General features: G+C 43.0%; 101 protein-coding genes, 1 tRNA gene, 1 other RNA gene and 4 pseudogenes. 37 read left to right on the top strand and 70 right to left on the bottom strand.

All coding sequences use genetic code 11. The annotated features are described in order from the left end of the window. The 30 genes and pseudogenes from ACVR1G_RS07395 to ACVR1G_RS07540 form a co-directional block, all read right to left on the bottom strand. Nucleotides 1–181 (bottom strand): annotated as a pseudogene (locus ACVR1G_RS07395) (hypothetical protein); the annotation flags it as partial. Nucleotides 182–227: 46 nt separating this feature from the next. Then, nucleotides 228–353 carry a hypothetical protein gene (locus tag ACVR1G_RS07400; RefSeq protein ID WP_447452545.1) on the bottom strand — a complete coding sequence of 42 codons (126 nt, stop codon included), beginning with the start codon at nt 351–353 and terminating at the stop codon, nt 228–230. 329 nt (nt 354–682) lie between these two features. Next, nucleotides 683–1003: a DUF4176 domain-containing protein gene (locus ACVR1G_RS07405; RefSeq protein ID WP_447452546.1), complete on the bottom strand. Its 321-nt coding sequence runs from the start codon at nt 1001–1003 to the stop codon at nt 683–685. Between the two features lie 2 nt (nt 1004–1005). Continuing rightward, nucleotides 1006–1683, bottom strand: coding sequence for a hypothetical protein (locus ACVR1G_RS07410; protein ID WP_447452547.1), 678 nt, complete (start codon nt 1681–1683; stop codon nt 1006–1008). Then, on the bottom strand, nt 1677–3236 hold the full coding sequence (locus ACVR1G_RS07415; RefSeq protein ID WP_447452548.1) for a hypothetical protein: 1560 nt from the start codon (nt 3234–3236) through the stop codon (nt 1677–1679). The genes ACVR1G_RS07410 and ACVR1G_RS07415 overlap by 7 nt, the downstream gene beginning before the upstream one ends. Before the next feature lie 47 nt (nt 3237–3283). Continuing rightward, nucleotides 3284–3682 carry a TIGR04197 family type VII secretion effector gene (locus ACVR1G_RS07420; protein ID WP_447452549.1) on the bottom strand — a complete coding sequence of 133 codons (399 nt, stop codon included), beginning with the start codon at nt 3680–3682 and terminating at the stop codon, nt 3284–3286. A gap of 99 nt (nt 3683–3781) precedes the next feature. Continuing rightward, nucleotides 3782–4147 carry a hypothetical protein gene (locus ACVR1G_RS07425; protein WP_447452550.1) on the bottom strand — a complete coding sequence of 122 codons (366 nt, stop codon included), beginning with the start codon at nt 4145–4147 and terminating at the stop codon, nt 3782–3784. A 26-nt stretch (nt 4148–4173) separates the two neighbouring features. Beyond that, complete coding sequence (locus ACVR1G_RS07430; protein WP_447452551.1) at nt 4174–4485, bottom strand: DUF4176 domain-containing protein; 312 nt, start codon at nt 4483–4485, stop codon at nt 4174–4176. Further along, complete coding sequence (locus ACVR1G_RS07435; RefSeq protein WP_447452552.1) at nt 4482–5357, bottom strand: hypothetical protein; 876 nt, start codon at nt 5355–5357, stop codon at nt 4482–4484. Before ACVR1G_RS07435 ends, ACVR1G_RS07430 begins: the two co-directional genes overlap by 4 nt. 13 nt (nt 5358–5370) lie before the next feature. Next, the gene (locus ACVR1G_RS07440) at nt 5371–6945 is read right to left on the bottom strand and encodes an LXG domain-containing protein (RefSeq protein ID WP_447452553.1); all 1575 of its coding nucleotides are present in this window, start codon (nt 6943–6945) and stop codon (nt 5371–5373) included. A 109-nt stretch (nt 6946–7054) separates the two neighbouring features. Further along, on the bottom strand, nt 7055–7453 hold the full coding sequence (locus tag ACVR1G_RS07445) for a TIGR04197 family type VII secretion effector (protein WP_447452549.1): 399 nt from the start codon (nt 7451–7453) through the stop codon (nt 7055–7057). 99 nt (nt 7454–7552) lie between these two features. Next, nucleotides 7553–7918 carry a hypothetical protein gene (locus ACVR1G_RS07450; protein WP_447452550.1) on the bottom strand — a complete coding sequence of 122 codons (366 nt, stop codon included), beginning with the start codon at nt 7916–7918 and terminating at the stop codon, nt 7553–7555. 26 nt (nt 7919–7944) lie between these two features. Then, on the bottom strand, nt 7945–8256 hold the full coding sequence (locus ACVR1G_RS07455; protein WP_447452551.1) for a DUF4176 domain-containing protein: 312 nt from the start codon (nt 8254–8256) through the stop codon (nt 7945–7947). Next, a complete protein-coding gene (locus ACVR1G_RS07460; protein ID WP_447452554.1) occupies nt 8253–9137 on the bottom strand; it encodes a hypothetical protein in 885 nt (294 codons plus the stop codon). Before ACVR1G_RS07460 ends, ACVR1G_RS07455 begins: the two co-directional genes overlap by 4 nt. A 5-nt stretch (nt 9138–9142) precedes the next feature. Continuing rightward, nucleotides 9143–10441: a class I SAM-dependent methyltransferase gene (locus ACVR1G_RS07465; protein WP_447452555.1), complete on the bottom strand. Its 1299-nt coding sequence runs from the start codon at nt 10439–10441 to the stop codon at nt 9143–9145. Nucleotides 10442–10444: 3 nt separating this feature from the next. After that, a complete protein-coding gene (locus ACVR1G_RS07470; RefSeq protein ID WP_447452556.1) occupies nt 10445–10702 on the bottom strand; it encodes a hypothetical protein in 258 nt (85 codons plus the stop codon). A gap of 21 nt (nt 10703–10723) precedes the next feature. Beyond that, nucleotides 10724–11110, bottom strand: coding sequence for a TIGR04197 family type VII secretion effector (locus tag ACVR1G_RS07475; RefSeq protein WP_447452557.1), 387 nt, complete (start codon nt 11108–11110; stop codon nt 10724–10726). 2 nt (nt 11111–11112) lie between these two features. Next, nucleotides 11113–15468, bottom strand: coding sequence for a type VII secretion protein EssC (gene essC, locus ACVR1G_RS07480; RefSeq protein ID WP_447452558.1), 4356 nt, complete (start codon nt 15466–15468; stop codon nt 11113–11115). 88 nt (nt 15469–15556) lie between these two features. Continuing rightward, complete coding sequence (gene essB / locus ACVR1G_RS07485) at nt 15557–16777, bottom strand: type VII secretion protein EssB (RefSeq protein WP_447452559.1); 1221 nt, start codon at nt 16775–16777, stop codon at nt 15557–15559. Nucleotides 16778–16780: 3 nt separating this feature from the next. After that, nucleotides 16781–17017 carry an EsaB/YukD family protein gene (locus tag ACVR1G_RS07490; RefSeq protein WP_447452560.1) on the bottom strand — a complete coding sequence of 79 codons (237 nt, stop codon included), beginning with the start codon at nt 17015–17017 and terminating at the stop codon, nt 16781–16783. Then, nucleotides 17004–17543, bottom strand: coding sequence for a type VII secretion protein EssA (essA, locus tag ACVR1G_RS07495; RefSeq protein ID WP_447452561.1), 540 nt, complete (start codon nt 17541–17543; stop codon nt 17004–17006). Before essA ends, ACVR1G_RS07490 begins: the two co-directional genes overlap by 14 nt. A 36-nt stretch (nt 17544–17579) precedes the next feature. Continuing rightward, a complete protein-coding gene (gene esaA / locus ACVR1G_RS07500) occupies nt 17580–20738 on the bottom strand; it encodes a type VII secretion protein EsaA (RefSeq protein WP_447452562.1) in 3159 nt (1052 codons plus the stop codon). A gap of 116 nt (nt 20739–20854) precedes the next feature. Further along, entirely contained in the window at nt 20855–21148 is a 294-nt protein-coding gene (locus tag ACVR1G_RS07505; protein WP_447452563.1) for a WXG100 family type VII secretion target, read from the bottom strand. Between the two features lie 347 nt (nt 21149–21495). Next, complete coding sequence (locus ACVR1G_RS07510; RefSeq protein WP_447452564.1) at nt 21496–24804, bottom strand: right-handed parallel beta-helix repeat-containing protein; 3309 nt, start codon at nt 24802–24804, stop codon at nt 21496–21498. Nucleotides 24805–24972: 168 nt separating this feature from the next. Next, a complete protein-coding gene (locus ACVR1G_RS07515) occupies nt 24973–28593 on the bottom strand; it encodes a glycoside hydrolase family 66 protein (RefSeq protein ID WP_447452638.1) in 3621 nt (1206 codons plus the stop codon). Nucleotides 28594–28949: 356 nt separating this feature from the next. Further along, on the bottom strand, nt 28950–29393 hold the full coding sequence (gene dtd / locus ACVR1G_RS07520; RefSeq protein WP_447452565.1) for a D-aminoacyl-tRNA deacylase: 444 nt from the start codon (nt 29391–29393) through the stop codon (nt 28950–28952). Nucleotides 29394–29457: 64 nt separating this feature from the next. Continuing rightward, complete coding sequence (locus ACVR1G_RS07525) at nt 29458–31680, bottom strand: RelA/SpoT family protein (RefSeq protein ID WP_447452566.1); 2223 nt, start codon at nt 31678–31680, stop codon at nt 29458–29460. Between the two features lie 281 nt (nt 31681–31961). Next, nucleotides 31962–32705, bottom strand: a complete 744-nt coding sequence (locus tag ACVR1G_RS07530; protein ID WP_447452567.1) for a 16S rRNA (uracil(1498)-N(3))-methyltransferase — start codon at nt 32703–32705, stop codon at nt 31962–31964. After that, nucleotides 32706–33659 (bottom strand): 50S ribosomal protein L11 methyltransferase, encoded by a 954-nt coding sequence (gene prmA, locus ACVR1G_RS07535; protein ID WP_447452568.1) that lies wholly within the window; start codon nt 33657–33659, stop codon nt 32706–32708. Between the two features lie 31 nt (nt 33660–33690). Then, on the bottom strand, nt 33691–34161 hold the full coding sequence (locus tag ACVR1G_RS07540) for a DUF3013 family protein (protein WP_447452569.1): 471 nt from the start codon (nt 34159–34161) through the stop codon (nt 33691–33693). 150 nt (nt 34162–34311) lie between these two features. Here ACVR1G_RS07540 and ACVR1G_RS07545 point away from each other — a divergent pair, with 150 nt between their 5' ends. From ACVR1G_RS07545 to yaaA, 9 genes are all read left to right on the top strand, one after another. Further along, nucleotides 34312–35580: a replication-associated recombination protein A gene (locus ACVR1G_RS07545; protein ID WP_447452570.1), complete on the top strand. Its 1269-nt coding sequence runs from the start codon at nt 34312–34314 to the stop codon at nt 35578–35580. Between the two features lie 72 nt (nt 35581–35652). Next, nucleotides 35653–35844, top strand: a non-coding RNA gene (ssrS, locus tag ACVR1G_RS07550) — 6S RNA. Beyond that, nucleotides 35845–35917, top strand: a tRNA-Lys gene (locus ACVR1G_RS07555). Between the two features lie 56 nt (nt 35918–35973). Continuing rightward, nucleotides 35974–36585, top strand: coding sequence for a DUF4947 domain-containing protein (locus ACVR1G_RS07560; protein ID WP_447452571.1), 612 nt, complete (start codon nt 35974–35976; stop codon nt 36583–36585). A gap of 297 nt (nt 36586–36882) precedes the next feature. Next, nucleotides 36883–37581, top strand: coding sequence for a 2,3,4,5-tetrahydropyridine-2,6-dicarboxylate N-acetyltransferase (dapD, locus tag ACVR1G_RS07565; protein ID WP_447452572.1), 699 nt, complete (start codon nt 36883–36885; stop codon nt 37579–37581). Nucleotides 37582–37671: 90 nt separating this feature from the next. Then, nucleotides 37672–38808 carry an N-acetyldiaminopimelate deacetylase gene (locus ACVR1G_RS07570; RefSeq protein WP_447452573.1) on the top strand — a complete coding sequence of 379 codons (1137 nt, stop codon included), beginning with the start codon at nt 37672–37674 and terminating at the stop codon, nt 38806–38808. A gap of 100 nt (nt 38809–38908) precedes the next feature. Then, nucleotides 38909–39448, top strand: a complete 540-nt coding sequence (locus ACVR1G_RS07575) for a 5-formyltetrahydrofolate cyclo-ligase (RefSeq protein WP_447452574.1) — start codon at nt 38909–38911, stop codon at nt 39446–39448. After that, nucleotides 39432–40118 (top strand): rhomboid family intramembrane serine protease, encoded by a 687-nt coding sequence (locus tag ACVR1G_RS07580; protein WP_447452575.1) that lies wholly within the window; start codon nt 39432–39434, stop codon nt 40116–40118. Before ACVR1G_RS07575 ends, ACVR1G_RS07580 begins: the two co-directional genes overlap by 17 nt. 34 nt (nt 40119–40152) lie before the next feature. Beyond that, nucleotides 40153–40830: a peroxide stress protein YaaA gene (yaaA, locus tag ACVR1G_RS07585; RefSeq protein ID WP_447452576.1), complete on the top strand. Its 678-nt coding sequence runs from the start codon at nt 40153–40155 to the stop codon at nt 40828–40830. Nucleotides 40831–41032: 202 nt separating this feature from the next. Here yaaA and nrdG read toward each other — a convergent pair whose 3' ends face one another. From nrdG to ACVR1G_RS07655, 14 genes are all read right to left on the bottom strand, one after another. After that, nucleotides 41033–41632, bottom strand: a complete 600-nt coding sequence (nrdG, locus tag ACVR1G_RS07590) for an anaerobic ribonucleoside-triphosphate reductase activating protein (protein ID WP_447452577.1) — start codon at nt 41630–41632, stop codon at nt 41033–41035. After that, entirely contained in the window at nt 41625–42146 is a 522-nt protein-coding gene (locus tag ACVR1G_RS07595; RefSeq protein ID WP_447452578.1) for a GNAT family N-acetyltransferase, read from the bottom strand. The genes nrdG and ACVR1G_RS07595 overlap by 8 nt, the downstream gene beginning before the upstream one ends. 405 nt (nt 42147–42551) lie before the next feature. Continuing rightward, complete coding sequence (locus ACVR1G_RS07600; RefSeq protein ID WP_447452579.1) at nt 42552–42692, bottom strand: hypothetical protein; 141 nt, start codon at nt 42690–42692, stop codon at nt 42552–42554. 39 nt (nt 42693–42731) lie between these two features. Next, nucleotides 42732–43016 carry an IreB family regulatory phosphoprotein gene (locus ACVR1G_RS07605; protein ID WP_447452580.1) on the bottom strand — a complete coding sequence of 95 codons (285 nt, stop codon included), beginning with the start codon at nt 43014–43016 and terminating at the stop codon, nt 42732–42734. A gap of 26 nt (nt 43017–43042) precedes the next feature. Continuing rightward, a complete protein-coding gene (nrdD, locus tag ACVR1G_RS07610; RefSeq protein ID WP_447452581.1) occupies nt 43043–45244 on the bottom strand; it encodes an anaerobic ribonucleoside-triphosphate reductase in 2202 nt (733 codons plus the stop codon). 101 nt (nt 45245–45345) lie between these two features. Then, nucleotides 45346–46944: a glycosyltransferase family protein gene (locus ACVR1G_RS07615; protein ID WP_447452582.1), complete on the bottom strand. Its 1599-nt coding sequence runs from the start codon at nt 46942–46944 to the stop codon at nt 45346–45348. A gap of 86 nt (nt 46945–47030) precedes the next feature. Continuing rightward, a complete protein-coding gene (locus tag ACVR1G_RS07620) occupies nt 47031–47156 on the bottom strand; it encodes a hypothetical protein (RefSeq protein ID WP_447452583.1) in 126 nt (41 codons plus the stop codon). Nucleotides 47157–47281: 125 nt separating this feature from the next. After that, nucleotides 47282–47581, bottom strand: coding sequence for a DUF1292 domain-containing protein (locus ACVR1G_RS07625; protein WP_447452584.1), 300 nt, complete (start codon nt 47579–47581; stop codon nt 47282–47284). Nucleotides 47582–47672: 91 nt separating this feature from the next. Then, the gene (ruvX, locus tag ACVR1G_RS07630) at nt 47673–48092 is read right to left on the bottom strand and encodes a Holliday junction resolvase RuvX (protein WP_447452585.1); all 420 of its coding nucleotides are present in this window, start codon (nt 48090–48092) and stop codon (nt 47673–47675) included. Beyond that, entirely contained in the window at nt 48092–48358 is a 267-nt protein-coding gene (locus ACVR1G_RS07635; RefSeq protein WP_447452586.1) for an IreB family regulatory phosphoprotein, read from the bottom strand. Before ACVR1G_RS07635 ends, ruvX begins: the two co-directional genes overlap by 1 nt. 81 nt (nt 48359–48439) lie before the next feature. Further along, nucleotides 48440–49021, bottom strand: a complete 582-nt coding sequence (locus ACVR1G_RS07640) for an SP0191 family lipoprotein (RefSeq protein WP_447452587.1) — start codon at nt 49019–49021, stop codon at nt 48440–48442. Between the two features lie 90 nt (nt 49022–49111). After that, entirely contained in the window at nt 49112–49510 is a 399-nt protein-coding gene (gene spx / locus ACVR1G_RS07645; protein WP_447452588.1) for a transcriptional regulator Spx, read from the bottom strand. Nucleotides 49511–49734: 224 nt separating this feature from the next. Next, the gene (recA, locus tag ACVR1G_RS07650; RefSeq protein WP_447452589.1) at nt 49735–50880 is read right to left on the bottom strand and encodes a recombinase RecA; all 1146 of its coding nucleotides are present in this window, start codon (nt 50878–50880) and stop codon (nt 49735–49737) included. Nucleotides 50881–50915: 35 nt separating this feature from the next. After that, entirely contained in the window at nt 50916–52187 is a 1272-nt protein-coding gene (locus tag ACVR1G_RS07655; RefSeq protein WP_447452590.1) for a competence/damage-inducible protein A, read from the bottom strand. Between the two features lie 390 nt (nt 52188–52577). Here ACVR1G_RS07655 and ACVR1G_RS07660 point away from each other — a divergent pair, with 390 nt between their 5' ends. Beyond that, on the top strand, nt 52578–54491 hold the full coding sequence (locus ACVR1G_RS07660; RefSeq protein ID WP_447452591.1) for an ABC transporter ATP-binding protein/permease: 1914 nt from the start codon (nt 52578–52580) through the stop codon (nt 54489–54491). Nucleotides 54492–54890: 399 nt separating this feature from the next. On the opposite strand, the gene ACVR1G_RS07665 is transcribed toward ACVR1G_RS07660, so the two are convergent. The 15 genes from ACVR1G_RS07665 to ACVR1G_RS07735 all read right to left on the bottom strand — a co-directional run bounded on the left by ACVR1G_RS07665 (nt 54891) and on the right by ACVR1G_RS07735 (nt 69242). Further along, nucleotides 54891–55463, bottom strand: a complete 573-nt coding sequence (locus ACVR1G_RS07665) for a DNA-3-methyladenine glycosylase I (protein ID WP_447452592.1) — start codon at nt 55461–55463, stop codon at nt 54891–54893. Between the two features lie 225 nt (nt 55464–55688). Beyond that, nucleotides 55689–56282 carry a Holliday junction branch migration protein RuvA gene (gene ruvA / locus ACVR1G_RS07670; protein ID WP_447452593.1) on the bottom strand — a complete coding sequence of 198 codons (594 nt, stop codon included), beginning with the start codon at nt 56280–56282 and terminating at the stop codon, nt 55689–55691. 348 nt (nt 56283–56630) lie between these two features. After that, the gene (gene mutL / locus ACVR1G_RS07675) at nt 56631–58595 is read right to left on the bottom strand and encodes a DNA mismatch repair endonuclease MutL (protein ID WP_447452594.1); all 1965 of its coding nucleotides are present in this window, start codon (nt 58593–58595) and stop codon (nt 56631–56633) included. 54 nt (nt 58596–58649) lie between these two features. Further along, on the bottom strand, nt 58650–61214 hold the full coding sequence (gene mutS / locus ACVR1G_RS07680; protein ID WP_447452595.1) for a DNA mismatch repair protein MutS: 2565 nt from the start codon (nt 61212–61214) through the stop codon (nt 58650–58652). Continuing rightward, nucleotides 61201–61554 carry a YlbF family regulator gene (locus ACVR1G_RS07685; protein ID WP_447452596.1) on the bottom strand — a complete coding sequence of 118 codons (354 nt, stop codon included), beginning with the start codon at nt 61552–61554 and terminating at the stop codon, nt 61201–61203. The genes mutS and ACVR1G_RS07685 overlap by 14 nt, the downstream gene beginning before the upstream one ends. Further along, entirely contained in the window at nt 61554–61982 is a 429-nt protein-coding gene (gene argR, locus ACVR1G_RS07690; RefSeq protein ID WP_447452597.1) for an arginine repressor, read from the bottom strand. Before argR ends, ACVR1G_RS07685 begins: the two co-directional genes overlap by 1 nt. Before the next feature lie 352 nt (nt 61983–62334). Next, nucleotides 62335–63726: an oxaloacetate decarboxylase subunit alpha gene (locus tag ACVR1G_RS07695; protein WP_447452598.1), complete on the bottom strand. Its 1392-nt coding sequence runs from the start codon at nt 63724–63726 to the stop codon at nt 62335–62337. A 122-nt stretch (nt 63727–63848) separates the two neighbouring features. Beyond that, nucleotides 63849–64391 (bottom strand): citrate lyase holo-[acyl-carrier protein] synthase, encoded by a 543-nt coding sequence (gene citX, locus ACVR1G_RS07700; RefSeq protein WP_447452599.1) that lies wholly within the window; start codon nt 64389–64391, stop codon nt 63849–63851. Beyond that, nucleotides 64384–65919 (bottom strand): citrate lyase subunit alpha, encoded by a 1536-nt coding sequence (citF, locus tag ACVR1G_RS07705; RefSeq protein ID WP_004225894.1) that lies wholly within the window; start codon nt 65917–65919, stop codon nt 64384–64386. Before citF ends, citX begins: the two co-directional genes overlap by 8 nt. Nucleotide 65920: 1 nt before the next feature. Then, nucleotides 65921–66808, bottom strand: coding sequence for a citrate (pro-3S)-lyase subunit beta (citE, locus tag ACVR1G_RS07710; RefSeq protein WP_447452600.1), 888 nt, complete (start codon nt 66806–66808; stop codon nt 65921–65923). Beyond that, nucleotides 66796–67101, bottom strand: a complete 306-nt coding sequence (citD, locus tag ACVR1G_RS07715) for a citrate lyase acyl carrier protein (protein WP_447452601.1) — start codon at nt 67099–67101, stop codon at nt 66796–66798. The genes citE and citD overlap by 13 nt, the downstream gene beginning before the upstream one ends. Before the next feature lie 78 nt (nt 67102–67179). Continuing rightward, complete coding sequence (locus ACVR1G_RS07720) at nt 67180–67308, bottom strand: OadG-related small transporter subunit (RefSeq protein ID WP_447452602.1); 129 nt, start codon at nt 67306–67308, stop codon at nt 67180–67182. A gap of 21 nt (nt 67309–67329) precedes the next feature. Further along, nucleotides 67330–68451 (bottom strand): sodium ion-translocating decarboxylase subunit beta, encoded by a 1122-nt coding sequence (locus ACVR1G_RS07725; protein WP_447452603.1) that lies wholly within the window; start codon nt 68449–68451, stop codon nt 67330–67332. A 29-nt stretch (nt 68452–68480) separates the two neighbouring features. Then, nucleotides 68481–68888 (bottom strand): acetyl-CoA carboxylase biotin carboxyl carrier protein subunit, encoded by a 408-nt coding sequence (locus tag ACVR1G_RS07730; RefSeq protein ID WP_447452604.1) that lies wholly within the window; start codon nt 68886–68888, stop codon nt 68481–68483. 18 nt (nt 68889–68906) lie between these two features. Further along, nucleotides 68907–69242 (bottom strand): hypothetical protein, encoded by a 336-nt coding sequence (locus tag ACVR1G_RS07735; RefSeq protein WP_447452605.1) that lies wholly within the window; start codon nt 69240–69242, stop codon nt 68907–68909. Nucleotides 69243–69497: 255 nt separating this feature from the next. On the opposite strand from ACVR1G_RS07735, the gene ACVR1G_RS07740 reads away from it, so the two are divergent. The 3 genes from ACVR1G_RS07740 (at nt 69498) to citG (ending at nt 72806) form a co-directional block, all read left to right on the top strand. Then, a complete protein-coding gene (locus ACVR1G_RS07740) occupies nt 69498–70901 on the top strand; it encodes a CitMHS family transporter (RefSeq protein ID WP_447452606.1) in 1404 nt (467 codons plus the stop codon). 322 nt (nt 70902–71223) lie between these two features. Further along, the gene (locus ACVR1G_RS07745; RefSeq protein WP_447452607.1) at nt 71224–71916 is read left to right on the top strand and encodes a GntR family transcriptional regulator; all 693 of its coding nucleotides are present in this window, start codon (nt 71224–71226) and stop codon (nt 71914–71916) included. Further along, nucleotides 71913–72806: a triphosphoribosyl-dephospho-CoA synthase CitG gene (gene citG / locus ACVR1G_RS07750; protein ID WP_447452608.1), complete on the top strand. Its 894-nt coding sequence runs from the start codon at nt 71913–71915 to the stop codon at nt 72804–72806. Before ACVR1G_RS07745 ends, citG begins: the two co-directional genes overlap by 4 nt. A 102-nt stretch (nt 72807–72908) precedes the next feature. Here the strand turns inward: citG and ACVR1G_RS07755 are convergent, their stop codons facing one another. After that, a complete protein-coding gene (locus ACVR1G_RS07755; RefSeq protein WP_447452609.1) occupies nt 72909–73991 on the bottom strand; it encodes an AbrB family protein in 1083 nt (360 codons plus the stop codon). A gap of 172 nt (nt 73992–74163) precedes the next feature. Between ACVR1G_RS07755 and citC the strand changes: the two genes are divergently transcribed. Together citC and argS are read left to right on the top strand one after the other, a co-directional pair. After that, nucleotides 74164–75210, top strand: coding sequence for a [citrate (pro-3S)-lyase] ligase (citC, locus tag ACVR1G_RS07760; RefSeq protein ID WP_447452610.1), 1047 nt, complete (start codon nt 74164–74166; stop codon nt 75208–75210). A 112-nt stretch (nt 75211–75322) separates the two neighbouring features. Further along, a complete protein-coding gene (gene argS / locus ACVR1G_RS07765; protein ID WP_447452611.1) occupies nt 75323–77014 on the top strand; it encodes an arginine--tRNA ligase in 1692 nt (563 codons plus the stop codon). A gap of 303 nt (nt 77015–77317) precedes the next feature. Here the strand turns inward: argS and ACVR1G_RS07770 are convergent, their stop codons facing one another. From ACVR1G_RS07770 to hisS, 5 genes are all read right to left on the bottom strand, one after another. Next, nucleotides 77318–77674: a hypothetical protein gene (locus ACVR1G_RS07770; protein ID WP_447452612.1), complete on the bottom strand. Its 357-nt coding sequence runs from the start codon at nt 77672–77674 to the stop codon at nt 77318–77320. Between the two features lie 200 nt (nt 77675–77874). Next, nucleotides 77875–78816: a YitT family protein gene (locus ACVR1G_RS07775; RefSeq protein ID WP_447452613.1), complete on the bottom strand. Its 942-nt coding sequence runs from the start codon at nt 78814–78816 to the stop codon at nt 77875–77877. After that, on the bottom strand, nt 78809–80557 hold the full coding sequence (aspS, locus tag ACVR1G_RS07780) for an aspartate--tRNA ligase (protein ID WP_447452614.1): 1749 nt from the start codon (nt 80555–80557) through the stop codon (nt 78809–78811). Before aspS ends, ACVR1G_RS07775 begins: the two co-directional genes overlap by 8 nt. Nucleotides 80558–80674: 117 nt before the next feature. Next, entirely contained in the window at nt 80675–81091 is a 417-nt protein-coding gene (locus ACVR1G_RS07785) for a hypothetical protein (protein WP_447452615.1), read from the bottom strand. A 32-nt stretch (nt 81092–81123) separates the two neighbouring features. Next, a complete protein-coding gene (hisS, locus tag ACVR1G_RS07790; protein ID WP_447452616.1) occupies nt 81124–82404 on the bottom strand; it encodes a histidine--tRNA ligase in 1281 nt (426 codons plus the stop codon). A 312-nt stretch (nt 82405–82716) separates the two neighbouring features. Between hisS and rpmF the strand changes: the two genes are divergently transcribed. Continuing rightward, nucleotides 82717–82899 (top strand): 50S ribosomal protein L32, encoded by a 183-nt coding sequence (rpmF, locus tag ACVR1G_RS07795; RefSeq protein ID WP_004225572.1) that lies wholly within the window; start codon nt 82717–82719, stop codon nt 82897–82899. A gap of 15 nt (nt 82900–82914) precedes the next feature. Beyond that, complete coding sequence (gene rpmG, locus ACVR1G_RS07800; RefSeq protein WP_001265622.1) at nt 82915–83064, top strand: 50S ribosomal protein L33; 150 nt, start codon at nt 82915–82917, stop codon at nt 83062–83064. 368 nt (nt 83065–83432) lie between these two features. Here rpmG and ACVR1G_RS07805 read toward each other — a convergent pair whose 3' ends face one another. Then, nucleotides 83433–84347, bottom strand: a complete 915-nt coding sequence (locus ACVR1G_RS07805; protein ID WP_447452617.1) for a M48 family metalloprotease — start codon at nt 84345–84347, stop codon at nt 83433–83435. A 177-nt stretch (nt 84348–84524) separates the two neighbouring features. On the opposite strand from ACVR1G_RS07805, the pseudogene ACVR1G_RS07810 reads away from it, so the two are divergent. Beyond that, nucleotides 84525–84730, top strand: a pseudogene (locus ACVR1G_RS07810) (IS3 family transposase); the annotation flags it as partial. A 123-nt stretch (nt 84731–84853) separates the two neighbouring features. Here ACVR1G_RS07810 and ACVR1G_RS07815 read toward each other — a convergent pair. The 3 genes and pseudogenes from ACVR1G_RS07815 to ACVR1G_RS07825 all read right to left on the bottom strand — a co-directional run bounded on the left by ACVR1G_RS07815 (nt 84854) and on the right by ACVR1G_RS07825 (nt 86571). Further along, entirely contained in the window at nt 84854–85111 is a 258-nt protein-coding gene (locus ACVR1G_RS07815) for a transcriptional regulator (RefSeq protein WP_447452639.1), read from the bottom strand. Nucleotides 85112–85133: 22 nt separating this feature from the next. Further along, nucleotides 85134–85447: pseudogene (locus tag ACVR1G_RS07820) on the bottom strand (hypothetical protein). 26 nt (nt 85448–85473) lie between these two features. Further along, nucleotides 85474–86571: an ArsR/SmtB family transcription factor gene (locus ACVR1G_RS07825; protein WP_447452618.1), complete on the bottom strand. Its 1098-nt coding sequence runs from the start codon at nt 86569–86571 to the stop codon at nt 85474–85476. A gap of 94 nt (nt 86572–86665) precedes the next feature. Between ACVR1G_RS07825 and ACVR1G_RS07830 the strand changes: the two genes are divergently transcribed. Next, nucleotides 86666–88021, top strand: coding sequence for an MFS transporter (locus ACVR1G_RS07830; protein ID WP_447452619.1), 1356 nt, complete (start codon nt 86666–86668; stop codon nt 88019–88021). Between the two features lie 63 nt (nt 88022–88084). Here ACVR1G_RS07830 and ACVR1G_RS07835 read toward each other — a convergent pair whose 3' ends face one another. After that, entirely contained in the window at nt 88085–88393 is a 309-nt protein-coding gene (locus tag ACVR1G_RS07835; protein ID WP_447452620.1) for an ArsR/SmtB family transcription factor, read from the bottom strand. Between the two features lie 111 nt (nt 88394–88504). On the opposite strand from ACVR1G_RS07835, the gene ACVR1G_RS07840 reads away from it, so the two are divergent. The 18 genes and pseudogenes from ACVR1G_RS07840 to ACVR1G_RS07925 all read left to right on the top strand — a co-directional run bounded on the left by ACVR1G_RS07840 (nt 88505) and on the right by ACVR1G_RS07925 (nt 108712). Then, nucleotides 88505–89653 (top strand): MFS transporter, encoded by a 1149-nt coding sequence (locus ACVR1G_RS07840; RefSeq protein ID WP_447452621.1) that lies wholly within the window; start codon nt 88505–88507, stop codon nt 89651–89653. A 417-nt stretch (nt 89654–90070) separates the two neighbouring features. Continuing rightward, nucleotides 90071–90796, top strand: coding sequence for an ABC transporter ATP-binding protein (locus tag ACVR1G_RS07845; RefSeq protein WP_447452622.1), 726 nt, complete (start codon nt 90071–90073; stop codon nt 90794–90796). Continuing rightward, a complete protein-coding gene (locus ACVR1G_RS07850; RefSeq protein ID WP_447452623.1) occupies nt 90789–91502 on the top strand; it encodes an ABC transporter permease in 714 nt (237 codons plus the stop codon). Before ACVR1G_RS07845 ends, ACVR1G_RS07850 begins: the two co-directional genes overlap by 8 nt. 895 nt (nt 91503–92397) lie before the next feature. Next, entirely contained in the window at nt 92398–92874 is a 477-nt protein-coding gene (locus ACVR1G_RS07855) for an acyl-CoA thioesterase (RefSeq protein WP_447452624.1), read from the top strand. Between the two features lie 269 nt (nt 92875–93143). Next, nucleotides 93144–95606, top strand: coding sequence for a M13 family metallopeptidase (locus ACVR1G_RS07860; RefSeq protein WP_447452625.1), 2463 nt, complete (start codon nt 93144–93146; stop codon nt 95604–95606). A gap of 289 nt (nt 95607–95895) precedes the next feature. Further along, the gene (locus ACVR1G_RS07865) at nt 95896–97692 is read left to right on the top strand and encodes a serine hydrolase domain-containing protein (protein WP_447452626.1); all 1797 of its coding nucleotides are present in this window, start codon (nt 95896–95898) and stop codon (nt 97690–97692) included. 23 nt (nt 97693–97715) lie between these two features. Next, the gene (locus tag ACVR1G_RS07870) at nt 97716–98489 is read left to right on the top strand and encodes a CPBP family intramembrane glutamic endopeptidase (RefSeq protein ID WP_447452627.1); all 774 of its coding nucleotides are present in this window, start codon (nt 97716–97718) and stop codon (nt 98487–98489) included. Continuing rightward, nucleotides 98473–99312: a CPBP family intramembrane glutamic endopeptidase gene (locus ACVR1G_RS07875; protein WP_447452628.1), complete on the top strand. Its 840-nt coding sequence runs from the start codon at nt 98473–98475 to the stop codon at nt 99310–99312. The genes ACVR1G_RS07870 and ACVR1G_RS07875 overlap by 17 nt, the downstream gene beginning before the upstream one ends. A gap of 177 nt (nt 99313–99489) precedes the next feature. Then, nucleotides 99490–100218 (top strand): CPBP family intramembrane glutamic endopeptidase, encoded by a 729-nt coding sequence (locus ACVR1G_RS07880; RefSeq protein ID WP_447452629.1) that lies wholly within the window; start codon nt 99490–99492, stop codon nt 100216–100218. Continuing rightward, on the top strand, nt 100208–101014 hold the full coding sequence (locus tag ACVR1G_RS07885; RefSeq protein ID WP_447452630.1) for a CPBP family intramembrane glutamic endopeptidase: 807 nt from the start codon (nt 100208–100210) through the stop codon (nt 101012–101014). Before ACVR1G_RS07880 ends, ACVR1G_RS07885 begins: the two co-directional genes overlap by 11 nt. A gap of 42 nt (nt 101015–101056) precedes the next feature. Next, entirely contained in the window at nt 101057–101830 is a 774-nt protein-coding gene (locus ACVR1G_RS07890; RefSeq protein ID WP_447452631.1) for a CPBP family intramembrane glutamic endopeptidase, read from the top strand. Next, complete coding sequence (locus ACVR1G_RS07895; protein WP_447452632.1) at nt 101823–102017, top strand: hypothetical protein; 195 nt, start codon at nt 101823–101825, stop codon at nt 102015–102017. Before ACVR1G_RS07890 ends, ACVR1G_RS07895 begins: the two co-directional genes overlap by 8 nt. A 21-nt stretch (nt 102018–102038) precedes the next feature. Further along, entirely contained in the window at nt 102039–103187 is a 1149-nt protein-coding gene (locus ACVR1G_RS07900) for a CPBP family intramembrane glutamic endopeptidase (RefSeq protein ID WP_447452633.1), read from the top strand. Between the two features lie 14 nt (nt 103188–103201). Continuing rightward, the gene (locus tag ACVR1G_RS07905) at nt 103202–105013 is read left to right on the top strand and encodes a serine hydrolase domain-containing protein (protein ID WP_447452634.1); all 1812 of its coding nucleotides are present in this window, start codon (nt 103202–103204) and stop codon (nt 105011–105013) included. 50 nt (nt 105014–105063) lie between these two features. After that, nucleotides 105064–105789 carry an ABC transporter ATP-binding protein gene (locus tag ACVR1G_RS07910; RefSeq protein WP_447452635.1) on the top strand — a complete coding sequence of 242 codons (726 nt, stop codon included), beginning with the start codon at nt 105064–105066 and terminating at the stop codon, nt 105787–105789. Continuing rightward, a complete protein-coding gene (locus ACVR1G_RS07915) occupies nt 105782–106474 on the top strand; it encodes a hypothetical protein (protein WP_447452636.1) in 693 nt (230 codons plus the stop codon). The genes ACVR1G_RS07910 and ACVR1G_RS07915 overlap by 8 nt, the downstream gene beginning before the upstream one ends. Nucleotides 106475–106491: 17 nt before the next feature. Beyond that, a pseudogene (locus ACVR1G_RS07920) lies at nt 106492–106890 on the top strand (acyl-CoA thioesterase); the annotation flags it as partial. 19 nt (nt 106891–106909) lie between these two features. Next, on the top strand, nt 106910–108712 hold the full coding sequence (locus tag ACVR1G_RS07925; protein WP_447452637.1) for a serine hydrolase domain-containing protein: 1803 nt from the start codon (nt 106910–106912) through the stop codon (nt 108710–108712). Nucleotides 108713–108792 lie beyond the last annotated feature (80 nt).

Consider the following 108792-nt stretch of genomic DNA (forward strand, 5'->3'; position numbering starts at 1 on the left):
GGGTGACAACTGTATCCCCATACTCCTTGGCATTGGTATAGGCTGTCCCTTTGAGCTTATCGGAACCCTTCAGCGTGGAAATCGCTGAGAGGATACTCTCAAAGCCAGTCGTGTAGTTATCGGCTAGGGTCGCCACAGAACTCGCTTGGGTATCAGAGCTTCCCAGTACCATCTTTACCATAGTCTTTCTCCTTACTTTGTTTTTTATGATAAGCAGCTAGTGCGGCTTAGTTAAAGGCCTCTGGATCGGCTTGGGTATTGCCTGCCGAACCTGTCCCAGAACCTGACGTGCCATTGGCACTAGACGCATTAGAGCGATTGCTGTCGGCTACTGAGGAATCCCAGCCCGTCATCCCTGAGATGCTTTGAGCAACTTGCGCATCATAAGCTTTCTTTTTATGAAACTACTGAATGTTGTTCGCGATAATGGCTGCACCTTCCTGTGTTACAGACTGCCAGCACTTTTTGTGGGGATCCTTGACATACTTCCTCGTTGTAGAAGAATGAAAAGATAATACCGATGATTCCTCCGCTGGCATTTGTATCTAAAAGAACAGCCATAAAGTCAACAGCCAATATCGTGTTCTGAACATTATCCCAAACCACTTCCAGTCTGCTCTAAAGAGCAGCAACAGTTTTATTGGTCTGGGGGCATACGATTTACTTTCAGGTGGGGTCCCTATTACTTTATCTCACTAGAATCAAGTTTCAATTTTTTATAACCTGATTCTTTTATCAGTTCGTCATATTGGTCAGCAAAAATTTGTTCATGCGAATTAGTATAGCCAAAATAAATGACGTCTGCAATATCTTCATGGTTAAAGAAGATATACTCATTATCATCTCCCATCCCTTCTGGATATGGGACAGCAGCATAGTCAAAATAGCCGATCTCGCCATTATCATCATAAAGAGAGGCACGGCTGATAATCATCAAAGGGATTTCTCCTGTTTCAGTCAGTACGACCGTACCAATCGGTAAAATGTGTTCTGGTTTATTCATAATTATTTTCCTTTCGTTTGACGAATAAGTTTAATGTAAATAAGGTGTTTTAAGATAACATTCCATAAAAAATTTGGAAGCAAAGAAACAAAAATACTCGTTACAAGAAGGGTCGCTAAAGGCCCATAATCTGCTTCTGTAAACTCCCTTGGATGTAAGTACACATAGTATGAAAAAGGAATACACAGTAAAGCAATGCTAAACGACAAATAGGTTGTTAAATAAGGAATTTTAGTACTGCTTCCTGATATATTTTTCCTAATTGCAAAATCAAACATCGTCTTGAAATATTCATGCTGTCTTTCGATAGGGGGCTCATCATCCGCTAAAGGATCACGCATCCTTATAGCCAGCATCAGAGCTTCAAAGGCAAGAAATAAAATCACTCCAAGAATAATTGGCGCATATTTATCAACCTTACCTGACACATCCGTATCAAAAAGATTGAACTGTCTCACCAGCATCAATATTCCAGCTACTACAAAAGGAGACAAAGAAGCGGAAAACATCAGTAACGTTGATGTCAATGACTTTTGCTTTTTAATGGTTTTATTAGTCGCTTTTCGCCAAGTCACCTTCCCAGTCCACACATCATATTCAGCTGAAAAACCATCGCCATTCAGCTCTTTTCCAATTCCGTTATCTACCGGAAACAATAGGGTTCTCATTAACATTACCATGGCCAACTCCATCCTGATTTTTTAGGTTTGACATTTTTATCTAGACTCTCATTAACTTTACTGCCAATCCAGCTGCCTGCCATTCCTCCTAAGACACTCCCAGCAACTGAACCGATAGCTGCTCCTACTCCTGGAATAGGGATTATAGCTTGTCCAACGGCCGCGCCAGCTACACGGCCTACATTACTTCCAACAGCAGAAGCTGCTGTATCAACCGCTACCTTACGGGTAGCCAGTGCTGCCGTCTGCTCATTACTGTATCCCTTTTTCTTATAATCTTGAATGGCATCCTTGGCATCAAAAGCCGTACCTAACCATCCAGCTACCTTTAATCCTTTTCCCGCTGCTTTACCAACTTTGCCAAGTCTAGAAACAAGCTTATTCTCTTTCATCATCTTTAGGTCTCTGTTTAGGCGACCATGTTCATAAGAAGGTAATTTAGAAGTAATTTTTTTAAGAGTCTTACTCTTTTTCAAATATTTTCCAACATATTTGACATCCTCAATTCGAGCACCACCTTTTGAAAAAGTTCTAGCCTTAAACATCTCATCAGTCCATTCGTCTTTATGTTTCAGCCAATACCTGAAAGAAGATGAAATATAGGCAGCATTTTTCGACGTCTTAGTGAATTTTTTAAAGTCCTTAACTTTATCTAATTTTTCCTTATTCTCATCTGAAAGGACTCCATTTACGATAAAGTTATAGGCGTCTTCATAGCTCATTCCAGCCTGTTTAGAAAGCTCTTTAGCAGAGTTTTTAGTTTCAACTTCAGCTTGTTTAGCATCGGATGCTTTCGTCACAGATTTGTCAATTTCCAATCCTGGGTGCTTCTTCTTGTAAGCTTCAACTGCCTTAGCTTCTTCTTCAGAAAGCTCCTCACCCTTCTTGGCTTTGGCGACAGCGGATTGGTAGTTCTGGTACTGCTTGAACTCCTTGTTGATGTTCTTCGCCCACTTGAGCTGACCCTTACTCGGCATAGTGAAGCTCCCGTTGAACCCGGCAATCCCTTGGTTTAATAGCGTTAAGCCTGAGCTGACATCAGCCTCAAGTCCGGCTATATCACTAAAGAAACCTGACGATGCTGCGTCATAAGCATTGATCTTATCCAGCTTCTTTTGACGCTTGTCCCGCTCCGCTGTATCGCTTTTTACAGCGTTCTCTGCGGTTGTCCTATTGGGATCGTCAGACGCCATCCCTTCCAAAAGCGAATTGTTGGTATTGATCGTGGTATTCAAGGCTTCGATCTCCGCTGACAACACTTCCGTGTCATCCGATAACTCATCCTCGCCCACATCTGAGCGGTACCTATCCGGCAACATCTGCGTATCGGTCTTAGCCGCTTCGGCTAAAAGAATCATCCCTTTAGCCAAGGGAGTGACAACCGTATCTCCATACTCCTTGGCATTGGTATAGGCTGTCCCCTTGAGTTTATCGGAACCCTTCAGCGTGGAAATCGCTGAGAGGATACTCTCAAAGCCAGTCGTGTAGTTATCGGCTAGCGTCGCCACGGAACTGGCTTGGGTATCTGAACTCCCCAAGACCATTTTTACCATAGTCTTTCTCCTTACTTTGTTTTTTTATGATAAGCAGCTAGTACGGCTTAGTTAAAGGCCTCTGGATCGGCTTGGGTATTGCCTGTCGATCCAGTTCCAGAACCTGACGTGCCATTGGCACTAGACGCATTAGAGCGATTGCTGTCGGCTACTGAGGAATCCCAGCCCGTCATCCCTGAGATGCTTTGAGCAACTTGCGCATCATTAGCTTGGAAGTTGCTGTCAATTTGAGTGATACAAGACCCAAAACCTTCTACTGCTCCGGCGGTTTGATTGGCATAGTTGGATAAACTATCTATCAAGGGAGACGCATTATTAACGTTACCGGTGATGGTCGTATCCCCATCTTTAGTCGCATTGGCGAAACCTAAAACTGTACTAGATCCAGTCGAAAGCGCTGTCGCTGCCGCACTCGCCTGTGCAGAATCTGATTGAATTTTTCCCATTCTTAATCCTCCTGTGGGGGTAATCTCGGCTATTATTTTGTCCAATTAACTGAAACAGGTTAATTGGACTCAGAATAACTTGGACAGTTGGCTGAGTGCTTACTGCTTTTTAGACTCAAACAAGTCATTATAGACCTTTCTCAAGCCAGTCAGCTCTTCGTCAAGAGATTCTTGAGTTTGTTGGTAAGTTTTCATACGCTTATCAGTCTCCTCTTGAACCTGCAGGCGCAGATGCATCTGCCGCTGCATAATATCCGAAAAGAGATTGGTATCGGCTTGGGGTAAATCATAATAATGGAGCTGGCGCAATTGGGATTGGGCGGCATCAAAATTTTCATCGTTCTTGGCCTGCTGCTTCCTCAAATCAGCTTTCTTATCCTCGTAGGCCTCAATGTTAAGCCGCAGCTGAAACATCTGATCTTCCAGTTCTATAGGCGTTAATTCTTTTTCCTTTTCTTCACTCATGCCAAAGATCCTATCTAATCACGAAACTAATCAATCTTTTTTCTGGGAATTTCTAAATCGGCCTCCCATTCGCTATAGATCTCCATATAGCGTTCTTCTTCCTCATCACTATAGCCTTCAAACACTACTTTATCAATATTTTCATGTTGGAAAAATAAGACCTCTTCATTCTGCCATCCTTGAGGGTAAAGGGTTGCCATATAGTCTGTAAAAACTTGTTCGCCAGTATCTGGATCATCAAAGGTAATGCCACGCCCGATAATATGTAATTTTTGATTGCCTTCTTCTAGGTAGACGATGCTGCCAAGTGGTAATAAATTTTTCTTTGTTTGACTCATTTTTGTAATAACTCCTTATGTTTTTTTAAGTATTTTTGCCCATACCATTCTTCTATGGTTTTTCTTTCGTGAAATCTATATTGTTCTGAATATTTTAACTTGTAGTATCCTTGCAGAAGATAAGGAAGCTCAATATATAGGATAACCCATAACCCAACTAAAATTGAAAGGACAAAAGCAGCAACTATTCCCATATTTTCTAAACTATCTGATACCCCGATTGAAAAGAAACCCAGAATATACTTGATAATAACGGCCAATCCTAAAAACCCCATACCATAGGCGGCTATAGCCTTTGCGATTTTATTCCTGAGGCTATCTTGATTGGATTTACCATACAATATTTTACGAATACTAGCAGGTGTTGTATAAATCATAAAACCCGATAGCAATAAAATGACAAGTACCAATACAGTATTAGTAAACCAATTGATGTTAGTGGAGGCTATTTCTATGCCAATTAAACTCACTTCGATCAATAATATAATTAGATAGACGACGACATGAAAATGATAGCGATAAGGGAGGATAAAATTCTGTTTTAGTCGTTTGCCTAGCAAGATCAAGATAAACCATATACCTAACAGACCTAGATAAACTTCCCATGTCAAGAGACGAAAGGCAGAAGGGTTTACAAGAATTTCATCATCACCACTATGTAACGCTATTGACGCTCCAACCAATAATGCACCAAAACCAATTGGAAGAAAAAGGGTCAGAAGTATACTTATCAATCGAAATTTTATAGTTGCTTTTCCATCGACTAAATTTTTAGAGGCTTTGTCATGCTGCTTTTTTTGTAAATTCGCCAGACCATCCTTGAAAAGGTTTTTACTCTCCTCAAAGGAGGCTTTAAATATTGATTTCTTCATAATTACTTTGTCCTTATCCAAATCCGAACGCTTTACCAAGACCACCAACGGCATTTGATACGGTATTCTTTACATTATTAACTGCTTTACCAGCGGCCTTAACTCCTGATTTAACCGTAGCTTTTGCCTTTTCATAACCTCTCATCGCTCCTTTTTCAAGCCAATCGGTTACACCAGTTTTATTTAAGCCCCAAAGTACTGTTCCAACAGCCAGTCCAACAGCTGCTCCTACTCCAGTACCAGCACCCGGAATAACAGAACCAATTGAAGCACCAATGGTTGCTCCTTCAAGTGGGCCAACGCTTTTAACAGCTGAAAAGGTTCCTTTTATGGCAGCTCGACCAACATCATGAGATTTCTGATATTCTTTAACAGCTCCAGAGGCACCAGCATAGCCGACTTCTAAATAGGTCAAAACTGTTGCTCCTTTTCCAAGTGCTTTCAGACCATATTTTGCAAGAGGTTTAATAGGCTTTATGAGTTTTCCGACTTTTTCAGCACCTTTTATATACTTACCTGCACCTGTTATTAACGGTTTAGTAGCCTTGGCAACCTGGGAAGCCCAATTACTATTCTTAATCCACTCACCTGCTCCTTTAACAGCTTGACTATATTTTCTTACACCCTTACTGATAGCCCAAAATAGTTTGCCATCCTTATAATCTTTTAGTGCCATGAAGCCAGGTGAGGCTATAAGCGCTTTAGCTAAGGCTTTGGGAGTGGCTCCCTTAATCGTTTTTAGATACTTCAAAATATCATTGTCAGAAAATATCTTGCCGACGTCATACATCTGTTGTAATGTTCTGAGTACTGCGGGAGCTTGCTGCTCAGCAATCTCATCATCTACATTTCTATTGGGATGTTTTTCTTGAAATGTTGCAATTGCCTTGGCTTCTTGTTCAGATAAGTCTTCACCTTTTGCAGCCTTAGCAACTGCCGATTGGTAGTCTTGATACTGTTTGAAGTCTTTGTTAATAGAATCAGCCCACTTAAGCTGTCCTTTACTTGGCAACTGGAACGTTCCGTTAAAACCGGCAACACCTGATTGTAAAAGAGATAAGCCCGAACTGATATTAGCTTCAAGTCCGGCAATATCACTAAAGAAACCCGATGAAGCTGCGTCATAAGCATTGATCTTATCCAGCTTCTTTTGACGCTTGTCCCGCTCCGCTGTATCGTTTTTTACGGCATTTTCTGTCATTGATTTATTGGGATCGTCAGACTCCATTCCTTCTAGGAGAGAATTGTTGGTATTGATTGTGGCATTTAGGGCCTCAATCTCAGCTGACAAAACCTCCGTGTCGTCAGATAACTCATCCTCGCCCACATCTGAACGGTAGCGATCTGGTAATAATTTTGTGTCAGCTTTAGCCGCATCAGCTAAAAGAATCATTCCCTGTGCCAGTGGTGTCACAACCGAGTTTGTATAACTTTTAATATTTTTATAGGCTGATCCACTAAGTTTATCAGACTTTCCCAGAGTATCGACTGCAGATATAATGTTATTAAATGCTGTACTGTAATTACTAGCTAGTGTCGCCACAGAACTCGCTTGGGTATCTGAACTCCCCAAAACCATTTTCACCATAATCTTTCTCCTTACTTTTCTTTTTTATGATAAGCAGCCAGCTTATCTTTCTTTGCGGGCTGTTGCGTCTCTCAAATGGCTAAGCCCATAACCCTGTATTGAAGGCTCCTTAATTAAAAGCCTCTGGATCGGCTTGGGTATTGCCTGTCGATCCAGTTCCAGAACCTGACGTGCCATTGGCACTAGACGCATTAGAGCGATTGCTGTCGGCTACTGAGGAATCCCAGCCCGTCATCCCTGAGATGCTTTGAGCAACTTGCGCATCATTAGCTTGGAAGTTGCTGTCAATTTGAGTGATACAAGACCCAAAACCTTCTACTGCTCCGGCGGTTTGATTGGCATAGTTGGATAAACTATCTATCAAGGGAGACGCATTATTAACGTTACCGGTGATGGTCGTATCCCCATCTTTAGTCGCATTGGCGAAACCTAAAACTGTACTAGATCCAGTCGAAAGCGCTGTCGCTGCCGCACTCGCCTGTGCAGAATCTGATTGAATTTTTCCCATTCTTAATCCTCCTGTGGGGGTAATCTCGGCTATTATTTTGTCCAATTAACTGAAACAGGTTAATTGGACTCAGAATAACTTGGACAGTTGGCTGAGTGCTTACTGCTTTTTAGACTCAAACAAGTCATTATAGACCTTTCTCAAGCCAGTCAGCTCTTCGTCAAGAGATTCTTGAGTTTGTTGGTAAGTTTTCATACGCTTATCAGTCTCCTCTTGAACCTGCAGGCGCAGATGCATCTGCCGCTGCATAATATCCGAAAAGAGATTGGTATCGGCTTGGGGTAAATCATAATAATGGAGCTGGCGCAATTGGGATTGGGCGGCATCAAAATTTTCATCGTTCTTGGCCTGCTGCTTCCTCAAATCAGCTTTCTTATCCTCGTAGGCCTCAATGTTAAGCCGCAGCTGAAACATCTGATCTTCCAGTTCTATAGGCGTTAATTCTTTTTCCTTTTCTTCACTCATGCCAAAGATCCTATCTAATCACGAAACTAATCAATCTTTTTTCTGGGAATTTCTAAATCGGCCTCCCATTCGCTATAGATCTCCATATAGCGTTCTTCTTCCTCATCACTATAGCCTTCAAACACTACTTTATCAATATTTTCATGTTGGAAAAATAAGACCTCTTCATTCTGCCATCCTTGAGGGTAAAGGGTTGCCATATAGTCTGTAAAAACTTGTTCGCCAGTATCTGGATCATCAAAGGTAATGCCACGCCCGATAATATGTAATTTTTGATTGCCTTCTTCTAGGTAGACGATGCTGCCAAGTGGTAATAAATTTTTCTTTGTTTGACTCATTTTTGTAATAACTCCTTATGTTTTTTTAAGTATTTTTGCCCATACCATTCTTCCAAACTTTTACCTTCCCACTCGCGGTATTGTTCGGGATATTTCCATTTGTAATAAGCTTCCAAAAAGAAGGGAAATTCCATAAAGATAAGTATAGCAATCAATGCGATATTTAAAATAATCCATGTTAGTAAAAGTCCAAAACCTGTCATAGAAGTTGATAGCTTTACAGAAACTCCCTTCAAAATAATATTAATAATAACACCTAAGCCCAAGATCCCCATCCCATAAACAGCAATTTTATTAGCAATTTTATCAATTAGTCTAGGGGCGCTGACATCTCCATATATCAATTTTCTAAGGCTCTTAATTTCAAAGGTAAACATTAAATAAAACAAAATGCTAATGCAAGTAAAAATAGATATGATTCCCCATATCGATAGTGTCGGTAAAGACACAGTGATAGCTAATAAGTTAAATTCCATCATGAACCATATCAAAAATGTCATAATGTGAAAACGATAACGATAAGGCAAAATGTAAGTTCGTCTAAAAAATTTTCCAATCAGTACTAGCAACAACCAAATTAATAGGCCTAGTAAGTAAACCTCAACTGTTAGTAGTGGTTGTTTAAAAATAGGTAGAGTCAAATCCTTTGGATCAGAATCTTGTAAAGATATCGAGAAGACAAGAAACATGAAATTTATCCCTATTGGAAATAAAAGACTCAAGATAATAGTCTGAACAGCAAACCCAAAAGAAGGTTTCCCTTTTCTAAATGCTTTACCAAGTTTATTGTAATAATCTTTTTTTTGGAACTGTAAAAATCCATCATCCTGTAGGTTTAAGCTTTCCTCAAAACTAGCTTTGAAAAGTGATTGATTACACATAACTATCACCCAAATCCTAGAGCCTTACCAATGCCACCTATTCCTTTAGAAACTGCATTGGCAGCTCCCGAAATGGCTTTACCAGCTTTATTAGCAATATCCTTTGTCCCCTTAACAGGATTATCAAAGAACTTTGGCTCAATCATTTTGATCCCTTGGATTGCAGCTCCAATACCGGCTCCAATAACTGCACCTGGAACACCACCTACGGCAGCTCCTAGTGTCGCTCCTTCTAACGGGCCAACACTAGATACCGCAGAAAGTGCCCCTTTCCCAACTGCTTTACCAACATCACCAGTTTTTTGGTACTCTGCAATACCACTGGAGATACCTGTAATTCCAAGTTCTGCAACGGTCAACACAGTCCCTGTCTTACCACCAAGTTTAACTGCCTTCCCTAAAATTCCGGATAACTTTTCACCCTTAGATAAACCCTTAGTCACAAAATTTTCTAAAGTCTTAATATTTGTTACTTTTTCTAGTCCCCATTTAGCAGCTGATTTTAGAGGGCTAGCAGCCTTTTCTAAATAATTAAAGCCGTTGGAGATTTTTTCACCAAATTTCCCCATACTTTCGTATTTAGATAAGCCGTTAAGAACAGCTGTCACAAACTTATCCCCTTTGGCTCCTGTTTTCTCAACAGCTGCTAAAATTTCCCAAAAACCATCAGACTTAAGGACTGCTTTAGTGAAATTTTTAGGAAGCAGCGCCATAGCTTGACTGAGTCTCTTAGCTTCATCGCTCCCCATTATCCCTACAAATTGCTCATAAAGGCTCTTCTGATTTTCATGTTGTTGTTTAGCTGTCTCAACGGCATCATCTACCTTGATATTGGGATGATTCTTTTTATAGACTTCAATTGCTTTTTTATCTTTATCACTCAGTTCCTCACCGTTGCCAATCTTTTCTAAAGCCGCTTGGTAAGCCTCCCGCTCATCCCACTGAGAATTAATCGTCTTGGTCCACTCTAGGTCCTTCTTACTCGGCATAGTGAAGCTCCCGTTGAACCCAGCAATCCCTTGGTTTAATAGCGTTAAGCCTGAGCTGACATCAGCCTCAAGTCCGGCTATATCGCTAAAGAAACCGGACGAAGCTGCATCATAAGCATTGATCTTATCCAGCTTCTTTTGACGCTTGTCCCGCTCCGCTGTATCACTGTTCACCGCATTCTCTGTGGTTGTCCTATTGGGATCGTCAGACGCCATCCCTTCTAGGAGGGAATTGTTGGTATTGATTGTAGTATTCAAGGCTTCGATCTCCGCTGACAACACTTCCGTATCATCGGATAATTCATCCTCGCCCACATCTTAACGGTACCTATCCGGCAACATCTGCGTATCGGTCTTCGCCGCCTCGGCTAAGAGAATCATCCCTTTAGCCAAGGGGGTGACAACCGTATCCCCATACTCCTTGGCATTGGTATAGGCTGTCCCTTTGAGCTTATCGGAACCCTTCAGCGTGGAAATCGCTGAGAGGATACTCTCAAAGCCAGTCGTGTAGTTATCGGCTAGTGTCGCCACAGAACTCGCTTGGGTATCTGAACTCCCCAAAACCATTTTCACCATAATTTATTCTCCTTTCCATTTTTAATTATAGGCATCAGGATCTGCCTGCACAGACTGAGAAGCTGAGCTACTAGTATTGGCTTTTGTCGCATTTGAACGATTTGTCTCAGAGACAGAGAGATCCCAATCCATTAATCCATATACGGCATCTGCTACCTGTGCATCATTAGCTTGAAAGTTATCATCAATTTTAGAAATACTGCTACTGACAGATTCAATTTCAGCGGCGATTTGATTAGCATAGTTAGATAAACTATCAATCAAGGGGGAGGCGTTATTTACATTACCAGTTATAGTCGTGTTGCCATCCTTAGTTGCTGCGCTAAATCCTAGTACTGCAGAAGTTCCAGTAGAAAATGCTGTCGCGGCCGCACTTGCCTGGGCAGAATCTGATTGAATTTTTCCCATTCTTAATCCTCCTGTGGTTGGGTAATTTTGATTAGTTGCTCGTGTCTGCCATTGTGGAGATAAACCATATCTATTGGCGGGTAAGGTTCTTTGTTGTTATAAGTCTTCGGTAAAAAGGTTTGGTCTATCAGGCGCATTCCTACAAGAAAGTGGCTGGCATTCATACGGTAGTATTTAGCGCGAGCATCAATATTGTAAAGCAGATAACTTGGCGCCCCGCCTGCTAGGAGATACATGTGAACCCTAGCTCCTCTCTCAAAGATCATCTGAAGCTGATCTAAGGTCATCTGACTCTGAGACAAGAAGCTTTCAAAGTCAGGGATAATGCCAAACCAGTCCTTGTAAGTCTCGCCTGGTATCTCACGACGTTCAATCTCTAGGATTAATTGAGCGAGACGTTTCTCCATATCCGATGCTTCTGAAACGTAGGTTCTGACCTTATTTGAAAGGTGACCGTACTGATCCAGACTATCGTATAACATCACCGAACTATCAGGTATCATCGTTGTTACAGAGACAAGGTGCTGAGTGATATTGTGGATATGGTTGATGTCATCGGAAACATAAGCAATGTGCTTAAGGTCAGATAGGGGCAGAGCGACAGTATCTACCTTATCAGCACTGAGTCCCATTGGGAGTTGCTCTTTTTCTAAAGCGAGGGCAACATCTTGACGTGCACGATAGTCTGCTAGAGGCAACACCTCTGGAACCAGAGGGATAGATTCAGGACGTGAACCACTCCAAGCCTCATCAAGCGCTTTAACTTGCTTTTGGAGGGCCGACAGTACTTCCTGATTGGTTCGCCCTGTAGCAGGCAGAGCCGCTTGGAAAATCTCTGGTTTTTCTACTTTAAGAAGCCCTCGTCCAGGAATAGTATCCAAAGTATAGGTATGATGTCCGACAAAGGTTCGAGATTCACTGACATCTGTTAATTTTAAAACAAGGCGTTCACGCATTGTTACCATCATCCCTCCTCTGAGAGACGACATACGACCAGCTGTCATAATGACTGTAATCCCAATAGCGCCACCATCACGTGCCAGCATTTGAATCGTTCGATCAATATCTTCATAATGAGGATCATCCTTGGCACCATCATAATTGTCAAAAACAATAAGCACCTGTGGATAAACATGTCCCATTTCACGGTACATATTACTATTAGCTGCGCCTTGTTTTTTTAAGAAAGCTTTTCGCTCGGCAACTAACTCTTCCATACGTACCACAAACTTGCTAATTTTTTCGTCATCATCAGCGGTAATAAGGTCTGCCACATGCGGTAAATTTCTAAGTGGCAGAAGGCCGTTCGTTCCAAAATCCAGAAGGTAAAAATGGATTTCTTCAGGAGTATGGTGAGTTGCTAAAGACATAGTCAAAGTCTGTAAGAAGGTAGATTTTCCCATACCCGGCTGGGACAGCAGCAGGAGATTTCCTTGTGATACAGGATTATAAACCGCTACCCTTTGTGCCTGCTCATCTGGAATATCTACAATACCAAGGAAAGCATCATAAGCAGAATGTAGTTCCTCGTGCAAATCTTCCAAATAAATTCGTTCTTTTAGTGGGGGGAGCCATGGCTGAGATAGCTGAGCAATCTTCCTTTCCTGAGTCAACCGCTGGATATGGTTAACTACAACCTCCAGTTCTGTCGGAACTTCACGAATGTCAGTGGCTTCATCTAGGCCAGAAAGATCCTGATTAAGCGCCTCGTACTGCCCTAACTCATTGATGACGGAAACCGTATGATCTTCTATACCCTGATCTTCCTTATCGGGCTGGTAATCCGCCCCTGACCAGGCACTTTGGAAGAGCTCATAGACTTCGTTGTTGCCGACCTGCAAGTAAGCCCGGCCGGCTTGGTTAATAGTGGCTGCATCCGGCGTGTGCAACATCTCCTGTGAGTCCGCCTTGTCCGCCACTTTAAGGGCGATCCGAAAGTTGGAATTGGACCAAATTTGATCGTTAACAACCCCAGCTGGTTTTTGTGTCGCTAGAATCAAGTTGACACCCAAAGAACGCCCGATCCGAGCCGTTGACACCAACTCAGTGATAAAGTCTGGCTGCTCGTTCTTGAGCTCCGCAAACTCATCGCTGATGATAATCAGATGGGGCAAGGGTTCGGAGACTTCTCCTTGCTTATACTTTTTCTGATAAGCGTGGATATGGTTGACTCCCGCATCAGCAAAGAGGCGCTGGCGGCGTTTGTTTTCCGCTTCAATAGAAGCCATCGCCCGTTTCGACTGATTGCCATCCAAGTTGGTAATGGTCCCTAGGACGTGGGGCAGGTCTTTAAAGAGATTGGCCATACCCCCACCCTTATAGTCAATCAAGAGAAAGGCTACATCGTGTGGGTGGAAGTTGACAGCCAGCGATAGGATATAAGACTGAATCAGCTCTGACTTCCCAGAACCGGTCGTTCCAGCGATTAAGCCGTGCGGCCCGTGCGCCCGCTCATGCAAGTCTAGATTAACATAATCCTCAGATCCGCGTAAACCCAGAGAAACCGCCATAGACTGGTGGGGTGAGTGCGACTGCCAGCGTTCAAAAATCCCCAATTCCTCCACTCTATCAACTTGGTACATCTCAAGGAAAGTAACAGCATCTGGAATAGCTGATTTAAGCGTTTTTAGATGTTTTAGAGGGGCTAAACGGCGAGTGATTTGTTCCTTATCATAATCTTTTGGAAAATGATCCAAAGCGAATTCATGATTCTTGAGTTCGCCTTCTTCCATGATTAACTCACCAGTGGTCTGGTCTTTGAGCCTGATAACGGTTTGGACATTTTCAGACAGGGAACGCATGATATCCTGTACAAAAATGAGACTGCACCCCAAGTCTGTCGGATCTCCGGCGAAGAACTCCATGATAACATGGTCCGTAATCAGGGTATCGTCTGTCACCAGCACCACATAGTGGGGCAGGTGGATCAACTCTTGATTGGATCCAGCTTCCTTCTGCTTGAGCTGACGCTGTCTTAAGGTCTCCATCAAACGGTTGAGGATTTGATCACGGGTGCGCTCATTGTAGATAAAGCCACGAACGTTAACGTCCTGCAGGGTCGCATGGGGCAGCCAGCGCAGCCACTGCCACTGATCTTTTTCAGCCTCAGGTATGATGGTGATGAACTGAACATCATGATAAGAGTGAAAGACAGCCAGCTGGTGAACAAGGAGTTGGAGCTGCTCCAATACAAGTGAGCGCTCACCGACGTAACCGACTGGACCGTTCTTGAGATTGGCCAGCACTGGCATATCATCTAGCTTTTTATGAGACTCATAGAGGGCAAAGCCTTCCATTTCCAGAGGATCTTTAACACCTGAGCGCTCCTGTTGGGAGTACTCTAATCGGTAGCTGGTCGGCACTTCTCCTAGCCCTAAGCGGTAGTAGAGAAAATCAAAGTCTTGGGGGGTCTTTTCATAAATACGGTGAGAGTACTCTTGAGCCAACTGGTCGAGTTGAACCAAGTCAGGATAGTGATAAAACTGGCCGAAACGCTGTTCCTGTGCCAGCTCCGTCAGTTGAATGGACTTATCAGCGAGGTAGGCATGATAGGCCGAGATCCGATCGGCCAAGCTCTGCTTATATTCCCGCTTGTTACGAAAATAGTTCTGAACAGAGAAAATAGCGGTTACGATACTCATAGCCACTGACATAAGGATATATAGTCCTCTAGGCTGAAAGACTGAGATCAGGATAACCACCCCGATCATGACTAGGGGAGGAACCAACATCCTAAGCAGTTCATTACGAGGCTTATTGGGCTCTTGTGGCGGTGCATTGACCGTCATCCTGTCTTCATTGGAGCGGTAGACCAGACGCGGCGAGCGGTGGTAGTCTGGATAGTCTTCATAGTAATGGTAAGCTGAAACAGCTACCTCAAGTAAAGTTACATTTTTAACAGCACCTGATACCCAGATTTCCTTGGGAAAGACCTTAAGCAGGCTGTTGCCAAAGGCCAATTCTGCCCCGAAAGGAAGCTTTTGATTTTGGGAGGTAAGATGATTATTGAGGTAGACGGGCGCTCCGAGATTCTGAAGCTGCCAGCTGCCATCCTCAGCCTTGGTTAGCAGCAAGCTAATGACCTGACTTCCCGGCAGGAGATCGCTCCCAGCTAGGGTTCCGACAACGACACGGGACAGGCCATCGATGCTGTAACGACGCTGATTATCAGGATTGGGATAAACAACAAAATCCCCTATGCGAACGGCGGTGCCGAGGGGAGCTTCTTTTTCTTTAGTTTGATAGATCAAACCATCATCAGTCTGCGAAATGCTAAGGTGATCATTGAGACGCAGGGCGCCTTTTTTAGGGACCGTCAAGACCTGACGGTAGGTATCACGAAGTACAATGATATCCATGGTCTTTTTAGCTTTCCTTTTCTTTTCATAGGATAGAAGGGGACAAGCCTCTAGCCCGCCTTCCCTTACTAGTTATTTTTGCTTAAATCTACTTCTCTGACGCAGAGCCAGAGCTAGCTGACGTGGTGGCGGTACCATCATCATCCTTGCCTGATAAGGCATCTTTACGGTCTTCCCAGTACTGGTCGTATTCAGACTGCAGGCGAGAGAGCTTTTCATCGCGTTTCTTACCAGACAGATGGCTGTCCTTACGGGTTGCCGTAATCTGCTCAGCTAGGGCGTAGAGGATTAAATCTACATCATCCAAACGCTTAGCCGTATCAACGGCATCACCATGATCGCCGCGACCGATCTGGATCCAGTAATCCAGATAGAGTTCATCTGATTTGAGGGTGATATTATTCATGACAACCTCACGCTGGTCAGCGTTAAAGTCCAGCCCTTGGATGTAGGCATAGGCCAGTTCGTATTTCTGTGTGTAAGGAATCTTGTCCAGCTTGACCCGCTCCATATCATCAATCAAGCCGGTATAATCTTCCTTGAGAAAAGACTTATCAGCTTGCAGCATCTTAGCCTGAAAAGGGCTTTGGAAAAAGACCAGATAGACTAGAGGGATACTGAGCAGGATGGCAAGAGCTGCCAGCCATATCGTTGTGTACTTATAAACAGCGAAGCGACGCTTAGAAACCAAGCTTTGTGTTTTGGTTTCTTCAGCGACCTTCTCCTGATAAAGGGTGTGCAGATAAGCTTCTAGATCTACTAAGGTCTGAGCAGCGCGGACAGGCTCCAAAAAGGCTGGCAGTTTGAGTACTTCCAAGCTGCCATCGTAAAGGCTGGAGAACTCTTCTCTGGTAAAGAGGCTGACGATAAGAGCCTTAGCCTGCCTCAAAAAATCTTCGGATGTGAAACTTACCGGCACCATAACTCCCAGAAGACTACGATAAGCTAATTTTAGGGTTAAATCTTTGGTAATAAAGAGATTAGTAGGATGGAGAATCAAGCCGAAAGGATAGCCGGTTACCTGACTAAGCTCAAGAATATTGAGCGAAAAACGCAGCTGCTCTGACATGGGTAATGTTTGGATCTCTCCAAAGGTGCGGCCTAAGGTTGGTACCGCATAAGTCAGGGTCACCACTTCCTCATCAACCTGATAAGTTTGCGGCAGCAGCTGGGGAGCTGGGGGCGCTAAAAGATCCAGCTGTTCTGGGGCAGCCAGATTGATCATAGAGCGCTTGAGCGTCAACTGCCAAGTACTCTGTTCTTTAATAAGTGTAAATTCTTGTCCTAAAAAGTGAAATTGCTCTTCCATGCTTTAAAGCTCCTCTAAACGCAGATAATCTCCAGTGGTAATCGGATAATCGGACAGATAAGTGGCTTCCGATAAAACTAAACCTTTATTGATCACCAGAAGTTGGGGGGAGGTGATCATTTTGGGCAATTGGTAAATCTGTCTTAATTCTTCATATAGTTGTTTAACCGTTAGGCGACGAGGGATTCTGAGATCCACTTGTCGCTTGCCTAAATCAATCGTCACGTTAATCGCCTGCATGTGTTGATTCCTCTTCTTGTCTAGTACGGCGGGCCATAAACCAGCTTATGGTTCCTGCCGCTCCTAGGGTCACTAACATGACCCCACTATACAATAGGACCGCTGTCATATTCCAGCGGTCTTCATCTTGTCCGGCTCTAATATCCAGCGTATGAGTAACACTAGCCTGAAAGAGCGGTGTCTGACTCTGCTTGCGACTGGTTCTCACAGCCTTTGTTGTTTGAAAGAGCTGGCGCTGCTGACCAGAAAGGGCTGCCTTGCCGTCTTTGCGCGCATCCAGCTTCTGTGTTTCCTCTGGATTGAAGAGCTTCCTGACCTGCTTGGACTGCTGCCCTAGGGTCTCATTTTGATCCTGCGCCACTCGGTTGGTCTGAAACTGCAAACGGTTATCTCTTACTGTTATTCCTGAAACTCTCAGTGAAAAGAGGAAACAGCCCAGGATAAGAGCCAGTGCTAAATATCTTTTGAAGCGGCGCTGCTTTAATACCGTTTGAACTAGCGACCGCATTTTCACCAAAGCAAGCATCACAACCTCCTTATGTCTTTAATATCTATTTTTCTGCTAGGCTTTCTCTGACACCTCTTGAGGCCGCCCCTCCCATGGGAAGCGTACCAGCATATTCAAGGTAATGACTGCCACAACAGCTAAAAGCAGGAGAACAATCAATTTGCCGTCAGCTGTGATATGGTCAACATAGGCCGCCAAGGTCTTCTCCATCAGCGATAGGAAGTTCCAGCGTTTGAGCTGACGCATCCAGCCAGTCAAACCAACGCTGGCACCAAGAGCATTGGAGAAGTATACAAAGCTGACTAAGTTGTAGAGCACTAAGCCCATTCCCAGTGAGCGCAGATGCTTGAGTACAAAATACTGACCGTGCAGCAGTACCAAGCTAAAGAGCACAAAGATTAGAATCCAAGAAGGCACCAAATCCCGGTCCAGAGCCATAGATCTAGCTGAGGCAATCCCCAGAGCCATCCCTTCAATTAGAGCTAGGGCGCTCAAGGTACCGACATTGAGCGGATCTGTATCCGCAAATAGCCCTTTAGCAAACTGATTCTTCACACGTCCAATAAGATCCTGCGTGGCAAAGAGATAAGCACTAAATAAACTAATAACAGCCAACAGTAAGATCCAAGTAAAAGGCTTCGCAGTCGTCACACGAGATTTGTAGGAGCTTGAGCGCGAGACAACCGGACTGGATAGAAATTCCAAGAGGGCTTCATTCGGAACCCCGTTATCGTAAGCATTATCTAAGACATCCTTAAAAGATTTGACAAAATCATTAGTCTCGGATAACTCTTGATTAAACTTCGTCATCAAGACCTTGGCATCCGCAGACAGCTTCTTACCGTCATCTTGGGCCTTTTGCGCTGCCTTATTGAAGGAATCAAAAGTCTTGGAGACAGAGGAAGCTGCCTTGGCATTGGACTGGGCAGAGGACTTGAGGGCTTGGGATTGCGAGATCAGTTTAGCCAGCTTTTTCGATAAATCGGATGACTTATCTGAACGCTCCTTGGCTGCTTTCTCATCGACCTTACCGGCACCGCCTTTTTGAAGCTCCTTTAGGAGGCTTACTGTTTCACTAATATCTGCCTCAACTTGATCATTAGTAGAGATGATTGTTCCTAACTTGTCCTTTAAAGTCTGGCGACTTTCTTTCAGGGTTTTCAATGCTTGATCAACTTCTACATCAGACGAGTACGTATGGAGAGCATTTGAAATAGCAGGTGTTAGCAAACTAACTAAGAGGTCTTCAGCACTCTGATTGAGAAAATCGTCAGCCCCTGACTGGTCAGCACCATTTGGATAGTAGGCCTTGAGAAGACTGCCCGTATGATTGTAGGCTGCCACTACGGCCTGTGCTGCCTGAGCGTAGGTTTCAACCTTTTGAGCATAGTCCTTGGCATCAATAGTCTTGCCTTCTGTTTGACTCACAGAAACACCGCCTAGTTTGACACTCACTACCCCGCTGCCTTGAGCTTCGCTGTTAGGCTTGATATTGTAGTGGAAGGTGTTATTCTGGCTGAGATCAACCGTGATTGGGGTGTCTGGACTGACAGGTTCAGTCGGAGCCCCATCCTTGGTTACATACCAAGACTCAATAGTCACCTTGTCCTTATCCCAGCTCAGGCTAGCCTGAGTCTCGGTCTTAACCTCTGTTGAGGCCTTAACATCTTCGGTATCGTAGTCACGGACTGCCTGAGCCGCACTCGCCAGCTTAGATTTGAGGCCAGCAGCATCTCCTGCACTGTAGCCATAGTTAGACGCTGATGCGGCATCAGTATATTGGGTAATCTGACTGCTGTAATCGGTATCTGTGACCCCGTTCAGATCACCGGCCACATCGGCTACCTTATCGGCTGGCAGAGCGCTCACCGACTGAGAAAGCAAGTCCTTGAGACTGGTTAAGCGGGCTTGATAGGTCTCTAAACTCTGATTTAAGCTAGAATCTTTTGCTAAAAGATCCTTAACTGTCACCTGATCAAGGGCTTTTCCATAGTATTTTTCTAGTTCTTCCCTGACCACAGCTTCAACGGGTTTGGTCTGACCGCTGTTATCATTTTTTTCCTTGACCGATTTTAATTGCGTTTCTAGTGTATCCAGCTGAGAAGAAGCTTGTTCTAAAGATTCTTGGTAGTTTTTTTCCTTGTCACCACTGTCATCAGCTTCCTTTTGGCTATCATCGATAGTTCGACGACCATCTCCTTCTGGCTGATTCTTTTCATCATCGTTATTGTTAGCCTGATCAGAGTTATCTTGTGCTTCCGGTGCAGCGCCATCGGCTCCTTCAGGCGGTACTGTCCCAAGGAGGCTGGAGACACTAGCCTGATCCCCTTCTAGTTTTTCCAAGGCCTTAGTCATGGCAGACAGCTGGTCGGAGAGTGCTTTGGAATCCATCTGCATTGTACCTTGAGTGTAGTCCTTAGCTGATATCTCTCCTTGGCTGTAGTCAGCGATCAAGCTTGCCAAAGTCGGCATCATATCTGAGGTATCAACCCCATCTTGTTCCGCCTTTTGAGCCGCCTCTGACAAAGCTTTCGAAAGACTCAAAGAAGACTGCAGGCTGCTGTTGGAGAGACCCGTCAGACTCGGAAAGACGTTTTCAAAATTAATAACCGGCTGATAGAGGGTTGCTTGGTAGGTACCGACTGTCTTGTGCTGCAGTTCAGAAACCGCTTGGGCGTTTTGCTGGGCTGTGTAAAGATTGCCCAGAACAGAAGCCATATACATGTTGACCAGCCTGCTGTTGAGGTCAGAAACAATTTTATCACCAGCTTGCTTAGCCTTGGCTTCTATCTGCTGGCTTCCCTTGGCATTAATTTTATAGGTTACGGTTGCTTTATCAACTAAAACATTGTTAATATCCAGAACTTTGGACGAAAAATTACTAGGGATATAAACCGCTAATTGGTAGCGGCCTGATTTCAAGCCTGATTCTGCTGTTGAGCGTGTCGTTACTGTCCAATTTTGGCTGTCATCTCGCTCCAGCGTTTTGATATAATCATCACCCAAGTGATAGGTTTCCTTTTTATCCGTTACATCTCTGTCTTCATTAATAACGGCGATATTTAGGCGATTAGCTTCAGCTACCGCCTTTTCTCTATGAACCCGCTGCAGCCAGAGATTCAATCCTAAAATTCCAAAAAATAAGGCAACAATAAGGACTATATTTCCAACAAGCTTCAGAGCTTTTGGCACTCTTTTTTTCACGACAGTCATTCCTTCTAATTTTTTATTTATTATGTGAGCCAGCAGTTAGTTAAGATTACTGAAAACTGCTGGCTTACATAATAAAAGCAGGGAGGGACTGGCCCTTCCTGCTCCCTTTAAACCCTTTATTTTCCGATTTGCGAGGCAATATCATTATCAGTTTCTTCAATAGTGCTAGCAACACTATTCAACTGCGTGTTGATGGATTCCAGCAATTCCGCAAACTGGCTAACTTTAGGGGACAAGTCGTTGAATTGCGTTTCAAAAGCATCAAAAGCACTACCATCCCAGTTTTCTGAGATAACAGCTTGTTCATTAGTCAGAGATGTCAAAACATCTTGGACACTTTGTGAACCTTGCGTATACTTCTGAGCTGATGTGCGCAACTCATCTGGCGTCAATTTAATTAATCCAGCCATAAATAAACCCTTCCTTTCTAATTATACTTGTACATAGTATCCTAATTTTTAAGTAATTTTTCAATAACAATTTAGTTACATGATTGTTATACTTTTGTTTCAATTGTTTAGTTAAAACTTACCTACACCCAAAAACTTTCACAGTCACACAATTTAAGTCCCTTTCAAGATTTTTACACTGATCGTAAGAATCATGGAGAAAAACCAGACCGTCCTAGCGATTAGTGCGTGTATTACACTGCTTTTCAAAACAAGAAACAAAGCTAACCATCCTATCTGGTTAGCCTTGTTAGAACCCTTAGGCATAATGTAATATCAGAATTTTGTTACTTTATTGCAACATTGCCTTAGATTTGCGATTCCTGTTTAGCAAGAAAGGCTAAACCAGCAATAACAGCAAATCCAAGAACAAAGAAGACACTGATAGCCTTAGTATTATCACCGGTTTGCGGTAACTCATTTGGCTGCCCACCAGCATTAGAAGGGGTATCTTTATCACTGCTTTCCGCCGTTGAAGGTGAACTGCTCATATTGGGGGTTTGCGGTGATGTTGGCTGCCCTGCTTCGACTGGTGTCACTGAGCTTTGAGAAGGCTTATTTGAATCTTCTGGGTCAGCAGCACCAGCATTAACTGCCGGATCTCGTCCTTGCACAGGATCAGATAGGGGACTGTTGTCACCTGCAGGGGCTGGGACAGGGGCATCCGAATTTGCTGGAGCAGTAGGCTGGGCTGGAGTCACTACGTCCGATGCTGGTGGATTTGCAACTTCTGTCTGACTATCAGGGGTGACTGCATTGATATTTGGTACAGGGATTGATTCACCTTGTGAAGGATCTTCTGCTTGACTACCAGCTTGAGGTTGATCTGTTCCTGGTACCTCAAAAGAGTCTGAGCCTTCTTGGTCAGGCAGAACCTGTGCTTGACCGTTGCCGTTAGCTTGGTCGGTCGGTTCTGCAGATTGTTCTGGGGTTACTGAGTCTCTTGTCGGATCAAGTGCTTGATCGGCTCCAGCAGGGGTATTGGTCTGACCAGACGGCTGGAACTGCTCATTTGGTGTCGGAGTCTCTGCTTGCGGCGTTTTTTCAGACTCTGGAGTTACCTCAGGATCGACTGGCGCTGTTCCTTCTGAATTTTCCGGTTGTCCTGATGGTTCAGATAGCTGCTCAGGATTGAGTTGAGTATTCGGCTGGGCGGGCTCGCTTGGAACTGCTTGCTCAGCTTGCGGAGTCCCTTCTATTTCTGGCACTGCAGGGGTAGACTCATCGACCTGTGGTTTTGGAATGGCAGGTGCAGGAGCTGTGCCGCTCTCTTCGCTGCTATTTTCAGAACCTGATGGCTGATCCAGTGTCGGATCGTCTGGTTGTGCCGGTATTTCCTTTCCTGGAGCTTGTTCCGAAGGGACTGCGAGATCTGGTTGCGGTGTTGCTTCAGGATCTACTGGCGCTGTTCCTCCTGAATTTTCCGGTTGTCCTGATGGTTCAGATGGCTGCTCAGGAACTCCTGATTCAGGTTGCATTTCTGGGGCAGGATCGCCTGGAGCTGGTACCTCTGGCGTTGGTGTTGTTCCTGTTTCTGATGAATCCGGTGTTGCTTTTTCATCATTTTCCGGCTGCGATGGTTGGCTTGGAGCCGCTTCATCAGCTTGTCCACCAGCGTTTGGTTGATCAGCCCCCGGCGCAGATGGAGCTTCACTTTGGTTCCCATTTGAGGGAACAGATGGGGCGTCCGACTGCTCGGGATTAGGATTAGCAGGCGTGTCTGCTTGATCGTTTGGCTCAGATGGCTGCACCGGTGCTTCTGGCTCCGGCTGTCCTTCTGGAGTTGGATTACTTGGCATTGGTACTACTGAGTGATCTGGCTGCGGCAGTTCAGTATTAGCTACTGTATTGTTTGCAAAGCGGACATCCTCTCCGCTGCCTGCCTCAGTCAGTTGGAAGTTAGCTTTAAAGGCTTCTGAGAATGAATTTAAAATTTTGTTATCTGCAACAGAAATATTCTTAATGCTACCGTTTTGGGCTTCAAGATCAATAGCACCGCGTGAAATGCCATACAAATCACTTGTCGTACCTGTATTTAAAAGGTAGTTATCGTGGATATTGATCCCTGTATCATTGCTGTCAAAATTATGGCCAGGAAAAACGGTGTTTAGGCGTACACCTGCTCCTGCAAAGTTATCTTTAATAATATTGTTGGCAACTTCATGGCCCTTACCGCCGAAGATTCCGACACCCCCGGCACGCCATCCCAATTCAATAGTATTGTTGAGAAACTTGTTGTTTTCAGTAGCAGGAGCATCCGTACCGCTGTGATTGCTGGACCAGGTAGCCAAGCTGTCATCACCATTACCACGAATACTTGAGTTAATAACAGATGAATTTCTTGTACCTTGTGCGAAATTCACACCGTCAGCGAGGTTATTGCGGATACGAGCGTTCTTAACGACTAAACCATCAGTATATTTAAAACCGCCTGATGTATCGTAGTCGCCGATCCACAAGCCACATTCAAAGTGTTCTAACCAGACATCATGGATAGAAGAATCCGAACCAAGGGAGCCGGCAATGGCTTTGTACTGGGCTTGTTCATTATAACGCGATGTTAAATTTGAATCCATATAAAGATCGCTCAATTCAACCTTGTTCACGTTATGGTTAAAATCGAAGCCACCACCAGAGGGTTGATCGCTGGTGAAATGGAGTTTGGTGTGCCACATACCGGCACCGGAAATCTTGATGTTTGAAGCATCAACACCAATTTTTCTAGCCAGGTCAAATTGGCCTTCTGGGATATAAACATCCCTTCCAGTTGACTTCGCTTCATTAAGGGCATCGATGAGGGCTTGGCTGTCGTCAAGGCCGTCATTAGCTACGGCACCTTTGGAGGTGATATTAATGGCGTTGGAACCCTGAGCAATTGGATCGCCTACTTGTTCCAACTCGATAAAATCAATACCATAAGCAACATTATCGGCCCTATTTTTCACAAGAGATAGCGTATCCCCTGCATTAATCTGTACACCATTTAAAAGGGTGTGCACTTCATCAAAGCGGAAACGTGCTCGTGAATTGGCTGAGGGCGAATCACTAGGAATATCGCCATCCATATACTGCCAAGCTGATTTAGACGATAGATCAAGATTGGCAACACTGTTACCGTTGACTTGGACATCTAGCTGACCAGATGCCCCATCAGGAATAGTATAGCGTACATTAATAGCATTAGCTGGATTTTGTACTTGGAACGACACTGATGAGCCCTGCTCTGGAAGTTCTACATACTTTTGATAGGAAGCTTCAACAGCAGTTGAGTCTGTGTCTGTTGAATACTCTTCCTTGGCGCCATTGGCTAGGCTAGCATTTTCTGCTTCATAAGTCGTATAGGGAACTTGTGCTCCATAGCCTGAGCTATCTGCTACATTGCTAACAGTGTTAGCCGTAGCGGATGCTTGCGGCTGTGTATTTTCTGTTTGAGGGCTCGCTGGCTCACTAACAACTTGGCCAGCTGTCGCCCGAGCATCTGGCTGAGCGACAGTTACATCTGAGACTGGTGCTGAACTCTCAGCAACTTCATCAGCACTGGCTGTCGTTGCCTGCCAGACCATACCAAATGCTGCTAAGCCCATAAGGACAGCAGCTGTTCGTTTGTAGATAGGCATAAACCCTCCTTTCCTTTCGTCCAAGAAACAATTCTTCATTGGACTGTTTTCTAAAAGTTATTATTATTTATTTCTGGATTGTCTTACGCTCAAAGATCTGAAACTTTCCCACAACTAGGAGAGGACAAGCAAGAGAGTAATGACTCGATAAGCTTATCCTCTAAAGAGTTAGTCTCTTTCGCGTTTCATGAATAGGCCGGTCACACCAAGAGTAACCACACCGACAGCTAGGATGAGAGCTAAGGTCTTATCGCCAGTTGTTGGCAGCTGTTTCGATGATGCTGAACTTTCTTGAGTTGCAGGGTCGGCAGCGTTAGCCTCACCAGTCGAAGAGGACTTCATCTCCGGATTCTTTGGAGAAGCTGGTTGTCCAAGTTCTCCAAGAGCCGCAGGATCCTTGGGAAGCATTGGCGTATGGGGGCTGTTCTTTGTGTCACCGGACTGGCTAGGTCTTTCTGACGGGTCTGCGAAAGCCCTATCACCGTTCCTATCTGATCCACTAGCTGGAGCAGCAGGATCAATCATCTTATCTGCTGCTGAATCAGGTGCTATTACTGCCTGATGAGCTGGTTGAAGTGGAGGTCTATTTGGCTGTACTTCTGCACTATTGTTAACAGGAGTTGCAAGCTGTTCAGCCTTTGCTCCTGGCTCAGACTGATTAGTTAGCTGGGCTGGATCTCCTGTAGCAGATTGCTCAGTTACATTTTGAACTGGATCTGTTGACTCCCTAACGTCCTGCGAAGCTCGTTCTGATTCTGGCTGCTCTGGTACAAGCCCGGTCTCCTCTGAATTTTCTGGCTGTTCTGATGGTTCAGATTCAGAGGGGGGCACCGGAGTTCCTGATTCAGGCTGGGCTTCAGGGGCGACAGGTGCCGACTCAGTCGGATCCACTGGCTGCTCTGAAGCTGCAGAAGCATCAGGTTGCGCTAGTTCACCTAGAACTGGCTGCTCAGCTTGCGGAGTATTTTCTGATTCTGAAGCCGCAGGGACAGCCTCATCTGTTTGTGCTTCCTCTGATTCATTTGGAATCGTAGGGTTAAGCATTGAGCCATTTTCATCTCTATTTTCAGGTGCTGAAGGCTGTGTTGAAGCATCTGGCCCAACTGGAGTTCCTGATTCTGGAGTAGGGGCCGATTCAGTCGAATCTACTGGCTGCTCTGAAGCTGCAGGAAGCTCAGGCTGAGATGGTTCATTTAGCACTGGGATTTCTGGAGTAGCTGGAGTTCCTGATTCTGACAGTGCCTCACTGTTTTCTGGTCGTGATGGTTCACTTGGAACTGACTGTTCAGGTTCTGCAGCTGGCTCTACAGGGCTAACTTCAGCTTCACCAGATGGGGACTGGTCAGCCTCAATTGGAGCTGATTCATCAGTTTGCGGAGCGACTTCTGTTTCAGGCTCTGCCGGGTTCGTTTCTTCTGAAAGATTTGGCTGAGCTGGAGTTTGTTGCGCACTTGAGATGTAAATGACATTCCAAAGTGTTAATTTAGGGACATTGATGACGAGAACGGGTTCACCGTTTTCGTCAGTTTCTACAGAAGCAGAAACCTTTTGCATATTAGATTTAGACCAATCGTCTGGAGAAACAAGATAAGTTTGATTGGCCATACGTTGTGCTTCTTCCATAGATACATCACCTAGATTATATCTAACGGTCAGATTGGTTTGTTCATCTGGTGTCTTTTTAGCTGCAGTACCATCTTCATTCTTCCAGTCAGAATTAATCCCCATTAGGTTGATCATTTGCACGGTTCTAAAATTGTTACCCTTTTTACCGTAAGTCCATACTTGATGACCATTTAGGCCTTTAATGTCTGTTGAAAGAAGATTGTTATCCGAGTTATAGGTATTTACGATTGCATTATCGTTTTCAATACCATCACGCAGGATATTTTCATAAGCTGTGATGAACTGCTGATAATCATTGTTTTTGCGAGTTAATTCACTTGAGGTTTTCAAGGCTTGATTAGGGTAATAAGCATTTTGGAGAACCCCAATACCTTGACCATCATCATTTTGAGAATTAGCCAAAGCGGCCAAAGACATATGGTAGCCACCTGCAGCCGCAATAGAGGCTGTTGTCAGAAGTACGGCATCTGTCTGCAGGGGTCTGCCTGCTTCTGCATCGTTTCTAGCACCCTCTTTTTCGTCACCTGTCATGTAGGCGCCGACGATTAGAGATTTTCCTGTCTCGCTTCGAACTTGGTCTATACGAGCTTTAAGGTCGCCGTATTCTGTTTGGCTACGGCCATCTAGGTAAGCTGAACCGCCACCAAAAGGCCAAATTTCATTGTAGATAACGTCTTGATTGCCATCTTTTAGACGTTGGATTTGCTCACCGTTAACATCATTAACAGTTAAGTAGTAGTTGGGTAATTTTTCCTTGATGGCACGAAGGAACTCTGCGTAACCTTCTGTCATCCAGAATTTCTTGCTGTCGTCAGCACTGTCTTTGTTAGAATAGTCGTAGATTTGGTTATCACCGATGGTATCACCTTGCCAGCCGTCGAAGCCACCATTTTTCATAGCTTCGCCCATACGCTGAGCAATCAGTTCTTGCCATCTGCTACTCTTTGGATTGTAGTAATGCTGGGAAGCTGGTGCATAAGACATCACTTCGCCTTTTCTACCAGAAAACTCCGTATCGTTAGCATTATAAGCATACTCTACTTCTGCATTATCAAGGACAGGAGCTTCATTTGCATTTTCAGCCAAAATCATATTATAGAGCATAGCGACTGCTCCACCATCATGAAGTTGGTTGACAATATCTTTTATAACTTTAGTATCAATTTTAGGGTGGGGAGCCCAGCTCGTCCACATCTGTTCAAATACTTGATCATCACTTGGGAAGGGAGCCGTAGCTGATTTATAAACATCATAGAAGAAATACGAGTTGATATTCATATTCTTCATTTTTTCCAAAGCAGCACGGTATCTCTCAGCATCCTGTGCTAGGACACCATTTTCGCTGTCTTGTGAACCACCTACAACGCCATAGCGTGGGAATTTGGTCCAGTCAGTTTCATAAGCAATGGCACGGTTGATTTCACCGAGCGTATTGTTCTGGCTATCGACCACCTTGATTTTTACAAGGTAACCACGATCATTTTCAAATTGAGAAGCTGGAATTTTCAGATCGCCAGCCTGCATAGCATAGCTATCACCGGCAGCGAGGTTCTTGGTAAACTTGTAAGATCCAATCTTGTTTTCGAGATAGTAAACATCAGCATAGACTGTGATATCTTGAGCTGTGTCTGTTGTGTTTGTGAAATCAACAGACAGATTGACATCTTGGCCTGGTCTATAGCTGGCCTTATCACTTGATAAGTCCGTAATAGCGTTGCCAGACCTAGAAGCAACAATGGAGCGGGTATTAACAACTTGAGCGCTGGAAGCACGGACGATGTTAGAACCTGACACCCTATTTTGGCTATCTTGAGCTTGCTGAACAAGATAGCTAGAAGCTGGAGCAGCTGTTTCAGCTGTCTCCGGAGGGGTCTGCTCGGCAGAATTTTGCAATTCTGTATTGGCCTCAGAAGTGATAGAAACTTGCTGAGGATTAGCTTCAAGACGCACATCAGCGGGAGGTTCCTTCACTGGCGGGGCCAGAGCTTGCGTCTGTCCTGCATCAACAGTCGAATTCGTTGATACATCTACAGAGGTGGGGGAGGTCTCTTCAGCAACTGATGGAAGATTATTTACAGTATCTTCAGCATAAACAGTTTGAGCTGATAAACAGAGTACCATTCCGAAGGCAAGTAGAAATAACATGCTGGGGAGAGTTAGCATTTTATTTTTCACAACCTTATTCTCCTTCTAATAAAATTTAAGCAGTTTTCCATTAAGGGTATTCCCTTTCAGAAAAACTCGCAGCTTATATTCTATTGAAAATTTATGAAAATACAACCCATATTCTTACAAAAAACATTTACATAAAAACCCCAAAACCGCAAAATTTCTTTTGCTTCTTTAAAGCAAAAAATTAAGCAGAGTCCCTTTGACTTCTGCTTTTTTTACATTTCCATAAAACTTAGGCATTTGCGATTATTTCTTTTTTGTTACAATTCTGAATCATTTTGTTGATTAAAATATTTCGATGATCAAATAATCGATATCATCAAATCTTTTCTTAGTGCCACATTATCCTAACGATTTTTTGTATCTAAAATTATCGTAACAGGTCCGTCATTGATTAAACTAACTTTCATGTCTGCACCAAACTCACCCGTAACAACCGGAAGAGTTTGCGACAATATTTGGTTAAAATCTTGGTAGAGTTTTTGGGCAGTTTGTGGGTGAGCAGCTTCAGTAAAGGCCGGTCGATTTCCCTTTTTCGTATTTGCAAATAAGGTAAATTGCGATACTGAAAGAATCTGCCCCTTGATATCCTGAATGGATAAGTTCATTTTGCCGTCAGCATCTGAAAAAATACGCATATTCACAATCTTACGAGCAGCGTAATCTAAATCTTCCTGACCATCTTCTGGTCCAATACCAACCAGTAACAGTAATCCCTGATCAATAGCAGATACAGTTTTATCGGCAATAACAACTTGTGCTTTTCTTACTCGCTGGATAACAATTTTCATAATACTTAGCTGACCTTTTTTCTGTTTCTTTTAGGGCTGACCTTCCAAGCTTATTGAGGTAACATTAGCCATTTGTTCGTTTTACGGAATAGACATCTGGCACAATTTTAATCTTATCAACCACCGTTGTCAGGGCTGTCAAATTAGGAATTTGGAAGCTAATATGGATATTGGCAAATTTCATGTCTTTCGTTGGTTGAGCATTGACTGTAGAAATACTTTTAGTTTGGTTTGAGACTATCTGAAGAACGTCATTAAGCAGACCGGAACGATTGAGCCCATAAATATCAATTTCTGCCAAATAGTCCCGACCAACCTTGCTGCTTTCATCCCACTCGACCTCAATCAGGCGTTGCTCATAGCCTTCTTGGCTCTTGATATTATGACAGTCCGCCCGATGAATGGCGACCCCTCGTCCCTTCGTAATATAGCCTTCTATTTCATCACCCGGAACAGGATTACAGCACTTGGCAATTCTCATCAAAAGACCTGATGACCCTTGGATAATGACCCCGTTTTCACTTTTAACCTTGAGCACGTCCTTGTTTTCATGCTTAACCTCACCGCCATTTATTAACTCATCCGCCTCAGCCTTGGCTTTAGCACGTTCTTCCTCGCGGCGTTCCTTTTCGGTCAAACGATTGAAAACAGCAGCAGGGTTCATTTCTCCAAAGCCGATTGTAGCATAAAGAGCCTCTTCGCTACGCACACTTAAACGCGGTAAGATTTCTTCAATGTGCTTCTTATCTAGGTACTTATTGGCCACATACCCTTGTTCTTGAAAATAATCAACTAATAGTTCACGTCCCTTACTGATGGACATTTCCTTATCTTGATTTTTAAAAAACTGACGAATTTTATTACGGGCTTTGGTCGTTTTGACTAATTTAATCCAGTCACGGCTAGGACCGAACGAATTAGTGTTGGTGACAATTTCAACAACATCACCTGTTTTAAGCTTGGCTGTCAGCGGCACCATCCGTCCGTTAACCTTAGCACCGACAGCTCTTTCTCCAACCTGAGTGTGGATAGCATAAGCAAAATCAATTGGTCCTGAATCCCTAGGTAATTCCTGTACATCACCAGATGGGGTAAAGACATAAATCCGCTCAGAGAAGATATCTTCTTTAACAGAGTCTACAAATTCTTGAGCATCACCATTGGAACCAGCTTGCAATTCAACCAAGTCTTGAATCCAGTTCATGCCAATAGCGGATTCTTTCGTATCAACCTTGCCTTTAATTCCCTTTTTGTAGGCCCAGTGAGCAGCAACCCCATATTCCGCCACTTCATGCATCTCTTGGGTGCGAATTTGAATTTCAATCGGACCTTTGGGCCCGTAAACGGTTGTATGGATAGATTGATAACCATTAGATTTTGGATTGGCTATATAATCCTTGAAACGACCAGGCATAGGGCGCCAAAGTTCATGAATATATCCCAGCATGGCATAAACATCACTCGGTGTATCCATGATACAGCGAATAGCAATTAGATCGTAAATCTGGTCAAACCGTTTTTTCTTATCGCGCATTTTACGGTAAATAGAATAGATATGTTTAGGGCGACCGTAAATTTTGCCCTCAAGGCCCTGTTCACTGGTGTAATCCTTAATCTTGTTGACAATCTCATCTACCAGAGTTTCACGTTCACGACGCTTTTCTTTCATCATGTGGGAAATTTTATAGAACTCTGCTTCATTGAGATACCTAAAGGCTAAATCTTCTAATTCCCATTTGATAGCGCTGATCCCTAAACGATGCGCTAGCGGAGCATAAATCTCCATGGTTTCACGGGATATACGTCTTTGTTTATCTGGCCGCAAATGTTTTAGGGTCCGCATATTGTGCAACCTATCGGCCAACTTTACCAATATAACCCGTATATCTTTGGACATTGCCATCAGCATTTTGCGGTGGTTTTCAGCTAATTGTTCTGCATGAGATTTATATTCAACTTTACCAAGTTTTGTGACCCCATCTACAATCTGACGAACATTTAGGCCAAATTCTTTTTCTAAATCATCAAGACTGGCGTCTGTATCTTCAACAACATCGTGCAGAAAACCACAAGCAACAGTTACAGAATCCAATTTTAGTCCTGCTAATATTCCTGCAACTTGAATTGGGTGAATAATATAGGGTTCTCCAGATTGTCTGCGCTGCTCCTTATGAGCCTCTGTCGCATAATTTAAGGCCTTCTGTACAAAGGCAACATCATCTGGGTTCATATAATTTTGGACTAAGTTGACAACTTCTCCACCTGATAAATTAGGTTTCTCTGCCATACACTTTCCCCTTACTAAAACTTGAACTAGTTGCCTTAATTTTAACACTTTTTATATAGGAAGAAAAGTTGCCAAATTTCAATTTTGGCCTATATAAAATTTCGAACTGCTGGTTGTTCAAAATTCTACTCTATAAGGAGAAGAGAATTTAAACGATTCACAGGTTGAACGCAGGATCTTGAATTTTTTCAGCCATTTCCTCATCTACTTTTATAGTCTTTTTCAGATGATAAATAAAGCTTACCACAAATAGGTAAGCCATTAATCGTCTCAACTTTTTCTTATCTCTCCAACTCTAAGGCATAACTGACTGCACTCAAAGCGTATAATGGGGCAGTTTCAGTCCGCATGATACGAGGACCAAGTCCAATCTTGATTCCACCTAGTTCTTCAAAGGCTGCAATTTCTGAAGGAGAAATGCCGCCTTCAGGACCAAAGATAAAGAGCAAATTCATACCTGCTTCAAGATTAGACAGCTCTCGCGCTAAAGCTGACAGTTGTCCTTGTTTAGCTGTTTCTTCATAAGCGATGAAGATCTTATCAAAAGCTGCGAATTGATCTAGAAAATCAGCCTTTTTTTCAAACAATTTGACTTCTGGTACATGATTGCGTTTAGATTGCTCGGCAGCTCCTAGGGCAATCTTATTTAATTTCTCCTCTTTTTTAGCTAATTTCCTACCATCCCATTTAACAACTGACCAGTCAGCAGGGTAAGCCCAGATGCAGTTAGCTCCAAGTTCTGTAGTCTTTTGTGTTACGAGATCCAGCTTATCCCCCTTGGGAAAACCAGAGGCTATCGTTACATGGATGGGTAATTCTACATTGTCCGCGAGTTCTTCTACCAACTCAAGCTGATGAATAGAGCTATCTACCACCCTAGCCAAGTGTTTCACGCCATCTTCAAAAACTAAGACAAGCTCGTCACCATCCGTCAAACGCATAACCTGAAACATGTGCTTGATGGTCTCCTTATCTGTGATAGTAACAGGATTTATCGCTGGTCCTTTTATAAAATACTGCTGCATCTAGCCTCCAATTATGCCTGAGATCGTATTTGTTTTCTTGAATACCAAAGCATTCCATTCGCCTTGGATCATCCGAGTTTCTAAGAAAAAGCCTGCGCTGTAGGCCGCTTCCAAAACCATGTCTAATTTATCCGTAATAATACCAGACATGATGAGATAACCTTCATCCTCTAGCAGGCGGTAGGCATCGTCAGTTAGGTAAATCAGGATATCTGCCAAGATATTGGCCACTACGACATTCGCTCGTTTTTCAACGCCTCGCAATAAATCACCTGTTCTTACACGAATATTTTCAGTCCCTGGATTGAGATCAATATTCTCCTGAGCCACGCGCACAGCAACATCGTCCAAATCATAGGCGTAAATCTCTTTAGCACCAAGGAGGGAGCTGGCAATAGAAAGGACACCAGAACCCGTTCCCACATCTAACACTGTTTCACCTCCCCGTAGAACTTGTTCCAAGGCGTAAAGACTCATCTTAGTTGTTGGGTGGGTTCCTGTTCCAAAGGCCATTCCTGGATCTAGCTTGATGATTTTCTCATCAGCACGAGCATAGTAGTCTGTCCAGCTAGGGACAATGGTTAAGTCACGGGTGATACGAGCTGGTTCGTAGTACTGTTTCCAGTTCTCTGCCCAGTCCTCCTCAGCTAGTTCCTGAGTGAGAAGCTCTACCTGACCTGTCTCTAGACCAAAATCAGCAAGCTCTGCCAAACGCTGACTGACCTCTTTTTCGATGTCTTCCATATTGACAGTTTCGGGATAATAGGCCGTAATTTTGACAGTTTCAACCTGCTCAACCTCCGGAAATAGTTCACCATACTTACCGATCGGACCGAGATAGTCTGCACTGTCATCAATCGCTACCCCTTGGCTGCCTGATTCAACCAAAATATTGGAAGCTGCTTCTTCTGCTTCACGATTGACTGTTATGGTTAGTTCTTGCCAGTTATTCATAAGCTAAAATACTACTCCTTTTTTCTATCTATTAGTATCTCGGATAAGGATAAAATTCCTTTTCTTTTAACTCTGCTCTACCTTTTTCAAAAGCTATATCATCCCAGGCAATAGCAAATTCCTCTGCATCTTCATCGGCTAAAAAATCCATGAGACTACTAAGTCCGTCTGTTGCAGTATCATTGAGGAAGTCTGCAAAATAGGCAACAAACTCACGCGATAAGCCCTTTTTAGGCTCATAGGGAATGCTCACCAAGTAATCTTGCGCATCAAGCTGTGATTTAGTTGGATTGTAAAAGAGTACATAGTCCTCAAAGACGATGTCTTCGCTGCTTTCTTCTCCCTTGTCATCAACTGTTGTAACACCAGCCGTATTTTGTGCCTCAAGCACAAAAGTTACTTCGACCGCATGATTCTTCTTGTCCCAGTCCATGGCAAAATCAAAATCAAAGCGCTCTTCCAACTCCTCCTCTAAAACTGATAAAAATCCATACTTAGCCATCAGTTGCTCCCTTTTTGCATTTTTTCCTATTATATCATTTTACAGAGAAGAAAAACGTTTATCGTTTGCATCTTTATATAGCGTTTTTATATGAAGTTGTTCTAAGTGCTTTTATGTTACAATAAAGTTAGTAAGGTCAAGGAGGGAGTCATGCCAGAAAATCTTGCACTTCGTATGCGTCCGACGAATATTGATCAGATTATCGGTCAGGACCACTTAGTTGGTGAAGGTAAGATCATCCGCCGGATGGTCGAAGCCAACATGTTGTCGTCCATGATTCTCTATGGTCCGCCTGGGATCGGCAAAACCTCGATTGCCAGCGCCATTGCAGGAACCAGTCAATATGCTTTTCGTACTTTTAACGCAACTACTGATACTAAAAAGCGCCTGCAGGAAATCGCTGAGGAGGCTAAATTTTCTGGTGGGCTTGTGCTCATGTTGGATGAGATCCACCGCCTAGACAAGACCAAACAGGATTTTCTTTTGCCTCTGTTAGAAAATGGGAATATTACTATGATTGGGGCAACTACGGAGAACCCCTTTTTCTCAGTGACACCAGCCATTCGCAGCAGGGTACAGATTTTTGAGCTAGAACCCTTGTCTAATAAGGATATCAAAGAAGCTATAGACTGGGCTATTACTGATAAAGAGCGAGGCTTTGACTTTGAGATTCTGCTGGATGATGACGCCAGAAATTTTATCGCTACAGCGACTAACGGGGATCTACGTTCCGCTTTTAATTCTTTGGAACTGGCTGTCATGTCTACTCAGCCCGATGAGGTGGGAAAGCGCCACATCACTCTAGATACAGTTGAAAATAGTCTGCAGCGGTCTTATATTACCATGGACAAAGATGGAGACGGCCACTATGATACCTTATCAGCCCTACAGAAGTCTATCCGTGGTTCTGACGTCGATGCCAGCCTCCACTATGCAGCTCGTTTGGTTGAAGCGGGCGATCTCCCCAGTCTGGCTCGGCGATTGATTGTCATTGCTTATGAGGATATTGGTCTGGCTAATCCTGAGGCTCAGCTTCACACTGTCACAGCCTTAGACGCTGCTCAAAAAATCGGTTTCCCTGAAGCCCGTATCTTAATTGCCAATATTGTCATTGACCTAGCACTCTCGCCCAAGTCCAACTCGGCTTACACGGCTATGGAGGCCGCCTTAGCTGATTTACGGAAATCTGGCACTCTTCCGATTCCCCGTCATTTACGTGATGGACATTATGCTGGTAGTAAAGAATTAGGTAATGCTCAAGACTATCTCTATCCCCATGCTTACCCGGAAAAATGGGTTAAGCAACAGTATTTACCTGATAAACTTTTGGGTGTTAATTATTTTCAAGCCAATGAGACGGGCAAATATGAACGGGCTCTTAGGGCAAATAAGGAAAGAATTGATAAACTTTCTGAGTAAACCGCCTAAATTTCATAAAAACTCGTGTTTACCTCTTGAAAAAATTTTCAAAAATGGTATTATAAGATCATAAAACTGCTGTGGTATACGAGTCCACATCACTGTGTTGACCGACTAAATCTTTGTATTTTGGGAAACATAAGTCTTTTTACAGTATGCAAGCCGTTTCACGCGGAAGCAGCTAAGTAAAAGCGAGTTGCCCACCTGCTTTATCTTGCGGGTTCAATACAAAACGTGGACCACCGGTACCAATACAGCTCTTCTCCTTCCTTAGCTCAGTTGGTAGAGCAGCGGACTCTTAATCCGTGGGTCGTAGGTTCGAGCCCTACAGGGAGGATAAACTTAAGGAGTAAAAGCCTATGTTTAATAGGTCTTTTTATTTGCTAGGGGTTTATGATGGGAAGAAAAAGATTATTTTTACTGCTGTGCCTCTTAGCATCCTGTGCTGTTTTAGCAGCCTGTAGTTCTAAGAGACAGACCAGCACTGACAAGTCAGTATCAACCTCCAATTCTGCTCAAAGTATAAATGACGGAAAAATCGGTGGCAAGAAAAATTTTAGCAGCAAGCGTCATCCAGAGGATTTACCAGAAGATGCGGGCTCTGCTAAGACAGATAAGATTTATGCTACTGACGGTAGTGAGATTTACTATGAGTCTTATGAATCAGGCTTTTCAGCCTCCACTCCAGAGTATAAGGGGTATACTAATGACAATGTCAAGGATATTTTAGGCGAACCTAGTCGAACCGTTACAAATAGATCTGATATGTCTTTAATATTACAAAAAGAGGAACAAGAACGCATTGTCAGTTTATTTAAGTCCGATAAAATTTCGCGTGAAGAGGCAAGGGCATTCTACGCTGCTGCAACTGATTATTCTCTCGATAATCTGAGTCATTATTATATTTATGAGTATAGTGATAAAAATATTATTCTCCTCTTTGCTAAGGGAAGCAATAAGCTGTCTTATATGACCCCCGATCCTGACTACGCTTATTGGCGTTAACCTAAGGCTGGGTAAAAGCTCGTCCAGTCTCCTTGTTTTGGAATAAACTCTTAACGCAGTTGTTGGGATAAAACTAAGCTAGCTAGGTCAGTCGATTTAGCCTTATCCCCAACATCCAAAGTCTGGGAAGGGATCGCTTCAGATCATCATCTAAAAACTAGGACGTGGGATCAACCAAAATTTTCAATTTTTGGTTGATCCCACTCTTTTTTTGCTATCTTTTTTCTGAAAGTTCTCTCGCGATTTTCTGAATTTTTGGTATAATAAGGGCTAAATAAGAAAGGAATGGAGACACTTATGACTGCACAAAAGATGAGCGCACAAGAAATTATTGCCTACATTGGCAATGCTGAAAAAAAGACTAATGTTAAGGTGACTTTTAAGGGAGATTTGTCTGGGGCTATTCCTGCCCAAGTAACCAAATTAGGAAATGTGCTCTTTGGCGATTGGCAGGCTATTGAGCCTTTACTTGTCAATCTGACTGAAAACAAAGATTATGTCGTTGAACAAGATGGTCGTAATTCTGCAGTCCCTCTGTTGGATAAACGCCATGTCAATGCTCGTATTGAACCCGGGGCTATTATCCGTGATCAAGTTACTATTGAGGATAACGCTGTTGTCATGATGGGGGCTGTCATTAACATTGGCGCTGAAATCGGAGCTGGTACGATGATTGATATGGGAGCTATTCTAGGTGGCCGTGCTACCGTTGGTAAAAACAGCCATATTGGAGCTGGTGCAGTTCTAGCTGGTGTGATTGAGCCTGCCAGTGCTGAGCCTGTTCGTATAGGCGACAATGTACTTGTCGGTGCTAATGCAGTCGTTATCGAGGGAGTTCAAGTTGGTAATGGTTCTGTTATTGCAGCTGGTGCTATTGTGACTCAAGATGTTCCAGAGAATGTTGTTGTTGCTGGTGTTCCTGCTCGTGTCATCAAAAAAATTGATGAGAAGACACAGCAAAAGACTGCCCTAGAAGACGCCTTGCGTAATCTCTAATTTCAATCAGCTTTATATCAGAGTGAGACGGGGTAATCAGCTGGAAAGCCACTCATTGTCTCACTCTATTTTATTAGGAGAAAAAGATAAATGACTTTAGACCTCATTAAAATTCGCCGTGACCTCCACCAAATTCCTGAAATTGGTCTGGACGAGTATAAAACACAAGCCTATCTCTTGGCTCGTATTGCTGAAATCAGCGCAGGTAAAGACTTTGTTTCCCAGCGAACTTGGCGGACTGGTATTTTGGTTTTTCTGCAGGGGAGTAGCCCTGAAAAAACGGTTGGCTGGCGGACAGATATCGATGGTTTGCCTGTTCAGGAAGATACTGGTCTCGATTTTGCTAGCAAACACAAAGGACGGATGCATGCTTGCGGCCATGACATTCATATGACGACCGCACTTGGTCTACTTGATGCGCTTGTGCAGGTACAGCCTAAGCACAATGTTCTCTTCCTATTCCAGCCTGCAGAAGAAAATTTTGCTGGTGGTAAACTGATGTATGACGAGGATGCTTTTGGCGATTGGAAACCCGACGAATTTTATGGTCTTCATGTCCGACCTGATTTGAAAGTCGGTGATATCGCTACTAATACTAGCACTTTATTTGCGGGGACCTGTGAAACCTTAGTAACCTTCAAGGGAACCGGCGGTCATGCTGCATTCCCCCATGAAGCTAATGATGCCTTGGTTGCTGCTGCTCACTTTGTCACTCAAGTTCAGACTATTGTCAGTCGTAATGTAGATCCTATTGAAGGGGCTGTTGTAACCTTTGGATCCATGCATGCTGGAACTACCAACAATGTCATTGCAGAAGAGGCTAAACTCCATGGTACTATTCGTACCTTGACTCAAGAGATGAATCTTTTAACTCAAAAGCGGTTGAAAGAAATTGCTCAAGGAGTAGCTGCAGCTTTTAACTTAAAAGTGGAAGTCGAATTGATTCAGGGAGGCTATCTACCAGTCGAAAATGACCCCGAACTTGCCAAAGATTTAATGCGTTTCTTTGACCAGAAAACAGAGGCCAATCTTATTGATATCTTGCCAGCTATGACTGGAGAAGATTTTGGTTACCTCTTGCATAAAATTCCAGGTGCTATGTTCTGGTTGGGTATCGATTCGGCAGCTCCGCTCCACAGTCCTAAGATGAATCCCAAGGAAGAAGTTCTGGCTTTTGCTGTTAATACTATCTCTAAATTTTTGTTCTATCGTGCACATGTTCAGTAAAAAGGTAAAGACCTGCATTCTTCGGCAGGTCTTTAGTATTATTTTGTTCAAATGAGTATTCCCTAAGGCTGGTTTAGCCAAAAAATGGTAAGATACTAGTATGTTAAAATCTGAATTGCGCCGTAGCGTCCTTCTCTCTCTTAGGCAGCAGGACCGTGTTAAAAAAGCAGAAATAGACTCTTTTTTGTACCGAAAATTAATTAAAACACAAGAGTACCAAAAAGCACAAATCATTGCGACCTACTTGCCCTTTGACTTTGAATACGATACTCTTTTTCTGATTAATCAGGCACAAGAAGACCGTAAAACTGTTTTAATTCCCAAAACCTACCCTAATAGTCGTATGATCTTTACGGAATACAACCCTAACAGCCTTAAAAAGACACATTTTGGGCTACTTGAACCCATTAATGGAGAAGCTATTGATAAAGAGCATATTGATCTTATCCATGTCCCAGGGGTAGCCTTTAATCCTCAAGGTTACCGTATTGGCTACGGTGCCGGTTTCTATGATCGCTATTTGAAGGATTTTCAAGGAGCAACTATTAGTACTATTTACCCTTGTCAAGAGGCAAACTTTTTGCCCGATAAACATGATATTCCTGTTAGAAAGGTATTAACCTATGCTAAAAGATTTTAAAAAATACCCTGCCACTTATATTTTACTTTCTGTCACAGTTTTAATTTTCCTAGCTATGAACATTATCTACTTTGGTAGGGCTACATCAAGCGCAGCTATCTATCGCTTTGGTGGTATGTATGGGCGAGCTGTCCAGTATGATAACCGACAACTTTGGCGCCTGGTATCTCCTGTTTTTGTTCATATTGGTTGGGAACACCTCATTATCAATGGTATCTCCCTATACTTTGTTGGTCGTATTGCCGAAGAACTTTGGGGAACAGTCAAATTTTTTATCCTTTATCTACTAGCAGGTATCATGGGAAATATAGCAACCCTCTTTTTCACCCCAGACGTACTAGCAGCAGGGGCTTCTACTTCACTCTTTGGTCTATTTGCAGCTATTGTCACTATCAGCTATATTGGCAGTAATGCTGTTCTCAAACAGATTGGTAATCAGTTTCTCATCTTAATAGCCCTCAATTTGGTCTTCAATATTATGGATCTACTGTCTGGTCATCCAAGTATCAGTTTCGTCGGTCATCTAGGCGGAGCTTGGGGGGGCGCTCTGGTTGCGCTCTGGTTGCCTATGAACCGCTTTAAGTCTAATATCCCTAAGGGACTTAAGCTGTTGGCTCTATTTGCCTATTTATTTTTCGCATTTGGTATGCTTGGCTTGGCACTCTCGTAATTGTTTTTTCTATTCACTAAAGGGAAATTTGTCTATGAAATTTTTAATTCCACCGGCTAAAGAACTGCAGTCCAATTTCACATCAGCCCCGCATCATCTCCCATCTGTTAGCCTCCCTATTCTTGAGGTACTAGCTCAAGCGAGTGTTCCTGAGCTTGAAAAGATTTACGGTGTTAAAACGCAATCCGCTCAAATTGAAGCACAACGTATTGCTGATCTGGAGCAAGGAACGGCATCTGGTTATCCCGCTTTAGAACTGTTCAATGGGCTTATGTACCGTAATATTGACAGAAACTTGACAGAAGCGCAACGACTCTTTACAAAAAAGCACGTCTACATTACTTCTGCTTTTTATGGTATTATTAGTGCTTTGGATGTCATTGCACCACATCGATTGGATTTCCAGTGTAAAGTTAAAATTGACACACAATCTCTTAAAAACTACTGGCGACCTATCTTTGATAATTTTTGCTCTGAGACTGATGAGATAATTGTTTCCTTGCTTTCTAATGAATTTGAGGCAGTCTTTTCACCAAGCTGTGCCAAAAATTTTATTAGAGTTACTTTTCATGAGGAACAGAACGGTCAGCTAAAAGCACATTCAACGATTTCTAAAAAGGCTCGCGGCCGCTTTTTAAGTCAGGTTATCAAAAAACAAATTCAAGCGCTAGAGGATATTAAGAACCTTAGGGTTGATGGATTTGATTATTGATCTGATCTCTCTAATGAACAAAATCTTATATTTGTAAAACCTAATACATTTAAATAAACACAACAAAAGCATAAAACTCAAGATAAAGTTTTATGCTTAACGTTTCCTTGTATGGTATTAGTCTCTTATATCCTTTATTTGATAGTGAAGCAATTGTACATGACACTCTCAGGCGGGGCTAATATAATTTACCTAGGGTGATCTATATGAGATTGTCACGACTAACTTGCTCATAGGTTGCCTGCCCATCATTGAGTTTATCCCAAATTACAACCTCTTTCTTAGCTAAAGATTTTTTGACATCAATAATCCGCTGGTTGGCAGAACCCCTGAATTGCAGCATCAGATTTTTTTTAGTGATGTCAAAGCGTCCATCTACCAAAATATCGACCAAATGTAATAATTCAAGTTTATCAGCTGTTTCTAGCATAAGCTCTTCCCAAGTGTAGCCTGTCCATGACCAAATGTCCTTTTGGGGCAGCTCTTGGCGAATACGCTTAACTAAGGGTAAAAGAATACCTGTATTTAGAAAGGGTTCTCCACCCAGCAGGGTCAGCCCTTGGACATAGGGCTGAGATAAATCAGCCATTATTTGCTCTTCCAATTCTTGAGTATAGGGGATACCAGCCTTGAAAGACCAAGTAGCTGCATTATAGCAGCCCTCACAATGAAACATGCAACCGCTGACATAGAGGGAATTGCGTACGCCTTCTCCGTCAACAAAATTGAAGGCTTTATAATCAATGATACGTCCTTGGCTAAGCTCCTCTGATTTCCACTCCTGTGGTTTGGGATTATTCATCTTTTTTCTCCACTTCTATCCAATAGCGTTCAATCCCGCCTCTAATATCTTCTAGTTTTCCTCCATTAGCCAGCACAACTGCACGGCTAGCGGGATTGTTATCGTGACAGGTCACTAAAACTTGCTGTATATTTTTGACTTGACAGATATGTAAAGCCTTTGTCAACATAGTTTTTGCTATTCCCTTGTTACGCTGACTTGGTCTAACCCAATAACCAATATGACCACCTATCTGATGTAAATAATCGTTAAGACGCAGGCGTAAATTGAGAAAACCAAGAGCTAAGCCATTATTTTCAGCAAAGGCTACAAATTGGATCGACGGAACCCACCCCTCAGGTAGGTTTAAGCCTAATTCCGCATCTTGATTCTGTAATAGCCAGTCTTCATAGTCAAAGTTTTCTGACGGTGCCGACCAAAAGCTGCTATCATGCGAACTGCCTTCTCTTTCAAATTCTTCTATCATATCCAGAATATTTGCTTTATCTCCTAACGACGGGCGACGCAATTCCATAACCTTCTCCTTTTTTGTTTGGTAAGAAAGAGTCTGAGACAAAAGTCCAGACTCTTTAGTATTGTTCTAGATTTACGCAGTGATTGGCTTTCTGTAACTGGACATTTCTAGTTTTTAAGCGCTACCTCCAACAATTCGGGAAACTGTTGGAGGTTATATTATATCTAATACCATGAACGTGGTTCATCTTATCTCCACCCCAAAAGATCCCCAGATCTTTGGAGCTATGCAGCAGAGGTGGATTGAAATGCTCCAGCGTATTTTGAATCTGAGGATAGACTGCCAAGACCGCCACCTAAAAACAGGAAATCGGCAGAGATCAGAGTCTTAAAATGGGAGAGTGAAGAAAATCAGAATTGTGATTTTATCACGATTTACTGATTGAGTGCCTCTCTCCTTTTAATATTATCTATTCTTTCCAATCCTAGTTTGTTTTAAGAGCTCTCGAACACGCGCTTTTTGATCATTTTTAATATACATTGAATGCTTTTCGTGATAGCGGTTAACTTGTGCCCTTCCCTTATCATCCAATTGATACTTTCCCATCCTACTACCTCTTATCTAACCAACATATTGTATTAATCGTTATTGACTATTTGCAGCCAATCCCTTCTCATGCAAATAATATCGAACCAATTCATCAACAATTTCGTCAGGATGATGTCGGCGAATGTGGTTGCGAGCATTATTGTGACGAGGAACATAGGCTGGGTCTCCGCTGAGAATATAACCGACAATCTGGTTAACAGGATCATAACCAATCTCACTTAAAGACTGAGAGACTGTTATTAAATCATTGACCAACTCATTAGAGTCCTCATCTAAGTTAAAGAGAACTGTATCACCCACAAAATTTTTCTCTTCTGACATCCTTTCTCCTTCCGCTAAATTTTATCTCATTCTTTCCCAGGATTTTTTATAGTTGAACCATTCATATGCTTAACACGGGCTGAAATTTCCTTATGGCGCCCATTAACCATAGGACGTGCTTGAGGGTTGCCAAGATAACCACAAGTCCGTTTGACAACATCAACCGTCTTAGGGTCTGTATTTCCACAGTTGGGACACATAAAGCCACGTTCAGTCGGCGTAAAATCTCCCTCAAATCCGCATTCATAACATTTGTCAATCGGAGTATTAGTTCCTAGATAACCGACCTTATCATATGCGTAGTCCCACACAGCCTCAAGGGCCTTAGGATTTTGTTGCAAGACAGGATATTCACAATAGTGGATAAATCCACCACTAGCCCCTAGTTCAGGGTAATCCTTTTCAAAATCTAATTTTTCAAATGGTGTCGGATTCTTACGCACATCATAGTGGAAGGAGTTGGTGTAGTACTCCTTGTCCGTAATGTCCTTAACCTTGCCAAACTTCTCCGTATCTAAACGACAGAATCGGTCAGTTAGGCTCTCAGATGGTGTTGAATAGATAGAAAAATGGTAGTCATATTCATCTGACCAAGCTTCAACCATTTTCTTCATCTGGCGGATGATATCTTTTGTAAATTCCTTAGCCTCTGGATTGTTTTCCCATTCACCGCCATAGAAGACAGTAGCAACTTCGTAAAGACCAATATAGCCTAGAGAAACTGTTGCCCGACGATGTCTAAAGAGCGTATCAACATTGCCTGTTTTTGGCAGACGCTTACCAAAAGCCCCATATTGATAGAGGATAGGAGCATTAGCGGGGCTAGCTTCCTTTACGCGTTCAACGCGATAGACTAGGGCATCCTTAGCAATTTGCATGCGTTCAACAAAAAGTGACCAAAACTTCTCCTTATCACCATCGGATTCCATAGCGATACGTGGTAAATTAACTGTTACCACCCCAAGATTCATCCGTCCAGAGTTTACTTCCTGACCATTTTCATCTCTCCATCCCTGAAGGAAAGAGCGACATCCCATTGGTGCTTTAAAGGAAGCCGTCAAATCAATAATCTTATCATAGGATAAAACATCTGGGTACATACGCTTGGTTGCACATTCTAAGGCTAATTGTTTTATATCGTAATTTGGAGTATTAGGCTCTAAATTAAGTCCACGCTTGAGCGTAAAAATTAATTTAGGGAAAATGGCTGTTCGGTGTTCACTTCCTAAACCCTTAATTCGGATCTCTAAGATGGCCTTTTGAATTTCCCGTTCAAACCATGATGTTCCCAAACCAAAACCCAAAGAGGTAAAAGGAGTCTGTCCATTCGAGGTAAAGAGTGTGTTAATCTCATACTCCAAAGACTGCATGGCATCATAGATGTCCTTTTTTGTTTTGGCACGCGCATAATCTTCCCACTTATCCTCAGCAACCCACTTTTTAGCATCAGCCAAGTGCTTTTGATAATTAAGTTCAGCGTAAGGGGCTAAAAATTCATCAATCCGATCAGCTGTACAACCGCCATATTGACTGGAAGCCACATTGGCAATAATTTGGGAGATCTGGGCAGTTGCTGTCTGAATTGATTTGGGACTTTCAACATCAGCATTACCAATTTTAAAGCCGTTAGCCAGCATCCCCTTAAAGTCAATCAGGCAGCAGTTCGTCATAGGCGTGTAGGGGCTGTAATCCAAATCGTGGAAATGGATATCTCCCTTTTGGTGAGCGTTAGCAACATGAGGTGGCAGCATTTTCAAGCCAATCGATTTCCCCACAATACCGGCGGTCAAATCACGCTGTGTATTAAAAACGTCACTGTCTTTATTAGCATTTTCATTGACTACAGTTTGATCTTTGTTAAGCAAACGATCAATGGTGAAGTTGATGTCTGTCGCTTGTGAACGGGCGAAATCTCGTTTAGTACGGTAATTAATATATTCCTGCGCAATAGCATATTCATTAGCATTGAGCAATTCATGTTCAACGATACTTTGGATCTCATAAATTTTGACATCGGCTGTAAAACGATCGGCGATTTCTGCTACGATACGATCAGTAATACCCTTTAATTTCGTTTCCATCAAGGGAGACAGCTCTGAAACTTCTTGACTTGCCCGCAGTAAGGCCTGATAAATTTTATCACTGTCAAACTTTGTTCGACGGCCATCGCGTTTGATAACTGTAATTTCTGGATTTGTGATAACGAAGTTTTTTTCTAATGTGATCATTTTTCCACCTCGGTCTCCATTATAGCACAAGGCCAAAAAAAATCAATATGTTGTGGTGAGTTTTTTATTAAACCACAACATATTGATTTTGATAGCTGAAATTATTTCTTTTGATAAATCGTGAAATGACTGGCATCATCTAAGGATTTCTTATCGTAAGCCCCCTTAAGATTATGTAACACTTCTGACGGTAACTTTGCATCATCGTTAACAATAATATACTCAGCGCTGTCTTGAATCAGGTCATCGCTCAGTTTTTGGCTGTTGGCAGCATTAGCTATATTAACAGACGGTAGCGGAAATTGTGAAACCGACTGGCGAGCTGTCTCCAAATAAATTTTTGACGAGTGATCCCAGACATAGATCTGAGAGTCCTCACTTGTATTTTCCCTAAGATAATTAGCAATGCTACTGCGTTCGCGATTGAGTCCCAGGGAGGCGATCCCTAAGAAGATTGGTATACCTATCCCTACCACTATGACTAAGATGGGGAGCTGAAAATGCTTCCGAGCGAAGACCGCCCAGTAATTATCCTTGACCTCACGGCTGCGTTTACGCCGGTGGGCAGCATGGCTAGCCCGCCCCTCTTTTTTCCCATTTTCCATACCATCGTTAATTACCAAGGCTGTCAAAATCAGTCCAAAGGGTAGAGGTAACAGAAGTTGATAAAGGTAATAACTTTGTGAAAAAACTCCCATTAATAGAGTTAAAACTAGGGTAAGAAAAATAAGCCATTTAGGTATTTTGAATTTTGTTTCCTGGCTGCGGTGCCCAAAGAAACCAAACAGTCCCAAGAGTAGACCAGAAGCTGCTGCTATTAAAATTTGGTAGGGAAGGGTAATGAGTAAGGATTCCTTAGCAATAGCAAAGACAGTAAAATTATAGGTGAGGGCCTGATTGATATAATCCTCTAAATTTCCCATATTAAAGACAAAGTAGCCAACAGTATAATAAACCACAATAGCGCCAAAAATCATGCACAAAAGCTGATAAAAGCCTCTGGCAAAGTGACGTTGGCTAAAATTATAGAGACCGATAGCTACGAAAGACAGGATCCAGAAGATGAGACTGCGGGGTTCCAACAAGGCAGCGAGGGTCCCAAAAAATCCATAAATCACAAAGGCTTCATCATTGATATAGCCTGTAAAATACTTAGTCAAAAACCATAAAGCATTCAAGATGAAAGGAAAGGCCCATTGGATAGGGTAAAGATTGCCAAAACCGAATCCGAGATTGAGTAGATAAAAGACAAGGGTAAAGGTCATACCCATCCCAGACTTATCAGTCAAGAAACTAATAATTTTATAGAGGTAAATTCCTGACATATAAAAAGCCAAAAATTCTACCAACATCAACCACAGGCTAGATCCTAAAAGATAGCTGAGCGCAATAATTCCGTAAAAAAGGAAACCACCTGTCGCAAAAATATCTTGATAAGGAACATGTCCTTGGCTCATGATCTGTCCTGTATATAGGTTAGTGGTTTGGGCAGCATTCCCAAAGTCTGTCAGTAGAGGGTTGGCCACCGAGGTCAGAGCTAAAACCAAACTAAACAGAAGAATATAAAATCTGTGTGAGCCGCCTACCTCAACTTTATGAAAGGATGATTCTTCATGCGGTGTTTTTTCCTCAACTCCCTCGGGCTCACTCTTCCTGCGGCTGTATGTTGGAAGTTCTTCATCTCGTCTATAATCTGCCATCCGTTCTCCTCATTAAAATGATAAAGCTGATACGCTTGGTTTGTTAGATTTTTCTGTTTACATTATCCTCTCTAGTATATCAGAATTTAGTCTTTAGTCAATTTTCTAAGGATTATGCTATAGGTCAGAATCTCCTTGAAGCGGTGATGGGAACGTCTTAGGTAGCTCTCTAAAAATTCCTGTTCTTCGGGTGATAAATTTTCTTTCTTCATAAATAGAATCCTCTATCTATTTATTCGAAAAAGTCAAAGATATCTCTTATTAGGCTACATTAGAGTTTAGTTTAGCAAGATCCAAATAAAAAGAGCTGGAATGATGAAACCTGCTCCTCTACATTCTATTCTTCATCTAAAAAGCTGTTAAAGACTTCTTCTATCATGTCCCACTCAGCATTAGAGTCTTCCGGTATTGGCTGTAAATCTCCTTCTGTACCATCCTCATTCTCCGTGAACGAGTAAGCCTGAATTTCGATTTCTCCGTTATCGTCTTCCTGAGCGCCAGCTGGCACCAGCAATACATAGTTTTTGCCAAATTCTTCACGACCGTCAATAGTCAAAAGAATTTCAAATAAGGTCTCGTTTCCTTGCTCATCAACAAGGGTAATCACTTCATGATCATGGTTGTGTTCGTGTGCCATAATTCTTCTCTCCTCTTTATATAACTCCAAAAGTCCAGCAATTCCCAAATCAGAACTTGTATTGAAATGGCTTAACTTCAGAGATAACTTGCTAAAATAAACGATCTAAATAATTTTGCAAAATCAGCTGAGCGGCTAACTTATCAATAACTTTCTTACGCTTACCGCGGCTAACATCAGCCTGCTCTACCAACATACGCTCAGCTTGGACAGTCGTCAGTCGTTCGTCCTGATAATCAACAGGCAACTGAAAGAGCTCGGAGATTTTTTCTCCATAATTTCGGCTAGCTTCTACGCGTGGGCCGCTAGTATTGTTCATATTTTTAGGCAAGCCGACAACAAATTTCTCGACCCTATATTCCTTAATCAACTCACCTAAACGTTCAAAGCCAAATTCTTCTCTCTCTTCGTTTATCTGAATAATCTCAAGGCCTTGGGCTGTAAAACCAAGTGGATCACTAATCGCGACACCAACCGTTTTCGAGCCTACATCTAGTCCCATTATCCTCATTAAACGTCGATTCCATTTCCTTTAAGATAAAAGCGAACGAGCTCCTCGACAATTTCATCACGTTCATATTTGCGAATCTTATTACGAGCGTCATTATAACGAGGCACATAGGCAGGATCCCCACTTAATACGTAGCCAACGATTTGGTTAATCGGATTGTATCCTTTATCATTAAGTGAGCGATAGACAGCGGTCAAGGTATCACTAATTTCCTGCTTATTTCCATCATCTAAATTGAAACGAACGGTTTCATCTGTAAATCCCATACTTGCACCTTCTTTCTGAATGCCAACAACTTCCTGTTATTATACCTTATTTTCCTTATCTTTTCAATGAAAAGTCACTCTTTAAGCAGGGTCTACCTTGGTAGCACCGCGCTGGGCTAAATACAAGATGTACTCCAATGGTGTATTCTCTTTTGTCACATCGAGAAAGAAGCCCACATCGTCGAGAGAGTCACTATCAATACTTTTCATATCGATATTAATGTTAGCTTTTAGCTCATAATTATTTGTAATATCCAAGTTTACTGTTACACCTTTGGTATTTTTTAACTCTTGGATCGTGCTAGTTTTCTCCCATTCAGGAAGCACAGCACCCTTGACCTCATTCATATCCCTTCCTTGAGCCGCTTGCTTGATGTCTTCAGGCATAGGTTGTAAAACAGTGATCTTGATAGCTTTATACTCATCCCCATCATAATCAACAGTTTCAGTAACTGTTAGTTGTCCATCACTATCTGACACTTTAAACTGCATAGCCTTGGTTCCAGAAACTTTTTTTACCTTCTGAGAAGCTGAGCTCTTTTTAGCTGTCTTACCAATTTTATCAGAGTTCGAAGATGATTTCTCATTAAGACTGTTTGAGCAGGCCGCCAAACTTAAAACCAAAACCAGAGCTGTCAATGTCATATAAATTTTTCTTTTCATTTTTTCTCCTTATCTAAAGCACTAACATTAGTATTATAGCGTACTTTAAGACAAAAAAGAAGGGCGATTGCCCTCCTTTTCGATATTTTATTACAAGACAGCCCGCATGCGCGCCTGATTATTTTCAACCTCACGAATAGCACGCGGCAAGAAGGCGCGTATATCATCCTCCTTGTAACCAACTTGCAAACGCTTATCGTCAATTAAAATCGGACTCTTCAAAATACGTGGATTTTCTTGAATCAAATCAACCACCTGACTGAGGCTTAGCTCATCGATATCAAAATCGAGCGCTCTAGCATAGCGATTTTTAGATGAGACAATACTCTCAACTCCATCTTCCGTCTTGGACAAGATATTGAGAATTTCCTCTTTTGTTAATCCCTCTTTTCCGAGATTTTGTTCCTTGTATGGTAATTGGTGGTTATTTAACCAAGTTTTTGCTTTTTTACAGCTAGTACAGCTAGAAATTGTATAAATCTTAATCATGTCACTTCTCTCTTTCTATCACATGATAGTTACATTCTAGCACAGATATCCTAAACTGAACATAGGTCTTGCGACCTATTTTCAAATTGTCAACTAAAAAACTTCATTTTTTAATATTTTAAGCATTTGTTAAGGTGTTCGTCATATTTCAAGATATAATAGCACATAAAAGAAGCTGACCAATAAAAGCCAGCTTCTTGTTCCAATTACTTAATTCTTAAACATTATTCTTCGATTTCAATCGTATCTAGATCTAAGGATAGGTCCTCTGACTGATCTTTAGCCTCTTCCTGTTGAGGGGAGGCGGCAGTTTCTGCTTCGTCAGTATCGATCAGACCATATTTAATGCGGACCTGGCGGTCAATTTCCTCAAAAATTTCTGGATTATCTGCCAGATATTTTTTAGCATTTTCTGAACCTTGGCCAATCTTTTCACCATTATAAGAGTACCAAGCGCCAGATTTCTGGATGATATCCATATCCGTAGCAATCTTAACTAACTCGCCGGTTCGAGAAATCCCTTCGCCATACATAATTTCAACTTCCGCAACTTTGAATGGTGGGGCAACCTTATTTTTAACAACCTTAATCTTCGTTTCTTTACCAATACTGCTGTCCTTTTGTTCACCTGTTCCTTTAATTTGTGTATTACCGCGAACATCTAAACGGACAGAAGAGTAGAATTTGAGGGCACGGCCACCTGGTGTGGTTTCTGGATTACCAAACATGACACCGACTTTCTCACGGAGTTGGTTGATAAAGATGGCAATGGTTTTAGTTTTATTGATAGAAGCCGATAGCTTGCGCATAGCCTGACTCATCATACGAGCTTGCAGACCAACGTGGCTGTCACCGATATCACCATCAATTTCTGCACGCGGTACCAAGGCTGCGACAGAGTCTACTACAACCAAATCAACGGCCCCAGAATCAATCAGCTTACCTGCAATCTCTAAACCTTGTTCGCCAGAATCGGGCTGGGATAAGAGCAACTCATCGATATTAACTCCTAGAGCCGCGGCATAGCTGGGATCAAGGGCATGCTCAGCATCGATAAAAGCGGCAATTCCACCTTCTTTTTGAGCCTGAGCCACAGCATGAAGAGCTACGGTTGTCTTACCTGAGGATTCAGGACCATAGATTTCAATGATACGGCCTTTAGGATAACCGCCCGCTCCTAGGGCAATATCCAAGGCTAGGCTGCCAGAACTCATTACTTGAACCTTTTGCTCTGCTCGCTCACCTAGCTTCATAATCGCGCCTTTACCAAAATCTTTTTCAATATTTTTTAAGGCATCGTCTAAGGCCTTTTTGCGCTCATCACCGAATTTTTTAGTAACTTCTTCTGATTTCTTTGTTTTTTTCGCCAATTCTTTTCTCCTATTTTTCTAGTTAGCATTAGTTATTATACTAAATTTCCATCATTTAATAAAGCGTTTCGTACAAGATTAAAAGCGTGTAAAACTGCGATCTCGCGGACATCTGAGCGAGAGCGACCGCTGATTTTTAACTGACGCGATATAATTCCTTGTTGAGTAGATAAGCCGATAAAAACAGTACCCGCTGGATGGCCTTCTAGGCTGTCAGGACCTGCGACCCCAGTCAAAGAAACAGCAATATCTGCACCTGTTTGCCGACGAGCTCCCTGTGCCATCTGCTCAGCCGTAAAGGCGCTGACAACACCATGGGTGCGCAATTCAGATAAGGATAAGTCCAACATTCTAGCTTTTTCTTCTATACTATAGGTGATAAAACCACCATTGAAAACACTGGAGACCCCCGAAAATTCTGCTAAGGTCGATTGGAAGAGACCCGCAGTCAGGCTTTCAGCCGCTGTAATTGTCTTCCCCTTAGATCTGAGCAATTCAAAAACGACTTTAGGGAGTGAATTATCATCTCCATAGCCGTAAAAGTAGCTGGAAAGGGAGCGATTTTCCAAAGAGGTTGCCTTCAACAGCTGGCTTTCGAGAGCTTCTAGCTTTTGATCAGCTTCAGATTGTGTTTTAGCTTTGGTAGACAGACGAAGTGTAACTTCACCTGTTTTAGCATAGGGAGCTAGGGTAGGGTCCGTTTGATTTTTGATGAAATCATCAAGGACTGTAACCAGTTGACTCTCTCCAATACCAAAAAATCGGAGTACACGCGAAAAAAGCTGCTGGTGATCTTTATTGAGCAAGGGGATAAGCTGTTCCTGCACCATAGGCTTAAGCTCGCTCGGCGGGCCAGGTAGAACAATATATGTGGCTGCTTCCGCTTCTAACATCCCCCCTACAGCTAGGCCTGTCCTATTTTGCAAGGGATAGGATCCTTCAATAATCTGGGCCTGCCGCTCATTATTGGACGTCTGCAAAACTGCAGGGCGGGCAGCAAAAAAAGTATTAATCTTTTGTTTCGCTGTTTCATCAAAAATTAGGTCTCGCTTAAGAAATTTGGCTAAGGTTTGTTTGGTTAAATCATCTTCAGTAGGCCCCAGGCCGCCGCAAAGCACAACCATATCGCTGCGCTGGCTGGCTAAATCAATAACTGATAAAAGTCGCTCTTCATTATCACCGACAGCTGTCTGAAAATAAACATCAATTCCCAACTCTGCAAATTTTTCCGACAAAAATTGGGCATTGGTGTTGACAATCTGGCCCGTTAAAATCTCCGTTCCGACCGCAATAATTTCTGCTTTCATGATGTCACCCACTTATCTATTCGTAAATTCATTTTAATTTTAACAAAAAAAACAGACCAGCGGGCTCTTTTTTCACGGGTTTAAAAATAGGTGAATGACACAGGGAGTTTTCAATTGTCAGACGGGCTGCCGAAAACAGGAAATAGGTCAACAAATAACTCACTTTGTCAATCTAGCCATTATTATATTTCTCGATACCAGCGAGGCTACATGAAACTCTTTTCGCCTGTAAAGCAAGAAGAACCTCAGTCAGTACATTACTGATTTATAGTGATTCTATCAGGAGTTGCATAAAATATCACAACTTGTATTGATTGAGTTTACAGTTAACTCTTGACTTTAGCCTTCGAAAACTGTATTATTTCCATATTACAAAATAGGAGATTTTATATGAGTTCATTAGAATTGCAAAATATTCATAAATCCTACTACCTTGGCAGAGAGGAATTCCCTGTCTTAAAGGGGATCAACCTTTCCTTTGATCAAGGGGATTTTATCAGCATATTAGGAGAATCTGGAGGGGGAAAAACCACCTTGATGAATATTATTGGAGGGCTGGATCGCAAATATTCTGGAGAGGTCCTGGTCAATGGCGAGCGTCAAAAGGACAAGCGTGAGAAAGCTATGGATGAGTATCGCCGTCAGACAATCGGCTTTATTTTTCAATCCTTCAATCTAGTGAATTACCTCAATGTTCTGGATAATGTCCTTACTAGCCTAAAAATGACAAAACTGTCTCATAAAGAACAGCTGGCACATGCTGAAAAACTTTTGAAGCAGGTTGGTCTTTACGAACATCGTAAGAAAAAGCCAGCTCAACTCTCTGGAGGACAAAAACAAAGGGTCGCTATCGCACGCGCGCTTGCCAGCAACCCTGAAATAATTATTGCTGATGAGCCGACAGGAGCTTTGGATAGCAAGAATACCAAGGAAGTTCTGGCTATTTTGCAAGACATTGCCAAGTCAGGAAAAACAGTTATCGTCGTCACCCACTCACAAGAAGTAGCTAATGCAGGGACACGTATTGTCTCGCTGACTGACGGACAGGTTACAGACGACCAACGCTTACGAGAGCCTTTTTCAACGCAGAAAGAGCAGGCAGAACTGGAGTCTAAAGCACTAACAAGAACTGCCAGCTGGAAGATGGCTTGGGCACATTTTAAAAATGCTTGGAAGCAAAATTTGATTATTACTATCGGAATGGCGATCGGACTTTTTTCAGTCATGTTCTTCCTCGGTTTAGGGAACGGAGCCAGAAATTACATGGATAGTTTTATCGGTGATATTGCTAATCCCAAGGCCTTCCAAGTAACGCTAAAGGATGTAGATGCTGCTACTAGTACAGGAGTGAGCGCGGCTGATAAGAAAAAAATAAGCAAGGTAGATCATGTTACAAAGACTGAGTACGGCTACTATGCCGCCACCTTCAACCTATCTTATCAAGGTAAGACGGTACAATCTAACATCTTACAGAGCGCTAATGCTACTATCCCTAAAGAGACTATTTCTAACAAAAAAATGCCTAAGGGGAATGAAATCGTCATTGATAAGGCTTATGCTAAGAAAAACATCAATAAAGATACTAAAAAAGCCATTGGTAAAACCGTTACTTTGAGCATCACAGCTCTAGGAGAGAACAGACAGCCCGTCACTATCACCAAGGATTATAAAGTAGTTGGTACCTCAGATCAAATGACCGTTGTCTCCTATCACAGTTTAAAAGAAGCAGCTGCAAAACAAAAGGCCCAACTCAATCCTAACTTTATAACAGCCAGCGTGGATAACCTCAATCATACTAAAACTGCTCAAAGTACAATCAAGGGGATGAAAAAAGATGGTAAAGCTCTTTACGGTATCACTGGTATCGGTGAAACCCTTGATTCTATCCGAGAAATCACCTACATTGTCGGTGTCGTCCTTGCTTTGATTGCCGGTATCTCACTTCTAGTTAGCATTCTCATGATTGTAGCGACAACTTATATGAGTGTGACTGAACGTACCAAGGAAATCGGTGTGCTGCGAGCTATGGGAGCTAGACGTAAGGACATTCGGCGACTCTTTGTTAATGAGAGCCTGCTTTTAGGACTCTCAGCTAATATCCTTGCTATTGTGACAGCACTCTTAGTACAAACTTTGGTCAATAAACTCGTCTACTCAACTATTAAATTTGACATTATTCAGGTTTCTTTGACTACTACTATTGGAACCGTCAGCATCGGTTTGCTTATTGCTCTTATTGCTAGCTTGGCCCCATCAGGTAAGGCAGCTCGCCTCAACCCTATTGATGCACTCGCTTCAGAATAGAAAATGGAACAGAAATCAATAATTCGAAGAATTTGATTTCGTTGTCCCACCTCCAACAGTTCCCCAAACTGTTGGAGCTATCACTTGGGTGGTAATTAAACAGTCCAGTGGACTGTTTAAGGGGGCGCCTAAAGATAGGAAAGCGCCCCAAGATAAGGATATCTGACTAACCACTGCGTCAAACTGTTATAACTCAAATAATTATGGAGGCAGGTCTTTTGTCCCAGTCCCTTTCTACGAGCTGAAAAAATGACGAACGAGTGGCAAGTCTGGTGGAGTGTTTTATCCCGATCCTTGAAATTAAAAGGCTAGGCGGGCAAACCTGCTTGATCTTAGGGGAGACTGCAAAAAATAAACTGTAGCCATAGACCTTATAAAAGCACCGCCTGAGCGGTGCTTTTATTTGACTTGGGTATTAGGATTCCAGTCGCAATCCATTTCGTGGTCATTAATCAAGCCAGCAGCTTGCAAAAAAGAATAAACCGCAACCGGACCGACAAATTTAAAGCCCTGTTTTTTCAGTTCTTTGGATACCTGTTCAGACAAGAGGGTTTTAGCTGGTGCTTGGCGATAATCTTCAACATGGTTATTGATGGTGTGATGGTCAATGAAAGACCAAATATAAGCATCAAAAGAACCATAGATCTCTTGAATCTGACGAAAAGCTTGAGCATTGGCACGAGTAGCGTAAATTTTTAAACGATTGCGGACAACCGCAGGATTCTGCAAAATATCTTCCAATTCAGCATCACTCATGGCCGCAACGGTATCGATCTGGTAATCGTGAAAAGCCTCCTTGAAAGCTGTCCGTTTATTTAGGATGGTTTCCCAAGAAAGGCCTGCTTGATAAGTCTCCAAGCAGAGCAGCTCAAAAAGGGCTCGCTCATCATGTAGAGGACGCCCCCATTCTTTATCATGATAGTCAACATACAAAGGGTTAGTCATCTTAACCCAACCGCAGCGCTTGGTCATATTAGTCTCCTTTTATAGTTATAAGGGCTGATTGAACAGCTTAGTATCTTGTGTCATTAACTTGGTTTAAAAACAGGGATGGGGCTGATTTATTAATACTCAAAAATCCTTTTTGTATGCGTTTGTCGTCGTTTAGCGGCATTGATCAAAAGATAAAGCGCCTTGCGCGCAAACTTATAATATTAGTCTTCTATTTGACTCTTTTGTGGCGCTCCTAATATCTTGTTATTTCATTAACATTTTGAGAGCCTGCTTGATATAATTCTCAGCTGTCTCACTAGTGCCTTCAAAAAAGGCTCGAATTTTTTTAAGTTCGCTAGCCTTATAGCCTAAAGCTAAAAGAGCCTCCATGGCTTCATCGAGAGCTTGATTAGCTGATGATGGTGCCGATTTGACTGCAATTCCGCCAGTTTGTGGAAGGTCTACAAATTTGCCTGCCAAGTCCAAGACCATTTGCTGAGCGGTCTTTTTACCGATTTTAGGAAACTTGGTGAGATACTTGATATCGCTGTTCTCAATGGCTGTTACTAGACCTTCATTATCATTAACAGCAACGATGGCTAGGGCGGTTGTCGGACCGATCCCTGAAACGGAAATCAATTTAAGAAAAACATCTTTCTCATCTTCATTGTGAAAACCATAGAACAGCTGAGCATCCTCACGAACTACGTGATGGAGAAAGATTTGAACTGACTGATTCATCTGATTAGAAAAAGAGTAAGGATTGGCAACATTGATCATATAACCGATGCCGCCTGTTTCGACTACTATATAAGTTGCTGTAATTTTGGTCAGCTGACCTTTGAGGTAATCGTACATGTTTAGTACCTTTCTGGATAGATATTTTTCTATAAAATTTTACCAAAAGGAGTCTGAGCAAAAACTCGTCCCATCCTCATGTTTTTGAACAAACTCTTTACGCGGTGGGGAAGATTAGATCCGCTACTTTTATCAACAATCTTCAACTATTTCTCAAACAGTTGAAAGAAATTCTTTGCACAAGACCAAAGTGTAGACTTTAACATCTGGGAGGCTGCCTGAGGTACGACCCCTGAAACAAGAGGGTGAAGTAGATATTAGGAATTAAGCCCTTCTCGATCACCGACTAAAACACAGGAGAGGAACTAAAATTAAAGCGATTTGGGCCGAGCTATTCCTTTATTTGGTCTAGTATTTTCCCAGTTCTCGTAAGCTAGTGTGATTTTCTTGAATACGGCGGAACATTTTTTCCATATCCGACTTGGTAAAGTTGACAAGAACTGGACGTCCATGCGGGCAGTTATAAGGATTTTTACACTGGGCTAGCTGAACAAGGAGGTTCCTTGCTGAGTAGTCATCCAAGGCGTGATTGGCTTTGATTGAGCGTTTACAGCTCATCATAATAGCTAGTTCAGCACGATAGTCCTTAACTGAAACCTGATCTGTCAGCAAAAGCATATCACACATCTCATAGACACCCGATTCAATTTCCTCTTCCTTCATCCAGATTGGGTGCTCCCGCAGGATAAAAGTATTGTGCCCATAGGGCTCCAGATTGATACCAACCTCATTGAGCAGAGAACTTTTTTCCTGTAAATTGATAAAATCATCAGCCATAAACTCAAAAAGGTAGGGAACAAGCAACTGCTGTAAAGAACTGTCAACCTCTCCGATTTTTTCTCGGTAATACTCATATTTAACGCGCTCTTGAGCCGCATGCTGGTCAATGATATAGAGACCGTCATTACCTTGGGCAAAGAGATAGGTGCCCTGCATCTGTCCAAAATAGTCCAACTCAGGAAATTGGGAGGTTTCTTCGTTTTCTAAGCGATTGAGTAGACGTTTGGTTTGAGATTTTTTGGAAAAATCAATATCTGGATGCTCATGATCATCTTCTAAGTCTGTCTGACGCTGAGCTAGCTTAACGGCAGATGATTCAGTAGCTTCAGATGCCTGCTTGTCAGGTCTGTCAACTTGTTTGACATTACTAATTTCTTCAGGAGCACGTGTCTCAGCAACTTGATTATCATTCTTAATGAAGAAATCTTGAGCTTCCTTATCGTAATAAAGATTAGTCCGCTTGAGGGGCAGGCTGGTCTGAACTGGAACTTGGCTTCGGCGGACACTTGACTTAGCTAAATTTTCTAAGGCATCTGGTATTAGATCTTGTTCTCTCAAGCTCTCTGCAATCGCATCTTTTATCAACTGCATCAGTTCTTTTTCTTTTGAAATGCGTACCTCCTGCTTAGTTGGGTGAACATTGACATCTGCTAGATAAGGATCAATTTGAATATCAATGACGGCAAGAGGAAAACGACCAACCATAAGTTTGGAACCGTAACCATCTAAGATGGCACGATTAAGGAGAAAATTTTTGATATAACGGCCATTAATTAAAATCGTAATATAGTTGCGGTTAGCCCGTGTCAATTCGGGCAGGCTGACATAGCCCGAAACCTCAAAATCCAGATCAGACGCTGAAATTTCCACCATCTTTTTGGCTGTGTTAAGACCATAGATACCTGCGATGGCTTGTCGCAAATCACCTGTCCCCGCAGTTTTGGTCAGCTCTCGACCATCATTAATCAGACTAAAGGCAATCTCTGGATGGGCCAGACTCTGACGGTTGACCACATCCACAATATGGCCCAACTCCGCTTGCAGTGATTTCATGTACTTTAGGCGAGCGGGTGTATTGAAGAAGAGGTCTTCCACTGTGATTTTGGTTCCAACGGGTGTACTGATTGGTTCTTGCGACACAATATCCCCACCCTTAGCGACTAATAAGGTTCCATATTTTGCACCTGCAGCCGCAGTTTTGAGACTTATATTACTAATAGAAGCTATCGAGGGTAGAGCCTCTCCACGAAAACCCAAGGTTCTGATGCGGAAGAGATCAGCTTGATTTTTAATTTTACTAGTTGCGTGGCGACGCAAACTCAAGGGTACATCTTCCCCTTCAATCCCCTGACCATTATCTGTTACCTGAATTTTTTTTAAGCCGGATTCTTCAATTTCGATGGTAATTTGTGTACTACCTGCATCAATAGCGTTTTCTATCAATTCTTTAACAACACTGCTGGGACGCTCAACCACTTCACCAGCTGCAATCTGATTGGCCAGAACCTCAGGTAATTCTATAATTTTTGACATAAAATCCTCACTTTGTGCAATTGTTCAAGTCGCCGGCTGATAGGGGCTTAGGAATTATACTAGTTTTTTGAGTTCATAAAGAGCATTCATGGCTTCCATTGGGGTCATATTGACCACATCAATCTCTCTTAACGCTTGAAGGAGCTGGCTATCACTTCCTGACTCCTCAAACAGGGATACCTGATGAGGTATCGGCTCTTCCTTGACAGTCTTGTCAAGGCTGTCAACTCTGGATTGCTCCTCTATTAGATCGACCGAGTGAGCTTCTAGGTCTGCTAAAATATGATCAGCCCGCTCCAATAAAGCCTTCGGAAGACCAGCTATCTTAGCAACATGGATACCATAAGACTTATCAGCCGGCCCATCAGTAATTTTATGCAAGAAGGTGACATCCCCGTCCTTTTCCAGAGTAGATACATGCACATTGACAAGATGTGGCAAGCTAGTTGACAGATCTGTCAACTCATGATAATGAGTTGCAAATAAAGTTTTGGCCCCAACTTCATTGTGAATATACTCAATAATCGACTGGGCGAGAGCCATCCCATCATAGGTCGCTGTTCCTCGGCCCAGTTCATCAAAAAGGATGAGTGAACGGGCGCTTGCTCTTTGAATAGCTGTATTAGCTTCCATCATTTCCACCATAAAGGTTGACTGACCTGAAATCAGATCATCTGCAGCACCAATACGGGTGTAGATAGCATCAAAAATCGGCAGATTAGCTGACTGGGAGGAAACAAAGGCACCAATTTGTGCCATGACAACAATCAAGGCTAACTGGCGCATATAGGTCGATTTACCGCTCATATTAGGCCCTGTAATGAGCTGGATCATAGTCTCTTGATCTAATTGAATCGTATTAGGGATGTATTCCTGACTGCCCATTACCTTTTCGACGGCGGCATGGCGGCCTTCTTGGATATTAATTACACCATCGGTATTGAAAACAGGGCGGACATAGTGATTGATTTCAGCTACAGTCGCAAGGCTCTGGAGGACATCAACGGTGGCGATGTTTTTGGCTAAATCCTGCAGTCGTTGGATATACTTTTCAACTTGATTGCGGATACTAATAAAAATATCATATTCTAAATCAGCGGATTGTTCCCGTGCTTCCAGCATGTCGCCCTCTATTTTGGCTAATTCCGCCGTACCAAAACGCTCCGAATTTTTCAGTGTGGCCTTACGAAAGAAATGTTCTGGAACCAGAGATAGGTTAGAATTGGTCACATGAAAATAATAGCCATCCTTGCGATTATAATCAATTTTGAGGGTAGTAATGCCGCTGGCTTCCCTCTCTTTGGCCTCGATTTCAGCAATCCACCGAGTACCTTCGCGCATGACCTGACGGTAGTGGTCGAGGCGCTCGTCGAACCCCGCTTTGATAATACTGCCTTCTGTAATCGTTGCTGAAGCATCTGGATCAATCGCTGCATCAATAAGAGTGGACAGATCTGGCAATGCGTCAATATCAGCATTTAAGGCGGCTAGTTCTGGACTATCAAACTCTGTTAGAATTGCCTTGATTCGAGGGACCTGCGCAAGAGTTTGACCTAGCTGCAACAAATCCTTGGGATTGGCCTTACCAAATGAAACACGGCTGGCTAGCCGCTCAATATCATATACCCCCTTGAGGCTGTCGGTTAAATCACTGCGTTCAAAGAAATGGTCAAGAAAGGTTTGAACAATCTCCTGACGTTCTAAAATGCGCTCTGGACTGACTAAGGGACGGTCTATCCAGGTGCGCAAGAGCCGCATCCCCATAGCAGTCTTTGTCTCGTCCAAAAGCCAGAACAGACTCCCATGCTTCTTGCCAGTTCGAGCGTTTTCTAGTAAATCCAGACTCGTTTTAGTTGCGTAGGACATCTGTAAAAAGTCCTTGATTTCATAGTGAATCAAGGTTTGCAGATGACTGAGTTCACGTTTTTGCGTCGTGTGCACATACTGCAAAAGCTTGCCTGCCGCTTGAGCCTCTACAGCTGACAAGTCACTACCAATGAGATGAACGTCATCATAAACTTGAAATTCCGGTGATAGCAACAGGTTCATCTGTTTGGTTAGGATTTCCTCTTGTCTTTGATCGAGTTCATAGCCAACTACTATTTCACGCGCCTTGAGATTCTGAACTTCACTGCGAACAGCTGTAAAATCGCTCAGGCTGGTGGCGTAAAACTCTCCAGTTGCAACATCCATATAAGATAGCCCATAGCTACCACTAAGATAATCAACCGCTACCAAAAAATTATTGGCACTGTCAGGCTTAGTCGAGTCAACTACCGTTCCAGGAGTGATAACTTGTACTACCTCGCGTTTAACAACACCGACAGCCTGCTTGGGGTCTTCCATCTGCTCAGCAATAGCCACCTTGTAACCCAAATCAACAAGGACATCGATGTATTGCTGGGCTGAATGGTAGGGGACTCCTGCCATGGGAATGGGGGTATCCGCATTTTTATTACGACTGGTTAAACTAATCTCCAAAATCTGAGCCGCTTTGATGGCATCATCGTAGAATAGTTCATAAAAATCTCCCATCCTAAAAAGCAAAAAAGCATCCGGATAGGATTCTTTGATGTCTAAATACTGCTGCATACCGGGAGAAATTTTATCTTTTGCCATTCCCTAATTCCTCATTTATCTTTTCTTCTATACTGCTGGTGACATATTGCAGAAGATCACTAGCATCCTGCATTTTTTCACGATAATCCTGAACCAGTGGGAGCTGAGCTAATTCTTGTTCCAACTGATCAGCTGTCTGCCCTGACTGGTTGGCCGCCCGTCTTTTTTCTAGTTTTTCAAAAAGCACGGCCTCCTGCTGGTAAGCCTTCATGGCATGAGCTTGTTTACGGAGTTCTGGCAGTTGTTCCACCTTATTTTGAACAGCATGAAAAGCTTGGACACTTTCATGCTGAGCTAACAATCTTTGTAAAGCCTTAGTGGCCTCTTCTAAATTTGCCATCAGCTTAACTCATCTTCAATAGCCTTGGCCCTGTCCTCGTCTTGGCAAATAACAAGGAGGGTATCTGCTCCTGCAACCGTTCCTAAAATATCACTGCGTTTCTCTTGGTCAATAATATTGGCCAGAACATCTGCCTCGCCTAGCTCTGTCTTTAAGACTAGGATAAAACCAGCTCTGGAAAGATGCTTAAGATAATCTTGAACCGCATCAGCTAGATGAGAGAACTCATCTGTGGAGAGACTGTAGTAGAGCTTGCCTGAGTCATCGCGGCGCTTCAAAAGGCCAATCTCCCGCAAATCCCGCGACAGGGTCGCCTGAGTCACCGCAATTCCTTGCTTAGCGAGACTGTCTTTGATCTCTTCCTGTGTTCCGACGCGCTCTTCTTGGATAATCATTTTAATCTTGTGTTGACGTTCTGTTTTATTCATTGTTTTTTTCTGTTATCTCCCAATTTATACCTTAAGTATTATAACAAAAAGAGCTATATTTTTCATTAGTTTCAGTATAGCCGAGCGATATCAGAATGTGCCAAATCAGCTAATGCTCTGTGATGGATTTATAAAAATGAGGCCGAGACAAAAAGTCCTCAACCTCATTCTATAAACTAATGATAACGGCTTGACACAGGGTTCTTGGGGCACTTCCTAATTTTTAGACTAAAACTATAGCAACCCCCAGTCTGCGATAGTTCAAACACTATCTTAGGCTGGTTGAGATGAGTAGAGACGAAGGAAGCTATCATGATTGGTTGGTTACCCCGCCCTCACTCAAATGTATGGACTAATCAAAATCAATCTGTACAGATACCGACTGTACAGGAACGTCATAGAAGGGATCCTCACGACGCCCCAAGAAATCTCTAGACTGCTGAGGAAAAGAGGCGTAACTGAGCACATCTTCTTCGCTCTTAGCATAATCCGCGATTTCTTGACGCAAATCTGGCAATTGCGGTTCAATCAGATCGGCGGGGCGGACAGTAATGACTTCTTCATCGCCGATAATAAGCTGTTTAATCTTGTCATCAATGGCTGCTGGTGGACGCCCATAAAGTCCACGGACATAATCTTTAATCTCGTTTGGAATGACTTTATAGCGTTCCCCCGAAATAATATTCATGAGCGACTGGGTCCCAACCATTTGAGACAGAGGGGTTACTAGCGGTGGGTAGCCCAGATCCGCTCTGACACGAGGAACTTCAGCCAGAACTTCTTCATAGCGATCGGCTAGACCTTGCTCTGTTAGCTGACTGAGCAGATTCGATAACATACCGCCTGGAACCTGATAAATCAAGGTCTTGGGTTCAACATCCTTGACTTTAGGATTTAGGAGACCTTCTTTGCGGTAATGATCACGCACTGTATTAAAGTGAGCCGCTACTGTTTCGACCTTTTTAAGGTCAACACCTGTTTCAAAGCCAAGTTCTTCGAGAGCGATAACCAAGGACTCCGTAGCTGGTTGGCTAGTTCCACCGGCAAAAGAAGAAACTGCCGTATCAATAATATCTGCTCCCGCCTCAGCTACTTTGAGGTAGGTCATTTCTGAGATTCCACTAGTAGCATGTGTGTGTACTTCAAGAGGGAGGTCTACTGCTTCCTTGATTTGTTTTACTAGCTCATAACCAGTCTGCGGCGTTAAAACGCCAGCCATGTCCTTTATACAAAGCGAATCTGCTCCGATTTCAGCATACTGCCTAGATAGATTAACAAAGTAATCTACCGTATGGACGGGACTGGTGGTGTAGGAAATAGCAACTTGGGCATGACCTCCGGCTGTTTTAGTAGCTGATACAGCCGTTTGTAGATTGCGAGGATCATTGAGAGCATCAAAAATACGAACAATATCTATTCCATTTTCAACTGATTTTTGGATAAAGGATTCTACAACATCATCGGCATAATTGCGATAACCAAGCAGATTTTGCCCACGTAATAACATCTGGAGTTTGGTGTTTTTCACATGCTTACGGATGGTGCGCAGCCTTTCCCAAGGGTCTTCATCCAAAAAACGCAGACAGGAATCAAAAGTAGCTCCCCCCCACATTTCTAGGGCATGATAACCGGCTTCATCTAAAGTTTTTAAAACAGGGAGCATCTCTTGGGTAGTCATGCGCGTTGCAATCTGACTTTGCTGACCATCTCTTAGTACGGTTTCCGTAATACGGATTTTTGTCATTTCAATCTTCCTTTCATAGGGTATAAAGGACGCCTGCGGGTTAAGCAAAATAGGAGATTTGACAAAGATGCTGACATCTGGGAAAATCTTTTTGCCCAATCCTAGCTTGATTTTATTTACTTTTAATTGAGTAGGTTAACAATGGCGTTTTGCACCTCTTGAATACTGTGCTTGCGAGAACGTCCACAGATCTTGGCGTCTTCTCTACAAATATAACAGCTTCTCGTAGGCAGCCCTAATTCTGTGCGACTTACGGCCTGGGCGCGATTGGTCTGTAAACTGAGCACATCCAAATCTAGTAAGCGTCCGATGGGAAGCTGGATCTCAAGAGCAACCATCCTTTGCTTTAGTTGCTCTGGCTCTAGATTGCTGACGAGATAGTATTCCCAGCCGGTCACTGATGTCCTAAGCTCCTCATAGACAGCTTCTAAACTGCTTTTTTCTTGCTGAAGGTGCTCGACCAGTTGAGTAAAAGCTTGGTTTAAAACCTGAGAGGTTTTAATTGGACCGGGGATATTCATAGTGGCGCAAAGCAGAGAGTGAGACTTATAAGTTTTCAGCAGTTCTGTCTGTTTACGGCTGCGGTCTTCACGCGCAGCCAGCATATCCTCCAAGCCTACTTGTGGTCCATCGAAGACTCTTTCGATACTTAGCTTTTCAGACATTGCGGACTACATCAATCAAGCTGCCATCGCGATACTCAATAAGAGCTACAACCTTGTCCCCGTATTGGATAGGATCTGGATTACCAACAATCGCATAAGCCTTTTCTTTCAATTCTTCGATTGTGAATTGCGGTACTTTCAGGTCCTTAAAGTGTTCTATCAAATCAGGACGATTAGGATTGATAGCAATGCCCACTTCTGTCACAATGACATCAACACTGGTTCCGGGTGTAATGACGGTATTAACCTTATCAACAAAGGTAGGAATACGTCCGCGCACAAGAGGTGAGATGACTAAACTCATTTTGGCAGCAAAGGCGGTATCGCAGTGACCGCCTGATGCCCCGCGGATAACGCCATCTGATCCAGTCATAACATTGACATTAAAGTCTGTATCTACTTCTAAGGCAGAGAGTACACAGGTATCCAATTGATTGATCACAGAACCTTTGCTAAGCGGAGAGGCATACATATTAGCATCGATTTCATAATGCTTTTCAGCATTGCTGTCAAGCGATACGGCCGAAGGATGGTCAAAGTCCTGAACGTCCATAATTTTATCAACAAGACCTTCTTCCAGCAATTCTACCATGGCATTGGTGATACCACCGAGAGCAAAGTTGGCTTTAATGCCATCTTTAAGCATCTGCTCACGCATAAAACGTGTAACAGCTAATGAAGCTCCACCCGTTCCTGTTTGGAAGGAGAACCCTTCTTTATAGTAAGGTGAACCGGTAATAACCTTAGCCGCATACTCGGCAATGAGCAATTCTTTAGGATTCTTGGTATAACGAGTTGCACCTTTAGCGATACCTTCGGGATCCCCGATCGCATCTACAACAACGACGTAATCGACATCTGTTTGCGGAATACTGATTGGCGTATTAGGGTAAGGCACCAAGGTATCTGTGATGATGACTACTTGATCTGCATACTTAGCGTCAATCATGGCGTAGCCTAGTGAACCACAGGTTGCCTTTCCTTTTGTCCCATTAGCATTGCCGTAAGCGTCAGAGCTCGGAGCTCCTAAGAAAGCGACATCAATATGAATATCATCGGCTGCAATCGCACGGGCACGTCCTCCGTGGGAGCGGATGACAACAGGGTTCTCCATGATTCCTTCTGAAATTGCGGCCCCAACCTTATCGCGCAGACCACTGGATGTGATATTAGTAACAACGCCATTTTTGATGTGATCGATCAAGGGAGCATGAACATTGGCGATAGAACTTGGGGCGATAGAGATATCTTTAATCCCCATCTTAGCAATCTCATCCAGAACCATGTTCATCACATAGTCTCCTTCACGGAAATGGTGGTGGAAGGAGATAGTCATGCCATCTTTTAGTCCTGTTTTTTCAATCGCTTCACGAATAGAAGACAAGAGCTTGTCATCAGCGGGTTTCACTGGTTTTACCCGCCGACTGGATTCTTGATAATCTTTAATATGTGCCAATTCCCCTTCAAATACGCCGTAGCGCTCAGCATATTCTTGAGGAATATCACGACCTAATTTATTTTCTACCATCTTAAATATCCTCCTCGCTTAACACTCCAGCAGCCTTGGCCAAGGCAATAACACGTTCGGCGCGCTCAACAATCGGCTTATCAACCATTTTACCCTTGAGCGAAATAACACCAGAACCCTTGCTTTCTGCCTCACGAATTGCCCAAACAACTTCTTTGGCATTTTGAATTTCTTTTTCTGTCGGTGTATAGATTTCGTTAACCAAAGGAATTTGGCGAGGGTTGATAACGGATTTTCCATCGAATCCCAGTTGCTTAATTAAGCGCACTTCGTTTTGGAAGCCTTCGGGATTATTGACATCTGAGTAGACCGTATCAATCGCTGCAATGCCAGCTGCACGGGCAGCATGGAGAATCATGCTGCGAGCAAAGAAGAGCTCTTGGCCATCAGGGTAGCGACGCGTTTTCATATTAGTCACATAGTCTTCGGCACCGAGGGCGATACCAATTAAACGTTGAGAAGCCTTGGCAATGGCTGGGGCATTGAGGACACCTTCGGCAGACTCGATAGCAGCCATCATCTTAGTACGGCCGATTTCAATACCGTTGTCACGTTCCACTTTCTCAATAACTGTTTCGACATCAATAATGTCTTGGGCTGTTTCCGTTTTAGGTAGACGGACTACATCGACGCCAGCAAGAACGACAGCCTCAACATCCAGTGCACCGCAGGTATCCAGACCATTCACCCGGACAACCGTCTCTACCTGACTGTAGTCAAAAGTCTTAAGAGCAAAGTGTACCAAGGCTCTGGATGTATCTTTTTCTTTTAAGGAGACCGAGTCTTCTAAATCAAACATAATGGAGTCTGCGCCATACAGCGGAGCATCCCTAAGCATGGCTGCATTGGCTCCGGGGACAAACATCATTGTTCTTCTTAAGCGTTCCATGCGTCAATCTCCTTCCAGTTGTACTGCTCTACTCCTGCTGCTCTGTGAACTGCAGCAAGCGTACGCGCCTGAATGGTACAATCCAAAGCTCCCTTATCAACCGCTTGAACAGCAGCTGACTGGACATCTAGCTTTTTCAGTGTTTCTTGGATAACTGTCCTAATCTGCTGACCAAATTGCTTTTCAACACTGCTTTCCAATTCAATAGAAATACCATCATTACTCGGACTGACCGTTACCATAATATCACTGGATTCCAGTGAACCGGCAACAGCTGTTTGTTTAATATTCATAATTCACCTCATATTACTATAATATTAATATGCGGCGCAGGTGAGACAATCCCACGAGTGTCGCGTATGATAACTAAGCTATTTTTTTACTGGAAAAATTTTGAGCAGCAATTCCGCAGCAGCATACAAAACTCCCAACACAATGAAAACTCCAGCCATACCTAAGCCCATCAGTTCAAAGGCTTGAATTAAATCATCTATTGACATAATAATCTCTCCTCACCTTTTTTAGCTAAAGAATGACAGCAGCAAACCACCTGCAATTACAGAGGCAATTTGCCCTGATACATTGGCACCAACTGCGTACATCAAAATAAAGTTCTGCGGATCTTCATCCGTTGCCATTTTTTGGATAACCCGACTGGACATGGGGAAGGCGGAAATCCCGGCAGCACCAATCATTGGATTGATTTTCTTGCGGCGGAAAATATTCAAAATCTTAGCAAAAATAACCCCTCCGACAGAGTCCATAATGAAAGCGACTAGGCCAAAAAGAATAATCATGAGGGTCTGCACATTTAAGAACTGATCGGCCTGCATTTTAACTGAAATCGTTAGCCCCAAGAGAATGCTGACAATATTAACCAACTCATTTTGGGCTGTTTGCGATAAACGATCTAAAACACCACATTCACGCAAGAGATTCCCAAACATCAGAAAACCAACAAGCGGTAGAGAGATAGGTGCGATAAAACCTGCAACAATGGTAATAACAATTGGAAATAGAATTTTAGTTAATTTAGAAACATCTTCTGCCTTATAGGTCATACGGATGCGACGTTCCTTTTTAGTCGTAACCAGCTTAATGGCAAAAGGCTGGATAATAGGAACCAAGGCCATATAAGAGTAGGCCGCGACCGTTATCGGCCCCAGTAATTTAGGTGCCAGCTGGTTGGCGACAAAAATTGACGTGGGACCATCAGCAGCCCCGATAATTCCGATAGAAGCGGCTTCTTTAATATCGAAACCGGCCATAACAGCGACAACGACAACAAAGAAAATCCCAAACTGAGCTGCCGCGCCAAAGAGCAGCATAAATGGATTCTGTAGCAAGGGGCCAAAGTCAATCATGGCTCCGATACCGATAAAAATCAAAAGAGGAAAGAGTTCCGTGTTAATCCCTATCTTAAAGAGGATATCAAATACACCTTCCTGTTTAACACCGTTAACTACCTGAGTTAGAACCCCAGTTCCCGGGAAATTAACCAGCAAGGTACCAAGTCCCATGGGGACTAAGAGGGTGGGTTCATATTCTTTCTTGATCCCCAAATACATCAAGATGGCTCCAATAACCATCATAATGATTTGAGGAAGAGTAATGGAGGTAATTCCTGAAATTAAAGTGTCCACAAATCCACTTCCTTTCTTGTTATAGGTATTTAGGCAATCGTAATAAGACCGTCACCGGCATTAACGACTTGCCCTTCTTTTACATGAACGGCAGAGACAGTGCCCGAAGCATTAGCCACAATTTCATTCTCCATTTTCATGGCTTCCAGAATCATGAGGGGTTGATTTTCTGAAACGGTATCACCTGGGTTAACCAAAATTTTGAGGATTGTTCCCGGCATTGGCGCTGGCATGGCATCCGCCCCCGCTGGTGACGAAGCAACTGGATTTGGAGCAGGTGCGGCTGGGGCTGCTGCTGGAGCGGGTTCAGCCGGCTGAGGCGCTGCTACAGTTGGTGCTGGAGCAGGTGCGGCTGGGGCTGCTGGACTAGCGCCAATTTCTTCCATTTCCACTAGGTATTCTTTCCCGTCAACTGAGATTTTAAATTTACGCAACATAAAATGTCTCCTTTTGTTTCAGTTTTTCTTTTGATAAATCGCTTTAATAGCGAGCTGACTGTCTGTCCGTTCACCGGCAGCGATACTGGCGGCAATCAAAGATAGCGTCTTAACTTCTGGATTGCGCTGCCAAACTTTCTTGACCACAAATTGACTATCAGGATAATCACCAGCAGCAATGGCTGATGCTAATATACTGATCAGTTCGATATCTTCTGGGGCAGCTGGAATAAAAGCTGGCAAAGGCTCCCAGCACGACTCCTCCCCTGACTGACTCGTGCTGTCATAGACTTGTTCACCGCTGGGGTTAGGATTATCCGACTTGCTGTGAAATAAACGCTGAAAAATGCCCATGACCGTCCTCCTTTCTCCTTAAGTATAAAATGAGAGGGGCAGTGCCCATTAAGGCTTCTATACATTTTGATTATATAATGATTTAGCGGTTTCGCATGCTTTTTTTGTGTTTTTTCTAGCAGATTTTTATGTTTTTTTTGTGTTTTTTCAGAATAATAGGTCTTTGTTTCTGAAGCGCTTTCATATATACTAGAATTGTTTAAGAAATTTCTACATCGTAAATAATTATATTAATCAAATAAAAGGAGCACTGCCATGTTACTCACAATTTTAGCTTATGCTATGATTATCGTTTTCATGTATGTTGTTATGCGGAAAAAAATGTCCCCGCTAACAGCATTGATTATGATTCCACTTGTCGCAGCAGTTATTGCTATTCTGACAGGGGCCGTTGATTTACAGGCCGACAAAGCCTTCGTCGAATTTCTCGGTGATGATAGCATTTCCAAAAATCTAACGGCCATCGGTCCGATGGTTATGTACGGGATCAATAATACGGCACAAACTGGTATCATGCTGCTATTTGCCATTCTGTATTTCTCTATCATGCTTGATGCCGGCTTGTTCGATCCCATTACAGAAAAAATGATTCGCTTTGCCAAAGGGGATCCATTGAAGGTCTTGATTGCAACTGCTGTCGTTGCCGCTGCTGTATCCCTCAATGGTGACGGTACAACAACAACACTGATTTGCTGTTCGGCCTTTTTGCCAATCTATAAAAAGCTGGACATGCGAATTATGAATTTGGCTGTCTTGATCATTCTGCAAAATACAATCATGAACCTTCTGCCTTGGGGCGGACCAACAGCACGCGCTATGTCAGTGCTCAATGTCGGAGCTGAAATCCTCAGCTACTTAGCACCAGGTATGATCCTGTCTGTCCTCTACGTTATCTTCTTTGTTGCTAGAAGCATGGGTAAAAAGGAACGTAAACGGTTGGGAATTTCCGAATTATCAGATGAAGAAATTTCTGAACTGACCAAGGTCACAGATCCAGAGGTCCTGAAGATTCGCCGTCCCAAGAACTTTATTTTCAATGCCCTCCTGACCGTTATCCTTATCGCTTGGCTGGTTGCCAGTTCATTTGTCCCTGCAATTGAGATGCCATCACTTATGCTCTTTGCAGTTGGTACCTGTATCGCATTGATGGTTAACTACCCTAACTTAAAAGATCAGTCTAAACGTATTAGTGAAAATGCCGGAGACGCTGTTCAAGTTGTTATCCTGGTCTTTGCTGCTGGTATCTTTATGGGACTTTTCCAAGGTACTGGTATGGCTAACGCCTTAGCTACCAGCTTTACAGCCATCATTCCAAAACAATTAGCCGGCTTCTGGGGCTTAGTGATTGCCTTTATCTCCGCTCCTGGTACCTTCTTCATCTCCAACGATGGCTTCTACTATGGTATCATGCCAATCTTGGCACAAGCGGGTGCTCAGTACGGCTTTAGCAATATGGCTATGGCCTTGGCATCGCTGATGGGACAAGCTTTCCACTTGCTCAGTCCTCTGGTAGCCTTTATCTACTTGCTCCTTCGCCTAACAGGACTGGATATGGGGGAATGGCAAAGAGAATCGGCTAAATATGCTGTGGTTATCTTTGTTATCTTTGTGGTGACTATTCTGGTAATGGGTCATATGCCTCTCTACATCCCTCAGTAAAAAGCTTGAAACTAAGTCTCTCACCTGTCTGTGTTCCCTCTTGTTTTCAGCCGTGAAAAAACGCTCCAGTGGAGCGTTTTTTGAGTGCTTATAAATAGTTCGGAAATTGGTTAAGATTTTGTCTTAATAACTCTAATATCGCTTACTCTTTATTCTTTGCTATTGGCAGTCCCAGTAAAAATATTTATTCTCTAAATGCTCCCCTTGCTATGCTTCCTATCTTTCCTCGAATTACTTAAGAGCTCCCTAGGGGTAGGAAAGGAAAAGCATTTTTCTATAAATTTCGTTATAATAGAGAAATAACACCTTACAAGGAGAAAGAATGTCTCAAATTATTGAAGCCATAAAAAACAATTTGGATTTAACCAAAAATGTTCCCTTGAAAATCTCATTTTATGAGGCTTTAAAAAAGACTATTATTATGAGTGAGATTCCTGCGGGTGCACGCATCAATGAAAAAGAGCTCTCAGCGGCTCTCAACATCAGCAGAACACCAATTCGCTATGCCTTAAGCGTCTTGGAGGAGGAAAAACTGGTCGAACATATTCCCAAAAAGGGCATCATTGTGCGCGGTATCAGTCTTAAGGATGCCATAGAAATTTTCGATATCCGAAAGGCTCTTGATACCTTGGCAGCTACCAAAGCTATGTACTTAATGACCGAGGCCGACTTTGCAGACATGGAAAAGATTCTAACCGACTGTGAGGGCTTTATTGACGATGGGGATGTGGAACAAATCCTACAGAACTTCAATCAGTTTAATGAGCTCATCTATCAAAAGAGTCAAATGCTCCGCCTGCGCGAGATTGTGCTGGAACTGCAGACCTACCTTAGATATTTCCGAGAAATCTCAATCGGTTCTCTGGAACGACGTAAGCAGGCGCTAGCTGAGCACTGGATTATCTACCGCGGGATGAGAAATAAGGATGTTGAGCAGATTACCTTAATCACGCACGAACACCTTAATTCTTCCCTGAATTTTATCATGAAGGAAATGGAAAGCAGAAAAACATGACTGATACAGATTTAGCTGTTTATGCCTATGCAGCTAGGCAAGCGCTGCTTTACGAGCTAAATTTGAGCCCTAAACCCGGACTGGTAGACCGCTTTGATAATGGAGCTCACAAGGATATGACCTACGCTAGTTTTATCGCGAGCATAAAGGCCCTGTCTCCCTTTTTCGAGCGCTATATTCAGACTGGTTGGCACTATGCCTCTGATAAGCCTCAGTTTATCTTTGAGCGTTTACGTTCCATCGGTATAGAAGCAGAAAAAGCCATGTTTCAAGCTACAAATGGGGTCAATACCCATAAAGGAGTCAATTTTTCTCTGGCCCTGCTGCTGGGAGCAACCGGTATTTATCTGGCTAAGAATGACTTTAAGACCAAATGTGTTACTTTTACCCCTCAGACAAGCCAAGATCTTGCTCAGCTGGTTCAAACGATATCCGCTCAGGCTATACAGGCTGATTGGGAGCAGTTAGATACAAAGACCAAGCTTAGTTATGGGGAGCGTCTGTTTCTTGATTACGGCATTAAGGGACCTCGCGGGGAAGCTGCAGCAGGCTTCCCAACCCTGATTGATAGAGCCCTGCCTTTTTTTCGGCAGGAGCTAAAGGCAAAGCAGGATCCGGAATGGAGTCAGCTAAGACTGCTGCTTTACTTAATGTCTCAACTTGAAGATGGCAATATCATCCATCGAGGCGGGCTTGAAGCTTGGCAGCTGGTCAAAAAAGAAGCCCGTCTTTTATTGCTTAGCGAAGACTTGAAAACTTCAAAAAAGCTCTTAAGGCAAGAATTATCGGCCTATAACCAAACACTGATTGAGCGCAATCTCAGTCCCGGAGGCAGTGCTGATCTGCTAGCCTTAACACTTTATTTTGCTTTTTTAGAACGATTATTGTAACCCTATACAAAGCAATGAGCCCTTTTACTGCGTGAAGCATCCTCCAAAAGTTAGATTTCCTGTCTAACTTTTGGAGTGCACTTCAGCGTTAAAAGAGCTCTTTTATAAAACGGCCACAAGCCATCTGACAATAAAAGGCATGATAAGAGTCGTGTAAATAGTTCGGCTAATTTGCATACCGGCTATTTTAGGCATATCTCCGCCCAGTTCCCCAGCTAACAGGGAAATATCTGTTGCTCCCGCAGGAGAGGAGGCAAATAAGGCCGACTGTAGATCAAGCAAACCAGTTTTATAAACAAGAAAACCAAATAGACCATTAATAAGCAGATAACTGGCTAATAGAAGAAGGATAGGAATCAGTAAATGAAACATTCTAAATAAGCTGGTCTGGGTAAAATTAATCCCTATCAGCGCACCTGCAACAATCTGCGCTAGGTAACGAATAGAAATGGAGAGCTGCTTGGTGTCCCGCAGTATTTTTAAGACACAAGAAAAAATCAGGGAGAAAATTAAAGCGCCTACAGGAATACCAAGCCACCACCCTAACAGACCTCCCAAACTAGCGATGCAGAGAATTAAGGCATTATTTTTCCACTGCTGGCTCTTGGTCAGCTCGGTTCTTATGTGTGTTGACAACTGTTGGGGAGGAGCGGAGATATCTGCTTTAGAAGCAGTCGGCGATATGGGCGTTATTTTTTTAGTCAACCAGGCTACCCAAAGCGGTAAAATAATTAGAATGCCGATCAGCCTAGCTGACTGCAAGGTAGCTACAATGTCTGACTGAGCCCCCATATCAATACTCATCAAGGAGACATCAACAATCCCTCCCGGTAAACAACTCAAAAAGACTGTTACAGGATCTAGCTGAAAGAAGGCTATAAATATTAGCCCTACAAGCACCATGTTAAGTGTGAATAAGCCCATCAAGCCAGCAATAGGTTTAGCCAGATGCGGAAGGTTGCGCAGGTCTGACTTAGAGACTTGCTGGCCGATATAGGCACCGCTGACAATTTGGGCCAAGATTTTTGCGCTAGAAGCAATAACCATCTGTCCCGTTATGATAGAAACAGTAGCGACGGCTATCATGCTCCCCACCATAAAGGGGGCTGGAAGGCCAATTTTTTTCGCCAGTACACCACCAAGAAGTCCTACTGTCAATGTTAAAAAAAGGTGCCCTATCATCATTTTCGCCTTCCCATCATTTGATTCTGTATCTTTATCTGTCTCAATTATGACATATTTTGAAGGACTTATAAAGTTAGCTGTGTACTAAAAGTGTTTTAAAAAGAACTAGCATTGAAAAGCTGTTTTTAATAGTGGTACAATAAGGCAAAAGCCAATAGAGGAGGATAGGCTGATGTCAACTGATACCATTTCGAAGATTTTTCCCTGGGACACTGCTAGCCTCAAAAAGATCGATGAACTGTTAGAGCGAGAAGGACTTAAGCGAGACGCTCATCTCGATTATACCTGTGCTATTTTTAATGAGAACCTTGAAGTAATTGCGACGGGGAGCTGTTTTGGAAATACGCTGCGCTGTCTCAGCGTCGATCATCGTTATCAGGGAGCCGGCCTGCTGAATAAAATCGTCACCCATTTGGTTCAGGTTCAATGGGAACGCGGAAACACCCATTTATTTCTCTATACTAAACCCTGCACAGCTAAATACTTTGCGGATCTGGGCTTCCATGATATCGTTAGATTGCCTCAGGTAGTTTTTATGGAAAATAAAAAGACAGGGTTCAAAAACTATCTGTCAAGCTTAGAATCATCTCCTAACCCAGAAGCACAGACAGCTGCCTTAGTCCTAAATGCCAATCCTTTTACACTGGGGCACCAGTATCTGATTGAGCGGGCTGCAGCCGAGAATGACTACCTGCATGTCTTTATCGTCAGTGAAGATACCAGCCTGATTCCCTTTAAAATCCGTAAGGACTTGATTAAACGGGGAACTGCCCATCTGGACAATATTATTTACCATGACACAGGGGATTACATCATCAGTCGTGCCACCTTTCCTAGCTACTTTTTGCAGGAAGAAGAAGCGGTTATCAGAGGACAGGCCTTGATCGATGTTAATATTTTTATCCAGATTGCTAAAGGACTAGGTATTTCTAAACGCTATGTCGGTGAGGAACCTCGGAGTTTTGTGACTAATATTTATAATCACATTATGCAGGAGGAGTTGCCCAAGGCTGACATTGACTGCCTGCTTGTCCCAAGAAAAACAACTGCTGACGGACAAGTCATCAGTGCTTCTACAGCTCGCCAAGCTATCAAAGAAGGACAACTGGAGGGCCTAAAGGATCTGCTGCCAGAAACTAGTCTCCATTACTTTTTGAGTGCTGAAGCGCAGCCTTTGATTTCAAGCATTCAAAAGGCTGAGGAAGTCATTCATTATTGAGGTCAAACTATTTTTGACTCGTAGGGGGAGATAAAAGCTTTAGCAATAAGCTAGCTTAAAAAACTAGGCTAATTATGTTACAATAAAATGAATACTTTCACAGGAGAAAATCATGGATAACAAACTTATTATCGCCCGAGAAATCAAGGCTGTCCTGCCTGATTTAGCGGTTGAAGATATTATTAGTCTACTGGAAACCCCTAAAAATTCGACCATGGGAGACTTAGCTTTTCCTGCTTTTTCTCTGGCTAAAGCCCTGCGCAAGGCACCGCAGATGATTGCCAGTGATATTGCTGAAAAAATTGATAACCAACCATTTGATAAAGTTCAGCCTGTTGGCCCTTACGTTAATTTCTTTCTTAACAAGAAGGACACTTCTCAAGCAGTCTTGGCTGAAGTTTTGCAAAAGGGAAAGGACTATGCCGCCCAAAATATCGGTCAGGGACGCCATATTACTCTTGATATGTCTAGTCCTAATATTGCTAAGCCCTTCTCCATCGGACATTTGCGTTCAACAGTTATCGGGGACAGCCTTGCTAAGATTTTTGAAAAGATTGGTTATCGGCCTGTTAAAATCAATCATTTAGGTGACTGGGGCAAACAGTTTGGTTTATTAATTGTTGCTTATAAAAAATGGGGGGATGAGGAAGCTGTCAGAGCCAATCCCATCAATGAACTGCTGCAGCTCTATGTTCGTATCAATAAGGAAGCTAAGGAGCACACTGAGCTCGATGAGGAAGCTCGTGAGTGGTTCCGCAAATTAGAGGCTGGAGATTCGGAGGCTATTGAACTCTGGCAATGGTTCCGCGATGAAAGTTTAGTTGAATTCAACCGCCTCTACGATGAACTCCAAGTCAGCTTTGACAGCTACAATGGGGAGGCTTTCTACAATGATAAAATGGACGAAGTGGTTTCTCTCCTAGAAGAGAAAGGGCTCTTGCAGGAATCTCAGGGGGCTCAGGTTGTCAATCTTGAAAAATATGGCATCGAACACCCTGCCTTGATTAAAAAATCTGACGGTGCCACCCTTTATATCACTCGTGATATCGCCGCAGCACTTTACCGCAATCGCACCTATGATTTCGCCAAATCTGTCTATGTCGTTGGAAACGAGCAGGCAAGCCATTTCAAACAACTCAAGGCGGTTTTAACAGAGATGGGTTACGATTGGGCAGACGATATTGTTCATGTGCCTTTTGGCCTAGTCACAAAAGATGGGAAGAAGCTATCAACTCGTAAGGGCAACGTTATCCTTTTAGAACCAACGATTGCAGAGGCTATCAAGCGGGCCCAAGAACAAATCAACGCTAAAAATCCTAACCTGCCTAATAAATCGGAGGTCGCTCACGCTGTTGGTGTGGGAGCTATCAAATTTTATGATCTTAAAACAGATCGTCTCAACGGTTATGACTTTGATCTAGATGCTATGGTTTCGTTTGAAGGAGAGACCGGTCCTTATGTCCAATATGCCTATGCTCGGATTCAATCCATCCTTCGCAAAGCGGATTTCAAGGTTGATCCAGCAGCTGACTATTCCTTAGATGATGCTGAAAGCTGGGAAATTGTCAAATTAATTCAAAACTTCCCAGCCACTATCAAGCGAGCGGCCGATAATTTTGAACCATCTGTCATTGCAAAATTTGCTATTAATCTGGCTCAAGCCTTCAATAAATATTACGCTCATACCCGTATTTTAGATGACAGTTCAGAACGCGACAGTCGTCTAGCCCTCAGCCACGCGACAGCCACTGTCCTCAAAGAAGCTTTGCGCCTCTTGGGGGTTGAAGCGCCTGAAGAGATGTAAATTGATGGTCAGCCTTGGGGGCTTTGCCCTCAGCCATAAAATGCTGTGAGCTCTTACAGTTGCGATATAATGAAGCTCAAAAATACTATTAACCTAGAAGGAGCATATTTCTCCTCCTAGGCTTTTCTTTACTTTCTCGCATTAAACAGACTTTAAAAGATAAAAAAGAGCCTGACCAAGGGCCTGCTCCCTAAAAGTTAGACAAAAAATCTAGCGATTGGGGGCAGGTCAGTTTAGTTTGGCCAGGTCCTATGATTTTGAATAAACGAATAAACTCCTAACACCATTTGAGTTCTCGATCACTCACTCCTTCTTTTTAGTCACCCATCTGGCAATTCCAGCAACTAACAGTACCGTTATTAGGATAAAGGCAACAATAGCTACCGTAGCACCTACCGCATCAGGTAAAGGACTAAGTCTATTTATTAACCGAAGAACGGAAAGAGTGGCGATAAGGAATAAGGTAGAGGATTCAATCCTAATCAGTGAAACTATCTCATTATCAATTGCCCATAAAAACCCAGGGAAGCACAGCAGGGTTATTGCCATTATAAACAGGTTTGAGAGTTTCTCTTCACCATTGTTAAGCAATGTCATCATAAGGACATTTGATATAACGATAAGGATCGTACAAATCGTAAAAGAACTATTTCTTTTCATGATAGCCACCTCAGCTTTTGGATAAATTTAACGCTATCTTGTATTGCGTGATAGTCAGTATATAAACAGAACAGTTTCACTCAAATCGATCGGCCTGTTATTGTAAATGACTTTACTAGAATCCTCAAGCTAGTTCAGAGTCATTTGACAGCAGGCAAAAATTATTTGGCAAAAGCAACAGGCACTTGATTTGAACTATACTAATCTTCCTCAGCAAAGCGGCCTAGGATGTGGACATCTTCAGCAATAGAAACAAAGGCTTCAGGATCGCTCTTATGCATAACCTCTTTAAAGTCACTAAACTCTTCACGAGTAATAATTGTAATCAAGACAGCTTTCTTTTCATGATTATAGGTGCCTTCAGCATCGTTAATCAAAGTAACACCGCGATGGAGCTGCTTATGGATTTTTTTGATAACGCGCTCAGGCTGGTTGGTTACTATCGTTGCTTGCATTTTCTTTTGCTTTGTGAAAAGAGCATCAGTCATCCGACTGGAAACAAAAATGGTAACCATTGAATATAAAGCATACTGCCAACCAAATAAAATACCAGCAAAAACCATGATAAAACCATTAACAATCAACGAAATGGAACCAACATCACGGCCTGTTTTCTTGCGAATATAAAGGCTGACAATGTCAGTACCCCCGCTGGAGATGCGCGAGCGCAAACCATAGCCTATCCCAATTCCCATAATTAAACCGCCAAAAATAGCATTGATTAGGGGATCTTTGGTCAATGTAACCTGGGGCATTATCTGGATAAAGAAGGAACTGACGGTTACTGTGATAAAGGTAAATATTGTGAAACGGTGGCCAATCTTAAACCAGGCTAGTAACATTAGAGGAATATTGATGGCATAAAAGGTGATCCCTACAGGAATGACAAAGCCGACAAAACGCTCACTGAGTGCAGATAAGACTTGAGCTAGACCGGTCGCCCCACTTGAGTACACATGTCCCGGTTGAAAAAAGAAGTTTACCGCAATACTAGAAAGAATTCCGTAAAAGAGCGAGGCCGAGATTTTCTCAGCATACTTCTCACGGGAAATACTGCGGGCCGCATGAAGCAGACCGACCTTTTTAGCTGCCTTACCAACAGCATATTTAAATTGTCGCTTAGGCTGTGTTTTTTTATTCATGGTTTTGCACTTGCAGAGCTAGTTCTTCCAATTGTTTATCTGCTACAAGGCTCGGTGCCTGAGTCATCGGGTCTGAAGCTTTGTTGTTTTTAGGGAAGGCAATAACTTCACGAATATTGTCTTCGCCAGCCAAAATCATGAGAAAACGATCGAGTCCAATCGCTAGGCCACCATGCGGTGGGAAACCGTAATCCATAGCTTCCAACAAAAAGCCAAATTGCTCCTTAGCTGATTCTTGGCTGAAGCCAAGAGCCTTGAGCATACGCTCTTGCAGGTCTTTTTGATTGATACGCAGACTACCGCCGCCTAGTTCGTAACCATTTAAGACAATGTCGTAAGCTACCGCACGAACCTTGGATAGATCACCTTCAAGCTCAGCTGCAGTCTCTTCCGTTGGCAGTGTAAAAGGATGGTGAGCTGACATATAACGCCCTTCTTCTTCTGACCACTCAAACATTGGCCAGTCAACTACCCAAAGGAAATTGAAGGCAGAGTTGTCAATCATGTCAAGATCCTTGGCTAGACGTGTACGCAGACCCCCCAGCGTTGCGTTGGCAACCTCAAGCCTATCTGCAACAAAGAGAACCAAGTCATTGTCAACTAATTGTAAACGATCTGTCAATACGCCTGCAATATCTGTTAGAAACTTAGCAACTGGACCTGTCACTTCACCATTTACAAGTTTAATCCAAGCTAGACCTTTAGCGCCGTACTGCTTAGCCACTTCTGTTAATTTATCGATGTCTTTACGTGAGTATTTATCGGCGGCATCTTTCACTACAATAGCTTTGACAACAGGTGCTTGAGAGAAGACCTTGAATTCAATGTCCTTTACAAGATCTGTCAAGTCTTGTAAAAGCATCTCAAAGCGAGTATCTGGCTTGTCTGAACCATAGTTGTTCAGAGCATCATCGTAGCTCATCCGAGGGAAAGGGAGGGCTACATCAACTCCCTTGGTCTCCTTCATGACACGTGCGATCAAGCCTTCAGTAATATCTTGGATCTCTTGCTCATCAAGAAAGGAAGTTTCCAAATCAATCTGTGTAAACTCAGGTTGACGGTCCCCACGCAAGTCTTCATCACGGAAACACTTAACTATCTGATAGTAACGGTCAAGCCCAGCGTTCATTAACAGCTGCTTAGTAATTTGTGGACTTTGAGGCAGGGCATAAAAGTGACCTTGGCTGACACGAGAAGGCACCAAGTAGTCACGCGCTCCTTCTGGTGTTGACTTGGTCAGCATCGGTGTTTCCACATCGATGAATTCCAACTCATCAAGGTAGTTACGCACACTGTGAGTTACCTTGGCGCGCAGCTTGAGGTTGCCCAGCATATTAGGACGGCGGAGATCCAGATAACGGTAACGTAGACGATTCTCATCGGTCATTTCCGCATCATCTTTAATTTCAAAAGGTGTTGTCTTAGCCGTATTGAGGATAGTCAGTTCACTGACTTGGAGTTCAACCTGACCAGTTGCAATCTTATCATTAGCCTGCTCACGGCTTTGAACAGTCCCTGTTACCTCAATAACAAATTCACTGCGCAGACTTTCAGCCTTAGTCATAACGTCGCTAGACACTTGTTCAGGATTGATAACCAGTTGCATGATCCCTTCGCGATCACGCAAGTCAATAAAGATTAAACCACCGAGGTCACGGCGGCGGGCAACCCATCCTTTAAGGGTAATCTGACTTCCAATATGGTCACTGCGAACACGACCAGCATACATACTACGTTTCATACTTTGAGACACCAAGCCCAAAATGGCTTTATCCTTTCTCCATCTGAGTTTTTTATATTCTTATCTATTATAGCAAAAAGCACACTAAAACCCCACCCATCAGGCGGAGTTTTTCACTTATTTCCCAAATGCAGCAATCAGAGCGCTGGTATCAACAAACTCATCCTGAAACTCTTCAATCTCGTCAAATTGGTACTCTGCCTCATCCGCTAAATGATTCCAACGAAAGCCATAGACGTCCTCAATCGTGACACCCCACTCATCTGTTTCTTCATCGTATTGCCAGCCTAGATAACGCTCGGCTGGCTTGAAGACCAGAATAACCTTTTGGTAGTCATGGTCCCACTGCTGTCCTAAAAACTGCTGACACATAGCGTGATCGCCGGCTCTTTCGCCATTGAACCATGGGATATCGTGTTTATCCAAATAAGCAATCATCTTCCAAAACTGTTCCTGAAAATGAATAGGCAAACTGCGATCGAAGCCTAGGCTAAAGGTCTGCTCTTCTTTTAACAACTGTTCAATACTTGTCACTGAATTCTCCTATAGGGTTGCCCTTTTCTCTCTTATTCTTGGAGTTTAGCCAGAACGCCAGCAAAGTCTGTAGTAATTTCTTCAAAACTGGCAACAACTTCTTGACGTGTTTGGTTGTTTTTAATCGCAACTTTACCCGTCTCAACTTCGCTCTCACCTAAAGTAATGACAGTCTTAGACTTGAAAGCATCTGCTGATTTGAACTGTGCTTTAATCTTGCGTCCCAGATAATCACGCTCAGCCTTGAAGCCCTGCTGACGAAGGGCCTCTACCAACTCAAGCGCCTTAAGATTGGCACCATCACCAAGAACAGCCATATAAACGTCCAAGCCTTCATCAATAGGAAGCTCAACACCTTGTTTTTCAAGAACGAGCAGGAGACGCTCAAGCCCCAGACCAAATCCGAATCCCGGTGTTGCTGGTCCGCCAAAATATTCAACCAAGCCATCGTAGCGACCGCCCGCACAGATGGTTAGCTCTGATTTATCAATGGTTGTGATGAACTCAAAAATCGTATGATTGTAGTAGTCGAGTCCGCGCACCATGTTGGTGTCAATGACATAAGGGATAGCCAGAGTCTCTAACATCTGGCGCACTGTATCAAAATGCGTTTGACTTTCTTCATCCAGATAGTCGAGGATGGAGGGTGCATTCTCAACAGCTAACTTGTCTTCCTTCTCCTTAGAATCCAGCACGCGCAAGGGATTTTCTTCTAAGCGACGCTGACTGTCTTTAGACAGACTCTCACGCATGGGGGTTAGATAATCGATAAGTGCTTGACGGTAAGCCATACGGCTTTCAGTGTTGCCAAGACTGTTGAGATGGAGGGTTACATTCTTGATACCAAGCTGTTTAAACAATTGATAAGCCATAGCGATGGTCTCCACATCAGTTGCTGGATTGCTGGACCCAAAGCATTCTACTCCAATCTGGTGGAACTCACGCAAGCGCCCGGCTTGTGGACGCTCGTAACGAAACATGGATCCGATATAATACATCTTAACAGGCTTTTGCACCTCAGGCGCAAAGAGTTTGTTTTCCACAAAAGAACGCACAACTGGAGCCGTTCCTTCCGGACGCAGAGTAATATGGCGGTCTCCCTTGTCATGGAAGTCATACATCTCCTTGGTTACGATATCGGTCGTATCTCCGACTGAACGGCTGATTACCTCATAGTGCTCAAACATGGGGGTTCGGATCTCGCCATAGTTGTATTTTTTAAATGTTTCACGTGCAACATTCTCTAGATACTGCCATTTACTACTCTCAACTGGCAGAATATCCTGCGTTCCCTTAGGTTTTTGAAGTTTCATATTTTATGATACAAAGGTCGAAAAGAAAGCGACTGAAAGAAAATTGGGAAGACAATCAGCCTTATGACTAAGCCGTCTTGTCTATTTTCCGGGCTTTCCGACTGTGTTCAATTCCTTTTTCACAGTCTTTGGACCTTTTCCTTTCTATACAGACTAAAATCCCTATCATTTTATCATTTTTTAGAGGATTTTGGGTTGGATATCAGAATTTTTTTAAAACTTCTGTCAAGTAACTTTACTTTACAAAAATCTTATGATAAACTGTTAGAGTTGATTTAAAATCAAGATTAATCTATTGGAGGAAGCATAAAAATGGCAGTACCTGCACGTCGCACGTCAAAAGCGAAAAAAAATAAACGTCGTACACACTACAAATTGACAGCTCCAACTGTGAAATTTGATGAAACTACTGGAGATTACTCACGTTCTCACCGTGTATCCCTTAAAGGCTACTACAAAGGACGTAAAATCGCTAAAGCTAACGCAGCTGAATAATAGAAGGGAGATACCATGCGCGTAAATATTACACTTGAACACAAAGAATCTGGTGAACGCTTGTACCTTACTTCAAAAAACAAACGTAACACTCCAGACCGTCTGCAATTGAAAAAATACTCACCAAAATTGCGTAAACACGTCGTGTTTACTGAAGTTAAATAAGACGATATACAGAAAGCCCTTGAAATCAACGTTTCAAAGGCTTTTTTTGATTTTAGCTAAATAACTGAATTTTAACTGATTAAAATAATCAAGGGTTAACCTTAGCTAAATCTAGCATAGCTTGTGCAATCTTATATTTTCCTTTTTGCATGATATGAAGGTAGATTTTTACTATTCCTCTATCGCTTTCTGAATATTGTTTTAAAGATTCTCAGATAAGGTTCAAATGACTTAGTCATGGATGTATTATACTAAACGAAATAAGCTATTATAGTATTACTCAACCATAAAAAACGACTAAACCAAACCGCAAAGGTAAAGCTACTTTTTGTAAGACAAGCCATTCCCCCATTAACTTTTAAAGCAGACTACTTAAAGCTTCTTTGATAAGTTGCTCCAAGATTCTGCAGTCTAGCAATGCGGTCATTTTTTGAAGGATGACTACTAGATAAAGAAGCGAAAAGCCCCTGTGCTCCTGAAGTATCAATCGTATCCAAAAGAATACAAAGATCATTACCATAACCAAGACGGTAGGCAAATTCATCGGCTTCATATTCATTTGCTCTACTGGATTTCATTACAAATAAAATGCCAATCCAAGTCCATAGTTTAGTCAGACTAACTTCCACTGCTGTTATTAATAGGTGGTAAATCGTTGAAATAAGAGCGACAATTGCACCTTCTTGACCGCCAGCTAATGATGATATCGTGTAAAAAATAAAATGAAATAAATCAATAGCCAATCTAATGAATATGATTATACTTGAAACAATCATATTCCCAACAGAAACGACAAGGATCAAATCCGTATCTTTATGTGCCAAATGTCCAAATTCGTGTGCAAGAGTTGCTTTGATTTGACTTTCTGGAACAGATAATAACCCTTCAGTAATACAAATCGTCTTGCGACCGGTTGCAAAAGCATTTGGAGCTTCGTCTTCATTCATAAATAGTTGAATATCCTCAGGAATTGAAGTGTCCATAGCTCTTGCCTTAGTGTAGACTTCTTGAAAAAGAGGTTCAATGTAATTACTATATTCAACTCTCTTAATGGGTTTACAACCCGTTTGCAATCTAAGAATCCATTCTCCTATTGGTGACAAGGCAATGAACATTGATACAGCATACAAGGCTAAAGCCAAAAAGAAAGATTGTATAAAGTGACTATCACTAAACATTACTTGGATAATGATAGCAATAATAAACACATTAAGCGCTAAATAGATAAGAACAGGGATATTTGATTTCCGCGACATCCTTTTGATAAAGTTAATTAAATACATTAAAACTTCCTCTCGGACATAATACTACCGTTGAATATTATAATGATTACCCTACTATATTAATAGTAAAGGTATTATATCATGTTGAGATTAAAATACAATATTCCCATAAATTTAAAAGCTTTGATATCAGCTACAGCAAATAAAAATACTTTAGAAACTCCATTGAAATCCATTTACTTTGGGATTTTGAAGACTGAGATGTTTTATGGTTACGAATCCACTTTAAAACGATTGACCAATTGAAACAAGCTATTTCAAACTATAGCGATTACTACAACAACAAACGAATCAAAATAAAACTAAAAGGACTGAGTCCTGTGCAGTACGCGGGATTCAAACCTTATCATAAATTTATAGTTCAACTTTTGAGGCTCTACTAAGCGAGTTTTTAAAAAGTTGCACTTATTATTGCAATTCATCGATTAAAAATCAAAAAGTAAATTCTTAACACAATATAATACTTCCACAACAAGTAATAAGTTCAACTAAAGATTGATAGAGATTTACTTATAAAAATCCTTCATTATATCATTTAAACCAGTTTTTAAAACAATCTGTCTGCTTTGAGTTAATTGACATTTTCTCTCATGAATTAGTTTTTCTAATATCTTTTCTCCCAACACCCCACCAATATGAAACTTTCTTTCAGAAAAATCTAAACATAATTTGATATTAGGATTGGGCTGATAGCCCAGCCATTGCTGCATAGTATTAATTCCTGTTTGCGTCAAAGAATAGTTGATAGGGGATTCTTGTTTCATTAATTTATTTTGAATAAACCACTCAAATATTGTAACTCCTGCTTTTCCTGCCAAATGGTGTAAACATGTTCGTGCTTGGCCAAGCTTAATTGCTTGAGGACGTCTGGCTAGTTTTTCGACGGCTAGTCTTCCTTGCTCTGTGATAGAGACATTATCATTATTTAATTTATAATAAACTCGCCCGTAGAAGTTAAATAAGACTATTTCAGGACTAGCTTTTAAAAAAGTAACTTCATTTTTCGACAAAGAATGTCCTAGGATTCTTTCAATCTCAATTTGAGTTAGAAAACAATTAGCTGATAAAACCGAAATAATTTGTGACATTGGCATGGTAATTCACCACCTTTTTAATGACTAAAGTCTCAATTCTTAAAGAATTGATAAAAGTTTGGCATCAGTTGTGTAACGAGCTGTGTCGGCTCATAAAGGACGAATTTTTTAGCTTTTGTTGTTGTTAATAAGTTAGCTTCCTTTAAAATTTGCAAATGCCTGGAGACACTGGAATTACTCATTAATAAAATTTGAGCCAAAGATTGTGTCGTACTTGGTTTATCAATGACATAATTCATAATTTGCAAGCGGACAGGATCACTTAAAGCTTTAAAAATAGTAATCAAATTTTCCGGTGTGGCATTATAGTAACTCGGCTGCTCAGTCATATCATAGGTGATAGCAATTCCTTGGTCGAAAGTTTCAACAAAGAGGTGAGGCCAAATAAAATAACTAGGGATCAGCATAATAGAATCACTATCTTGCAGTTGGATTTCTTGCTCAAACGGCTTAATAACGACCAGCTCATCCTCTTTCCAATGGATACGGTCAACCTGCAAATGATTAAACATTCCGATTAAACCGTTTTTTCTTAAAAAAGAAGATTGCTTCTGAATTTCATCTAGCAGTTTCTGCTGAATGGCCTTCTCTTTCCAAGTGTTATCAAATATTTCTCGTCTATACCAATCAATAAAGGAAAAAAGTCGTTGGTAGACATCAGAAGCATCCTTTTTTAAATCCTTAAGCAGCTGCTTATCGTTACCCAATGAGAAATCCTTCCACTCCAGACCCTTTGCTAAGGCAGGAATGAAGGAGTTTTCTCGGTCATTCGTCACTTTCTCTAAATGCTCAATTAACTGAGTAGTTGGTAGCTCATCAAGAAATTTCTTCAGATTTTGTACCTCTTCTTCAATCGTTGTCGCATGATAGCGAAAATTGCAAAGCAAGATAGGAGAAACACCAAGTTCATAAAAGAGTTGAAAATAATGAAGATTCTCATAGAAATCGTCTGTCAATCTGTCTTGTATCTCAATGACCCAATCAATATTTGTACCATGATGACGGGGATTTAATAAGACATGTAAACTTCTAAAAAGTTCATTTAAAGGGGAATAGACAAATTGTATCCTTTGTGTCAGCGTTTCGTCTGTTTTCCGAGCATAATTGCTAAATTGAATGGTAATCGCCAAATGTTATTCCTCCAAACGATTCGATATTTTTAGAATTGATTGATTATGAGTTATCTCCATTGTATCATAGTTTGAGATAAAGGAGGAAACGAAAATGACAAAACGGTTTCAGGATTTACTTGTAACAGTTATCGCAGGTATGGGGATGCTGCTTTCCACTTTAGACACAGGCATCATCAATGTTGCCCTATCTTTTTTGACGGGAGAATTCCAAACGACAACTAACATTACATCGTTTACAATAACTGGCTATACTTTAGCTTTAGCTATCTCTATCCTGCCTTTAGGAGTATTAAGTGATAAATTTGGAAAGTTAACGATTTCCTACTTAGGATTTGTACTTTTTGGGTTGAGTTCGTTATTCTGTGGATTTGCTAATAGTATTGGCTGGCTCATTGCTGGCCGGATTTTTCAAGGCATAGGGGCTGCCGCTCTACAAGCTACTTCAGCAGCTTTGATTACTACTTTAGTTTCTGAAGAACGTCAAAACAGCTCTATCAGCATTTTAGGCGTTATGATTGGCTTAGGGCCTGTCCTTGGTCCGTCCTTAGGAGGTATATTACTTTCTTTAAATCTCTGGCGCTTCATTTTCTGGATAAATGTTCCCTTTGCAATCCTCGGAATAATATGCAATCACTACCTTCTTAACAAAGTCTCCGAAGAGACTAGCAAACGAACATTAGATACTCTTGGAACAGTAATCAACGCTACCATGCTAGTTTGTCTTTTATTGGGACTATCTTTATTAAGTAAACCTCATTTGTTAGCTATGAGCCTTACTTTAATAGTAGTCAGTTTATTGATTGGGATTTTGTTTTATCGTACTGAGCTTTATAAAAAGAATGCGCTTGTAAATGTCAAGGGACTAAGGGAGAATCCTCAGGTAATCTCCTATCTTTTTCAAACGGTCGCTTTTGGTTTTGCTTCTGCAATGATTTTTTTACTGCCTCCCTTTATTTTTGAACAGTTATATCATTTAGGAGTGGGACAGACTGGCTTTCTTGTGCTAGGCGCACCAGCAGGATTAGTAATCTTTTCAAGATTATCAGGGAAGTGCAATGACGGCAGCAAAAATAAAGCCTTTAGTCATTTAGGTCTCGGGATTATTATTGTTTCTTTGCTTTTCCTCTTGCTGCTCACTCCTAGCTGGCCTTATTTCTTCTTAACTTTAGGATTGTTTGTTTATGGTATTGGCGGAGGATACTTTCAGCCTGCCAATATTGCGAGTATTATGCAAGCTAGCCCTATGGAAATGCAAGGCACCACAGGAGCTTTACAGCGAATGGTACAAAATGTTGCTATTTCGACTGGCTCAGCAGTTGGATCAACCTGTCTAAATCTTTGGCCAAACAATCTATTATTAGCCACTCGGATTGGTTGGGGCATTACACTGGCTCTAGTCATTGTCAGTTTAAAAGAAATGATACATTTCTCAAATCATGATAATTAAGACAATAAAAACCAGCTGTTCAGATTAAGCTGGTTCTTTATTTTTAGATAAGCTTACACATTTTCATTCTTCAGCTTCAAGAGAAGTCAGGAAGCCAGGCAATAAGTTATCAAATGTCTGTTGATTTAATTTTACAAACTTATTTTGCCCTACCTTCCTTGTGTTTGTAAGGCCTGCTTCGCGCAGGGTTCTAAAATGGTAAGAGGCAGCCGACTTGCTAATAGCCAGCAAAGTACCAATCTCACCACAATTCAATTCGTCCTGTTTCTGGTATAGAAGTCTGACAATATTTAGTCGAGCAGGATCAGCCAAGGCTTTAAATATTTTGATTCTTTGTTCATCTTGATTTTTAGATAATTCTTCAATAGTCATAGGATTATTTTACTATTGAATCTTCTACCTGTCAATGCTACAATATTTCTTATGATAGTTAAATAGTTTTTTAACTATTAAATCTATAACATCTTAATGGAGTCGTCAATTATGAAAAAATATTCTCTTTTATTCTTTTTAACCATGTTCATCATTGGAACAGATACATTCTTAGTATCTCCCTTGCTGCCAACTCTAATCAAATTGTACGGAATAGATTCCTCCATTTCAGGTTGGATGGTTAGTGCATATGCTATTGGCTATGCTGTTTTCGCGCTTATCTCAGGTCCAATTTCTGATGGTAGAGATAGGAAGAAAGTAATGACTTATGGATTAGCCGCTTTCGCTATCTCAACATTCCTATGCGGATTTGCAACTAGCTTTCCTCTTATGCTTCTTTTTCGCTTATTTGCAGGGATTAGTGCTTCATTTGTAACACCTCAGGTTTGGGCTTCTATTCCGATTGTAGTAGATAAAAGTCATATTGTTCAAGTCATGGGTTATGCAACTGCAGGTTTATCTGTTTCTCAAATGGCTGGTGTGCCAATTGGCGGTTACCTTGCCAGCTTTTCTTGGCAAACGCCATTCTATACTATTGCAGCAGCTTCTCTTATATTACTCATTTTGATTCATGTTTATCTGCCTAAACTTGAAATCAGTCAGGCTAATAGAATTTCATTTACAGAGGCCTATAAAAATATTTTAACCAATAGAAAATCTGTGAGTTATCTTGTTGCTTATTTTGTATTCCAAACAGGTTCATTTACAGCTATCACCTTTATTTCAACATGGTTTACACATGATTTTCATATGAGCCTGACAACCATTAGTACAGCTATTATTGCTATTGGGGCAGGGAACTTACTTGGCTCTCTTTTCGGCAGCCAAATCGTTAAACGTTTCGGTCTGCAAAAGACATTCAGAGCAGAGCTAATGACACTCACTATTCTTTATTTAATATTACCATTGGCACAGAATTTTTGGACTGCTGAAATTTTATTAACGATCATTTATGTTAATAATGGTTTTGTCTTCCCGTTGTTCATGACAACCCTACAGGGAACTGTCGAAAACGCACGCAGTACTATCTCTTCATTGTCAAATGCAGCTATGTACCTTGGAGAAACCATTGCCGGCATTGTTGGAGGAGTTCTCTTTGTAACGTTTACAGGGTTCTCAGGAATTTCCATCTTTGCCGCTATCATGATTGCCTTATCTTGGTTACTTTATGCTCAAGCAGGAGCGTTTAAGAAAAACTAACATTCTTTTAGTTCCTTTGTGTGTTAAATTAAGCTAGATTAGTTAATATGACTTAGAAGAACTTGGTAAGGGTTTTATAGCTTAAAGACTTTCTTGTAGTAGAAACCAGTTTTAATGACAGTGGATAAAATTCTCAGTATAGCATATACTGGGAATTTTTTATTATTGCCTAGAGACGACTGACGTGGGAATGGGATCAACGCTATTTGTCATCATTTATGATGAATAGCTTAAGTTGCCAAGTAAGTGATTTACAGGGCTGTTAAGTTGTGATAAGCGCTATCTTGTCGATCTTTTTCTTATTAGATATAAAATTTTTATATATAAAGCATTGACACATGCAGGAAAATATTTTATAGTTTATATAAAAAAAATATATATAAAAATTTTGTATAGATAGAAGAAAGCGAGAAGTATATGACAACAATGATTTTAGAAACTCAAGGCCTGAGCAAGGTCTTCTCAGGTCGTGAAATCCTGAAAAACTGCAATCTGCATGTCCAAACAGGCACTATTTACGGTCTCCTAGGCGCTAACGGGGCCGGGAAAACGACTATTTTCAAAGCCGTTACCGGCCTTATCAGGCCGACAGCCGGCCAAATTACCATTTTCGGGCAGGACGCAGCTGCTCAGGGCTCAGCTATTCTGGCCGATATCGGGCTTCTGATTGAGACGCCGATTTTCTACGAGCACTTATCCGCCAAGGACAATCTGTCTATTCACCTAGCCTATATGGACCGAGAAGGTCAGGATATTGAGGCAGCTCTCAGGAGAGTTGGGCTGGCCGATACGGGCCAACAGCCGGTCTCTAAGTTTTCCCTGGGGATGCGCCAACGCCTGGCTATTGCCCGGGCGATTGTCCACCAGCCCAAACTGCTCATCTTGGACGAGCCGATCAACGGCCTGGATCCCATGGGCATCCGGGAGATGCGGACACTCTTTCAGACCTTGGCTGATGAAGGCATGACCCTGATGATTTCCAGCCACATTCTCAGCGAGATTGAACACGTAGCCGATACCATCGGTGTGCTGGCCGGCGGCCGGATTGTCCGGGAAGTGCCGATGGAGCAAATTAGAAAAGAAAATCCAAACGGCCTAGAAGACTATTTTTTGAACATCATGACAGGAGGTACACATGCTTAAACTGATCAAACTGGAACTCAAACGTACTAATATTAAGCCCTATGTCATCGGGGCCATATCAATCACCGTATTTATCACCGCTATCTTACATATCATAGGTTTTGCCAGTAAGGATTCAACAGAGATAGACGTCGGCGATTCTCCCTTAGCCACTTCCGGTGCTTTTGTCAGCTTCTTCTCTGTTCTGATGATGGCCTGTTTTGCGGTCTTAGCCGCAGTTATGGTTGGTCGCTTAGTGGTTAATGAGTATGGCGGAAAAAATGCAGTCTTACTCTTTAGTTACCCTGTCAAACGCTCTAAGGTACTCTTGGCCAAGTTGGTGTTGGTTTCTGTCTTTACCTCTCTCAGTATGATTTTAGGAGGTCTCATCACCTTACCAGTCTTTATGGGGAGTCATGTTCTCTTTCATTTTATCCCCTTTGATTTCGACCTTAGCCTGCTTGGCTTCATGTTACTGGCTGTTTTAGGATCTAGCGTAGTCACTATTGCTGTATCAATGGCGGGTCTATGGATTGGATTGTGGAAGAACTCTCTGCCAGCCACTATTGTGTCAGTCCTTATTATTACGTCACTTTTTACCAATTTATTGGTGGGATCTATTCAGTCCAATCCTATCCTGCTTGCTATCTTAGCAGCGATTTCCGCAGTCCTGATCCTGGTGTTTTATATTATCTTGACTAGAGGGCTAGAACAGCGGGAAGTTTGAGATAGCGGTAATCCTCAAAGAAAATCAAAAATAGGTAGTTGTACTTAGGTCCTCCACATTTCCCAGATTTCCGTCGGGGGTGATAAGACTAGCGAAGCTATTCGGGGAAACCACAAGACTTCGGGCTTGGTTTCTACGGAGAGCTGACTAAATGACAGTCTCCATACTTCCATATATCTCATATGTCCTTTGCCAGTCCCAACCTAGCAAGGCCAACGTTCCTACTACTAAAGAGAATAACGGGAAATATCATTAAGCACCAGAAGTCAATCATATCTATTTTTGAGATCAAATGAGTATAAAATGCTTATCTGGTAAAAAAGAAACTATATTCCTATCAAGAAACCCTTTCCTCCGACTGAGGAACACTACCAATCCTTTTGCTATTAACACATTTGGCTAAAAAACACCACTGGAATAGTTGACTTATAAAGGTGAGGTAGCATGCCAAACGCATGAAGAAAGAATAATCACATGTTTTCTGAAAAGGTTGAACATATTCAGAAAAGTAGAATCTATTTTTCGTTCGTTAGAGAAACCATTATTTTCTAGCTTATATTAGGGAAAAGAGGTCAAAAGCTTAGATAAGGTGAGCAATTTGTCATTTTGATTGTGTTTCCAACGGATGATTTTCTTCATGCGTACGTCGTGTGGGGGGGAGTCGTCTCCGATTATACCGGCCAAAGTATCTAAAGAAATCTTTAGGCCAGCTATAGCTTGTCTTGAAGTCAGTGTGTTGCAATAGCGGCACAAGTAAGAGGCGCTCTTGTGAAAGCGCTTAAAAACCATCTAACCCTACCCTTTCTCTCTGCTATCGGGCTATTTGGCCTGGCTCTGTCATTGGACCTTTGGACGGTTAAAAAAGTATCTGACAAACAAAAATAAGGAGGACTCTATGTACAGCTACACACGCAAAGTTCACTACTACGAAACTGATAAAATGGGCATTGTCCATCATGCCAACTATATCCGCTGGATGGAAGAGGCTAGAATTGCGCTAGTGGACAGTCTCGGGTTCGGTTATGAACGCCTGGAAGCACAGCAGTTGATCTCGCCGGTCTCAGAGCTATCCTGCCGTTACAAAAGCAGCACAACTTTTGCTCAGGATATTCAGATTGACACGCTGATTATCAAGATCAACGGTGTTCGCTGTGTCTTTTACTACCGCATGTACCGGGTTAATGATGGGGTGCTGGTCTTTGAAGGATCAACCGAGCATTATTTTATTGACCCACTGGGCAAGCTGGTCAATATCAAGCGCAGTTTCCCTGATTTTTATCAGGCCTTGAAAACTTGCAGTGAAGTAACCCCTCTCAAAACAGCCGGAACTGCTTCAGTATTAGACGAAGAAATGAAAGAGATAACCCCATGACATCACTCATGCTTTCACCTGAAGCTAATCGCTATTACCGCTATGTTGTTCAACTATATCGGCCACGTTTTTGATCACAAACACACTTCGCCTGCTGCTAGCTCGTCATCACTACCATCTGCTGGCGCTATTTTTGCCAGTCAGCATCCTTTCGCAGCCGTACTAATTTTTGACAGTTGTCTGGCATTGGCCGTTTTTATTTCCAAAACAGTCAAGTCCCAAAGTCCTAGCAAGGTCTGAACCAATCACTATCCCTAAAGGAGAATCGCATGAAACATAAAAAATTACTTATTTTAACTTCTGTCATCGTCCTAGGAAGCTTTGAAGCTACACAAATCGTCCGGGCTGATGAGCAAAATCCAGTCGATACTGCCACGCAGGATATCCGTATTCCTGAAAGCGGGCCACAGACTTCGGCAGCCACTCAAATAAAGCAAACTGTTACCACTGATGCTACACCCACTAACAACCAAGCAACAGAATCGGCTACCAATAACCAAGAACCAGCATTGACCAACAGCCAGATAACCCCAACAGCAGAACCGAATCCTGCAGCCAGCGAGAAGCAGGCAGACCAAGGATCTGTTAGTAAATCGCTTAACTCAGTCTCAGACGGCACAAAAGCTTCAACTAATGCAGAGACAGCTACGGGGCAAGCTCAAAAACAAACCACTCAACAGACTAGCGACCCTGAACAAAGTCAAACCACAGCGGATCCAACCAATACTGCCCCAAGTCAGTCGGCTAGTACAGCTGATAGCAGCGAACAATCTGCAAAAGGTACTGAAGCAGGCAAGACAGACCAGCAAGCTGACAGCATCAGTCAGGGACAGACCAATCCACCGGCAGAGACAGCACAGACAAATGAAGCATCACAAAATCCTACAACTGACCCAACAACCGGCACTGAAACTGCTCCAAGGTTAGAAGATGATTTCTACACTCATATCAATTACGAATGGTTTAAAAAAACCGAAATCTCTGATGGTTCTTTGACTCAAAGCAGCATGATGGAACTTCAAAATATAGCTGATGCCAATGTAAAAGAAAGCATTAAAGGGCTGCTTTCAGGTGAAGAAGAAAGTTGCATTGAGGGTATGGATGACTATCTCAAATTTTACAAAAAGGCCACAGATTTTGAGCAGCGTGAGTTAGATGGCATTGAGCCTGTTAAACCTTACTTAGAAGCCATTGAAGAGCTAAGTGGGGTGGAAGATTTAGCAGCCGAAACAACTGAACGTGTCCTGCACAATCAGGCACTTCCTTACTCTATCAGTGTCTTTAATGATCTTGAAAATTCCGATCAGAAAATGATATGGCTGTCAGCACCAGAAACAATTCTTGACGAAGAAACCTATCAAGATGAAAGCAAACGGATACAGATACTGACTTCCTATAAAGAGAGCAGCCAAAGGTTATTAACTGCCGTCGGTTGTACTCAGGAAGAGGCTGCACAAATTACTGAGCAAGCCGCGCAGTTTGAAAATTTAGTCGCTCCTTATATTCCATCAGCTGATAAGAGGAGTAATCTTAGTAATCTGTATAATCCGCGCACAGCTGAAGAAGTCAAGGCCTACTCTCCTGAGCTCGCTTTAAACCGCACGATTAACGAATTAGTCAAGCAAAAGGTCGAAAAGATTAATGTTAGCCATCCAACTTACTTCGAGCACTTGCATGAAATCATTAATAAGCAAAATTTAGCAGCTTGGAAATCATGGTTGCTGGTCAATGAAATCAGCAGTCATATCCCCTATCTGACTGAAGAATTGCGACAGTTGGCCCTTGAACTTAACCCTAAAGTTATTAAGCAGGACAAGGAGGATGAGGCCATCCGTCAGACCAAGCATGTCTTTTCAGAACTCTGGAGTGTTTATTATGGACAAAACTTTCTTGATGATAGGGTCAAGGAAGATGTCACAGCCATGACTGCAAAAATCGTGGAAGCCTACAAGGAACGTCTGCTGGACAATACTTGGCTCTCCCAAAGCACAAAAGAGAAAGCCATTGAAAAATTAGACCATATGACTTATTTTATAGGTGCTCCAAAGGAGGTTTCAGACATTGCCAAACGTCTGTTCGTTGAGGATGATTATTCTTACTTCGACAATATTAAACAGCTATCAGCAATGTTACAGCATGAACAATTTAGTAGCTATAATGAGCCTGTTGATAAAAACAAATGGCCTTTAGAAGCTTACAGCGTTAATGCCGCGTACGACCTGACCAATTCCATTTATATCCCAGCAGCTATCATAAATGGTACCTTTTATGATGCTAACCAGTCCGAGGCGGCTAACTTCGGGGGCATCGGAGTTGTTATCGGTCATGAAATTACTCATGCTTTTGATTCCAATGGATCACGCTTTGATGAAGATGGCAATTTAAATAATTGGTGGACAGATAAGGATCAGCAGGCTTTTGACCAAAAACTTCAAGCTATGGTTCAGCTTTTTGATGGACTCAACCTTTATGGCAGCAAGGTTAATAGCAACCTGACACTTACGGAAAACACGGCAGATGCTGGTGGATTGGCTGTTGCCTTAGCAGCTTTGCAAAAGGAAAATCCTGAGGCTAACCTGACAGAATTCTTTGAAAACTACGCCCGCCTATGGCGTGATGAAACCAATTTGGCTATCGCACAGGAAGAACTAGCCAGCGATGTGCACTCTCCAGAAATCCTTCGCGCTAATGTCCAGCTAGCCAACAGCGATGTTTTTCAAAAAAACCTATAACATTCAGCCAACTGATGGTATGTATATGGAGCCGGACAAGCAGGTGGTGATTTGGTAAGCCAAGATCGTCTTAAAAGCGGAAAATACGACTGTTAGACTCCAGCCAGTGCCCTAAACCGCTTTAATACTCAAAAAAAGACAAGAGATAAGGACTTCCTAATCAACCACTGTGTCCGACTGTTTTAGCTAAACTAGTTGATAGGGGACAGGATTTTTGTTTAATGTCATTAAGTTAAGAGACTCTATTTCGGTTTAGAAATTCCCATAAATATATATTACGAGGCTTCTTATGAAAAAAAGATGGAAACAACTGTTGGCCGTTGGTCTGCTAGCGCTGGGGCTATTGACAACTCCAGTGGTACAGGCTAGCGAAAAATTGCCATCTGGCAATACTTATGACAACATCGGAAGCAAGATTGAAGCCTTTGTGGACCAGCACAAAGACACCACAGCCGGTATGGAAACGGCGGTCTTCACTGCTGACGAGACCCTCTACGAAGGACACTTTGGCTATATGGACAAGGCCAAGGGGCTCAAGGCTGATGAAACCTCTGTCTTTGAGTGGGGGTCTTCTTCCAAGACCGTGACTTGGGTCAGCGTCATGCAGCAGGTGGAAGCAGGTCGGATCGACCTCAAGGAGGATATCCGGACCTACCTGCCCAAAAATTTCCTCAAAAATCTCAAGTTTGATAAACCTATTACCATGCTGGACCTCATGAACCATAAGGCTGGTTTTCAAGAGACCTACATCAAGTTTCTAGCGCCAAATGACAACCAGATTATACCACTTGAGGATTACCTGAGTCAGGTCCAGCCACCACAGGTCTATGAGTCAGGAACGGTGACCGCCTATTCCAACTGGGGGACTGCCCTCGCAGGCTATATCGTCCAGAAAGTGACTGGTCAGGACTTCGCTGACTATGTCAAGGCGGAGATCTTTGAACCTCTGGGAATGAAGCATACAGCCATCAAGCTTGACTTATCCGACAATGCCTATGTCAAGAAAGAGCGGGGCAAAAATCAAAGTTATGATACAACAGGCAAAAATATCGGTTATCAGCTCTTTCTGGCTAATCCCTATCCTGCAGGGTCGATCATTGGTACGCTGGGTGATCTCCAAACCTACGCCCAGGCTCTTTTAAAACAGGAAGAAGGCGTTCTCTTTGACAAAAAGGCGACTTGGGAGGAGCTCTTCAGTGCCAGTGATGTTTATGGCAATAGTGATATTCCCAAAAACCACCACGGCTTTTGGACAGGGGAATACGCGAAAGCAGTCACTTGGCATAACGGGGGAACTTTCGGCTACACCAATAACCTGATACTAGATGTTGACAATAAAATCGGTCTGGTGGTCATGACCAATCAGGTTGGCGAGCAGGTCTATAATCAGAAAATGCCAGAGCTGATCTTTGGGAAATACAAGGATTCTCCTCTGGCCAAACGACCTAAGGATAACTATTCTGGCACCTATCTGACCTCAAGGACGTTTTTAGAGGGACCTCTGTCAATTGTCAAGCTGACGGAACTACAGAATAGCCAGTCAGACCAGTTTAGCCAAACGCTTAGTAGCTCATATTACGAGGTATCTCAGACCCCGGACGGCAAGGAAGTTATCAGCCTATCGGGAGCTGATTTGATGAAGGTTACTCAGGGACAAGTCTGGCTCATGTATGGGACGGCCATAGCGGGAGGTCTAGCTGTTATCTATGCCCTCGGCCATCTCCTTATCAGCGCTATAACTTGGCTAATTCGCAGGCTGAAGAAAAAAGTTACCCCCGCCCAATCCAAACTTTGGCAGCATTTACTGGCAGGACTGATTACTCTAGTCGGTCTAGCTGTCGGAGTTTTACTCATGGCCATCATCACTCAAAATAGTGCAGTTTTAAATACAGTTCCTCTACTGGCCATGGGCTTTGCCTTGATCGGTCTGGCCCTTCTGGGTCTCCTCCTCTGGCGACTGATTTTCTGGCCTAAGGGGCAGCTGGACTGGAAAGCTAAACTTCATTACGGCCTGACCGTATTTGCAGCTCTAGCTACCGTCTGGTTTATCTACTTCTTTGACCTTTACCAATGGTGGGTCATGTAAGATTATGAAAGGAAAAAATGCTAATGACTAAAGACACAAAACTAATCGAACCGCATCCGAAACTCATCTGGCCCTATCTGGCCTGGACCTTCGGCTGGACTTGGGGCTGCTGGGGGCTAATCTTTCTGTTCGGTAAGTCACCAATTGCCCAGATAGGGAATATGTTGTGGTTTTTGGGACCTGCCATCGGAGCTATTATCGTCCTAAAAATCCCTCTAAAAGCAATTCCCAAATGGCTGTTTTATGGAAAAAAAGGGACTTGGTTGCTTCTTCTATTGTTTTCCGTTCTTTTAACAGTCGTGGACAGTGTTGTCGCTTCTGGACGATTAGTTGAGGGAGCCTTGACCAACCTACCTTTCATGGTAGTTTTGCTAACTGTTTTTAGCGGAGGCCATGAGGAACTGGGCTGGCGGGGCTTCCTCCAGCCTGCCTTGGAGAAAAAGTTTCCCTTTCCGCTTGCGACTGTATTCCTCGGTATTATCTGGGGAATCTGGCACTTCCCACTATGGGTCATAGATAGAGGGGGAAGCCTGCCTTACTTTGCCATACAATGCCTAACATGTGTGCTCATTTCCTTTGCCTATGCAGGGCTCTACAAGGCTACCCACTCCATTATAGCCTGTCACATCTTCCATACGGTGTCTAACTTGCATTTCATGATTTTTGAAGGCCTTGACTCACCAGCCCTTGGCTGGCATTACTTAGCTGGCCTACTCCTGGTAGCTGGCTACGGAATTTGGCTCTGGTATCGGACGGATCGGAAAGAAAGAGAGATTAGTTATGAACACACAAGTTGATGCCCATTTACAACCGCACCCAAAACTCGTACCAGCCTTTCTGGCTTGGACCTTCGGCTGGAGTTGGGGCTTCTGGGGACTATGTATTCTCCTCAAGAACCTTTGGCCGGAAAATCCGCCTATGCCCTATCTGCTTCTTGAAGGGACTCTCTTTACCATCGGCGTTTTCGGACCAATGACAGCCAGTCTGATTGTGCTCAAAAAGAAGAGGCTCAAGGCTATTAGAACCTATCTCTTCTCAGGCAAGAAAGGGACTTGGGCCTACTTTCTCATCCATGCTGGGGCCCTAATAACCGTTTATGCCTTAGTAGCTGGTATTAGATTAGTGGATGCTGGTATTTTAGCGATATTACCATTGGAATTTATCTTTATGACCACCTTGGGAGGAGGCGTGGAAGAACCCGGTTGGCGGGGCTTCCTCCAGCCAGCTCTGGAGAAAAAAATTTCCTTTCCTCTAGCGACCATACTTGTAGGTACCGTGTGGGCCCTTTGGCATCTTCCTTTCTGGTTTTATGGTCGGTTTGCAGACTGGGGAGGCCTTGACTCCTTTCCATTCTTTTGGATCAGTCTCATTGCTGTAGCCTTCTGGCTTTCTGCTCTTTACAAAAAAACTCAATCCCTTATCGCTTGCAACCTCTTCCATGTCCTATACAATACTGTTACCACAACCTTTGTTGGCATATCCGAAGCTACAGATGGCGATTTCTCTAAGGTCAACCCAATCTTTTACTTTGGTGGCCTGGCCCTTCTGACCCTTTACAGCATGTCTCTCTGGTATCGGACAGATAAAAAGGAAGGAAAGCAGGAGGTAAAATATTTCTGATCGAATTTTGGAGGGGGATGTTCTGTGCACTTGCTTGACTATGTTTTACGTCTTAAAGGATCAGTTGGTAGCAAATTCCCCTAGTAAACTCACAAAGGAGAAAAAATTATGATGACTGTTAAAAACATGTCAACCTAGAAAATTCTTGGAGTCTGTCTGTTAGCTTGCTTAGCTTTTATGCTTAGCGGAGCTTGTTCTGTATTGATCTATCAAGGGTCACAATTTCTTGGCATCCCCCTTATCAGCTATGGACTGTCCGCCCTTAGTTACATTGGTGTATCGCTACTGTCTCTCTATCTTCTAACCAGCAAACTCTGCCATCTAAGTTTTAAGGAAGTCCGTATTAATCTGGCTTTCCCTCACTGGTCTTGCCTCCTTATCGCTCTTCTTATGCCCCTAACTGTTCAGCTCCTCTTACACTTATTGGGCGGGCGGAGCTATCTGGATGACAATTTGTATTGGACCATTATCATGGGAGGTTTAGCTGCTCCGATTGTCGAAGAACTCTTTTTTAGAGGTTTTATCATGAGACTGCTGGAGCTCAGATATTCTAGAACTATCGCTATACTGTTGCCATCCTTTGTCTTTGCAGCCATCCATCTGTTAAATGGAGCCTTGAATCCTATAACAGCTCTCCAACTCTTACTAGCTGGAACACTAGTTGGGATTCTGTTTTCCTTGGCGACCTATCTGACTGGGTCAATCCTTAATAGTATTGCGATCCATGCAGTTTGGAATCTCATCATGGGAACGGTGCTATTTAAACAGCAGTCCTTCTTGTTCGGCGGGAAGTACGGCGCTGAAATTTCTCCCCTAGCAATTTTAGCTTATGTTTTAGCCAGTGCCATTATTTTTTACCTCTTTAAGAAAAAATCAGAAAGAAAGGAAAAGGCCTATGACGACTAAAGACACCAAAACGATTGAACCGCAACCGAAACTCATCTGGCCATATCTGGCTTGGACCTTCGGCTGGAGTTGGTGTTGCTGGGCTCTGGCCATTCTCCTCAAAAATCTTTGGCCTAGTAACCCACTTGAAACCATCCTCTTTTTTATAGGTACTTTCGGGCCGATGGTAGCCAGCATTATCACTCTCAAAAAGAAAAGTTTTAGGGCAATCACAGACTTTATCTTCTCAGGCAGAAAAAGAGCTTGGTTCTATTTCCTCCTCTACAGCGGAACCTTAACAGCGATTGTCGCCTTGGCCAGTGGAGGAAAGCTGATAGATGGCGCCTTAGCTGAATTACCATTGGGGATCATTTTCGTCGCCATCATGGGAGGTGGTAATGAAGAACCCGGTTGGCGGGGCTTTCTACAACCGGCACTAGAGAGAAAGTTTTCCTTCTCCCTAGCCACTGCGATTGTTGGTATCGTCTGGGCCATCTGGCATGTGCCCTTATGGTTCTACGACCGAGGCCAGACCTCTTTCCCGCTATTTTTTGTCAGCTGTATCGTCTTTGCCATCTGGTTTGCTGGACTTTACAAGAGGACAAGGTCTGTCATCGTCTGCGTACTCTTCCACGCGCTGATTAACAACGTACCTGCTAGCTTTACTGGTATAGGTGAGGCTATGGGATTTGGCGATTTATCGCAGGTCAATCCCTTCTTTTACCTAGGTGGTATTGCTATCATGGCCCTTTACAGTATCTATCTCTGGTACCGGACTGATAAGGAGGAAGGAGCGCAAGAGGTAAGACATTTCTGACCTGATTGCTGTTTTTCTGACCAATGAAAGGAAAAAATGCTAATGACTAAAGACACCAAAACGATTGAACCGCAACCAAACCTCATCCCAAGTTTTCTAGCCTGGACCTTCGGCTGGAGTTGGGGACTATGGGGCTTAACCATTATCTTGAACACCCTCTCATCAGGTCGCTCAGTTTCATTAGCAATGTTAACCATTATCTTAGGCTCTTTCGGACCTGCCCTTGGAACTAAGATGGCAATGAAGTTGTCCTTGAGAGAACTTTGGGGCTATATCTTTTCCAGTCGTCGCAGGACCTGGCTTCCCTTACTCCTACTGATGAGCATGGAAGCCATCGTCTATGCCCTAGCTAGCCCAGGTCTAAATCCTGAGCGTTCCCTTTGGACAGCACCTATCAGCTTCCTCTTTATTCTGATCTGCGGTGGGGGCAATGAAGAAATTGGCTGGCGAGGATTTCTCCAACCAGCCCTGGAAAAGCGATTCCGTTTTTGGCAGTCGGCTGTCCTGATAGGCCTAGTCTGGACTCTCTGGCATGTGCCACTCTGGTTTATTCCAGGCTCTTCTCAGGCAGGGACTTCTTTTCTGATATTTGCGCTCGAAGTCTTGGTCCTCAGTTTTGTCTTTTCAGGCCTCTATAAGCATAGCAAGTCTGTCTGGTACTGCGCCCTACTTCACGCTTTTAATAATCTCCTTTCAGGTCCCTTTATCAAAGAAGGGTTCAATTACATGATCTATTTCGCCGGAATCGGGCTAATGGCACTTTATGCCAGTTGGCTCTGGTATCGGACCGATAAGGAGGAGAAAGCCTATGACTAGACAATGTAATGACCTGATGTCCAGCCCAATTGACGCCTGTCTGGCAGGCTCACTCCTAACTGTTTCCTTGCTCTTCTGGAAACTGACTCCCAGTCTTATGCCCGTCATACTGATGACCGCTTCTAGCCTGCTCCTTTTGGGCTTAGCCGAACTTTACTTTCTCTGGAAAGACAGGCAACTAAGCTGATGACTAGGAAAGGAGAACTTTATGACCCATCTCAATCTTAAAACCATTTACCGAAGCCAGTTGATATTCCAGTTAGTAGCACTTCTCATAGGTGGCCTGAGTGCTAAACTGCACCCGCTACTGATTATCGGATTAGCTGTCATTCAGCTACTTGGGCTGCTTCAATCTCTTAAACCTCTGTCCAACAAAGCAGATAAAATGGTGACTTGGGGAGTACTGCTGACCCAGTTGCCAACGATTAGTCTAACCTTGGACCTACTAGGCAAAGGTCTATCAGCCTTTTCCGTCCTATTCCTGATTTTAGCCTTACCTTACTTCCTCTTGGCTATAATACCGACTGCAAAAGTCTTAGCCAGTCCCAAGGTCAACTCCAACTTAGCCAGAGTCTTTCTGCTCAACGCTTGGGGAATTTCCTACCTTCAGACCATTGGACTGTTTACTGGCTACCTACCCCAAAAAAATCTCCTAGCTATCTTTTTAGATTCAGGACTTTGGCAAGCCACTGCTTTTTCACTAGTTACCGTATTGCTGATGAGAGCCTGGCAGTTCCCTCTCCCTGATTGGAAACCTAAAGGCCGCATGCAGACCAATACCATTCTCATAATCATTGGTCTTGCTGGCCTTATCCTCCTTGGCGTGATCTCAATCAGTGATTTTCGACCCTTCAATCTAACTTGGGGTTACCTCTTCACAGGCATTAGAGCGGGACTTCTTGAGGAAATCTGGGTCCGCTACGCTTTACTCCTCTGCCTTCTCAGAGCGTTCAGGACAATCAAGTCCCAAAGGCTCTCGATTATGGCCGCTGTCCTTCTGTCTTCCTTTATCTTTGGAAGCCTACACTTCCTCAACCTGACATCTGGCCAAGACTTTGCTAACACTCTCAATCAAGTAATCTATGCGACAGCTATCGGGGTTCTCTTTGCTCTCATCTATCTTTATACAGGTAAATTGTCACTGCTAGTCGGTTTTCATGCCTTGGTCGATATCATTTATTTTTCCATGACTTCTTCTATCATGAGGGTAGAACAACTAAACTGGACTGACTTTATCACAACGGTCTGCCTTATTTTAGTTTCTCTAGCCCTTAGTTACTATATGATGACAGGTAAACGCTGGCAAACACTCCAAAACAATAGCCAAGGAATATTAGAACCAGCCCACACTAGTTAATGAGGAAAGGAAAGATGATGAAAAAACTTAAATCGCTCATCACCGCAAGTCTGCTGGCTTTGGGACTTCTGGCAAGCCCAGCCGTTCAGGCTGAGGACAAACTGCCATCTGGCAATACTTATGACAACATCGGAAGTAAGATTGATGCCTTTGTGGACAAACACAAAGACACGACCGCTGGCATGGAGACTGCGGTCTTCACTGCTGACGAGACCCTCTACGAGGGACACTTCGGCTATATGGATAAGGAAAAAGGGATTAAGGCTGATGAGGGTTCAGTCTTCGAGTGGGGGTCTTCTTCCAAGACCGTGACCTGGATCAGTGTCATGCAACAGGTCGAGGCTGGACGGATTGACCTCAAAGAGGATATCCGCACCTACCTGCCTGAGGGCTTTCTCAAAAACCTTAAATTTGATAAGCCCATTACCATGTTAGACTTGATGAACCATAAGGCTGGTTTTCAGGAGACAGAAATTAAGTTTTTGGCTTCGGATTATCATCAGATTATTCCCCTCAAGGATTATCTAAGTCAGGTCCAACCTCCACAAGTCTATGAACCAGGCACGGTCACAGCCTACTCCAACTGGGGGACTGCCCTGGCTGGTTACATTGTAGAAGAAGTGACTGGTCAGAACTTCGCCAACTATGTCAAGGCCGAGATCTTTGACCCCTTGGGTATGAAACACACTGCTATCAAACCTGACCTATCTGATAATGCCTATGTCAAAAAAGAGCGGGCTAGAAATCAAAGTTACGATACGACAGGCACCCTTCTTGGCACCCGGCTCTTTATAGCCAATCCCTATCCTGCAGGCTCCATCATCAGTACCTTGAGCGACTTCAAGACCTATGCCCAGACCCTGCTCAAGCAGGAAGAAGGCGTCCTCTTTGACAAAAAGGCGACCTGGGACAAACTCTTCAGTGCCAGTGATGTCTATGCTGGTAGCAAGACTCCCAAAAACCGCCACGGTTTCTGGGTCACGCAGTATGCCATTGCGGTCACCGAGCATGCTGGCAACTCTAGCGGTTATTCCAATGGCCTGATGCTGGATTTGAAAAACAAGGTCGGTCTAGTGGTCATGACCAATCAACACCTCGAGCAAAACTACAATGCAAGGTTGCCTCAGCTAATTTTCGGAGAATATAAGAACTCTCCCCTAGCCCAACTTCCCAAGGATAGCTATTCTGGAATCTATCAGACCTCCAGAACCTACTTAGAGGGTCCCTTCTCCTTTGTGAGCCTCTTAGGCCTTCAAGATAGTCAGTCAAAGCGATTCAGCCAAGCTCTTGACCGCATTTATTATAAGACATCTCAAACACCAGATGGCAGAGGGCTAATCAATCTGCCAGTAGCCGATTTTCTGGCTGTCCCTCAGGAGCGTATCTGGATGATGTATGGGACCGTCATAGCTGCTGGCCTGGCTTTTATCTATTCTTGTGGGCATCTCTTAGTCAGTCCTCTTGTCTGGTTTATCCGCAAACTGGGAAAAAAGACTCCCCCTAGCCAGTCTAAGATTTGGCACCATTTACTGGCCAGTTTAACAGTGCTAACAGGCCTATCTTTTGTCACTCTGTTCATAATAGTAACTAGCGCAATGGAAGCCAATGCGGATGCTGACACTGTAAACAGAATTCCTCTGATTACTGGTGGCTTCGCCCTAATCAGTCTATCACTTCTAGGCCTTCTCCTCTGGCGACTGTTCTTTAGGCCTAAGGGTAAACTGACTTGGCAAAACAAACTTCACTACGGCCTGACCATTCTAGCAACACTCGCCACCCTCTGGTTTATCTACTTCTTTGACCTTTACCAATGGTGGGTGGTTTAGCTAGAGTCACCATCTGACAATCAACATGACGAAAGTGAGAATTTAATTTTATGACAGCAATGATTTTAGAAACACAGGGTTTGAGCAAGGTCTACTCTGGCCGAGAGATCCTGCAAAACTGTGACCTACACGTAGAAGAGGGAAGCATTTACGGTCTCCTCGGTGCTAATGGGGCTGGCAAGACCACGATTTTCAAGGCGGTGACAGGGCTCATCAAGCCAACGGCTGGTCAGATCAGCATTTTTGGCCAGAGCGCCGATAGTCAAGGTTCGGCAATTCTGGCAGATATCGGTCTCTTGATCGAAACGCCCATCTTTTATGAGCACCTCTCTGCCAAGGACAACTTGGCTATCCATCTAGCCTATATGGACCGGGAAGGTCAGGATATCGAAGCAGCTCTCAGGCGGGTTGGTCTAGCCGATACGGGCCAACAGCCGGTCTCTAAGTTTTCCCTGGGGATGCGCCAGCGCCTGTCCATTGCCCGAGCGATTGTCCACAGACCCAAATTGCTCATCTTGGATGAACCGATCAACGGCTTAGACCCTATGGGCATTCGGGAGATGCGGACTCTTTTTCAGGAACTGACTGCCGAGGGCATGACCCTGATGATTTCCAGCCATATCCTCAGCGAAATTGAGCATATAGCCGATACCATCGGTGTGCTGGCCGGCGGCCGGATTGTTCGGGAAGTGCCGATGGAGCAAATCAGAAAAGAAAATCCAAACGGTCTGGAAGACTATTTCTTATCTATCATGACAGGAGGCGGCTATGCTTAAATTGATCAACCTTGAACTCAAACGAACACGACTCACTCCCTATTGGATAACTTGTCTGATTTCGACTCCTTTAGTGATTTGGCTCATTTTTAGCTTAGCTGCAGCTAAGAGTTCAGATGGTTTTTCAACTTCTGGACAGACATCCTCTGCTATGGTCGGGTTTTTTGCCCTCATTGCTAGTATCCTAGCAGCTGTTATGCTCGTTCGTTTTGTCCTCAAAGACTATACCGGTCAAGAACGACTCCTGCTCTTCTCCTATCCCCTTAGTCGGATTACGGTCTTTCTAGCCAAGCTGGTTATCGTGCTTGTCTTCTGCATCAGTTTTGTCATTCTAGCTAGCCTGTTCACTAGTCTGAGCCTAGCTCTGCTCAATCCTAGCTTGCACATTACCCACTTGGACTACGATCTCGGTCAAATCTTCTCTGTCTTGGCGGGTGCTAGCTTGGCAGGTATCACGGCTTTGGGAACTGCGCTGATCGGCCTGCTCATTGGTTTTTGGATTAAATCCGGACCTGCTGTTATCATCACCCCTGTTGTCTTCATCGCGTTTACTAGCAATATCATCATGAGTGCCTCAACGCAAGACTTCCGTTTAATGGCTCTACTAGCTCTGAGCAGTGGCCTGATCAGTGGAGGGATTCTGACCTACCTCGGTCGCCAAATCCAGCGAATGGAGATCAGCTAGGTCACTACTATGAAACTGACAAGATGGGCATTGTCCATCATTCCAACTACATCCGTTGGATGGAAGAGGCCAGGATTGCCTTTGTAAAGGATTTGGGTTATAGCTATGAGCGTTTAGAGGCGCAACAGCTGATCTCGCCGGTCTCAGAGTTGTCCTGCCGTTATAAAAACAGCACGACCTTCGCCCAAGATATCCAGAACGACACGCTGATTATCAAGCTCAATGGGGTCCGCTGTGTCTTTTATTACCGCATGTACCGAGTAGAGGACGGGGCGCTGGTTTTCGAGGGCAAGACAGAGCATTATTTTATCGATCCTCTGGGGCAGTTGGTCAATATCAAGCGGCGTTTTCCGGAGTTTTACCAAGCACTGGCTGATTATCAGAAAAGTCAGGATGTTCACGATTTAGGAGCTTAAACAGAAAGGAGTTTTTTAGATGATACAGTTTAAAAAGGTTTTAACAACTGGTCTGCTAGCGCTGGGTCTGCTGACCGCCCCAGCCGTTCAGGCCAGCGACAAATTGCCTTCGGGCAATACTTACGACAATATCGGAAGCAAGATTGAGGCCTTTGTGGACAAACACAAGAACACGACCGCTGGTATGGAAACCGCGGTCTTCAGCGCTGACGAGACCCTCTACGAGGGGCATTTCGGCTATATGGATAAGGCAAAAGATATCAAAGCTGACAAGGGATCGGTCTTCGAGTGGGGGTCGACCTCTAAGACCGTGACCTGGATCAGCGTGATGCAGCAGGTTGAGGCTGGTAAGCTCGATCTCAATGAGGATATCCGGACCTACCTGCCCAAAAATTTCCTCAAAAATCTCAAGTTTGATAAACCTATTACCATGCTGGACCTCATGAACCATAAGGCTGGTTTTCAAGAGACCTACATCAAGTTTCTAGCGCCAAATGACAACCAGATTATACCACTTGAGGATTACCTGAGTCAGGTCCAGCCCCCACAGGTCTATGAGCCAGGAACGGTGACCGCCTATTCCAACTGGGGGACTGCCCTCGCAGGCTATATCGTCCAGAAAGTGACTGGTCAGGACTTCGCTGACTATGTCAAGGCGGAGATCTTTGAGCCTTTGGGAATGAAGCGTACGGCCATCAAGCTTGACTTATCCGACAATGCCTATGTCAAGAAAGAGCGGGGCAAAAATCAAAGTTATGATACAACAGGCAAAAATATCGGTTATCAGCTCTTTCTGGCTAATCCCTATCCTGCAGGGTCAATCATTGGTACACTGAGCGACCTCAAGACCTATGCTCAAGCCTTGCTCAAGCAGGAAGAAGGGCTTATCTTTGAGAAAAAGGCAACTTGGGAACAACTCTTCAGCGCCAGTGATGTCTATAGTGACAGTAAGGTTCCCAAAAACCGTCACGGTTTTTGGACAAAAGAGTACGCCGTCACCGTTACCGAGCACGGTGGTAATACTGATGGTTATTCTAACGGTCTTATGCTGGATTTGAAAAACAAGGTCGGTCTGGTCGTCATGACTAATCAGGCTGGGGAGCAGATTTATAACTATCAAATGCCTGAGTTGATCTTCGGGAAATACAAGGACTCCCCTCTGGCTAAACGACCTAAGGATAACTATTCCGGAACCTATCTGACCTCAAGAACCTCTGTAGAAGGCCCCTTGTCTGCCTTTAACCTCCTGGCGATCAAGCAGAGTCGGTCAGAAAACTTTGAGACTGACTTTGGGAGAGGTATTGTCAATTTTTACAAGGTGGCTAGAACCCCAGACGGCAAAGAGCTCATCAGTTTACCAGTGGCAGATTATCTGTCCGTCCCTCAGGAGCAGGTCTGGCTCATGTACGGCACTGCTATTGCGGGAGGTCTAGCTGTTATCTATGCCCTCGGTCATCTCCTTATCAGCGCTATAACTTGGCTAATTCGCAGGCTGAAGAAGAAAACTGTACCCGCCCAGCCCAAGCTTTGGCAGCATGTGCTGGCAGGACTAATTACTCTAGCAGGGCTAGCCTTTGGACGATTGTTCATGATAATGAGCTCTCAGGACGTTGCAGCCGTGAACACCATCCCATTCCTAACTATTGGCTTTGCCTTGATCGGTCTGGCCCTTCTGGGTCTCCTCCTCTGGCGACTGATTTTCTGGCCTAAGGGGCAGCTGGATTGGAAAGCCAAGCTCCACTACGGCCTGACCGTATTTGCAGCTCTAGCTACCGTCTGGTTTATCTACTTCTTTGACCTTTACCAGTGGTGGGGCATGTAAGATTATGAAAGGAAAAAATGCTAATGACTAAAGACAACAAAATGATCGAACCACACCCAAAACTGATTTGGCCTTATCTG

Source organism: Streptococcus dentasini (assembly GCF_053206945.1).

Bases quoted from the DNA above. Each gene is read 5' to 3' on its own strand.
- ACVR1G_RS07400 (WP_447452545.1), bottom strand. From the start codon at position 353: ATGACGGGCTGGGATTCCTCAGTAGCCGACAGCAATCGCTCTAATGCG.
- ACVR1G_RS07405 (WP_447452546.1), bottom strand. From the start codon at position 1,003: ATGAATAAACCAGAACACATTTTACCGATTGGTACGGTCGTACTGACT.
- ACVR1G_RS07410 (WP_447452547.1), bottom strand. From the start codon at position 1,683: ATGGTAATGTTAATGAGAACCCTATTGTTTCCGGTAGATAACGGAATT.
- ACVR1G_RS07415 (WP_447452548.1), bottom strand. From the start codon at position 3,236: ATGGTAAAAATGGTCTTGGGGAGTTCAGATACCCAAGCCAGTTCCGTG.
- ACVR1G_RS07420 (WP_447452549.1), bottom strand. From the start codon at position 3,682: ATGGGAAAAATTCAATCAGATTCTGCACAGGCGAGTGCGGCAGCGACA.
- ACVR1G_RS07425 (WP_447452550.1), bottom strand. From the start codon at position 4,147: ATGAGTGAAGAAAAGGAAAAAGAATTAACGCCTATAGAACTGGAAGAT.
- ACVR1G_RS07430 (WP_447452551.1), bottom strand. From the start codon at position 4,485: ATGAGTCAAACAAAGAAAAATTTATTACCACTTGGCAGCATCGTCTAC.
- ACVR1G_RS07435 (WP_447452552.1), bottom strand. From the start codon at position 5,357: ATGAAGAAATCAATATTTAAAGCCTCCTTTGAGGAGAGTAAAAACCTT.
- ACVR1G_RS07440 (WP_447452553.1), bottom strand. From the start codon at position 6,945: ATGGTGAAAATGGTTTTGGGGAGTTCAGATACCCAAGCGAGTTCTGTG.
- ACVR1G_RS07445 (WP_447452549.1), bottom strand. From the start codon at position 7,453: ATGGGAAAAATTCAATCAGATTCTGCACAGGCGAGTGCGGCAGCGACA.
- ACVR1G_RS07450 (WP_447452550.1), bottom strand. From the start codon at position 7,918: ATGAGTGAAGAAAAGGAAAAAGAATTAACGCCTATAGAACTGGAAGAT.
- ACVR1G_RS07455 (WP_447452551.1), bottom strand. From the start codon at position 8,256: ATGAGTCAAACAAAGAAAAATTTATTACCACTTGGCAGCATCGTCTAC.
- ACVR1G_RS07460 (WP_447452554.1), bottom strand. From the start codon at position 9,137: ATGTGTAATCAATCACTTTTCAAAGCTAGTTTTGAGGAAAGCTTAAAC.
- ACVR1G_RS07470 (WP_447452556.1), bottom strand. From the start codon at position 10,702: ATGGTGAAAATGGTTTTGGGGAGTTCAGATACCCAAGCGAGTTCTGTG.
- ACVR1G_RS07475 (WP_447452557.1), bottom strand. From the start codon at position 11,110: ATGGGAAAAATTCAATCAGATTCTGCCCAGGCAAGTGCGGCCGCGACA.
- essC (WP_447452558.1), bottom strand. From the start codon at position 15,468: ATGGATATCATTGTACTTCGTGATACCTACCGTCAGGTCTTGACGGTC.
- essB (WP_447452559.1), bottom strand. From the start codon at position 16,777: ATGGAAGAGCAATTTCACTTTTTAGGACAAGAATTTACACTTATTAAA.
- ACVR1G_RS07490 (WP_447452560.1), bottom strand. From the start codon at position 17,017: ATGCAGGCGATTAACGTGACGATTGATTTAGGCAAGCGACAAGTGGAT.
- essA (WP_447452561.1), bottom strand. From the start codon at position 17,543: ATGCTTGCTTTGGTGAAAATGCGGTCGCTAGTTCAAACGGTATTAAAG.
- esaA (WP_447452562.1), bottom strand. From the start codon at position 20,738: ATGACTGTCGTGAAAAAAAGAGTGCCAAAAGCTCTGAAGCTTGTTGGA.
- ACVR1G_RS07505 (WP_447452563.1), bottom strand. From the start codon at position 21,148: ATGGCTGGATTAATTAAATTGACGCCAGATGAGTTGCGCACATCAGCT.
- ACVR1G_RS07510 (WP_447452564.1), bottom strand. From the start codon at position 24,804: ATGCCTATCTACAAACGAACAGCTGCTGTCCTTATGGGCTTAGCAGCA.
- ACVR1G_RS07515 (WP_447452638.1), bottom strand. From the start codon at position 28,593: ATGCTAACTCTCCCCAGCATGTTATTTCTACTTGCCTTCGGAATGGTA.
- dtd (WP_447452565.1), bottom strand. From the start codon at position 29,393: ATGAAAATTGTTATCCAGCGAGTAAGAAAAGCACAAGTTGTTATTGCC.
- ACVR1G_RS07525 (WP_447452566.1), bottom strand. From the start codon at position 31,680: ATGGCAGAGAAACCTAATTTATCAGGTGGAGAAGTTGTCAACTTAGTC.
- ACVR1G_RS07530 (WP_447452567.1), bottom strand. From the start codon at position 32,705: ATGCAGCAGTATTTTATAAAAGGACCAGCGATAAATCCTGTTACTATC.
- prmA (WP_447452568.1), bottom strand. From the start codon at position 33,659: ATGAATAACTGGCAAGAACTAACCATAACAGTCAATCGTGAAGCAGAA.
- ACVR1G_RS07540 (WP_447452569.1), bottom strand. From the start codon at position 34,161: ATGGCTAAGTATGGATTTTTATCAGTTTTAGAGGAGGAGTTGGAAGAG.
- ACVR1G_RS07545 (WP_447452570.1), top strand. From the start codon at position 34,312: ATGCCAGAAAATCTTGCACTTCGTATGCGTCCGACGAATATTGATCAG.
- ACVR1G_RS07560 (WP_447452571.1), top strand. From the start codon at position 35,974: ATGATGGGAAGAAAAAGATTATTTTTACTGCTGTGCCTCTTAGCATCC.
- dapD (WP_447452572.1), top strand. From the start codon at position 36,883: ATGACTGCACAAAAGATGAGCGCACAAGAAATTATTGCCTACATTGGC.
- ACVR1G_RS07570 (WP_447452573.1), top strand. From the start codon at position 37,672: ATGACTTTAGACCTCATTAAAATTCGCCGTGACCTCCACCAAATTCCT.
- ACVR1G_RS07575 (WP_447452574.1), top strand. From the start codon at position 38,909: ATGTTAAAATCTGAATTGCGCCGTAGCGTCCTTCTCTCTCTTAGGCAG.
- ACVR1G_RS07580 (WP_447452575.1), top strand. From the start codon at position 39,432: ATGCTAAAAGATTTTAAAAAATACCCTGCCACTTATATTTTACTTTCT.
- yaaA (WP_447452576.1), top strand. From the start codon at position 40,153: ATGAAATTTTTAATTCCACCGGCTAAAGAACTGCAGTCCAATTTCACA.
- nrdG (WP_447452577.1), bottom strand. From the start codon at position 41,632: ATGAATAATCCCAAACCACAGGAGTGGAAATCAGAGGAGCTTAGCCAA.
- ACVR1G_RS07595 (WP_447452578.1), bottom strand. From the start codon at position 42,146: ATGGAATTGCGTCGCCCGTCGTTAGGAGATAAAGCAAATATTCTGGAT.
- ACVR1G_RS07600 (WP_447452579.1), bottom strand. From the start codon at position 42,692: ATGGGAAAGTATCAATTGGATGATAAGGGAAGGGCACAAGTTAACCGC.
- ACVR1G_RS07605 (WP_447452580.1), bottom strand. From the start codon at position 43,016: ATGTCAGAAGAGAAAAATTTTGTGGGTGATACAGTTCTCTTTAACTTA.
- nrdD (WP_447452581.1), bottom strand. From the start codon at position 45,244: ATGATCACATTAGAAAAAAACTTCGTTATCACAAATCCAGAAATTACA.
- ACVR1G_RS07615 (WP_447452582.1), bottom strand. From the start codon at position 46,944: ATGGCAGATTATAGACGAGATGAAGAACTTCCAACATACAGCCGCAGG.
- ACVR1G_RS07620 (WP_447452583.1), bottom strand. From the start codon at position 47,156: ATGAAGAAAGAAAATTTATCACCCGAAGAACAGGAATTTTTAGAGAGC.
- ACVR1G_RS07625 (WP_447452584.1), bottom strand. From the start codon at position 47,581: ATGGCACACGAACACAACCATGATCATGAAGTGATTACCCTTGTTGAT.
- ruvX (WP_447452585.1), bottom strand. From the start codon at position 48,092: ATGAGGATAATGGGACTAGATGTAGGCTCGAAAACGGTTGGTGTCGCG.
- ACVR1G_RS07635 (WP_447452586.1), bottom strand. From the start codon at position 48,358: ATGGGATTTACAGATGAAACCGTTCGTTTCAATTTAGATGATGGAAAT.
- ACVR1G_RS07640 (WP_447452587.1), bottom strand. From the start codon at position 49,021: ATGAAAAGAAAAATTTATATGACATTGACAGCTCTGGTTTTGGTTTTA.
- spx (WP_447452588.1), bottom strand. From the start codon at position 49,510: ATGATTAAGATTTATACAATTTCTAGCTGTACTAGCTGTAAAAAAGCA.
- ACVR1G_RS07655 (WP_447452590.1), bottom strand. From the start codon at position 52,187: ATGAAAGCAGAAATTATTGCGGTCGGAACGGAGATTTTAACGGGCCAG.
- ACVR1G_RS07660 (WP_447452591.1), top strand. From the start codon at position 52,578: ATGAGTTCATTAGAATTGCAAAATATTCATAAATCCTACTACCTTGGC.
- ACVR1G_RS07665 (WP_447452592.1), bottom strand. From the start codon at position 55,463: ATGACCAAGCGCTGCGGTTGGGTTAAGATGACTAACCCTTTGTATGTT.
- ruvA (WP_447452593.1), bottom strand. From the start codon at position 56,282: ATGTACGATTACCTCAAAGGTCAGCTGACCAAAATTACAGCAACTTAT.
- mutL (WP_447452594.1), bottom strand. From the start codon at position 58,595: ATGTCAAAAATTATAGAATTACCTGAGGTTCTGGCCAATCAGATTGCA.
- mutS (WP_447452595.1), bottom strand. From the start codon at position 61,214: ATGGCAAAAGATAAAATTTCTCCCGGTATGCAGCAGTATTTAGACATC.
- ACVR1G_RS07685 (WP_447452596.1), bottom strand. From the start codon at position 61,554: ATGGCAAATTTAGAAGAGGCCACTAAGGCTTTACAAAGATTGTTAGCT.
- argR (WP_447452597.1), bottom strand. From the start codon at position 61,982: ATGAATAAAACAGAACGTCAACACAAGATTAAAATGATTATCCAAGAA.
- ACVR1G_RS07695 (WP_447452598.1), bottom strand. From the start codon at position 63,726: ATGACAAAAATCCGTATTACGGAAACCGTACTAAGAGATGGTCAGCAA.
- citX (WP_447452599.1), bottom strand. From the start codon at position 64,391: ATGTCTGAAAAGCTAAGTATCGAAAGAGTCTTCGATGGACCACAAGTA.
- citF (WP_004225894.1), bottom strand. From the start codon at position 65,919: ATGGTAGAAAATAAATTAGGTCGTGATATTCCTCAAGAATATGCTGAG.
- citE (WP_447452600.1), bottom strand. From the start codon at position 66,808: ATGGAACGCTTAAGAAGAACAATGATGTTTGTCCCCGGAGCCAATGCA.
- citD (WP_447452601.1), bottom strand. From the start codon at position 67,101: ATGAATATTAAACAAACAGCTGTTGCCGGTTCACTGGAATCCAGTGAT.
- ACVR1G_RS07720 (WP_447452602.1), bottom strand. From the start codon at position 67,308: ATGTCAATAGATGATTTAATTCAAGCCTTTGAACTGATGGGCTTAGGT.
- ACVR1G_RS07730 (WP_447452604.1), bottom strand. From the start codon at position 68,888: ATGTTGCGTAAATTTAAAATCTCAGTTGACGGGAAAGAATACCTAGTG.
- ACVR1G_RS07735 (WP_447452605.1), bottom strand. From the start codon at position 69,242: ATGGGCATTTTTCAGCGTTTATTTCACAGCAAGTCGGATAATCCTAAC.
- ACVR1G_RS07740 (WP_447452606.1), top strand. From the start codon at position 69,498: ATGTTACTCACAATTTTAGCTTATGCTATGATTATCGTTTTCATGTAT.
- ACVR1G_RS07745 (WP_447452607.1), top strand. From the start codon at position 71,224: ATGTCTCAAATTATTGAAGCCATAAAAAACAATTTGGATTTAACCAAA.
- citG (WP_447452608.1), top strand. From the start codon at position 71,913: ATGACTGATACAGATTTAGCTGTTTATGCCTATGCAGCTAGGCAAGCG.
- ACVR1G_RS07755 (WP_447452609.1), bottom strand. From the start codon at position 73,991: ATGATGATAGGGCACCTTTTTTTAACATTGACAGTAGGACTTCTTGGT.
- citC (WP_447452610.1), top strand. From the start codon at position 74,164: ATGTCAACTGATACCATTTCGAAGATTTTTCCCTGGGACACTGCTAGC.
- argS (WP_447452611.1), top strand. From the start codon at position 75,323: ATGGATAACAAACTTATTATCGCCCGAGAAATCAAGGCTGTCCTGCCT.
- ACVR1G_RS07770 (WP_447452612.1), bottom strand. From the start codon at position 77,674: ATGAAAAGAAATAGTTCTTTTACGATTTGTACGATCCTTATCGTTATA.
- ACVR1G_RS07775 (WP_447452613.1), bottom strand. From the start codon at position 78,816: ATGAATAAAAAAACACAGCCTAAGCGACAATTTAAATATGCTGTTGGT.
- aspS (WP_447452614.1), bottom strand. From the start codon at position 80,557: ATGAAACGTAGTATGTATGCTGGTCGTGTTCGCAGTGACCATATTGGA.
- hisS (WP_447452616.1), bottom strand. From the start codon at position 82,404: ATGAAACTTCAAAAACCTAAGGGAACGCAGGATATTCTGCCAGTTGAG.
- rpmF (WP_004225572.1), top strand. From the start codon at position 82,717: ATGGCAGTACCTGCACGTCGCACGTCAAAAGCGAAAAAAAATAAACGT.
- rpmG (WP_001265622.1), top strand. From the start codon at position 82,915: ATGCGCGTAAATATTACACTTGAACACAAAGAATCTGGTGAACGCTTG.
- ACVR1G_RS07805 (WP_447452617.1), bottom strand. From the start codon at position 84,347: ATGTATTTAATTAACTTTATCAAAAGGATGTCGCGGAAATCAAATATC.
- ACVR1G_RS07815 (WP_447452639.1), bottom strand. From the start codon at position 85,111: ATGAAACAAGAATCCCCTATCAACTATTCTTTGACGCAAACAGGAATT.
- ACVR1G_RS07830 (WP_447452619.1), top strand. From the start codon at position 86,666: ATGACAAAACGGTTTCAGGATTTACTTGTAACAGTTATCGCAGGTATG.
- ACVR1G_RS07835 (WP_447452620.1), bottom strand. From the start codon at position 88,393: ATGACTATTGAAGAATTATCTAAAAATCAAGATGAACAAAGAATCAAA.
- ACVR1G_RS07840 (WP_447452621.1), top strand. From the start codon at position 88,505: ATGAAAAAATATTCTCTTTTATTCTTTTTAACCATGTTCATCATTGGA.
- ACVR1G_RS07845 (WP_447452622.1), top strand. From the start codon at position 90,071: ATGACAACAATGATTTTAGAAACTCAAGGCCTGAGCAAGGTCTTCTCA.
- ACVR1G_RS07850 (WP_447452623.1), top strand. From the start codon at position 90,789: ATGCTTAAACTGATCAAACTGGAACTCAAACGTACTAATATTAAGCCC.
- ACVR1G_RS07855 (WP_447452624.1), top strand. From the start codon at position 92,398: ATGTACAGCTACACACGCAAAGTTCACTACTACGAAACTGATAAAATG.
- ACVR1G_RS07860 (WP_447452625.1), top strand. From the start codon at position 93,144: ATGAAACATAAAAAATTACTTATTTTAACTTCTGTCATCGTCCTAGGA.
- ACVR1G_RS07865 (WP_447452626.1), top strand. From the start codon at position 95,896: ATGAAAAAAAGATGGAAACAACTGTTGGCCGTTGGTCTGCTAGCGCTG.
- ACVR1G_RS07870 (WP_447452627.1), top strand. From the start codon at position 97,716: ATGACTAAAGACACAAAACTAATCGAACCGCATCCGAAACTCATCTGG.
- ACVR1G_RS07875 (WP_447452628.1), top strand. From the start codon at position 98,473: ATGAACACACAAGTTGATGCCCATTTACAACCGCACCCAAAACTCGTA.
- ACVR1G_RS07880 (WP_447452629.1), top strand. From the start codon at position 99,490: ATGCTTAGCGGAGCTTGTTCTGTATTGATCTATCAAGGGTCACAATTT.
- ACVR1G_RS07885 (WP_447452630.1), top strand. From the start codon at position 100,208: ATGACGACTAAAGACACCAAAACGATTGAACCGCAACCGAAACTCATC.
- ACVR1G_RS07890 (WP_447452631.1), top strand. From the start codon at position 101,057: ATGACTAAAGACACCAAAACGATTGAACCGCAACCAAACCTCATCCCA.
- ACVR1G_RS07895 (WP_447452632.1), top strand. From the start codon at position 101,823: ATGACTAGACAATGTAATGACCTGATGTCCAGCCCAATTGACGCCTGT.
- ACVR1G_RS07900 (WP_447452633.1), top strand. From the start codon at position 102,039: ATGACCCATCTCAATCTTAAAACCATTTACCGAAGCCAGTTGATATTC.
- ACVR1G_RS07905 (WP_447452634.1), top strand. From the start codon at position 103,202: ATGATGAAAAAACTTAAATCGCTCATCACCGCAAGTCTGCTGGCTTTG.
- ACVR1G_RS07910 (WP_447452635.1), top strand. From the start codon at position 105,064: ATGACAGCAATGATTTTAGAAACACAGGGTTTGAGCAAGGTCTACTCT.
- ACVR1G_RS07915 (WP_447452636.1), top strand. From the start codon at position 105,782: ATGCTTAAATTGATCAACCTTGAACTCAAACGAACACGACTCACTCCC.
- ACVR1G_RS07925 (WP_447452637.1), top strand. From the start codon at position 106,910: ATGATACAGTTTAAAAAGGTTTTAACAACTGGTCTGCTAGCGCTGGGT.